Here is a 115343-nt window from a genome sequence, read left to right as displayed (position 1 = left end):
AAATTTGGCAACGATTCTAATTTTTTCGTATATTTAGCTCCGATTGATTCAATCGAAATCCCAGCAATCACTGAAAAATTTACGTCAAGCCAGAAACATCCACTAATAGCACTGTTAGACGCAGAAAAAGATTTTTGTAGCTTTGGAAATTACGACAAACGTGTTGAAAGTGGCTCTAAATATGATGCTATTTTACGAAAGTACTATCTATCTCCTATACCTACAAGCTGCTATGGGGGATGCGAGTCATCCTTGACAATTGATTCCGGTGGAAATATTTATAATTGTCATAGACTATTAGGACATGAGGAATACTCTAGTGGAAATGTATTTTCTGGCAGAATTAAAAATGATATTGCCTTATACTACGCAAATCCAATTATTGATGATGAAAAATGCAATTCTTGTAATTTGTTACCAATCTGTCAAGGTGGTTGCAAATATAGAGAATTCAAGTATGGAAAAGAACATGCTTGCACATCCGTAAAAGGAGCTATAAAAGAATTAATAAAAAGGGCGGCACTTGAAATTAATGATTTATAATCTTGAAAAGTTAAAAAAACCCATGCCCTTTGAACAAGGTGAAATGACGCTGTGGGAAAACGAATATATTGCTGCAAATGTGTTAAAAAAACATCTGAATCCTAACATTGATTCTGGAAGCAGGAAGAGAGACACAATTGTTAATTCTATAAATTGGTTCGCTAATATAAATCCACAGAAGGGAAATTTACTAGATGTTGGGTGTGGGCCTGGATTATATGCACGACCTCTAGAAAAAGCCGGTTTTTTCTATTATGGAATTGACATTTCCAAATATCATATTGCATTTGCAAAAAAAAATTACTTTGGTAATAATATTGAATTCGATACTTTAGATTTTAGGAAGATAAATTGTAACAAACTGTATAATATGGTTTTAATGCTGTATGGCATTTATTCGTTTTATCCCCCTAATGAAAGACTAGAACTTCTTAAAAAAATTAGATCTTCATTAGCTTTTGGAGGTATGGTTATCGTAGAAGTTTTTACGGAAAATCATTACAAAAATCGAAAGGAATCAAGAGATTGGGAATATATCCAGAGTGACGGTTTTTGGTCTGATAAACCTTATTTGGAATTGAATGCATTTTATAGGTATGATGACTTAAGGCTTATATTAATACAAACTGTTAGAATTAACAAGGAAATAAAAGTATGGAATTCTTGGATTCAAACATTTACATCAGACACATTAAGATTTGAATTTGAGCAAGCAGGATTTACAGAATTCGAATTTTATAGTTCTTGCACAGGAACACCATATTTTGAATCTACTGATGTTTTGTGTATGGTAGCAAAATAGATTAGGGATGGTGAATAGATGAATAGATTAAATATTATTGATTCATACAATGAAATTGATGAAGAAAATCGTCTTCAAAGTACTAATGCACGCAAAATAGAATTTTTATCAACAGTTGATGCACTAAAACCTTATATGGAAAAGAATATAAATGTATTAGATTGTGGGTGCGGTGTAGGAATATACTCTTTATATTATGCAAAAATGGGTATTCATGTTACAGCACTAGATTTAGTACCTAAGCATATCTCTCGACTAAGAGAAATTGCCATTAATGAAAACATAAAGATTAGATCTATTGTGGGAAATGCAACCAATTTATCTATGTTTGAACGCAATAGTTTTGATATTACATTATGTATGGGACCGTTATATCATTTGATTGATGAAAAAGAACAAGCATCATGTATTAGAGAATGCATCCGTGTCACAAAAGACTTTGGCATTATAGCATTCTCTTATATAAGCCCTTTTTCTGTATTTCCGTGCGTAATGCGCGGAGACACGTCAAGAATAAGTAATGAGCTTGTTGATAAAATACTAATTGATAGAAAAATTTCAAGTGAGGATAAGCTATGTTTTTGGACAGATAATAATTATTATTCTCCAAAGGACATTGAAAATGTTCTCAATAGTTTTGGGTTAACTATTATAGATCATTTGGCAACAGACGGTCAGAGCATTGTCTTTCAAAACGTCATTAATTTATTGGATGATAAACAGTTAGAGGTTTGGATGAAATATCATCGTATGGTTTGTAGAGAACCAAGTCTATTGGGAGCATCTAATCATGGTTTAGTTCTTGCTAGAAAGAAGGTTTAATATGCTGTTATTAAGAAGTGGAAATAAAAATAGAGAATATGATGAAAAATCTTTATATCACAGTTCACATTATAATATTTGCTATCGACATGGTAATATTGTTTATAATACAGCTAGTGGCGCAATTATTTATGGTTGGAATGGTACAGTCATGAAATTTTTAACGCAAGAAGACAAATTTTTACTCATAAAAAATGGTTTTTTAGTTCCTGATGGATGCAACGAATTACGCGAATTTACAAGCACGATAAAGTTAGAAGAAAAAAGCAATATTAATTTTTTCACAATCATTCCCACAACATCCTGCAACGCAAAATGTTTTTATTGTTATGAAGATGATTATTGCAAGCAAACTATGTCCGATGTCACTACAAATGATTTAGTGAAATACATAATTAGTCAGGTGGGAAATGATGATTCGTTTACCTTAGACTGGTATGGAGGAGAACCCCTATTATGCGTAGATAAGATTGATAAAATTATCTCAATGTTATCAGAAAAAGGAGCTTTTGCTAATAGAGAATGGACATCATCTATAACTACTAATGCCACCTTATTTAGCAGAGAACTTATTAAACATGCCATTAATAATTGGAATCTAACAGTGGCGCATATTACAATCGATGGTACAGAACCACAACACAATACAAGGAAAAGTGTAAGTTTTAGTGGGAATAGTGCTTTTAGAACCACATTAAATGCCATACATGATCTTTTACAAATGGGAGTATATGTTAATTTAAGAATCCATTTAGATAATAATAATAAAAAAGACTTCCGAAAAATGCTTGATGAAATTGAACCGTTTTTTGCTTACGATAATTTCCATTTATTTCCTACATTTCTTTTTCCTCCGGAATTTGTGATGCCTGAGAGCTATATAAGAGATGATCAAAAAGAAGAACTGTTTTTTGATGTTTTCAACGCTATGTATGAACGAGGATTTGTTCAAAACTTAATAGATTTATTTCCCATGCCTAAAAAGAGTGGCTGTTTTGCAACAAATCCGCACTCGGTTGTAATTGCTCCAGATGGATCCTTACACGCCTGTGTACAAGAATTTTCATCAACAAAAGATTGGAGTGATGATCAAAAGTTCGTTGATTATTTGAATGTCGGAGATACCTGTGCTGAATGTAAATACTTCCCAATTTGTTTGGGAGGATGTATTCATAACAGATACTTGAAAGGAACTGTTAGAACTCCTTGTGTCAGAAATCGATATGTTATTAGACCATTGTTGAAACTTCTAGGAGAAAAAAAGTAAAAAACTCTAAAAAGAATTCTATCAAAGTTCAAATAAAGTACACAGATACTTGGAAAGAATTAGTTAAATCAAAACAGTTACTTTTACAGTTAATACAATAAGCCTTACAATTAGGAAAAGTGTAGATGAAACACATAGAAGCAAAAAGAAGCAAATATAGTCATTTTTTAATTTTTCTATCCTTATAAGTTACAAAATTAATATATAATGTAGATACCTATGTATTTTGTATACGGAACTATATTGACGTGATGATTTCAGACTAACTTAGATAGTATAAAAAGGGATAATTTAAAATAACTAGGGGTTTCCTATATTTGAATTATCACGTAGTAAGGGGTGAGATTCACCCAATGGTATTAAGTTAAACGGCTAAATGCCAAAAACCTCTTTGATTTTAAAATCAGAGAGGTCTTTTTATTTTTTTTTCGAATTTCTCTCTCCCCGGCTTTCTTCGAATTTTTCTTCAAATTTGTTTAAATTAATCCTAAATGCTTAAACGCATTATAAAGTCCATCATCATTAACATCAGTCGTAATATAATCTGCTGCTTCCTTAATTTCAGGACCACCATTACCCATAGCAACATTATAAGCACAACATTCAAACATTGATAAATCAATCTTTGCATCACCAAAAGAAATAGTATCCTTAAAATCAGCACCAAGATGTTCCATCAACACTTCAATCGCATGTCTCTTAGTAATACCAGTAGGGCCTAAATCACCATATAAGGCTACTTCACCCTTACCACCCCATGTATTTGCAATAAGGTCAGGGAATTCCACCTTAGAATCTAAATGATCCTGATAAGAGCTTAAGATAAAGCTGATCTTATTTACATCATCTCTATATAAGTCTTCACCCTGTAAATAAATAAATCCATCCATGAATGCTTTAGAAGATTCCTTTGCTTTCTCTAGGTCGGCTCCTTTACCCTGAGCATACTTAACCATTGTTTCAGGACCCTGTTCTAACATATAGTCATTGCAGTACATGCCGCTATTAGCTTCTAAATAGAATCCTAAGTGTCTCTCATTACACCAATCTACAATATGTTTTACATCTTCCTTTGATAATCCTTGATGCATAACAACTTCATCATGGTCTTCTACATAAGCACCATTACCACCAATCATACCATCTAAATCACATAAATTACGCTGTAGTACTTCAGCCTTAGAACATCCTGTACAAATATATACCTTATGTCCATTTGCTCGTGCCATGTCTACTGCCTTAGCTGCTGAAGCAGGTAACTTTGCTTCATAATCAATTAATGTACCATCTACATCTAGAAATATTATTTTACCCATATCTGTCTCCTTTATATATCTATATTATATAGGAAGAGAATATAAACAGTACCAATCAAACAAATAATGAAAAAAATGAGGCTCGACTAATCGAGTCTCATCTTTATTTAGTCTTCATAGCTTAAGGCTTCAGGACCTTGTTCACCAGAAGAGATTCTTACGACATTCTCTACATTATAGATAAAGATCTTACCATCACCCATATGACCAGTGTATAGAACACTTCTTGCTGCATCTACAACTGTCTGTACAGGAATACTAGACACAACAATCTCAGCCTTTACTTTAGGCAATAACTGGATATCAACCTTAGCGCCTCTATAATAAGCAGTCTGTCCTTTCTGAACACCACAGCCTGATACTCTTGTCACTGTCATACCAGTAACACCAATATCATTCATAGCAACTTTTAAAGCATCCATCTTTTCTGCTTTCGCAATAATAACAATCTTACTGATCTTACCTTCCCCATTGACTGCAACAGTAGGAACAGCTTCTGCAACACTTAATTCAGGAGCTGAAACAGTTACAGCAGTAGCACCAGTATAAGTTTCTGTTTCTAATGCGAAACCTGCATAAGCACTCTCTAAACCATGTTCAAGCTTATCAAGACCAGTAATTTCTTCTTCTTCAGTAACTCTAAGACCAACAGTATGCTTAATAACTACGAATGTAATAGTCATTAATACAGCAGTCCAAACACCAATACATAATAAGCCAAGTAACTGAGTACCTAATAACTTAAAGCCTCCTCCGTAGAATAGACCCTGAGCCTTAGGCATTGTATCAGTACCGCAGGCAAATAATCCAACACAGATAGTACCAAGTAAACCATTACCAAAATGAACAGCGACAGCACCAACTGGATCATCAATATGTAATTTATAATCTAATAACCAAGTAAAGAAACAAACAGTAAATCCAGATAAAATACCAATAATACAAGCACCCATTACATTAACTGCATCACATCCAGCAGTAATTGCAACTAAACCTGCAAGAGAACCGTTTAAGCTCATAGCTACATCAGGCTTACCATACTTTAACCAAGTAAAGATCATAACAGTACATGTTGCAAGTGCTGGTGCAACAGTAGTCGTTGCAAAGATTGTTGCTAACTGAGTACCATTCTTAGCAGCAGCACCGTTGAATCCATACCAGCCAAACCAAAGAATGAATACACCTAAAGCACCAATAGTTAAACTATGACCAGGAATACCATTTGGGCTTCCATCTTTATTGAACTTACCAATACGAGGACCAAGAAGTTTAGCCCCAATTAAAGCAGTTAAACCACCAACGAAGTGAATAACTGCACTACCAGCGAAATCATGGAATCCCATTGCTGTTAACCAGCCATCAGGTCCCCAAACCCAATGAGCTTCAATAGGATAAACAACTAAAGAAATAACGAATGAATAAATACAATAACTTAAGAACTTAGTTCTTTCTGCCATGGCTCCAGATACGATAGTTGCTGCAGTTGCACAGAATACTAAGTTGAATACGAAGCTAGACCAATCAGTGGATGCAAAGTTAGTTAATGGACCATTTCCAAAACCAACCCAGCCAATAAATCCGTTAGCTACATCACTCCCACATAAGAAGCTATAACCTACAATAAGAAAAGCAACAGTTCCTAAACAGAAATCCATCAAGTTCTTCATGATGATATTTCCGGCGTTCTTAGCACGGGTGAACCCTGCCTCAACCATTGCGAAGCCTGCCTGCATAAAGAATACAAACGCGGCACCAATTAAATACCATATACCAAAAACTTCAGTTAAAACCTTTGCCATAAGCACTCCCCCTTTATCATGTTTATGTTTTCTTTTTACCTTTCTGGTATGACTGCATTATACGAATAGAAAATAGTCATGTCAATAAAAAATTATCATCGTAACGTTAAATTATCATACATTATTATCGGAATAAGCGAAAAAAAGCACCTCATATTCATGATAAAATGAATTATTAAATGATAATAAAATTTCTTTTAAAATGATAAAATTTTATTAAAAATGCATATAATTCATATAATGTGCCATAAAAAATGCGATGTAAAAGAAAAACATGGTATACTTTTGTATAAGGAAAGACAAATAAAAACATATATGCGTAGTCATATATGAGAAGGAGGTTCTAATGAGCTGTATTACACGTATTAAAGAAGCAAGCCTTACAGAAACAGAAAAAGAAATAGCGCAATATATCATAGAACATCCAGAACAGGTTCTTGATGATTCTGCTATGAAACTTGGAGAAAAGACACATTCATCTTCTGCAGCAGTTGTTAGATTTGCGAAAAAACTTGGTTATTCAGGTTTTCCACAATTGAAGATTGAACTTGCCAAGGATCTAGTAGGATCAATTCCTGAAGTAGATAACTTACTACATCCAGATGAAGATATGGCAACACTTATGAATAAAGTACATCATTCTCAGATTGTGACTATTGATAAAACATATCATCTTCTTAGTGCTTCTACACTAGAAGATGTTGTGAAAGCTTTAGAACAAGCGAAACATGTTTACTTATTTGGTGTAGGTGGTTCAGCTATTGTCTGTGATGATTTTATACATAAACTGATGAGAATAGGGAAATATGCCTGCTTTTATCCAGATGTTCATCTTCAGATGACATCTGTTCCCAATATGACTGAAGAAGATTTAGCCATCTTTGTTTCATATAGTGGAGAAACAAAAGGTATAGTTACTGCGGCTAAATGGGCAAAGGAAATGAACATCCCATCTGTCGCAATTACACAATCTGCTTATAATAAGCTTGGTAAGTTAGTAGATCATGTATTAACTATTCCTTCACAGGAACAGTCATTACGTATCGGAGCGATGAGTTCTCGTTATTCTTCACTTATTGTTGTTGATCTTCTTTACTATGGATTAGTGAAACGTAATAAAGAAAAATATGCACAAAAGATTATTAATACAAGACGTATTATTCAAGAAATGGAAAAGTAGGTGTAAGTTATGGAAAAGATAGAAAAATGGATATCAAACAACAAGGATATTGAACAGGAATTAATACGATTGAGAAGACATTTTCATGAACATCCAGAAGTCGGTCATCCTCTTCCTCAGACACAGGAATATATAGTGAAGCTACTTGAGATGTATGGTTATGAGAATATTATTGTGAATCCAGGAGGCAGTATTGAAATACTTGTAGGACCTCATGATAAGAAGATTCTTTTACTTAGAAGTGATATGGATGCTTTACCACTTGTAGAACATACAAATCTTCCTTTTAAGTCCATTAATGGGGCAATGCATGCATGTGGACATGATATGCATGCTTCTATGATGTTAATGTGTGCCAAACTATTAAAACAGAATGAAAAGAAACTCAAAGGGCAGATCAAGATTGTCTTCCAACCCCATGAAGAAGGACTAGTGGGCTGTAAGATGATGATTGAAGATGGGGTATTAAAGTATCCTCGTGTTGATGCGGCAGTAGGCTTACATGTCATGCCGGCGACAGAAGATAAGACAGGTACAATCCGTACGATTCGTAAAGCAATGACAACCGCTTCTACAATCTTTGAAATCAATATTACGGGTAAGAGTTCACATGGTTCTATGCCAGAAAAAGGTATTGACGCATTGCGTGTGGCTGTTCATATATACCAGCAATTACAGGAAATCATTCCAAAAGAAATCAGCATGAGTCATGATGATGTACTTACAATCGGTATTATGAATGCAGGTAAAGCCCATAACATTATTCCAGAAAAAGCCTATATGAAATGTTCACTAAGAAGTTATCGTCCAGATGATCAGGAATATATTATGGGAAGAGTCAATGAATTAGTACAAAGTATTGCTTCTATGTATCATGCCCAGGCAGGTATCACAATTTTACAGCAGGCACCAAGTGTCTATAATGATCCTGCATTACTTAAATCTATTATGGATGTAGAAAAAGATGTATTTGGCGGTTATATCAAGAAGTTAGAACTTCCTCTTACTATCTCAGAAGACTTTGGCCATATTACTGCCAATGTACCTTCACTCTTTGTGACTCTTGCGGCAGGATGTAAACAGGATGGTTATATTTATGGTCTTCATAACAAAGCCACTATCTTTGATGAAGGCTGCTTAATGTATGGCCTGTATTTCTTATATAATGCGGCAATGAATTGGAATGTGAAGTACTAAATATCTTGCATTCACAAAAAGAGAACAGGTATAATATTTAACAATGATGAATGGGAGAAAACAGAAAAAATGAACAAGATTGATCAAAAAACAGTATATACAATTAAAGCACTTTGTGCAGATATGATTCAGAAAGCAAATTCAGGACATCCAGGACTTCCTTTAGGGGCTGCTGGATTCACTCATGTATTATGGTCACAAGTATTAAACCATAGTGCAAAGCATCCTGAATGGGTTAACAGAGATCGTTTTATTTTATCAGCAGGACATGGTTCAAGCATGCTTTATAGTTTATTACATCTATATGGTTATGGCTTAACTATGGATGATTTAAAGCAGTTTAGACAGTTAGGTTCACTTACACCAGGACATCCAGAATATGGACATACAGTAGGTGTAGATGCCACTACAGGTCCTTTAGGACAGGGCTTAGGCATGGCTGTTGGTATGGCAATGGGTCAGGCTCATTTAGCCACTGTATTTAATAAACCAGGTTATGATCTATTTGATCATTATGTTTATGCATTAGCTGGTGATGGATGTATGATGGAAGGTATTTCTTCAGAAGCATTATCACTCGCTGGTACACTTAAGTTAGAAAAGCTCATCATCTTATATGATTCAAACAACATTTCTATCGAAGGTAACACAAACATTACATTTACAGAAAATGTATCAGACAGAGTAAAGGCATTTGGTTTTGAAACATTAACTGTAAAAGATGGTGATAACTTAGATGAAGTACTTGCTGCATTAGAAAAAGCAAAAACTATTAAAGGTAAACCTAAGTTCATTGAAATCAAGACAACTATCGGTAAAGATAGTCCAAACGAAGGTTCAGAAAGCACTCATGGTGCACCATTAGGCGTGAATAACATCAAGGCATTAAAAGAAAAACTAGGTCTTCCACAGGAAGAATTCTATGTACCAGAAGAAGTATATGACTATCTAGCTTCTACACAAAAACGTGTAGATGATTTATATGATGCTTGGACTAACATGCAGGATAAATATTTTGAAGAATATCCTGAAATGAAGATTGTATGGGAACAGTATTTTAACCCTGACTTTGCAAGAATCTTCAAGGATAACCCATTATTCTGGGCAAATAAACATCACAATATCGCAACTCGTGCTGCAAGTGGTGAAACAATGAACCTTATTAAGGATTTTGCCCCTAACTTCATTGGTGGTTCAGCCGACTTAGGACCTTCTAATAAGACAGTCTTAAAGGGTGAAGGTGAATTCAGTGCAGACAACTATGGTGGACGTAATATTCACTTTGGTGTAAGAGAACAGGCTATGGCTGCAGTAGGTAATGGTTTAATGTTATATGGTGGATTAAAAGCATATGTGGCTACATTCTTTGTATTTAGTGACTATGTAAAACCTATGGCTCGTTTGTCTTCATTAATGAAGCTTCCACTTACTTATGTATTTACTCATGATAGTATTGGTGTAGGGGAAGATGGACCAACACATGAACCAGTAGAACAGTTGACTATGCTTCGTGCAATGCCTAACATGTATGTATTTAGACCATGTGATGAATTTGAAACAAAAGCCGGCTGGTATGTCGCAATGAGTTCAAAAGAAACACCTACATCTCTTATCCTTTCTAGACAGGACTTACCTAAGATGGTAGGCAGTAACAGAGGTGCCTTAAGAGGTGGTTATATTATTGATGATTGTATGAGTAAGCCAGATATCATCATCATTGCATCAGGTTCAGAAGTAGACTTAGCAGTCAAAGCTAAAGAACAATTAAAAGACCCTAACTTAAATATCAGAATCGTTTCTATGCCTTGCCAGGAATTATTCAGAGAACAGTCTGAAGAATACAAAGAATCTATTTTACCATCATGTGTAGAAAATAGAATTATTGTAGAAGCAGGAAGCCGTTTATCTTGGGGTGAATTCGCAGGATTCAAGGGCAAATATGTCACTATGGATACATTTGGTGCTTCAGGTAAGCCAGCAGACTTATTCAAGGCATTCCATTTAACTGTAGAAGATGTAATCAAAGCAATCAAAGAATTCTAAACAAATTCATTTTAGCCTCCTATAATAGTATTATAAGGAGGCTTTTTTATGTGGATTCTTTATGCATTTGGTTCTGCCTTTTTTGCAGGACTTACAGCAGTTCTCGCAAAATGTGGTATTGAACATACAAACTCTCATCTAGCCACAGCATTACGTACTATTGTCGTACTCATCTTTTCATGGATCATGGTAGGAATAGTTGGCTCATTTGATACAATCCATACAATCACCCATAAGACATTTCTATTCTTAATTCTTTCTGGAATATCTACTGGAGCGAGCTGGTTATGTTACTTTAAGGCATTACAGCTAGGAAATATTAATAAAGTCACAGCTGTAGATAAGACAAGTGTTGTATTGACGATTATTCTTTCTCTTATATTTTTCAAAGAAAGTGTCACAGTCTATAAGATTATAGGTATGATCAGCCTTACAGCAGGTACATATTTAATGGTAGAAAAGAAGGAAGATAATAAACAGACAAGTAATGCTTGGTTACTTTATGCCGTTCTTTCTGTTGTCTTTGCAAGTTTGACTACTATACTTGGTAAGATGGGTATTACAAATATTGAAAGTAATTTAGGAACAGCCATTCGTACAAGTGTTGTACTTGTTATGAGCTGGATTGTGGTTTTTGTGACGCATAGTCAAATGAATATGAAGAGTATACCAAAGAAAGAATATCTCTTTATTGTGTTATCAGGCTTAGCTACAGGAGGATCTTGGTTATGCTTCTATCATGCGTTACAAAGTGGACCAGCAAGTCTAGTCACTCCTATAGATAAGTTGAGTATTCTATTTACTGTATTATTCTCTTATCTTATTTTTCATGAGAAACTCTCTAAGAAATCATTACTTGGATTAATACTAATAGTATCTGGTACCTTGGGTATGCTTCTCTAACAAAAGTTACACTCCTCTAACTTTTTTTGTTCACAAACCTTCTCTATAGTGTTATTATGATTTTGTTAGTTAAGACTAACGGAGGAGGAAAAGAATATGAAAGACTTATTCAAAAACAAATTATTATGGTCATTTGTAGGTGGTGTAGCTGCCACTATTGCAGGTAGTAAGTTCGCAAAGAGCGACTGTGCAAGAAAAGCTGCAGTAAAATCAGTTGCGACTGGTATGCAGTTAAAGGATCAGGCACTTGCATCATATGATACAATTGTAGAAGATGCAAAAGATATTTATGCTGAAGCGAAAAGCAAGAAAGAAGCAAAATAGGGAATTTATATTTCCTATTTTTTAGGTGATAAGAGAATGTTAGAGTATCGTATAGTACATGACATACCAGGACGTATGAGAATACGTTATGGTCGTTATCGCTTTTCTAGAAATAAGGCACTTGCCTTACATTTCGCATTATGTAAATGGGATATGGTTGAATCAGCCGATGTCAATGAAAGAACAGGTTCTATTCTATTTACTTATAGTGTTGATCAAAGAGATGCTTTGATTGACAAAATCAACTCTCTAGATATCCCTCACTTTGATGATGCACCCTATGAAAAGATCATTAAAGAAAACAAGTATCTTATAGATCACCGTGATATCAACGATCAATACATTGGAAAATTCACTGCAATCATCGCAAGAAGATATGCTTCTAAATGGTTTTTACCATTACCAGTAAGAAACGTATTAACCATTTATCATACCATCCAGTATGTGAAAGAAGGACTTAATTCTCTTGTACATAAACGTATTGATGTACCAGTACTTGATGCCACAAGTATCTCTGTTTCTTTATTATCAGGACAATGGGGTACAGCACGTAATATCATGTTCCTATTGAATATCTCTTCATTACTTGAAGACTATACAAAGAAAACAACATCATTACAGCTTAAAGAAACATTGTCTGTCAATATTGATAAAGTATGGGTATTAGAAGAAGGAAAAGAAAAACAGATTCCTACAACTCATTTACAGAAAGAAGATATTGTAGTCGTACAGACAGGTTCTATGGTTCCAGTAGATGGTGAAGTAGTAAATGGTGAAGCCATGATTAATGAATCTAGCTTTACAGGTGAACCATTAAGTAAGATGGTAAAACAGGGAAGTTCTGTCTTTGCAGGGACTGTTGTAGAAGAAGGTAAGATTTATATCAAGGTAAGAAATCTGCAATTAGAAAGCCGTATTAATAAGATTGTAGATATGATTGATACAAACGAATCACTGAAAGCAGGTATTCAATCAGGGGCTGAACATTTAGCTGATGCGATTGTCCCTTATAGTTTTGTGGCTTTCTTTGGATTATTACTTGCCACAAGAAACCTTACACGTGCTTCTTCTGTATTACTTGTGGATTATTCATGTGCAATTAAGCTTTCTACATCTATTTCTATTATTAGTGCAATGCAGGAAGCAGGTCGTCATTCTGTTATGGTTAAGGGTGGTAAATACCTAGAAGCAATGGATCAGGCAGATACGATTGTCTTTGATAAAACAGGAACTCTTACAAATGCTCAGCCATTTGTACAGAAGGTTACACCAATAGGTAACTATACACGTGAAGAAGTATTACGTATTGCAGCTTGTTTAGAGGAACATTTCCCACATAGTGTAGCGAATGCGATAGTAAAACAGGCATCATCTGAACATTTGCATCATGAAGAAGAACATGCTGAAGTAAAGTATATTATTGCGCATGGTATTGCGACTATTTATCGTGATCAGCGTGCTATTATTGGTAGTGATCATTTTGTGTTTGAAGATGAACATATTACTAAAACAGAAGAAATAGAAACACTCATCAATAACTTACAAAGTGAAGGAGCAAGCTCTTTGATATTCCTCGCAATAGGTGGAGAACTCGCTGGTATTATTTCTATCTATGATCCACTTAAACAAGAAGCGAAAGAAACTATTCAAAATTTGAGAAGCAGTGGTTTTAAGAAGATCATCATGTTAACAGGTGATAGTGAGAATGCGGCTAAGCATATTGCGGAAGAACTCAATATTGATGGTTATCTTGCAGGTGTATTACCAGAAGACAAAGCCGATTATGTCAAGAAACTCAAAGATGAAGGACATATTGTTGTGATGGTTGGGGATGGTGTTAATGATACTCCAGCCTTATCTTGTGCAGATGTCTCTATCTCTTTACAGGATAGTTCAGATATTGCGAGAGAACTTGCGGATGTGACACTTACTTCTTCATCATTAGAAGAAATTGTCGTATTTAAACAATTATCAAAACTATTGATGAAAAGAATCAAGCGTAACTATACAAGAATAGTCACTTTAAATACTGGATTAATCTTATTAGGTATGTTTGGTGTCTTACCTGCAAGTACAACATCACTTATTCATAATGGTTCAACATTTATATTTGCGATATCATCTTCTACATCATTATTAGAAAATTGATGTACAGCCCCGTTCTGGGGCTTTTTTATTTCCGAGGAAAACTGCAAATGTCAACTCAAGTTTACGTGATAGTTGGTGGAGGAAACTGTCTTTTCGCACTACACTTGTAGAGGCACTATTCATGAAAAGGAGTTGAAAAAATGGACGCAATCTCACTCAACCATATATCTAATAGATATCCCTTATTAAATGACATCAGCATCACAGTGAAGTATGGAGAAATATATGGCATAGTGGGGAAACAGGCAACAACTCTATTTAAAATCATTCTTGGTAAAACCTACTATGATCAAGGACAAGTGAGTATTCTAGAAAGTACTCAAGAAAAGTATTTAAGACGTAATAGAAAAAGAATAGGCTATACTGTCAACAGCCATTTCTTTAATCATTTGAATGCATCTAAAAACCTTTACTATCACTGTCTCATAAAAGGTATTCATGACAAAAAAGAAGTTGAACATGTCTTATCTCTCGTGGGCTTGCAGGACCAACAGTTACTTTATCGTGACTTCTCACACGAAATGAAATGTCGTCTTGCGATTGCGAAAGCTCTCTTAGGACATCCAGCTATTCTCCTACTTGATGAACCAATGGAAGATCTCAATAATGACGAAATAGCTTCTATTAGACAGCTTCTTCTTGCACTCAATAAAGAAGGTATTACGATACTGCTCTCTAGTCATTGTATCAACCACTTAAAAGGACTTGTCACGCACCATTGCATCATAGAATATGGAACTATCAAAGAGATTAAGGAGGGAACTCTTTGATTGAATCATGAATAAGTATGCCAATAAGATTCTGGGGTTATTACATCATTCAATTTTTTTACTATTTAATCCAGAGATATACATTTCTCGACTTCTTTCCACTCATAATAGGATTAAATCATTAATATGGATACTCTCAATTTCCTAGAATATACAGAAGAATAAATAACCGGATAATTTTTTCAAATGGAGTGAAGCTTTCATTTTGTAGTCAACATCAGTCTTTAGTGACATCCTGCTTAAACTATAACCCCAACTGAATCTTATAAAGACTTTCATGATCCTTTTGACATAGTAACCAATATCTTCCTACATGATCATGAAAGTCTATTTTTTATTGCATTATTCAACAAAAAGGAGAATCGAAGGGTGAATATGAAAAAGAAGGTCATATTGTTTGTAATTATTATTTTAATTGGTATAGTAACAATTGCAGTAAACAGATATTACAGTACTGACCATACTTTATCTGACTGCTACTATACACAGATTCCTCGTGTGGATGTGAATAGAGAATCATGGCTCATCGATGATTTTGGTCATAAACAACCCATTGGTAAAGAATATGTTCTTGTTTGTTATAATGCATTAGGAGAGTCAATGCGTGTGACATTTATTCATGCAGACTCTTATTGTCCAGGAACTTACATCAAGTTAAAAACAAAGAAGAAGATAGTCATCAACCAAAGGATTATATCTGAATCGAAAGTTCCACAACGTGCTTTAAATCAAATCAAGAGTCATGGAACAAAATAGATGAAAGGAGAGAGATATGAACTATGAAGTGATTAATTATATTATTGCCATCATGTATATTGTATTTATGATTTGCTTATTTTGTGCAGCTGTTTATCTCTTCATATTGATAGTCAAAGCTCTTAAGAAATATATTAATTCTAAAGATGTACGAGAAGAGAAAAAAGTGAATGCGAAATCTTTAGGAGAATCCCTTAAAGAAAACCGTCTCCGTTGTAAGATGACTCAAGAGTTTGTTGCAGAAACATTAGGTGTAAGTAGACAAGCTGTTTCTAAATGGGAGAATGGAACAAGTGATCCCAATACAACCAATCTTATTGCCCTATCAAGATTATATAAGGTCACACCCGAAGACCTGCTTAAATGTATTCAAGAAAAGAGCCTGTCTAATGAATAGACAGGCCAGACAAAAAGGAAAATATATTATGAAAAAAACATTCTATAAGTATACTAATAAAATCCTTGTCGCAATGCAATTGAATACAAAAAATCAAATAAAAATTTAAAAATAAAACCCCTTATAAATATTATTTTATACAAACTAAAAAAGCCTGGCGAGATGAGCATCTCAATAGGCTTTTTTATTTAAGGAGTCAGCTTAATATCAATTAAGTTCCTCTATGATTATTGTAGAAAACTCTATACATAAATTCAATAAAATTCAAAAAACTAGAAAAAATTATAGTTTCATTGAGAGATAGAACTGATCCACATAACTATGCGTAATCGCAATATTGAGTTCTTCTTTGTATTTACTATTGTTGATTGTTTCTACAAGTTCTTTATTTCTTTGATTCAACTGTTCAATCACTTCTTTACTAGGAATATGATTGGACTTAGAAGAATTATGACTCTTAGAAGTCAAAACAAGATTCCAGATATCATCACTATACATGAATGACCAAGGAATCACATGATCTACACTAATATCATCAGGTTTTAATTCTTCTCCTGTATAAAAATCAATTGGTTTATTCATATTTTCAAGTAAGATATTTTTATATTTAGTGAGATTATTTCTTCTGATTTGATTATCAGAGATACCTTTTACTTTAGAAGTAATACGTGGGGCATTATTGAACTTCTCTAATAACTGTGCCCATTTGTAATTGAGTAGTTGTGATAAGACAAAACCATACTCCTTCAACAACAATACCTGTTCTTTATTGATCGATATGTAGAGATAATCTTTATTAAGAACATATAGATTCTTAGTTTCCTTATTCACATTCATAAAACGCCAAGATACATCATCCTTCAGCTTTCTTGCACATTTCTTTAATACATTCTTATAGAAGTTTTCTTCTGTATTTAATACAAGTTCTGCTTTATCAAACCAGATAGGAATAGAAGATCCGGATAACTCTTTATATTTTTCAATAAGTAAATCAACCTGCTGGACTATGACAGGTTTCTTTTTGATATTAGATCCTTGTCTTAGATTAAAGAAGAATGTCTGATTCCAGTAATACTTCACCATCTTATGTGCTATTGCATCAAATGTAATCACATTATTTTCTTCTACAAAATTAAGTGAATAAACATTTTCAAGAATAGCACGTCCCCAGGCTAACTTATATGTATTATCATTATTCATATACTCAATCACATCAAGCCAGTCCTGTATATACTTATTCATAAGAATCCTCTACATATTCCAGATAGATTTTCTTATCAAAAGCACCATTATTGTGTGCTTTTTTTTCTTTAATAGATATTATTTCCTGCTGATCAATATGAAGTGTATTTTCTAATGCCTCTAATACCTCTAATACATCTGCTATCTCTTTCTTAATATCTTCACCTTCAGCATTCATTACCTCATGACATTCTTCTAATAATTTACTTTTCAAGCATACAAGATATTCATCGTCATTGAGTAGTATTCTTGTTACACAAGTCTTATGATCATTCTCTATGATTTCAGGAATACGATCTCTGACTAACTTATTATGAATATGTTTCATTGGCATCACCTCTTCATTAATCATACATCTCCCCCAATCATTATGAAAGTTACTTAAAAAAAACTGTATGGTAAAATATCACTAAAGGACATTTTATTGCATGTATATATGAAGAAGGTTGCCTTTTGTTGGAAGGGCTTACTTTGTATAATGTGATTGTAAGGAGGGAGAAGCGTGCGATTATATTCAATACTTAAAGAACTCAGAGATAATTCTAAATATCTGCCAACGAATTATTTTGTGACAAAATACAATGTTTCCAAAAGAACAATTCAAAATGATATCTCTTATCTCATGCGCATTTCTCCACGTAAAGGGTTCCTCCTTCATATGAAAAGAGAACAGGGATACCTATTAGAAATCACCAACGAAACACTATTCAATGATTTCTTAGAAACATTAAATGAAACATTTTATGTTTCTACTAATGAAAGACCAGCGCATATATTATCATTTCTTGCCATTCAAGAAGATTATATCTCGATGAATAAGATTGCGGATATCTTCCAGGTATCTAAGACAGTAATCAAGAATGATATGCATATCGTAGAAAGAATTGCGAAGGTGTATCATTTTGAAATCGAAAGAAAACAACACTATGGAATTAAAATCAATGGCTTGGACCAAGATTTTAAGATGTACCTTACAGAAGAATACATCAACGGCAGTTTCTTTATTCAGACAGCAGTCAATGATGTTACAAGAGATTTTAAGTTTGTCGAACAATCTTTTATAGGTTTACTTACGCAGGAAAATGTGAATGTAAACTACAATGAGTTACTTAACATTACAAACTATTTAAAAATCATGGTTTATAGTGCTTCTACTCATAGTGAACAGGATGAAGACTACATATATCAAGATATCACAATCCATCGCTTAGCTAAAAAAGTGATTGATATGTTGAAAGGTTTCTATCAAGTTCAGTTCTCAAATGAAAGCATTGATGGATTGATTACAGTCTTAAATAAGAATCTTAGAAAACGTTTAGAAAATATTGGTTTTAAATGTACCAACCTCGAAGAAGTCATCAATGACTTCTTAAAGAAGACAGATGAAATTTATGAAACAACATTCTTACAGGATGAAGACTTTAAGAAGATGTTACTTATCCATGTCACATTACTTATAGATCGTCTTCATGACAAGATTTCCTATAAGAATGAATTAGCCAACGAATTAAGTATTACCAATTCAGTAGTATTTAATATCGCCATACAGTTCTGTGATATGCTTCATGAACTCTATGATGTCAAGCCAACCTTTGATGAAGTCGGGTTTGTCGCTATGCATTTTGCAGGACATATGGAAAAGGAAAAACAACAAAAACTACAGCTTTATGATCGTATTGGTGTGGTCTGTTCCTCTGGAGGAGGCAGTGCTTATATGATTAAACTGCAGATAGAATCACTTTTTCCAAAAGCAACAGTCAAGACATTCTCATTCTTACAACAGGATGCTTTACTAGATTATTGTCCTGACCTTGTATTTACAATTATGCCGCTTTCTTTTGATATCCAGGCACCTATTATCTATATCAAGGAATTACTGGATGATAAGGATTTACAGCGTATTAAGCAGATCTTACAGACAGATGACTATGATCCTTATACGTTGATTAATGATAAACCAATGTATCAGTCATTCTTCTCTAAAGACTTCTTTAAGATAGATGAAGATGATGATTATGAGAATTTGATTTATCGTATGGCGATTGAATTAGAAGAACAAGGCTATGGGAAGAAGGGATTTGCGGATCTTGTATTAGAACGTGAATCCTATGTCAGTACGATTTATATGAATGGAATCTGTATTCCTCACCCATTAGAAACAGATGCATTAAAAAACATGATATCTGTAAGAATCTTAAAGAAACCATTTGAATCTCATGGAAAAACAGTCAAACTCGTATTCATGGTTTGTTTAAGAAAGGATCAGATAGAAATGTATAAGATTCTTACAAAGAAGCTCTATGCGCTTATGCATGAACCAAAATATATAGAAAGAATTTTAGAAGTCCAGTCATTTGAAGAAATGATGGCAGTGTTAGATGAGTTAGGAGGTGTTCAACATGAATGATGAATTACTTAAAAGACTCAGTGATGCAGATAGTATTGCATCATGTGAAGATGAAGTAAGAAATATTCTCTATCATGAATTAAAAGATTATTGTGACGAAGTCTATTGTGACTCTTTAGGCAGTGTGATTTTTCATAAAAAGGGATGTAGTTTAAATCCTTTAAAAATCATGTTTTGTGCACATATGGATGAAGTCGGATTTGAAGTGAGATATATCTCAGATATTGGTTTCCTCTATTTAATGCCATTAGGTGGTGTGTTAGATAAGAGTAAGGAAATGCAGATTGTGCGTGTGACAACATCTGATGGACGTAAGTATGAAGGCTTATTGAATGTGACTAAAGATAGTAATGGCCAGGTTAAAGATATGTATGTGGATATTGGCTGTGAAACAGCCCAGGAAGTGAAAGACCTTGGTATTTCTATTGGTGATATGGTCTGCTTTGCATCAAGTATGCGTCAAATTCAGCCCCATGTTTATATGGGTAAAGCAATGGATGACCGTTCAGGATGTTATGTACTTGCAGAAGCCTTAAAGCAGGTGAAGTTCAATGAACATGACTTATACTTCGTTGCAACAAGTAGTGAAGAAGTCGGTGTACGTGGTGCAAAAACAGCTACACATCTTATTGATCCAGATATCGTATATGCGATTGATGTCGCAAATAATCCAGAACTTGTAAAGAACTATACAAATACCCGATTGATTGGACATGGTCCAATGATTGTTCATTATGATAAAACAATGGCTCCTAATAGAAAACTATTGGCCTATGTTAAAGAAGTGGCTGATAAGAATAACATTCCTTATCAGTGCGATATGTTTAAGGGTGGAGGAACAGATGCAGGTAATGCACATTTAGAAGCGGGAGGACGCTTAGCACTTGTATTAGGTATTCCACTACGTTATTGTCATGGATCTTATTCAATGGTTCATAGCAATGACTTACAACATTTGATTCAATTGATTTGTAAATTAATACAAATAGATAATTCACAATATCAGGCAATGACAACATTTATTACGGAGGGTTAAGAACATGACTGAAATGGAAAAACAAATTATCGGAATCATTTCTTCAGCAGGACAAAGCAAATCTATGGCTTTTGAAGCATTGAAGAAAGTAAAAACAGGAGAATATGATGAAGCGAGAAGACTATTAGATGAAGCAAGAAAAATAGACATCGAAGCACATTCTATTCAGACTAAGCTTATTCAGGCTGAAATGTCAGACACTGAAGAAAAGCCAGTAGTTGGGTTATTAATGGTTCATGCCCAGGACCATTACATGACATCTCAATTAGCAAGGGATCTAATTGAAGAGTTAATAACAATCTTTGAAGCAAAGGAGGGAAAGTAAAATGAAAATCGTATTATGTTGTGCAGGTGGTTTCTCAACAACTATGTTGATGGACAGCATGAAAGCTGTCGTTAAAAAAAGTGCAAAGCTAAATGAAGATGACTTCAGCTTTGTTGCGATTCCAGTAGATATCTTACAGAGTGAAGTAGAAGACTGCGATGTATTAGTTATTGGACCACAGATTGCGCATAAATTGGACTACATCAAGCCAATTATTGAACCATACCATATTCCATATGTAATCGTTGATCAAGAAGTATATGGAAAAATGGATGGCGCAACTGTTATGAAACAGGTATTAATCGCACGTAGAAAAGCAGACATGGCAAAATAAAAAAATAATTTGGAGGGACTAAAATGTTTGATAAATTCGAAGCCTTTATGAACAAGTACTTGACTCCACTTGCAAACAAGATGGATAAACAGGTTCATTTAAGTGCTATTAAAAAATCAATGGTTGCCTTAACACCATTATTAATCATTGGTAGTTTCTGTTTGATTCCAGAAGCTATCCCAAACATGATTGGTGCAAAACATCCTGTATCAGTTTGGATCTTAAAGAATCTTGATTTAATCTACATTCCATACAATGTAGGTATGGCTTTAATGTCAGTATATGTATCAATCATTATTGCATATCATTTAGCTAACAGTTATAAACAGGACATTCCTGGTGCTGTCAGCATGGCATTAATCTCTTTCTTTATTATGACTTACCAGACAAAAGAAGGTGGAGGATTAGATACTACTTTCTTTGGTCCAAAGGGTCTATTTGCGGCTATGTTCGCATCTATTATTGCGGTTGAATTATTCCGCTGGTGTAAAAAGAAGAAATTCACTATCAAGATGCCAGAATCAGTTCCTGACTTCGTATCTAGATCATTTGAAATGATTCCATTATCAGTGATCGTCATTGGTTTCTTCTTAATCGTACGTATTGTATGTATCAATGTATTCAATACAATGCCACCTTTAATCTTTACTAAGTTATTCGCACCTTTAGTAGGTTCAATGGATAACCCAATTGCTTATTTATTCTTAAGAATGCTTCAGTGCTTATTATTCTTCTTTGGTATTCATCCATCAGTATTAAGCCCTATTACAAGCCCAATCTCAACTCAGTTCTTAGCTGACAATATCGCTGCAAGCTTAGCTAAACAGCCATTACCTCATTTCTACTGCCCAGGTCCTGAATCAGCATTCGGTAACTTCACTGGTACTGGTGTTACAATCGGATTAGTATTCTGGTGCTTATTATCTAAGAACAAGGCTTTAAAACAGGTAGGACGTGTTGCACTTATTCCAGCATTATTTGGTATCAATGAACCAATCCTATTTGGTGCTCCAATCGTATTAAACCCTATATTCTTTATTCCTTACGTAATCTTTGGTGGAATTATCGGAAGCTTTGGTGGTTTCGCTATGTACTTTGGAATTATGGAAAAATCTATCTTTACACCTCCATACGTTGGTGTATTCTTAGAAGGTTACTTAACTAACTTCGATGTGATGTCTATTGTAGTCAATGCGGCTCAGATGATTGCATCAATTGTTGTGTGGTATCCATTCTTCAAGATTTATGAAAAACGTTATGGACAAGATGTTGAAAAGAAAGATACTAATAATGTTATTTCAGACGAAGATGCTGCAATTTTAGACGATTTAGACTTAGACTTTTAATATCAAAGGGGCAGGCATTTGCTTGCCCCTTATATTTTTATAAGAGGTATATACATATGGCTAAAAGAATAGATATAGTTCAGAACTATTTAAAAGAGAAGAACATAGATGCTTTATTGCTCAAAAGCAAAACAATGAAGAAGTGGATGTCTACAATGACAGGAAGTGGATGTAAGATTCTGATTACACAATCTAAGGGTTATTTGATTCTAGATGGTAGATATCTTACAGAAGCAAAAGAAACAGAATTTGATTTAGAAATCGTTCTTCATAATCCTCATACAACAGGCCGTAACTATTTAGCTGCAGTAGAAAGACTACTTAAGGAAGAAAACTGTAAGAATTTAGGTGTAGAAGCGGATGAAGTACTAGTTAATGAATATGAACAAATGAAACAATTGGGTGTTGATATTTGTTTATTAGATGAAGATATAATGAATTTAAGAATTGTGAAAGACTCTGAAGAAATAGCTGCAATGAGAAAAACGATTGCGATGACAGATGATATCTATTCAAAGGTGATTCAACATATTAAAGTAGGTATGACTGAGTATGAAATCAGTGCTTTAGTTCAATATTATTCTATTGCATCAGGTGCACAGCAGATGTCATTTGATACGATTGTATCAAGTGGTGAAAGAACAGCTTTACCTCATGGTAGACCAACTGGTAGAAGAGTAAAGGCACATGAACCTATTATGATTGATTTTGGGATTCAGTATGATAATTATCAATCAGATATGACACGTGTATGCTTTATTGGTGAGCCAGAGGAACGTTACAAGAAAATCTATGATGTTGTATTAGAAGCACAGCTTGCTGGTTTAAAGGCTATTAAAGAAGGCGCTCTTGCAAGTAATTGTGACCAGGCTGCGAGACAAGTGATTGTTGATGCAGGTTATGGTGAGTATTTTGATCATGGACTTGGACATGGAATAGGTGTGACTGATAGTAATGAAGGACCTATTTTAAATAGTAAGAGTCAGACAGTTTTAAAAGAAGGTATGATGATGTCATGTGAACCTGGTATTTATATACCTGGAGTAGGTGGCATTAGAATAGAAGATGATGTCCTTATTGAAAATGGAGTAGGTGTTCCACTTAATAAAACAACTAAGGACTATATAATACTGGAGGAAAAATAGTATGCATTATGATTTTGATGAAGTACATAATCGTTTAGGTACTTATTGTACACAATGGGATTATATTGAAGACCGTTTTAATAAGAAGGATTTAATACCATTCTCTATTTCTGATACAGATTTTATTATTCCTAAACCAATCACAAAAAAGATTCATGAAGTAGCAGATCATCAGATTTATGGTTATACAAGATGGAATCATCATGATTTCAAATCTTCTATTACTACTTATTTTAAAAGAAGATTTGATACAGATATAGAAGAAGACTGGATTCTTTATAGCCCATCTGTGATGTATTCTGTGTCATTACTCATTCGCTTATTAAGTCAACCTCATGACAAGGTATTGACTATGAACCCTATGTATGATTCTTTTATTAGTGTGATTAAAGAAAATGATAGAGAACTTGTTTCACATCATCTGATAAAGGAAGAGGGTACATTCAAGATTGATTTTGATGTATTTGAAAAGCAGGCTCAGGAAAGTGCTCTATTACTTCTTTGTTCACCTCATAATCCAACAGGTAGAATATGGAGTGATGAGGAAATGCATCGTATGATTGAAATCTGTAAGAAATATCAGGTAAAGATCATTTCAGATGAAATTCATATGGATATTAGAATTAAAGATGCGAAACATCATCCATTAATGAAATACTATGATGAATATAAAGAAATCTTTACAGCAAGTTCTTCAAGTAAAACATTAAATACACCAGGTCTCATAGGTTCTTATGTCATTATTCCTGATGAAAAGATCAGAGATGAATTCCTAGGTGTAACAAGAAGAAGAGATTTTCTTAATTCAGCAAGTATATTTGGTATGTATGCCACTATGATTGGTTATACTGAATGTGATGACTATATTGATCAGTTAAACGAATATATTCGTGGAAATATGGAACTCGTAGAAAACTTTATAAGAGATGAATTAAAAGACTTCAAGTTTCAAAGACCAGAAGCCACATATCTTGCCTGGATTGATGCAAGAGATGTCCCATTCACTTCTGATGAGATTCAGGATGCACTTGTGAATGTGGGAGGAGTCGCCATTATGAAAGGTGAAATCTATGGTGAAAATGGTGCAAAGTATTTAAGAATGAACTTAGGTTGTCCTCGCTCTAAGATTGAAGAAGGATTAAAACGATTCAAGAAAGCAATGGATTACTTATATAATAAATAGAAGGAGATTGTCTTATGCGTATTTTATGGAACAAACTAACATTCTGGCTAGATAGAAAGCCATCTAAAGTCCCTTTTGCCTCTAGAGTATTTGCCTATGTTTTAGACTGGGTAATTGGAGGAATCCTTTGTGGATTACCTGCCGTCGCAATTTACAGCATGGTCACGAAACGTGATGATATGTTTAGTGATTTATATGTATTTGCCGCTTTAGGATTTCCTAAATGGTGGGGTTATGTCGCAGGATTATTATGCTTAGTAGTTGCAGTAATCTATTTTGTATATATCCCATATAAAGTGTATCCAGGTCAGACACTTGGTAAGAAGATCATGAAATTAAAGATTGTAAGACTAGACTGGCAGCCACTAGATATCAAAACACTTGTATTAAGAAACATTGTTGGCTTATTACTTATTGAAAGTGTATCTATGATTGTGAGCCGCTATTTAAGACAGATGTTGACTCTTGCGACAGGAATCTATTTTGAATATTACTTAACAGCTATTGGTGCTGTATTGACTATTATCTCAGGTGTAATGGTCTATAATACAGGCTCTAGAAGAGCTATTCATGACTATATTGCGAAAACAACAGTAGTAGGTATAGAGGAAGAAGCACCTGTACCTAAGAATAGAAAAGAAAGACGTAAAAAAAGAAATAAACACGCATAAGACTCAAGATGGGCATTTTTGCCCATCTTTTCTTTTACGCGATTTTTACATCCGCTCTAATAGAAAGGAGATTCGTAGGGTGGGTATTGCTATCACGTTTACGTGATAGCGTATCCTCAAGTTACGAGGATGTAAAAAGTGTTTAAAAAGATTGAAGAAGTGAGTAAGTTATCAGGAGTCAGTAAGCGTACATTACAATATTATGATGATGAAGGTATATTACCTGTGAAACGCTCTAAGAATAATTATAGACTCTATGATGATGAAACAATGGAAAGACTATGGAAAATCTTATGGTACAAGGAAATGGGGTTAGATTTAAAGGAAATAAAACTGATTCTAGAAGGAATGAAGCAGGAAACTGTAATAGAAGAGAAAGTAAATAAAATCAATTATACGATTAGAGTTTTAGAGGAACAAAAGAAAGTGATAGAATATATACAGAGATATTCTGTTCCAGTAAAGAGTGAAGAGAATAATAAGACATTTAAAGATCAAATCAAACAAATAAGAAAAGAACAAGGTATGTAGGAGGGAAGAACTTATGAAGATCAGTAAAATTATTGATGATGTAAAAGATGGTATTGATGATGCTAAACTAAAAGTAGTGGATGTTGTTGATAAGGCTGAATTAGATAAACGTGCAAAGGAATTTGGTGATGCGACAGTAGATGCAGCTCAGAATTTGGCTAAAACAATTGAAGAAGGTAAACGTCAATGGGATTTAAATAGATTAAAGCCAATTTTCTTGCAAGATTTAAATGGAATGCGCTATTCAAGACTAATTAGAATTGTAGAAAGAGATAAGAAATTCGACATAGAAGTATGCAAGGGTTCTATTGGGTATTGGGCTACTTGTAAAGGTGAAAGATGGATGAATATCTTTAAGGATTCAGTCAATAAGTTTGGATTAAATTTCTATCCGAATGATGAAGTGAATTTCTATTATATGGATCCTACAGATGGTGATAGTTATATTGTGCTAGATGAGTACTTTGATCGATTGAAACAGGCACGTGTGAGTGAATTACAGAAGATTGCGCAAGATTTAGGTGCTAAATACTTTAAAGTTACATATATGAAAGAAAAAACAACTTTAAGTAAGAAGAGCGCTAATGGAAAAGGATCAATTCATAAAAAGGGCAATGGTTCAGTACAAATGAATGCGACAGAGCAGAAGTATGATAGAATGGATATTGCAGCTGAAATGAGTTTTCCTGGACATGAACCAGTCATGCCTCATGTAAGATATCTGAAGTATGATCCTAATATACTGAATTTGATTGAGATGCGTATGGATACTAAAGGACCTGTTAAACATCAGATATTAAATATTAAATTAAGTAGTTCATCTGGATTAAAGGAAACTGATGCAGTAAAGGTAGATATGATATTGAAAAGTTTGAAGATGGCAGGTAATACTACAGTATCAAGTGAAGCACAAAATGAAGCTAAAAGTATTTTGAAATATGAAATAGACTTCTAATAGTACTTACTTAATGATTAGGTAGTGTTTATTGGTTAAACAGTTGATGTTGTTATTGAAAGAATTGATTAACTAAAGTATGATAAGAGTGTTCTTAATGGTGTAGGAACACTTTTATTTATACTTTTTGCCACGCTATTGATAAATACTAGGAATAATCGAGGTTTTGTAGGAGATTTTAAGGCTATGGTTACAAGAAATAGTTTTGCCACGCATTTTGGTTATTTTAAGTAGTGTTTATCAGGGTTTTGTAGGTAAGGATTCATAATAGTTAACCCCTGTTGGGGACGGAAACTTTTTCTTCACTGATAAGTCCTCCTTTCTGAGTCCATTGTACTAATTCATAATAGTTAACCCCTGTTGGGGACGGAAACTTTAAATTATTCCCTGTAACAATTCCTGAAAAGAAACTTGCTAATATTCATAATAGTTAACCCCTGTTGGGGACGGAAACAATGCTAGACCCTTCTCGTGTTGGCTTGGATGGCTTGTATTCATAATAGTTAACCCCTGTTGGGGACGGAAACACGCTTATATTCTCATTTCAATCACATCCTTTCAATTTGGTATTCATAATAGTTAACCCCTGTTGGGGACGGAAACGTGATATAACATTCAATTTTAGCTGTTTTATTTGTATTCATAATAGTTAACCCCTGTTGGGGACGGAAACCCAAACCATATCATCTTCATGATACAAATCATCACATATTCATAATAGTTAACCCCTGTTGGGGACGGAAACCATTTTATAGACTTTTTCTTATATTCTTCATAAGATGAGTATTCATAATAGTTAACCCCTGTTGGGGACGGAAACAACGATTTCAAAACCATTAGATTTTATACTCTTTTATTCATAATAGTTAACCCCTGTTGGGGACGGAAACCACAATTCGTGTCCTCTTTTCTAAGTATTTATAAGGTTTTGATTCATAATAGTTAACCCCTTTAGGGGACACATAATGAAAACATCCCCATAGTAGAGGATGTTTTCATTTACTAATCTGATAATGTTCAGTAACTATGTAGTACTTAAACATCTCATTTTATTGTTGTAGGTTATGCGTAGTTTTCTTAATTCTTCTCTAATTGTTTCTTTATTCCATACTTTATCTGATATTCCAATCAACTCTTTTACCCATGATGTAAAGGAGTATTTTATTCTCTATTTTTACTAAATTTTAAATAACTATTTGAAAACGAAACAAAATACTATATAATAAACTATTCGATAAAATATTCATCTCATTTAAACAATGAAACTTACAATTATCGGATGGTGGATGAAAGGATACAATAAATATTATGTTATAATATAGTAAGCGTATACATTATTGAGGAGGGCACCTAATGTATAAGAAACTAAAAATAGAACTGGCTACAGACAAAATAGACTTTAGAAAGTCTTCTTGTTTTCAGGGAGCACTATTTGAATTAATGGATACAGACTATGTATCTATTCTTCATCAACAGAATAGACATCCTTATAGCCAGTATGTTTATAAAGACAAAGACAAAGTATATTGGACAATATGTACATGTGATGATGATTCATCACACTATATGATGAATCCAATACTGGATGATTCTATCCAACAGATTTCTTTAAACAAAGAAAAAGAACCCATTTCATTTGTTTCTAAACAGTTAAAGATGGTATCCCAGGAACAATTAATGGATCACTTCTACAATAAGCCTGCAGAAAGATATTTAGAAATAAGAATACTCACACCTATGTCTTTTAAAAGTTATGGCAGATATATCAATTATCCTGATTTACGCTTAATTTATCAGAGTTTAATGAATAAATATGATTCTGTATTAAAAGAAGCCAGTATGTTTGATGAAGATACATTAGATATGCTTGTAGAAGGAAGTGAGATAGTAAAATATAATCTCCGCTCTTATTTATTCCCACTACAGGGAGTAAAGATTCCTTCTTTCTTTGGTACTATGACTATTAAAGTCACAAGTACAGATACAGCTGCAAAATTTATAAGACTATTACTAGAATTTGGGGAATATTCTGGAGTAGGTATTAAAACAGGTTTAGGAATGGGTGCTATACAAATCGTAAGGAGGGATAATGAATGACAGATCATGAAACTAAAATCATCATAGGAAGCTTGCTTCATGATATAGGTAAAGTTGTTTATAGAAAAGGAATGGATGGTCGTAAACATAGTCAAAGTGGTTATGAATATCTCAAAAACTATACAGATGATAAAGATATCCTAAATGCAGTAAGATATCATCACGCTGATGCTTTACGTCAATCTTCTATTGATGATGATTCTATTGCTTATATTACTTATATTGCGGATAATATCGCATCAGGTGCAGATAGAAGAAACAAAGAAATAGAAGACAAAGGATTTGAAATACATACTGCATTACAACCTGTATTTAATCTCTTAAATGGGAATAAAGGTAATTTATATTATCATGCAGGAAGTTTAAAGGATAATATAAACTATCCTACCAATACAAAAACAGAATTTAATGCATCACAATACAGCGAAATACTGAGTAATATATCTTCTAACTTGAATGGATTAGATTTAAAAGATCATGCTTATATCAATTCATTATTAGAAGTATTAGAAGCTAATTTATCATTTGTCCCTTCTTCTACATCTAAGAAAGAAGTAGCTGATATATCACTTTATGATCATGTAAAGCTCACAGCTGCATTCGCAAGTGCTATCTATGCCTACTTAAAGGAACAGAATATTACAGATTATAAGACAGAATTATATAAGAATGCGTCTCTATTCTATGATAAGAAAGCCTTCTTACTTGCTTCTTTAGATATCTCAGGAATACAGAAGTTTATTTACACTATTACAACTAAGAGTGCATTAAAATCTTTACGCTCACGTTCTTTCTATCTAGAAATCATGATGGAACATATTATTGATACACTCTTAGATAAACTTCATCTTTCACGTGCTAATCTTATTTATAGTGGTGGTGGTCATTGTTATATGATTCTGCCTAATACAAAAGCAACACAAACAATATTTGATGAAGAAATCAAGAATGTGAATAAGTGGTTCTTAAAACATTTCCAGACGGCTTTATTTATTGCAGGGGCTTATGTTCCTTGTAGTAGTAAAGATCTACAGAATGAACCAAACGGTTCCTATTCAGAACTTTATAGAGAACTTTCTACAAAGCTTTCATTAAACAAATCACATCGTTATACAGCGGCAGAAATCATCGCACTAAACAAGATACAGGCAGATGACTATGAAAGAGAATGTAGAGTATGTAAGAGACTAGGTAAAGTGAATGAGGATGGAGAATGTTCTATTTGTGAATCATTAATTAAGTTCTCTAAAAAACTAATGGATATGGATTTCTTCTCTATTACTCAACAAAAGAAACAAGGTTTACCATTACCTGGTGACTATTACCTTGTATCTGATAGTGAAGAAACCTTAAAAGAAAGAATGGTTAATGATGACTCTTTTGTAAGAGCCTATTGTAAGAATAACCCTCATACAGGTAAAAGTATTTCTACAAAACTATGGGTAGGGGATTACCATTCTGAAGATGAATTTGTAAAGTTAGCTGAAAAATCAAATGGTATCAAGAGAATTGCAGTACTCAGAGCTGATGTAGATAACTTAGGACATGCCTTTATTGCAGGTTTTCCAGACAAGTATATGACACTCTCTCGTACCGCTACATTATCAAGACAGTTATCTTTATTCTTTAAATATCATATCAAGAGTATTTTAGAGAAAGGGTCTTATTATATTGATCATGAAGAAGGCCATCCACGTCATGCAGCTATTGTTTATTCAGGTGGAGATGACTTATTTATAGTTGGTGCATGGAATGATGTCATTGAACTTGCTGTTGATATAAAAGATTCTTTAAAGGCTTATACAGAAAATACACTCACTATATCAGGTGGTATTGGTTTATATACATCTACTTATCCAATTAGTGTTATTGCGGATGAAGTGGCAGAAATGGAAGATAAGTCTAAAGGTCATGAAGGTAAGAATTCAATCACATTATTTGAAGATGGTAAAGATCATAAAGAAGGTGAAGAGGATCATATTAGTGATGGTACATATACTTGGGATGACTTTACAGAAAGAGTTATTAAAGAGAAATATGAAGTATTAGACCAGTTCTTTGGAAAGTCTATGAATGGTGATAAGTCTGATACAGAAAGAGGAAAAGCGTTCTTATATCACTTATTAGAGTTAATTAGAAAGAGAAATGAAGGAATTAACTTTGCTAGATTTGTTTACTTACTTGCAAGAATGGAACCTAATTCTCAAGCAACTATAGCTGAAAAAGAAGCATATAAAGAATTCTCAGATCATATGTATAAGTGGTATCAAAATGAAAAAGACTGTCGTGAACTAAAGACAGCTATTAATATATTTGTTTATTCTCTAAGAGTAAGGGAGGAGTAATTTATGAAATCAGATATGGAATATGCAGAAGAAGTTATTAAGTCATTAATCACTTTCAGAGATAAATGGGGAAATGTTAAAGGTTTATTAACTGTGTCCCAGATAAGAAATATATTAGCAATGTCTGCAGATATTTATAATTCTGTACTTGAAAGTCCAACAGAAAATTTATCAGAAGATTTGTTGGATAGAATAAGTTATTTAACAGTGAGATTATATTATGAAGCAGGTCGTAATCAATTAGTGAAAAAGTTTGTTGAAAAAGCTAAACTCATTGAAAAATTGAAAAATGCAAAAACTAAAAAAGATTATGTTGATTATTATCATTATATGGAAGCGTTAGTTGCATTTCATAGATATTATGGTGGAAAGGATCAGTAGGATTATGTATACAAAAATTCAGATTACAGGAACAATTGAAGTATTAACAGGAATGCATATTGGAGGTTCGTCAGCTTTCGCTGCAATTGGTGCAGTTGATTCTCCAGTTATTAAAGATGTACTTTCAGGTTGTCCAATGATTCCAGGAAGCTCATTAAAAGGAAAGATGCGTACACTACTTGCGAAAGAATATAATGAATCAGTTGCGGATAAACCTGATCAGGATTGTGAAAGAATCAAAAGAGTATTTGGTAGTGCTGAAAAGAATCATATAAAAAAGAGTAGAATTCAGATTTCTGATATGATTCTTTCGAATGATAAAGATTTAAGAAAGAAAGGTTTAAACAGCTTAACAGAAGTTAAGTTTGAAAATACTATTAACCGTGCTACTGCAGTTGCGAATCCTAGACAAATTGAAAGAGTTGTAAGAGGTTCAGAATTTGATTTAGATATTCTTTATGAAGTAGATAACATGGATGACTTATATGAGGATATTGAACTCATCGCAGAAGCTTTAAAGATGCTTCAGTTTGATTATTTAGGCGGTAGTGGTTCTAGAGGATATGGTAAAGTAAAATTCACTGATTTATATGCAGAAACAGTAATTGGTCAATTAGATAAGAGTATAGAAGATAAAATCAATGATATTTTAAGTAAAGTATCTCAATAATGAAAGGTGGTAGGCACCATGAACTATAAGATTTATAAAATGATTTTTACACAGGGTGTACATTTTGGTGAACATTCCTTAGAAAAGTCAGAAATCATTTTTCAGGCAGATACTCTCTTTTCTGCTTTATGTATAGAAGCACTTAAGATTGATAAGTTAGAGACATTATTAAAAAGTGTTAAAGAGAATCATTTGGTATTCTCTGATGCATTTCCTTATATGAATCAAGAGTTTTTTGTTCCTAAACCAATGAAGAAGATTGAACAAGTCACTCAAAGTGAAGATATGACAATACGTAAGAAGTTTAAGAAACTAGAATATGTACAAGTTTCTTTATTAGATCAGTATCTTAAAGGACAATATCCTATTGATAAAGGTTCTGATATAAAGAAATTAGGTGTACATGCTTTAAAAACATCTGCATCAATTAGAGGAAATGAAGAAGCACTTCCTTATCGTGTAGGTATTTATCGCTTTGAAAAACACAATGGTTTATATATAATTGTAGGTTATGATTCTAAAGAAACACTTCACTTATTTGATAAATTATTCAAGATGTTAAGTTTATCAGGTATTGGTGGTAAGAAGAATTCTGGTTTAGGACACTTCAGATATAATACAGTAGAATTACCAAAAGAATTAAATAATCGTTTGAATACAAAAGGTGAAGTCATGACTCTCTCTGTATCTCTTCCTACAGATAAGGAAATAGAAGATATCTTAGATGATTCTCGTTACTTACTTGTAAAAAGAAGTGGTTTCGTAGACTCATATACTTATTCTAAAGAACAGCGTAGAAAGAAAGATATTTACTTATTTAAAGCAGGTTCCTGCTTTAATAAGACATACCAGGGAGATATTTACAATGTATCATCAGGAGGTAGTCATCCTGTGTATAAGTATGCAAAACCATTATTTATGGGGGTAGAAGTATGAAGAACTATTTAAAGTCTTATCGTATACATTTAAAAGTATTAGGCCCTGTATTTATTGGGAGTGGGAAGGAATTATCTAAAAAGGAATACTTGTTCTATAAGAATAATCAGATTGCAATCATTGATATTGCGAAGTTTTATCTAGAACTAAAGAAGATTAAAAAACTGGATTCTTTTGAAGCTTTTATGTTAGATGAACACGAACATCTAGGTACTTGGATAAGAAAAAACAATGTTAATAATTCTATTGTTGATAGATGTATTAAGTATACTTTGGATAAAGGGGATATCGAAGAAACTAAAAGAAGAAATGTCATGTTGGAGTTTGTAAAGGACCCTTATGGAAACCCTTATGTTCCTGGTAGTTCTCTTAAAGGTATGTTTAGAACAATCTTTTTTGCAGATAGATTAATTAATCATTCAAAGGATTATACGATTCAAAGAAAGCAGTTCAAAGAGAAAGTATTTGAAAAAGAAACTAACAAAAAGAGATATTTATCTAGAAATATCCAGGATATTGAAGCAAAAACCTTTAGAACATTACATAGACCTGATACAAAGGTTGATGATGCAGTCAATGATATAATGGCTGGATTTATTGTGAGTGATAGTGAACCATTATCAGTAGAAGATCTCACTTTAGCTCAGAAAGTAGATGTACATGTTAAGAAAGGGGCTAAAAATTTACCTTCAGTAAGAGAATGTTTAAAGCCTGGTACAGACATTGTATTTACAGTTACTATTGATACAAGTATCTGCCCATATGCTAAACAGGATATTATAGAATCCATTAACTACTTTGATGACAATTATAATAAGTACTTTGTTGAACCATTTACTGCAGTTGAGTACATAGATGATGGATCTGTATTTCTAGGTGGAGGAAGTGGATATGCAAGTAAAACAGCTGTTTATCCACTATTTGATGGAGAAGACAGTGAACAAACAGTTCGTATAGTCCAGCAGATTATGGTTAATACAACAACATTTGATAAGAAGACAAGACGTAATCTTCATAAACATGAGGATGACTTACGTCTTTATGGTATTTCTCCACATACAATCAAATGTACATATTATCACGATCAGTTACTACAAATGGGTTTATGTCAATTAGACAAAATAGAAGAACTTAACTGATACTTGGATAACCAAGTATCAGCTTTCTCCTCCTCTTTTAAGGGACAATACAAGGAGGAAGCGTTATGAGTATATTGTATATTGATAAAAGTGATTGTGTGATAGGTAAGCAGGATAATAGAATAACAGTCAAGTATAAAGATGGAATGTTTCGTACTATTCCAGTAGAAAGTATTGATGGTATAACTCTATTAGGTCATGCACAAGTCACAACACAATGTATCCAAGAATGTTTAAAGAAAGGTATTTCTTTATCTTATTTTTCTAAGGGTGGTCACTATTTTGGCAGGTTATCTTCAACAGGTCATATTAAAGCTTCTCTTCAAAGAAAGCAGGCAGGTTTATATGACCAACCATTCGCATTAGAACTTTCTAAGAAGATTATTTATGCTAAGATACATAACCAGATTGTAGTATTGAGAAGATATTCTAGAAGCACAAATCATAATATAAGTGATATTGAATTACATATGAAGAGTGCTTTAAGAAAAGTGAATTATGTAAAGAATATAGAAGAACTCATGGGATATGAAGGAAGTGCTGCAAGGTATTACTTTAAAGGCTTATCTATGTGTATTGATGAAGCATTTAAGTTTGAAGGAAGAAGTAAAAGACCGCCTCATGATGCATTTAATTCTATGTTGAGTTTAGGTTATTCTATCTTGATGAATGAACTCTATGGAGAAATAGAGATAAAAGGTTTAAATGCATACTTTGGATTTCTTCATAGAGATGCAGAAAAACATCCAACACTTGCAAGTGATATGATGGAAGAATGGAGAGCTGTTCTTATAGACTCTACAGTGATGAGTATGATTAATGGACATGAAGTACATATTGATGAGTTTTATTCAGATGATGGAGAAGGGGTTTATATCTTTAAACAAGCATTAAATAAATTCATCAAGAAACTAGAAAATAAGTTTCAGATATGTCAGAAATACTTAGACTATATTGATTATCCAGTAAGTTTCAGAAGTGCTATATCTTTTCAAATGAGTTCATTAGTAGATGCGATTATACATGAAGATGTATCAATGTATTCTCCTATCATGATTAGGTAACCATTATGGAAAGAGAAGATTATTTCTTTGAGGTTGATGAGAATAAATCAATCAGGAAAGTGTTTGTATTGATTATCTATGATATTGTGGATAATAGAAAGAGACAAAGATTTGCGAGATGGCTATCAGGCTATGGAGTAAGAGTACAGAAATCAGCTTTTGAAGCACATTTAAGAAAGAACAAATTTGATAAATTAGTTAAAGGTATACCTAAAAGAATAGGGACTCAAGATAGTGTAAGAATATATAAGATTAACGGAAAGGGGCAGATAATATCCTGGGGTAAAGATGAAAGTGAAGAGTCTGAGGATATTATTGTGATATAACATGGGTAAAAAGATTTTGTTTTCTCCTGTAGGAGGTACTGATCCAATATCTGAAAATAACTATAGAGATGGTTCTATGCTGCATATATGCAGACATTATAAGCCAGATAAAGTTATTTTATATTTATCTAAAGAGATGGCTGAAAAGCATCATAAATATAATCCATATGGGTACTGTATAGAGAAGTTAGCTGAATTACAAAGTAGACATATAGATGTGGAATATATAGAACGTAATGAATTAACTAAAGTACAAGAGTTTGATTACTTCTATAAGGATTTCAGAAATATATTAATGGATATTATGGGAGATATGGATGAAGATGATGAATTCCTTTTAAATATATCTTCTGGTACACCAGCAATGAAGAGTGGGTTAGTTGTATTAAAGACATTAGGAGAATTACCTTGTCGTACAATACAGGTTGTCACACCAACAGGTAAACTTAATGAACATTCTCATAAAGAAAATGATTATGAGACTTTATGGGAATTAGACGAAGACAATAATCCAGATTCTGCAAATAGATGTATAGAAGTAGAATGTCCTACATTAGCTATTATTAAGAAAGAAGAAATTATTAAGAAGCATATAGAAGCTTATGATTATTCTGCAGCATTACAAGTAGCGAAGACTATCAAAAAGAGTGCTATGGATAAAGGTTATTATTCTTTGATTGAAATGGCTAAGTATAGGGAATCATTGGATTATAAGAAAGCATTAGAAATCTCTTCAAAAGAGAAAGTTTATTGTTTTCCTGTAACGGATGATAAAGGTATTAAACTATTTGAGTATGCATTAAATATTGATGTAAAGAGAAGAAGACATGAATATGCGGATTTTATTAGATCTATTACGCCTTTATTTGTAGACTTGTTTGAATTGGTATTAAAACATGAAACAGGCATTGATATTAATAAGTATTGTAGAATAGAGAAGAAGAAAAAACATTCTATGCGTGTATGGGATTTAGAGAAACTAAATGGTAGTGATGTTTTGAAATCATTGAATAATTACTATTTAAATGGTTTTAAAGAAGGTCCTATATATTCTGAACCATTGGTTGTATTATTGAATGATTTTATACCTAGTAGTAGAAAAGAAGCAGCAGATCTCGTTTCAGATCTACGTAGTGTAGAAGGTAATATTCGTAATATTACAGCACATGAAATGGTTTGTGTTACAGATGATGTAATAAAGGATAAGACTAACTTCTCTTCTAATGCGATTATGAAAAAGATAGAGAAAGTATTTAGTTATACAGATTTAGATATTAAGGATGAATACTGGAATAGTTATGATCTGATGAATCAGTTGATTATTGAAAGAATTGATTAATTAAAGTATGATAAGAGTGTTCTTGGCGATATAGAACACTCTTATCTATACTTTTTGCCACGCTACTGATAAATACTAGGAAAAATGAAGGTTTTGTAGGAAATCTTATGGTTATGATTTCTAAAAGTAGTTTTGCCACGCATTTTGGTTATTTTAAGTAGTGTTTATCAGGGTTTTGTAGGTAAGGATTCATAATGGTTAACCCCTGTTGGGGACGGAAACTTAATACTTTTGCACCTGTCAAATTCCAATTATTTCATTCATAATGGTTAACCCCTGTTGGGGACGGAAACTTTAAATCTGTGGCCTTTTCATTCAACTTATAGATTTCTTTAAATTCATAATGGTTAACCCCTGTTGGGGACGGAAACTTTTTAAAATATTGATACATCAATATAGGGATATACTTATAATTCATAATGGTTAACCCCTGTTGGGGACGGAAACTATCTACTAGTTCTTCATTAGGACACATCATTAGAATATCATATTCATAATGGTTAACCCCTGTTGGGGACGGAAACTATCTACTAGTTCTTCATTAGGACACATCATTAGAATATCATATTCATAATGGTTAACCCCTGTTGGGGACGGAAACGGATTGAACCTTCAACAAGTACTATGTCTCCTTTCTATTCATAATGGTTAACCCCTGTTGGGGACGGAAACTCAATTTCATAAACGCCAACATTTAAATTTTCGTCAATTTATTCATAATGGTTAACCCCTGTTGGGGACGGAAACATTAGGTAAGAGTTCAGCACGTAATACAATAACACTATTCATAATGGTTAACCCCTGTTGGGGACGGAAACATGGATAAGAAAGCCTCAGAAAAGGCTTATAAATCCTTAAAAATTCATAATGGTTAACCCCTGTTGGGGACGGAAACTATAAATTTCTAATTGTCTTTTTTTCAATCATTTCTTTGTTCTATTCATAATGGTTAACCCCTGTTGGGGACGGAAACAGTAAACACACCACCGTTAAAACCTAACTGTTTTAATTATTCATAATGGTTAACCCCTGTTGGGGACGGAAACTAATTTTCCATATTTTCCAAAGTATCAATAAAATACTATTCATAATGGTTAACCCCTGTTGGGGACGGAAACCCGTTGTGTTTCGAAATATCAATACCGTACATTCTATTCATAATGGTTAACCCCTGTTGGGGACGGAAACAAGCACGCTTCAAAACCTTATATTCAACACTTAAGGCATTCATAATGGTTAACCCCTGTTGGGGATGGAAACTAAAATTTCAACAAACTTCTGAGATGTAGAAATTAGTGGAAGAATTCATAATGGTTAACCCTTTTTGGGACGGAAACCCTTGCTTTTTAGCAATGTAGTAAAACTGCTTGTTTATTCATAATGGTTAACCCTTGTTGGGGACGGAAACTACTTATTTTTGAAAGTTCCCATTGCTTCTCTGTCAAAAAGATTCATAATGGTTAACCCCTGTTGGGGACGGAAACAAAACAAGGTTGTAGAATAGTTTTTGATTATGACATTCATAATACTTAACCCCTGTTGGGGACGGAAGAATGGCTTCAGTAAGTTCAGTGACATCAAATGTAAAATTCATAATAAGTACCCCTTCAGGGGACACAAAAATAAAAACATCCCCTAGAGGATGTTTTATTTAACAATCTGACAATGTTCAGTCACCCATGGAGCACTTAAACATCTCACTTCATTGTTGAAGTTAATGTATAGTTTTGTTTTATCATCAGAAATACTATTCACAATACCAATACCATATGTAGGGTGAATAACCATATTTCCTTGTTTAATAGATTCAATTTGTGAATCAATTTCCTTTTGTTTATTCTCCATATGGAGATTAATCTCTTCTACTTTTGGATTATAAAGCCTTGAAGGCAATGCTCCAATCTTTCGACAACAAGCTTTCCATGAAGCACCATGACTTGAATTACCATTAAACATATAATCCATATAATGCGCATATTCATGCCTGATTACATCTAAAGCAGATGCTTCTGACCATTCAGGATTCCCAAAATAAAACAATGAGAAATGAAACTTCTTAGGTTTCTTATTAATAGTGTCAATATAGAAACATCCTAATGTATGTTTAGCTTTTCCGAATGTGATAGGTAAATCAGCTCCATGTAGTCCAGTAATACTATCTAGCTTTTTAAATTCTTCTCTAATTCTTTCTTCATCCCATACTTTATTTGACATTTTACTCAACTCCTTTACTCATAATGTAAGGGAGTATTTTTTTCCCTGTTTTAGTAAGTGAATATTACGGAGTGGCAAGGCCACTCCATACGGTAAAATAAGTCCATACGTTACGCTAGGAAAGTCCAGTGAATCCGTTAAACAAGTCCACTATATTAATATAAAGATTTGCACCTCTTGGTTGTAAAATGGATTTGATAAGTAATAAATACTTATCAAATCTTGCAACTAGGAGGTGTTTTTATATGCGAGATGTTAAGAAGATTTTGGAAATGAAATCTCAAAATTTCAGTCAGCGAAAGATAGCTGAAGCACTTAAGGTATCAAGAGATACAGTAAGAAAAGTATCTAAAGCAGCTGATGAAAATAATATTTGTTGGTCAATGATCCAGAATCAGAATGAAATGGAAGTACAGAAACTATTATTTGGAAAGGAGACTAAACTTAATCTGATTATTAAGCAACCTGATTATCAGTATATTCATAAAGAACTGTTAAGACCAGGGACAAACATCAGATTATTATGGGAAGAATATGCAGAAGATTGCAGAAACAGTAACTTCCCATTCTATCAGTACAGTTACTTCTGTGAAAAGTATCGTGATTATGTAAAGAAAAACAATCTTACAATGCATATCACACATAAGCCAGGGGATAAATTAATGGTGGATTGGAATGGAACCACCATGTGTGTATTCGATCGTTATACTGGTGAAAGTATTAAAGCGTATCTATTTGAAGCAACACTTCCATTCAGCATGCTTTGTTATGTTCAGGCTTGTCCTACTATGAAGATTGCAGACTGGATTGATTGCCATATCAATGCCTACAGATACTTTGAAGGCGTAACTAGACTGCTGGTTCCTGATAACCTTAAGACAGGTGTCATATCAAATAAGAAGTATGAGGATCCTGTTCTCAATAAGTCTTACCAGGAAATGGCTGATCACTATGATACAACTATTATTCCTGCAAGAGTCCGAAAACCAAAAGATAAAGCGGCTGTCGAAGGGTCTGTTGGTGATTGTACAATCGCTATTGTTGGTAAGCTAAGAAACAGAAAGTTCTTTTCTTTTAACGATTTAAATGCAGCTATATTAAAGGAACTGGATGTTTTCAATAATAAACCCTTTCAGAAAAGAGAAGGCTCAAGAAGATCAGTTTATCTGGATGAGGAAAAAGATTATATGCACCCTCTTCCTGAAACTCCATTTGAACTGAGTTCCTGGAAGCGTGCAAAGGTTCAACTCAATTATCATATTTCAGTTGATAAGATGAATTATTCTGTACCGCATGAATATGTAGGCAATTATGTAGATGTTAAGCTGACTAAAAGTACTGTAACTGTCTACTATAAAACGAATCAGATTTGTTCACATCAGAGACTTTATGGACGTGTAAATCAATATTCGACCAATGAAAGTCATATGCCTGAAAATCACAGAAAGTTCCAGTGGAATAAGGAACGTTTTGTAAACTGGGCATTATCCATTGGTCCAGAAACAACCAGAGTTGTAGAAAGATTATTTGAACGATGCAAAGTAGAAGAACAGGCTTATAAGGGCTGTCTATCATTACTCAAATTATCTGATAAATATGGAAAAGCCAGACTTGAAGATGCGTGTAAATTGGCGTTGAAGCACATCTATCAGCCTAGCTATAAGAATATTAAAATGATTCTACAGTCAAATCAAGACATGAAAGATAGAAGTACTACAAATAATAAATACGTCTCAGATACGCTTGCATTTGTACGTGGTAAAGATTATTACGGAGGAAAAAACAATGAGTAGTCAGGATACAGTAAAAAAACTCAGACAGATGAGATTGCCTGTAATAGCTGAACAATATGAAATTCAAATCAGTGATCCAAGCTATAATCAGTTATCTTTTGAAGAAAGATTTAATGAACTGATTGATATGGAATATGAAAGCAGAGTCAATCATACAATCACAAAATATATAAAAGATGCCCATTTTTATGATTCTACAGCGAGCATAGAAGATATCAACTATAATCCAGATAGAAAACTTAATCGCTCTCAGATGGAAGAACTGGCTACAAATAATTACATAGAAAGAGGTCTCAATGTCATATTTGTAGGTGCTTCAGGCTGTGGGAAGACATGGCTGTCTAATGCATTAGGAGTACATGCCTGTCGCAATAGAAAGACAGTGCTATATATCAGATTGCCTGAATTATTTTCAAAATTTGAAGAAAAGAGAATTCAAGGAAAATACAATGAGTACTTAAAGAGATTGGGGAAGTATGACCTATTGATCATCGATGAATTTTTATTGAAACCAACTAACGAATCTGAAAGAAGCGACCTTCTAGAGTTGATGGAAGTTCGTTGTAATAGAAAATCAACCATTTTCTGCAGTCAATATTCTTTCGATGGATGGCATCAATTATTAGATGGAGGACCTATTGCAGACGCTATTTTAGATAGAATCATTAATAGTTCCTATCTTATTACTTTACACGGAAAATCATTACGTGAAGAATACTCAAGAATAAAACAATAAAAATGGAGAAGGCATAATAATGATAAAAAATTATTATGCCTTCTTTCAAATTAATTGTGGACTTCCAACCGTATTCAATTTTTTGGTGAGGTGGACTTGTCCAGCGTATTGGGTGGACTTCTCTACCGTAACGAGTGGTCTTCCATTAGCGGAATACTCAGTAAGAACATGGTTTATATTCAACAAAAATGGGAAAAATAACTGGACATACATTATAAGTGAGGACGGTGATAACAATGAAATATGAAACATTAGATAAAATGGAATCAAAAAAAGAAATAGAAGAATTGAATAGTATTAAATACAAAGGATTAAATCACCCTTTATGTCTGACTCGTTTACATGGAATCACTCATGCATTAGTCTATGGATCACAACGAATGGAAGATTATACAAAGCAACATAAGTGTATGTTTGATAAGTATATTAGTCAGAACATCAAACTCTATCATGACAAAACATATCAATATCATATCAAACGTAGTAAATATGTAATGAAATTCTCTCGTGAGTTTGTTAGAAAGAGTGATGATTACAATTCTAGAAAAAACAAAATCTCTAAATATTTGTTCAAGGTACGTTTGTACACTAAACTTATTGAAATTGTACAGCAACATTGTTTAGATGAAATTATGATTACTAAACATGCACTTCTGTTAAAGATTGATACTTATTATAATGCTGGTAATTTATTTTTGGGTAAACATATCACTTATGATCCAAATATGTTTGATGAATCTATAGAAAGATTTAAACATTTAATGATGTCAGATGAAGAGAGTATCAATAATAAGTTAATGAAAGTATATGAGGGAGTAGACGAAGAAAACTTAAATTAGAATAATAAATCACTAATGGTAAGAATTATATATGAGGATAGTATGGATGATTTGTAGTCCATCTATCCTCTTTTTTATAGAATTCAATTATTCAAATAAAGAATGTGTAAAAAGAGGGAAAAATAAAAGGACATACATTATAAGTGAAGGTTGGTGATGCAAAAGGAAAACAAATCATAGAGTTTTAAATAACCTGCCTATTGTGCATTCAAATAATGCCTCCTCCTTTTGTCATAAAGTATAACCCAAGTAACAGATCTATTAGAAACACTTTAGGCAGGATTTATCTCTATCGGTCTAATTAAACTACTCATAATAGAAAATCTTAAGAAAGGTAATCAATCAATGGATTGATTAGTATATAAGCCTATGGAACATGTTATTCAGTTTTTATTAATATATTTAATTATTCCTATGTTTGGGCCTTGGATTGCGAGTACGGTTTCAAATTTGATTACTACATTTGTATCATATATGCCGTCAATTGTCCTATTGTCAGGACTAGGTGCCATTATTAAATTTACATACAAATAAAATAGCCTCCTGAAAAAGCCTTTGTATTTGACTATTCAAACATAAAGGCTCTTTTCTTTACAAAGTAAGTATTTCTATATGCTATAATAGGGTTAATCGGTGATAGTCCTATGAATGTATACTTAAGAATAGACTGTTATACTGCTACAAAAAGCTAATAGTGATTATATATTACGAGATTCTGTAACAGCTAATATCCGTTTCCCAATCTACTAAAGAAGAAAAACAACAAGAGGTAGAGTGGAGCAGTTTTTGCTTTTAATATGCTTGTTTCATTTATTGATTTTAGAAAAGAAGAAATTCTTATTACATTTATATTGGTTGCATATTGGACAGCAGGTATATGAGGGTATTGCGGTGCAAAACAATATTTCAAATATGGCAATTATTGTTGGTATAGTTGGTGCAATAATTGGATATGGGTTAAATGTGAAATGAATAGGGGTGTTGATATGAGAAAAATAATTATACTGCTTCTTTGCTTAGTATTAGTTAGTTGCGGTACAACAAATAAATCAAAAAGTACAACTGAACACACATTAGAAAATAGTTTCTTTGGAGTTAAGAAAAAGGTAAAAGAAAAGTTGATTTATAAAAAAGATAAAAGTATTAATTCTTTTTTGAATAAATATAACGAAATTAATGATCCAGATATTACCAGTGATATGGTAAGTATGAAAAAACTTGAAGGAAAAGATGAGCCTAGTATAGTTGATATATCAAACGAGAAATTAGGGATATGGATACAACGTAAAAACATGTTTGGGAATAAAATGGCTGTTGCTGTTCTAAATAATTCCGATAATGTGACTAATGACGATATCAAAGAACAATTCCAAAAGTATTCAAAGGTATTTGATGATAGTTTAACTAATAAAGAAATAGATGAATATTGGGATAAAATGTTATCGGGTAAGAATAGAGGAAAAAAGTTAAAAAACATAAAGGTAAAAAGAATTATATTTTATGGCAAAGTGATATATTTAATTCTTGAAGGGAAAATATAATTTGATAAGAATAATAAACAAAAAATCATAAGAAGGACAATGATATAAATTGAATCTTGGTAATCCTCTTAAGTACTGATTAAGATGATGTGAACAACTTAATTATGATGTTTTCTATAAAGAGTTGAAAACTGAATTTTTGACAGTATAAAATGGCAAGTACGGAAACCTCATGATTTCCAATCCCCTCTCCAGGGGATATTTTTATATACAAAACAACTATTTCTATATGCTATAATGGTGTTAATCGGAGGTGATCACATGAACGCATATATAAGAATTAAAGAATACAATGATAGCTATACTGCAACAGAAAAGCTCATAGCTGAATATATACTAGAAAATGATATCTTACAGGATTCTGCTCAAGCACTAGGTGAAAAGACTAATACCTCTGCAGCTGCTATTATCCGTTTCTCAAAGAAAATAGGTTTTAAAGGCTTTAGTGATTTAAAGATGAACCTAGCTCAATCAACTAAAGAAGAAAAACAACAAGAAGTAGATCTCATCTTTGAACCAGAAGATAATATCAGTACATTAGTAGAAAAAGGCTGTAGACTAAACATGAATACAGTCTTAAAAACATATCAGTTAATAAACATAGATACACTAGAAGAATCAATAGACTTACTCAACAATGCTTCTACTATCTATCTCTTTGGTGTAGGTGGTTCATCAGTTATTGGTTTAGATATCTACCAAAAACTCATGCGTATAGGTAAGAAGGTGATCTATAACGCTGATCTTCATGTACAGATGACCTTCGCCCAAAGCATGGATCAAAATGATGCAGCACTTATTATCAGTTACTCAGGTTCTACCACTGGTTTAGTAGATGTTGCTAGAGTATTACATGAAAAACAAATACCAGTTATATCTATAACACAAATTAACGCTAATCCAATCTCTAAACTAAGTACTTATTCACTCAAAGTACCAAGTGAAGAAAAAGCTTTGCGTATTGGTGCTGTCTCTTCTCGTATCTCTTCATTTGTGATAACTGACTTATTGTACTATGGTGTATTTAAGAAGAACTTTGAAGAACATAAAAAGAATCTCATAGACTCAAAAGACAATGTCTCTATACTCAAAAAGTAGACTCATATTTCACTATGAGTCTTTTGCTTTAGAAATAACATTTCATCAAGTCTATAATGATATTGGAAGGGGGAACAAGAATGAACTTAAATAACTTAGATACAGAACAGTCAAATCCTGACTCATTACATATAGATGAAATGTCTACGATAGATATTCTCACAACTATTAATAATGAAGATCAGAAGGTGGCTTTAGCTGTAAAAGACGTCTTACCGCAAATTTCAGATGCTGTTGACTGTATCTATCAACAGATGAGTCAAGGTGGCAGATTGATATATATTGGTGCTGGTACATCAGGGAGATTAGGTGTACTAGATGCATCAGAGTGTCCTCCTACTTATGGTGTTGATCCTCAACTAGTACAAGGATTAATAGCTGGTGGGAACATCGCACTCACAACTGCAATAGAAGGTGCAGAAGATTCTCAGGAACTTGCTGTAGAGGACTTAAAGAATATCCACTTAACAGACAAAGATGTTGTATGTGGTATTGCAGCATCAGGCAGAACACCTTATGTCATTGGCGGACTTCAATATGCGCGCACACTAGGATGCCAGACAGTTTCTATCTGTTGTGTTCACAATGGAAAAATATCAAAATACTCCCACTATCCAATAGAAGTAATTACGGGTGCAGAAGTCGTAACTGGCTCTACAAGAATGAAGGCTGGTACCGCACAAAAACTTGTTTTAAATATGCTTTCTACATCTGTAATGATCAAAAGAGGAAAGGTCTATAAAAACCTAATGGTTGATGTACAGCCTACCAATGAAAAACTTAAGATCAGAGCTGTCAACATTGTCTCACAATCTTTAGATTGTTCTGAAGAAGAATCAATCGCACTATTAACTAAATGTCACTACAATGTAAAGATTGCGATTCTATCTGGTTTAACAGGTAAAGATGAAAAAGAATGTGAAGAAGCTCTTCTAAAAAACAATGGAAATATCAGTAAAACTGTAAAAAGTTATCTATAGGAGGATGTGAGATGAATAAGTACGTTGTAAAGAATCAAAACAAGAATGTCTTTGGTATGACGGATTATGATATCCCTATGTTTGGTTTCAAGAGTGCTTTAAAAAAACTGCGCGGAAAGCCCACTCCTTTAGGTGTGGGATGAATAACACACAATATAAATAGTGTTAATAATGGTAACTATGTATTATCCATTCTTTAAGATGTATGGTGGTGAATTATTAGAAGAAGAAAAGGCAAACGAAGCATCTGAAAATTAAGAGGTAACAGAAATGTTGTATATAGGTATAGATGGCGGAGGTACAAAAACAAAGATGGTTCTTTTTGATGAGAACGGATCTCGTTTAAAAGAATTAATCCTTCCTACAGTACATGTTTTAACTCAGCCACAAGATCAATCTATTGAAATATTAAGAGATGGTGTCAATCAGCTAGATCCTGATCATACTGCAATAATAGGTGCAGGACTTGCAGGATATGGCCAACAGAAAGAATTAAGAGATAAAATAGAATACATATGTAAAGAAGCATTTGAAGATAGAACTTTTGTCGTAGAAAGTGATGTAAGAATTGCGATAGAAGGTGCATTAGATGGTCATGATGGTATTGTGGTCATTGCAGGAACAGGCAGTATTGCCTTATCCCTTAAGAATAATAAGCTGACACGTTGTGGGGGCTGGGGTTATCAATTAGGTGATGAAGGCAGTGCTTATTGGATTGCGAAGAAGATGTTTAATACATTCTGTAAAGAAATAGATGGCAGACTAGAAAAGACAGTTCTTTATGATCTTGTTATGAGAGAATGTCATCTAGATATTGATTATGATATTATCACATTTATGAATAGTCTTGATCGTACATCTATTGCATCCTATGCTTATATCAATGGATTAGCTGCCAATCAGGGAGATCCTTATGCGATAGAAATATATAGACAGGCAGCATTAGAAATTCGTTCACTCATACAAACACTCTTAAAAGAACATGATTCAACATCTCGTATTTCCTATATTGGAGGCGTATTTGAACATGCTTCCAAGTATATTCTACCTATTCTAAATGAAACAATAGAGAATCTTATTTCACCTATCCATACACCGGAATATGGTGCTTATAAGCTTGCAAGGAAACTAGGGTGAAAACATTAGTTTTTTTAAAATGAGGAAATTATGAAAAAGACAAAAGATATATTATGGGGTGGAGCCACTGCTAGCAGTCAATATGAAGGTGGCTATAAAGAAGGCGGTAAAGGCTTAGATACACAGGATTGTAGACCCTATCTAAAAAACATCTGATGCGACAACATCTACAAGACTACTCACACAAGATATTATTGATGAAGCGATTGATGATGGTGTAGATGTTATTGGCTATAGCATGTGGGGTGTTATTGATATTGTTTCTGCAGAAAGCTTTGAAATGGAAAAACGTTATGGCGTTGTTTATGTAGATGCTAATAATCTAGGTCAGGGTACTTATAAGAGATATAAGAAGGATAGCTTTAAATGGTATCATGACTTTATTGAAAATTAACATAAACAATTCAATTAAGGGACTCTTATGAGTCTTTTTTTTGATATGATAGACATATGGAGGATTTCATATGACTTATATTGGACATTATCAATCACCATTAGGAGATATACTTATTGCGGTAGATGAAATAGGTGTATATGGCTTATGGTTTGAGAATCAGAAGTATTATGCATCAGGATTAAAAGAACCTTATGAAGAAAAAGAAACAGAACTAATTTTAAAGGTAAAGAGATGGCTTGATCTTTATTTTAAGAAAGAACAGCCATCTATTGATTTTCCTCTTCACTTCATAGGTACAGACTTTCAAAAAGAAGTATGGGATATTCTTTGTGATATTCCTTATGGACATACAATGACTTATGGAGAGATTGCGAATATATTGGCACAAAGAAGAGGTGTTAAAAGATTCTCTGCTCAGGCAGTAGGAGGAGCAGTAGGACATAATAGAATAAGTATTATTGTACCTTGTCATAGAGTGTTAGGGAGCAATGGTAGTTTAACAGGTTATGCAGGTGGTATAGATAGAAAAGAAGCGTTATTAGAGTTAGAAGGGAATAAATGATGGACCTAATAAGATATAAGTCTATTTTATTAGGGTAGAATAGTATTGTGAGGAATATGTATGAGCAAGTCATTAGTCGGTAAATTTTTTATAAAAGCAGAAGGTGCATATAAAGAATATAAAGGAAATAAAGCGTTTGATGCAGGAAATTATATAAAAGCAAAAAAATGTTTATCAAGAATTATATGTTTTATATAAATGCGAATTGGGAGAAAAACATCCAGATACATTAGATGCATTAGAGGCTCTTGCAATTTCTTATGAATGTTTGGGAGATTACAACAAGGTGTTTGAAATGAGAAAAGCAGTTTATAACGGAAGAAAGGAATTTTTAGATGAGAATAATCCAGACACATTGACATCACTTTCTAATCTAGCAATCTCTTATTATCATTTAGGTGATTACAATAAGGCTTTAAAAACAGAGAATAAAGTTTATAATGCAAGAAAAGAGGTTCTAGGAGAGAGATTTGGATACGTTAACATCACTTTCCAATCTAGCAATTTTTTATTCTAATTTAGGAGATTACAACAAGGCATTAGAAATGGAGAATAGAGTTTACAATTCTAGAAAACAAATTCTGGGAGAGAGAGATTTAGATACGTTAACATCGCTTTCTAATCTAGCAATCACCTATTCTGATTTAGGGGATTATAACAAGGCGATGAAACTGCATGAAGAGGTTTATGTTTTAAGAAAACAGATTCTAGGAGTTAATCATCCAGATACATTAACATCACTTTTCAATCTGGCAGGCTATTATTCTGATTTAGGAGATTATAGTAAGGCGTTTGAATTACATAATACAGTTTATAATGCAAGAAAAGAAATTCTAGGAGAGACACATCCAGATACATTAACATCACTTTCTAATTTAGCAATCTCTTACTCTAATTTAGGAGATTACAACAAGTCGGTGAAACTGCATGAAGAAGTTTATATTTCAAGAAAACAGATTCTAGGAGTTAATCATTCAGATACATTAAGATCACTTTATAATTTAGCTATCTCATATTCTGATTTGGGGGATTATAACAAAGCATGTGAATTAGAGAACATAATTTATAATGCAAGAAAAGAAATTCTGGGAAAGAAGCATTTTGACACGCTATCTGCTTTACATAATTTAGCAATCCATTATTTTTATTTAGAAGATTATAACAAGGCATTAGAAACAGAAAATATAGTTTATACTGAAACAAAAGATAGTCTCGGGGAGAAGCATCTTAGTACATTGATGGCACTTGATAGTATAGCAATTTACTGTAGTAAGGTAGGAGATTATAAAAAAGGGTTTGAAATTGCAAAATCAGTTTATAGTGCAAAAAAAGTGATTTTAGGAGAGAGTCATCCTGGTACACTCATCGCATTAAGTAAATTAATTTCAAGACAGATTCATCAAGACAAAACAGATAATCAATCTATTAAGAAGAATATGACTGCATATTTTGAAAATATTAATAACCTTAAGAAAACTGCCTTTGATATAAAAGATGTCTCTTCTAGACGAAACTTTCTTAAATCATTCAATGGTGTATATAAATTATTGAAAGTCAGTGTTTTTGAAAGAAATATCAAAGACTTATTAGATTATCTTTTCGTCAATAAGAATCTATCTTTCGAGATGGATGTCAATAGATTCCACAATAAAAATATGGGGGAAAGATTATTTTTAAAAGAAATATCTAATATGATAGGTAATCAGCTGATTATTGATTTCTATGAACTTGATGATTCAAAGTATGGTCTTATTCTCATAAAGAAAGGAAAGTATTCACAGTGTGTTGTTGATTGTGAAGAAATTATCAGTGGTACATTTGTTAATGATGAAGATATTCAATTATTCATTGGTTCTATTAGAGACTATGATCATATTTATATCTGTCCTGATGGTAAACTCTATAACTTATCCTTTGAAAGAGTACTTAACTGTCTCAATATTTCTTATCTAAGTTCTGTACAGACACTCTTCGATAATGATACGGATGATGGTAACACAGATCAGCTTGTATCCTTTATCTATCCAGACTTCTCAGGTACACAATCTGAAGATAATGACAGAGGAGATACAAAAGGTGTACTCTATGGTTCATATCTAGAAGGTATGTTCATTCATGATATCTATGGTGAGAAGTCCACTGTATATAGTTCATATCAAGCTAATCATGATAACTTCTTCAATACAAAAAGGCCAAGAATACTACATGTTTCTACACATGGTGACTATCTAGATAATGAACATATGGAACCAATGGATAGAGGCGTTTTATGCTTATCAGGATATAATGTAGAAGATAATAATTCTGGTTATATCAGTGCTAGAGAAATACAGTATATGGACTTAAAGGGTACAGAACTAGCTGTATTATCAGCCTGTAATACAGGTTTAGGTGAGAATATAAGTGGTGAAGGTATTTATGGTATTAGAAGAGCTTTTGAACTTGCAGGATGCCAGACACTACTTCTTACTGTAGAAGAAGTAGATGACTTTAACTCTGCAATATTTATGAAATCATTCTATGAAAGATACAATCAGACAAACAATATCTATCAGTCCTTCAAGGATACCAAGGAATACTTGAAAGAACATGGCTTAAAAGAACTCAAAGAATTAAGAACTGTTTTTGAGAAAGAAATGAAAAACAAAATCAAGAATCCTTTCGTATATACAAGAAACCTTAATGAATTCAATAAAAGAATTGAGGAAAGTGAAACTATTGGACAAATAGTCAGAAAGAAGAATAATCAATATATTCAGGAAGACTGGAATGGATTCATTATTCAGGGAAAGATAGAAAACTAATAATCATATTTAAAGGGACAGCAATGTTACGGTTGCTGTCCCTATGTTTTTACTGTTTATCTCTGTAATTAGTATTACATTATTAGAGTCTACGATGATAATAGTACCATCGTACAAAACCAAATGCACCGATGGCTATATAGATTAATATAATTAATGCTGTAATGGAAATTGAAAATTGATCATCACCAATTTTGATTTTAGACCAACGTTCAAAGTATTTGGTGTTGTAGAACCACCATAAGTTAAGTATTACTAAGATTAGTTCTAACATATGTATCCTCCTCACAAGGCAATAAAGATTAAGGAAAGTGTAGTTGAAATGTTGATACACTTTCTTATGCCTTTCATAAAATAACTTATGGGTTATTAAAATTCCCTGTTTTTGTCTTAAAACATTTTAACTTTCAGCATTTATTGTCTTTTGATTAAAGGAGTATAGAATAGTTGTTTTTAATAGATTAGAATGGAATTGACGGATGTTGTTGGGAGGAATAAGTATGAGTAAGCTTACGATTGATGATCTTGTTAAACAAGAAGATGAAGAAGAAATTGACATTAGTATAAAAGAAAAAAATCCTTATCAGGAGTTATATGACTTATGTAAAAGTAAACTAGGAGAAAATAATCTGTTTACATTAGATACGTTGAATAATCTTGCTAATTATTATAGAGATTTGGGAGCACACAATAAAGCATTAGAACTACATGAAGAGGTATATGTTAAAAGGAAAGAAATTCTAGGAAAAAATAATCTAGATACAATATCTGCTTTAAATGATTTGGCATGCTCTTATTTTGATTTAAGAGATTATAATAAGGCAGCAGAACTACAAAATACAGTTTATAATACAAGAAAAGTAATTCTAGGAGAAAGTGATTCTGATACGTTAAAGGCACTTTCTAATTTAGCGGTCATTTATAGTTATCTAGGATACAACGATAAGGTGCTAGAAATGAAAAATACGGCTTATAATGCGCTAAAGGATAATTTAGGAGAGAAACATCCAGACGCATTAATAGCACTTGCTAATCTAGCAAGTTCATATTCTGATTTAGGAGATTACAACAAAGCAGTTGAACTACAAAATGCAGTTTATACTGCACGTAAAGAAATTCTAGGAGCGAATCATTCAGATACATTATTTGCTTTAAACAATCTAGCAAATTATTATTCTTATTTAGGACATTACAATACCGCGCTAGAAATGAGAAATACAGTTTATAATACAAGAAAAGAAATTCTAGGAACAAACCATCCAGATACATTAACAGCACTTGCAAATCTAGGACTTACTTACAGTGACTTAGGAGATTATAAAAAGGCATTGGAAACTGAAAATACAGCTTATAATGCAAGAAAGAAATTTTTAGGAGAGACTCATCCAGATACATTAACGTCACTTTCTAATCTAGCAAACTGTTATTCTGATTTAGGAGATTGCAATAAAGCACTAGAAATGAGAAAAGCAGTTTACAATACAAGAAAAGAAAAACTAGGAGAGAAACATGCAGATACATTATCTTCATTAAGTAGTCTAGCAAACTCATATTCCGATTTAGGAGATTACAACAAAGCATGTGAACTACAGAATGTAGTTTATAATGAAAGAAAGAAAATTCTAGGAGAGAAACATCCAGATACATTATCTGCCTTACACAATCTAGCAAACTCTTATTTTGAATTAGGAGATTATAATAGGGCACTACAACTACAGAATACAGCTTATAATGCATTAAAAGATATTTTAGGAGAAAACCATCCTGTCACATTATCTGCCTTAAACAATCTAGCAAACTTTTATTCTAATTTAGGAGATTACAATACTGCGCTAGAAATGAGAAATGCAGTTTATAATGCGAGCAAAGAAACCTTAGGCGAGAACCATCCAGATACATTATCTTCATTAATCAATCTAGCAAACTCTTGCACTAATTCTGGAGATAATAATAAGGCTTTTAAACTACAAACTATAGCTTATATTTCAAGCAAAGATACTTTAGGAGCTAAACATCTTAATACAGTAACTGCACTAAACAATTTAGCGTACTTTTATTCTAGTTTAGGAGATTACAACAAGGCATTAGAAATGAGAAATGCAGTTTATAATACAAGAAAAGAAAATCTAGGAGAAAACCATCTAAGTACATTAATAGCACTTTCCAATCTAGGAGGTGCTTACAGTGATATAGAGGATTACAACAAGGCGTTAGAAATAGAAAACATAGCTTATAATGCATTAAAAGAAAATCTAGGAGAGAGTCATCCTGATACATTGCTTGCACTATCAAACCTACTAGTTTCACAGATTCTACAAGATGAAACAGATAATCAATCTATTAAGAAGAGTTTGAACGCATATTTTAAAAATATTAATAATCTTAAGAGAACCGCCTTTAGTATAAAAGAAGTCTCTTCCAGACGAAACTTTCTTAAATCATTCAATGAAATATATGAATTATTGAAATCATGTGTCTTTGAAAGAAATATCAAAGACTTAGTAGATTATCTTTTCATCAATAAGAATCTGTCTTTTGAGATAGATGTCAATAGATTCCACAATGAAACAATGGGTGAAAGATTATCTCTAGAAGAAGTATCTCATATGATAAGTAATAAGCTTGTTATTGATTTCTATGAACTTGATAATTCAAAGTATGGTCTTATTCTCATAAAGAAAGGAAAATATTCACAGTGTGTTGTTGATTATGAAGATCTCATTAGTGGTTCATTTATAAATGATGAAGATATTCAATTATTCATTGGTTCTATTAGAGACTATGATCATATTTATATCTGTCCTGATGGTAACCTCTATAATTTATCATTTGAAAGAGTACTTGACTGTCTCAATATTTCCTATCTAAGTTCTGTCCAGACACTCTTCAAGAAGAATACGGATGACGATTACACAGATCAGCTTGTATCCTTTGTATATCCAGACTTCTCAGGTACACAATCTGAAGATAATGATAGGGGAGATACAAAAGGCGTACTCTATGGCTCATATCTAGAAGGTATGTTTATTCATGATATCTATGGTGAAAGGTCCACTATATATAGTTCATATCAAGCCAATCATGATAACTTCTTTAATACAAAAAGACCTAGAGTACTTCATGTTTCTACACATGGTGACTATCTAGATAATGAAAATATGGAACCAATGGATAGAGGTATTCTATGCTTATCAGGATATAACGTGGAAGATAATAATTACGGTTATATCAGTGCTAAAGAAATACAGTATATGGACTTAAAGGGTACAGAACTAGCTGTATTATCAGCATGTAATACAGGTTTAGGTGAGAATATAAGTGGTGAAGGTATCTATGGTATTAGACGTGCCTTTGAGCTTGCAGGATGCCAGACATTACTTCTTACTGTAGAAGAAGTAGATGACTTTAACTCTGCAATATTTATGAAATCATTCTATGAAAGATACAATCAGACAAACAATATCTATCAGTCCTTTAAGGATACCAAGGAATACTTGAAAGAACATGGCTTAAAAGAACTCAAAGAATTGAGAGATGTCTTTGAAAAAGAAATGAAGAACAAAATCAAGAATCCTTTCGTATATACAAGAAACCTCAATGAACTCAACAATAGAATTGAGGAAAGTGAAACTATTGGACAAATAGTCAGAAAGAAGAATAATCAATATATTCAGGAAGATTGGAATGGATTCATTATGCAGGGTAAGATAGAAAACGCATAGCATTAGAAACACATCAAAAAAGGTGAAGACTTATCTAAAGTAATCACCTTTTTGTATGAATTTCAATTAGCTGGGACTTTGATATATATGATCTACTAAACCATAAACAATCGCTGTTCTAGCATTCATATGATAATCTCTATCACAATCTTTCGCAATTGTTTCAATATGAGCACTACAATTTCGTGCAAGTATTGAATACAAGTTATTATTGATTTCTTCAATGTGTTGTGCAGATCTTAGAATATCAGTGGTCTGCCCTGAGAATCCAGCTAGAGCTTGATGAATCATCATCCAGGCATTTGTTCCTATGTAACGTTTGCCTTTTGTGCCAGATGATGCAATCACTGCTGCCATAGAAGCTGCCTGGCCCATTACAATTGTTTTAATATCACATTCAACACTATTCATAGTATCTAGAATAGCTAATCCTGCAGTAACAGAACCACCAGGAGACATAATCCAAAGAGTGATATCTTCATTACTCACTGCAGCTAAATGATTCATTTGGCAGCAGATATCTGCCGCTAGAGAATCTGTGATTTCATCTGTAATGTAGATGACTCTTCTAGAAAATTCTTCAGATATACAATCAGAAACCATATAACCTGTAGAAGTAGTAATTCTTGTTGATGGTAATTTCATATTCTATTCCTCCTTTAACCGTTGGTGAATCAGATACATCTTCAAAATATTTTTAAGTTTCACTATGATTTTTATTTTTTTAAGAACATCACGGCTGTCTCATCTTTCATTACAATACCATTTGAAAAAGGAATAGGTATATTACCAGTCACTACATCCTTCACAAATTGATGTGTTGTATAAATTTCAACCTCTGGTGGATTGATATCATATGAAGGTACTTCATATTTTTTATCATCATAGATATAAATGCTTGGCAACATCATACAATATTTGATTCCTTTTGAAATATTGATATAGATTGCTTCTTTGTAATTCCATACTTTTTTCAGCATCATAAGATCTGTAATGCTACATAATGGTTTTTCTAAACCATTAGGAGTAATATTTGTGTTTCCTAGTTTTGTTTCTAACTTATTAAGTAATTCAAGTTCAGTAGAGCCAAGATACAATGTAGATGTACAGTTAGAAAGGAGTTTTTCTGGGTTTTGATATCTTTCATTTAATAGTGCTAAACTCTGTACGCAAAGGTAATATCTAATGTTTCTACTACGATGTGTTGCTAATGCCTTATCCATATTTGGAATTGGTATTGAGGCAAATTCATCTAAGATAAAGTTCATACGTGTTTTTAAGCGGCCACCTTTAGAATGATAAGCCTTATCAATCAAGAAACTTTGAATCTGATTTATAATGATTCCAACAATTGGATCAGCTGTAGATGTTGTATCATCAGTTACAATAAATAAAGCAGTTTTAGGATTGAGTAAATCATGCAATTCAAACGTATTGTGAGACAACATTCTAGATAATTTAGGATTTTGATTAAATACTCCAAAACAAGCAGCAGCTGAAACCAAAATGCTTCTAAGTGTTTCATTTGCAGCAGAAACAATCTGCATCAGAGAGTTCTTTGTTAGATTGTCAGGCATTTTACTTAAAAAAGATAATTTAAGACTCTTAGTAGAATACTCCATATTATAATTAGACCAGTTTAAAACATTAATCTGTTCTATCTTTGGATAAGATTCAAACATCAAGGCTCCAGTCGCGTTCATATACATGCGAGCAGAATCAATCCAAAAGAGGTCTTTTGTGACTTTGCGTTGATCTTCGGATAAAACATTAACTATGTCTGAAAGTAAAGATAATCCTTTATCTTTGCTACCATAACGATACATTTGAGCAGCATATTTTAAAATATTAAAGCAATCCTTGTCCATAGAACGAAAATCAATACAAAAAACTTTATATCCTGATTTTTGAAGCATTCCTGCGGTGAGATTATATAACTCACCCTTAGGATCAGTTATAACCATATTTTCAGGTGTATTCGTCTGGCTAAGAGTATAGATAAGAGGAGTAAAACAAGAAAGACTCTTCATCATACCACTTGATGCAATGATTGCAGTATGTCCATCATCAGAATCAATATAGCCAGTTTTACCATCAGAAATGATTGGTAAACCGCCTTTCTCTATCTTTTCATTCTTATCAAAATCTACTTTAGTCAGTTGTTTTATTACTTCTTTTTTTGGTGTCCAATACGCCATAGGCTTTTCATATACATAACCAGTATAACTAGCTTCGTGTTTCTTCATATTTCTCTTTCTCCTTGTTTGATTCGATAATCTGATTTAACTCGTCTAGTTCTTTTTTACTTAGCATATAACAAATCATAGAATTTGGATTAGATACTAATTTATCAATCAATTTCATATTGACACGTTCATTTGAGTTCCATGAAATAATTGTGATTAACTGAGAAACAGCTTCCTCACTAAAATGATGACATAATAGATCAATGAAAAAGAATATTACACTATCTGTACATCTCATTCCTTTTTCTTCACACATTGAATGCACAATTTTTATCATATTCTTTTCTTTTTTTTCTTCGATTACTTTGCATGGAATGTTGTCGATGATAAATAACTGTAGAACCTTGCTGACTAATTCTCTAGATGATTTTTCATTCTTATTATCGATTAAAAAAATATACTTCCATGTTTCATTCATATCCATGAGAAAATAAAGTATTAATTTAAGATAACAATCATCACAATGATTTAAATAACTGCTTAAATTGATAATAATATAACCTTGAAATTCATTTCTACGTCCAGCGTACTTGGCCGCTAATCCTTGAAGACGCTTTAACTCAGTGAAATTTTTTTCAAATGGTTCTGTATAGCGTAGTTCAAATATGAATGAGTTTCGTTCACCTTCAAAAAAATCTGGATGATTATTCTTATAGATACTCACAATAAGTTCAATAGTTTCTTTTTGCTCATAGGGTCTACCTAGAAGGATGAAGTTCTCTGAATTATAATTCTTCTTTAAAGTGTCCATTGTTACAGTCCTCCTTTAAATTTATATGATCCTTTTATGATTTCTAATTCGTTTTTATCACCACCTTCACTTATAATACATATCCCTTTATTATTCCCATTTTTTGGATGAGATATTTCTTGGTATAAACAAAAACATGTATTGGGAGGATGCAGATGATTGAGATTAACAAGATATATATATTGTGGTAGATGAAACCAGAAATATTATTAGATATAAAAAAATCCTCCTAATAGGAGGAATTCATTACGCTGTCTTCAGACTTTTTTTCATTTTTACTAACGCAACAACTGCAAGTACTGCATTAATTAAACACCAGAATGACCAAATATATAAGTCACCATAACTTCCAGCACCAGTAAATCCAAATAAAGCAGCTAAACCAAATAATACAACTAATGCAATATTGCCACCTTTTTTAACACTTTTTCTCACACAGATAGAAACAATACCACCAGCAAGTAAAAGAATTGCGACAAATAATCCAGCACTTCCTCCAGCTTCTCCATTTGCTGACATTGTATTGGCTACGCCAGCCAATGCTGATTGGAATAATACAAATACGCTTAATACGATTGATAATATTCCAGAAACTAATTTCCAAGTTTTCATGATTAAATTCTCCCTTCAAAATATATACATAAACACCATTAAGTGTGTTTACCTTCATTTGATATATATCATAAATAACAATATCAAAATTCGCGTATATAATAGTCCTACATGTGAAAATATTCAATACATATATATCGTATATACACGTATTTACTTATTTGTGCATGAATAATTTATCGAACCATCATAAAAGGGGGGTCACCATTCAGGTGCCCCCCCTCGCTCTTAATCAAAATCAAAATTATCTTTATTCTTTTCTTTAAAGATTTCAAATATCTCATTCAATAATTCTTGATCATCTACTGAACGATAGTTTTCTTCATCAGAGTCATCATCTGATTCTTCACATCTTAAGATTACTACTTCATCTGCATCATCCTCTACAGGTAATAAAACAACATATGCTTCATTATTATGTTCAATCAAATCAAGATATTCAAACTCTACTTCATTTCCATGTTCATCATTTAATACGACAATATTATCCATTAGTCATCCCTCTTACTATATTCTTCTCCATATTTCACAAGACGATCAAACTTCTTCTGGTTCTCTTCATTTTCAAAAGTAATTTTCTTAATATTATTTAACTTATAAAGAGCTTCAGTCGTATCTTCAAATACATCTTCATCATGTTCTCTATGCCATGTAGTATAATCCTTATCAATCAGATAAGCCATCTTCTTACCATCTAGCAATGCGTCTACATAATCTTCAGCAGCATCACCAATCTCATGATTTTTAAAAGAATCTTCTGCATGCTCATACTTGCTTAAATACTTCAGTTCAGTATCTACATAGCGAGTATAGATTTCTGTTGTGACTTCTGCATCATTTTCTTCGATTTCCCATCTTGCTTCTAAGGCTTTCTTTAAATCCTTATAGAATGCATCATCAATTGATTCTTTTGTTTGTGTTGGTGTATCAGTTTGTTTAGCAGAATTACTCTGTCCTGTATCCTTATTATTGTTTGTACATGCACTTAAACCAAACACTACTATACACGATAATAATAATGTAAATAGTTTCTTCATACTGAAACCTCCTTTCATATTAATTATATAGGAAAATGATTTCTAATTGTGAAAAAATGCCTTCTAAAATTTAAATAAGTATAGTATTGACCTTAAAGCGTGCTTTAAAGATAGAATAGGCAAGAAGGGGGAAATTATGGCTAAAAGAATTAATCCATTAGAAGGATCATTATGGGATAAGATCCTTGCATTCGCATTACCTTTAGCAGCTACAAGTATTATTCAGCAGTTATTCAATTCCTGTGATGTAGCGACTGTAGGGCAGTTTTCAGGAAGTCATTCATTGGCAGCAGTAGGGAGTACTGCACCAATTACTAATCTATTTATCACTATCTTTGTAGGATTCTCTGTAGGAGCGAATGTTATTATTTCACGTTTTTTAGGAGCACAAAGAGAAGATAGAGCCAATCAGGCCATTCATACAGCGCTTGTATTATCTGTTATCACTGGTTTTATTGTTTCTATTATTGGAGAAATCATTGCCCGTCCACTATTAGAACTCATGTCCACACCAAAAGAAGTACTACCTCTTGCAGTACTCTACTTAAGAGTCTGTTTCATAGGAATGTTCTTCTTAACTATCTATAACTTTGAATCTGCGATTCTAAGGGCAGGTGGAGATACCAAAAGACCACTCTATTGTTTGATTATTTCAGGAACGATCAATGTTGTATTGAACTTAGTATTTGTCATCTTGTTTAAGTTAGATGTCGCTGGTGTTGCCTTAGCCACTACGATTGCTGATGCGACAAGTTCTTTATTGTTGTTTAGGATTCTTTATAAAGAAGAAGGGGCATTACAGGTCAGACTAGATAGAATGAAGATGGAATGGGTCTATACAAAAGAAATACTTATTATAGGTATTCCTGCTGCAATACAGGGAATGTTGTTCAATATTTCTAATATCATCATTCAATCAGCTATTAATAGCTTAGGTGCTGATATTGTTGCAGCCTCTACTGTTGCCTTAAACTTTGAAATGTATTCTTATTTCTTAGTTACAGGATTTGCGCAGGCAGCTATTACCTTTACATCACAAAACTATGGCGCAAAGAACTACAAAAGATGTATCCAGTCTATTAGATGGTGTATGTTACTTGGTGCACTTTTTACAGGTGCTATCAGTGCACTCTTCGTATCATTCTCACCAGCTCTAGCAGGAATCTTTACATCAGATCCTGCCATTGTGAAAATAGCTTGTGTTCGTATTTCTATTGTAGTCACATTTGAAGTGCTCAATATGACAATAGAAATCATGTCAGGTGCACTCAGAGGACTAGGCAATCCAATGATTTCTACAGTTCTCTGTATCGTCTTCACTTGTGCTCTAAGATTGGCCTGGATTTTCATCGTATTCGCAAGAATACAGACATTCCAGTCAGTATTAGTCGTTTATCCAGTCAGCTGGGCTGTGACTTCAGCATCTATTGTGATTGCTTATCTTGTAGTAAAAAAGAAGAAACTTATTATGTAAGCCAGAATCAACTCTGGCTTTCTTTTTGTTACAGTTTCCTTTAAAATGAATAATAAGGGAGGGATAACCCATGAAACAACATAATACATTAACACTTAAACAATTCATCATAAGATCTGTAGGAGTATATTTCATTACTCTTGTTATATTCTGTTTATTTTTATTCAAAGTCATCCCAGGCTGCTCATTACTCCAATCCAAACTTGTTTTATTCTTACTTGCAATACTTAGCGTTGGACTCATTTACTTTGAGAAAGATGACAGAAGAAATTATTTAAGTATAGCGCTTAATGTGCTTATGCCTTTTGGTATCTATACTACAATCGCATATATGCCACTTCTTACACTACCTCTTGGATTAGTATGGGGAATACTTATTACACTTAATGTTATTTACATCGGTTTATATTTATCTAAAGTCAAAAGAAGAAACTATAACTCATTATTAGAAAAATCACAGCTTGTGATTGGTTTGGCTTCTCTCTTATCACTTGTCATTGTATTAAGCTTTACTTTATTTGGTTCTTCTATCATTCAATCATCTACTAAGATTACAAACAATACAGATGTCTATATGAGAAAATATGATGAAAAATCACTTAAAAATTTACATAACTGGTCTAAACTTGAACGTAAAGAGAAGCTCAATACATTACAAACTATATGCAATAACGAAAGAGACTATCTCGGTATATCTTCAAGAATCAAAGTAGGGGCTGGAAGTAACTTAACACATGCCTATTGTCAGTATAATAATAAATCAAAAGAAATTACTTTTGATATCAGTCAATTAGATCATGCTTCTTCTACAACTCTACTAGAGGCATTGCTTCATAGTACATATCATGCTTATGAATATGCCCTTGTAGAATCTTATGACACAATGAGCAGTGATTATAATAAGTTATTTGACTATCGTATCATTGCTACTTATAAGAAAGAGTTCTCTACAAAGGTCACAAATAAGGCAAAATACTACAATCAGATCAATGAATCTAATGCAAGATCCTATGCCACAGATGCTCTGCAGGACTATCAAAATAGGCTAAAAAAATAGAAAACACAAAAAGTGAACAATACAGGATTGTATTGTTCATTTTTTGTACATACGTCCTTTGCAATTTAAAATATTGTACAGAAATCAGTACAATCTATTATTAAAGTAATAAAAAGTTACTAAAAAATAGACACACTTGTTTAGAATTTAGTAAATACAGTAATAAAAATATGATTTGTCACTAAAATACAAAATTTTGTATGAAATTATGTTGACAGTATACAATTTTTAGACTAAACTTATCACCATAGTAGAAAACAAAATACTACAGGAGGAGAATATATGAAAACAGGTAAAACAGTAAAAGTATTGCTTACCGCTGCCACTGCTGCAGGAATGTTAGCTGGCTGTGGTTCTAAGACAGATACTGATACATTCAGATTTGCAAGTGAATTAGATATCCAGGGTATGGATTCTACAGTAGTTGATGATGGTATGTCATTCAACGCAATTCATGCTATTACAGATGGTTTAACAGCCGTTAACGAAAAAGGTAAGACTGCACCTGCACTTGCTAAGAGCTGGGATGTAAGTGATGATGGTAAGACTTATACATTCCACTTAAGAGATGCAAAGTGGTCAAATGGTGATAAGGTTACTGCAAATGATTTCGTTTATTCTTGGCGTAAGATCATCAAAGATGCTGGTAACTATGCTTATATGTTAGGTAACGGAGGTGCTTCAGTTAAGAATGCAGATGCACTTATGGAATTAGGTGCTAACGCAACTGATGAACAGATGGCTACTCTTGGTGTTACAGCTAAAGATGATAAGACTTTAGTAGTAGAACTTGAAAACAAAGTTCCATATTTCACAGACTTAATGGCATTCCCATGCTACTTCCCACAGAACGAAAAGTTCGTTGAAAAATGTGGTAAGAACTATGGTACTAAGCCAGAATACACATTATCTAATGGTGCTTATAAGATGACTAAGTGGGTTAAGGGAAACAAAGCTACATTCACTAAGAACGATAAGTACTATGATGCTAAAACAGTAGCAACTAAGAATCTTGAAATGTACTTAGTACAGGATCCTAAGACTGCTGCACAGAACTTTGACAATGGCAAAGTTGACTATGCAACAATCAACTCTACATTAGTAGATAAGTATAAAGATAAAGATACATTCACTACTTTCAATGAAGGGTACTTATTCTACTTACAGTTAAACTTCAAGAACAACACTGTTGCTAACAAGAACGTAAGAGAAGCTTTAGCTTATGCAATCAACAGAAAAGACTTATGTGAAAACGTATTAAAAGATGGTTCTATGGCTGCAACTGGTTTCGTTCCATCTCAGTTATCTACTAGCCCAGCTGGTAGAGACTTCCGTGATGATGCAGATAAATATGTAAGCTATGACCAGAAGAAAGCTCAGCAATATTTAGATGCAGCTAAGAAAGAATTAGGTACTGATACAATCACTATTGATTTATTATATGGTACTGATGAATCTCCAATGGATACTATGGCTGAATACTTACAGGGTTCATTCACTAAGTTAAAAGGCTTAAAGGTAAACATGGTTGCAACTGTTAAGAAAGACAGAATCTATAACAGAGAAGCACATGGTAACTTCCAGGTAGTATGTACTCGTTGGGGACCAGACTATGCAGATCCAACAACTTACTTAAACTTAGCTTTAACTGATAACTCAAACAACTATGGTAAATATGCTAATGCGAAGTTTGATGCATTAATGGAACAGATCCAGAAAGAATCAGATTTAACTAAGCGTTGGGATTTAATGATCCAGGCTGAAAAAGTTATGATGGAAGATATGGCTTATATCCCAGTATTCGAAAAAGGTTCTGCAGCATTAAAGGCTAAGAACGTAAAAGGATTAGTAGTGGTACCAGTAGGAACTCCATATACTTTCAAATATGTTAAATTAAAATAACCTCTACTTTGTGTCAAAACAGAGTGGCCAAGGAGATAGCAGAAATGCTGTCTCCTTTTTTTTTTTTTTTTTTTTCGTTTTGATTAAACATTTACAATATTTCTGATATCACTAAAATGTAATGAGATTTTAATATTTTTACAAAGAAAATGTACAAAACGATTGACTATATCTGATGTAAAGCGTAAACTACACAACTGTTAACATTAATAATAAATTTTGGAGGGATAATTAATGAAAACAGGTAAAACAGTAAAGGTATTGCTTGCATTAACTACTGCTGCAGGTATGCTTGCTGGCTGTGGTTCTAAGACAGATACTGATACATTCAGATTTGCGAATGATACAGATATCGTTGGTATGGACAGCACAGTCGTTGATGATGCAATGTCTTTCAATGCAATCACTGCAATCACAGACGGTTTAACAACTGTTGATGTGAAGGGTAACACAATCCCTGGTATCGCTAAGAGCTGGGATGTAAGCAACAATGGATTAACTTATACTTTCCATTTAAGAGATGCTAAATGGGCAAACGGTGATAAAGTCACTGCACAGGATTTCGTATACTCATGGCACAGAATCATCAAGAATGCAGGTAACTACGCTTATATGTTAGGTAGCGAAGGTGCTTCAATTAAGAATGCGGATTCTTTAATTAATTTAGGTACTGCTGCAACTGATGAACAGTTAAACACACTTGGTATTAAAGCAACTGATGACAAGACTGTTGTCGTTGATCTTGAAAAGAATGTTCCATATTTTGTAGGTTTAATGTCATTCCCATGTTACTTCCCACAGAACCAGAAGTTCGTTGAAAAATGTGGTAAGAACTATGCAACTAAGCCTGAATATATTTTAGGTAATGGTGCTTATAAGATGACTAAGTGGATCAAGGGTAACAAGGCTACATTCACTAAGAATGATAAGTACTATGATGCAAAGTCTGTTAAGACTAAGAACTTAGAAATGTACTTAGTACAGGATCCTAAGACTGCTGCTCAGAACTTCGATAATGGTAAAGTTGATTACGCTACAATCAATTCTACATTAGTAGATAAGTATAAAGGTGAAGATACTTTCAAGGCTATCAGAGAAGGATATCTTGCTTACTTAATCTGTAACTTCAAGGCAGATACTACTGCAAACAAAAACTTAAGACATGCATTATCTTATGCAATCAATAGAAAAGATTTATGTGATAACATCTTAAAAGATGGTTCACAGCCAGCTACTGGTTTTGTACCAGCTCAGTTATGTAAGAGTCCTTCAGGTAAGGATTTCCGTGAAGAATCTGGTAAATATGTAGACTATGATGTAAAGAAAGCACAGGAATACTTAGATGCTGCTAAGAAAGAATTAGGTACTGATACAATCACAGTTGATTTATTATATGGTACTGATGAATCTCCAATGGATACTTTCGCAGAATACTTACAGGGTTCATTTACTAAGTTAAAGGGCTTAAAAGTTAACATGGTAGCTACTGTTAAGAAAGACAGAATCTATAACAGAGAAGCAAGTGGTAACTTCCAGATTGCCTGCACTCGTTGGGCTCCAGACTATGCTGATCCAACTACTTTCTTAAACGTTCTTGCAAGCAGTAACTCAAACAACTATGGTAAATGGGAAAATGCGCAGTACAACTCATTATTAAAACAGGCTCAGAATGAAACTGACGTAAATAAACGTTGGAATGAATTACTTGAAGCTGAAAAAGTAATGATGGATGATATGCCAAATATACCAGTTGTTCAAACTGGTACAGCTGCATTACAGGCTAAGAACGTTAAGGGATTAGTTCATAATACAGTAAGTACTCCATACGTATTCAAATATGTAACACTTAAATAACACACATTGAGGCAGGCAACTGCCTCTTTTATATTGATAATTCGCACTATACACTTTAGTATTAATAATAAGGAAGTGATAGTATGAGAAATAAGAATATCTTCACAATACCTAATATATTATCTGTGTTTAGATTGTTGCTGTTGCCGGTAATTGTATATATGTATATGAACCAAAAGGATTATGTCTTAACAGGAATATTATTACTTATATCAGGTGTGACTGATTTGTTAGATGGGTATATAGCTCGTACATTTAATATGATGAGTGATTTAGGTAAAATACTTGATCCTGTGGCGGATAAAGCAACCCAAGCAGTGGTACTCCTATGTCTTATGACACGCTTTAGATGGCTTGTTATTCCTTTTATATGTATTCTTATTAAAGAACTGTTTATGGCTTGTATAGGTATGGTTGTTATCAAGAAAACAGGGGAAGTACATGGGGCAGTGTGGCATGGTAAAGTTGCTACATTTATGTTAGATTTCATGATTATTGTGCATATTGTTTTCTATAATATTTCTTATACTCTTTCTATTGTTCTTACAATTATCTCTACATTTCTTATTCTTCTATCATTCTATCTATACGCCAAAGAGAATATCAACATATTAAAAAAGGTGGGTTGATCCCACCTTTTAGCTTCTTACTTTGAAATATGTTGCTGGAGTATCCTTTAAAGCGTCTTCTAAATCTTTAAGTTCTACTTTATCAGTAATATAAATATGATCTTCGCCAAATGAATAATATTCATCATAATTTAAATTGAGTGGCTGTTCACTTCTTACATAATACTTAGAAGATGTAATAGGATATACGTCTTCAGTATAATCATAATCATGTGTCCATACATCCTTCTTAGCTGTCTTAATAATATCAGCGACTACAGCACTTGCAGTGACATAACGTCCTGCACCCTTACCATAGAATAAGACATTTTCTAGATAATCACATGTAATTTCTACTACATTATAAGCATCCATGACATTACCTACAATTTCACTCATTGGAACGAGAGTAGGAGACACATCAATACCTAAACCATTTTCTAGCTTTTTACTCATCGCAATCAACTTAATTCTATAACCAAGCTTCTTTGCATAATCCATATCTTTCTTAGTCACATTACGGATACCAGTACATTTGATCTTATCAAAATCAAAGAATGTACCAAAAGCATTCATAGTAAGAATATAGATTTTATGTGCTGCATCATAACCATCTAAATCTAGTGCAGCATTGGCTTCTACATAACCAAGATTCTGAGCAATCTTTAATGCTTCCTCAAAATCAAGATTATCTCTTTCCATTAATGTAAGAATAAAGTTAGTTGTACCATTTAAGATACCTTCAATCTTATTAATATTGTTTGCTACTAGATCTTCCTTAGCAGGCACAACAACTGGAATACCTCCACCTACACTTGCTTCATAATAAAGATTGACACCATTTTCTCTTGCAGCAGTAAAGAGTTCTTTCGCATCATGGGCAATAAGAGCCTTATTTGCAGTTACTACATGTTTCTTCTTATTTAATGCATCTAAGATGATCTTCTTAGCGATAGTTGTACCACCAATAAGTTCTACAACAACATCTACATCTTCATCATTGATAACTTCATGATAATCTTGTGTATAAATAATACCATCAGGAAGGTTTACATCCTCAAGTGCACAACCGTACTTAACGACTACTTCTTCCCCAATTGTTTTTTCTAGTCTTTCTTTTTCTTTTGTAAGAATATCTACAGTTCCGAAACCAACAGTTCCTAGACCAATAACACCAATAATCATTTAAAATTCCTCCCCGATAGTATTAGAATTGTATAAAATTTACCATATTCATATAACACTGTCAATTATATATAAGTTGAAATTTGTATTATATGCGATAAATATCGGAATTTTTAGAAATTAAACAAAAAAAGAGGAATTAATCCTCTTTTAAAATGTCCTGGATGGCTTCGGATACGCTTCCTACAACCTTTTCAGCTTTATTTTTAACTTCATTTGGGGCATAAGTAAATGTATAACCATGTTTAACACTATCTAATAAAGGAAGATCATTCCATGAATCTCCTATACCATATACATCATTCTCATTAATATTAAAATAATCTACAATATGATTAATTCCTGTTCCCTTAGAACATCCTACACCACATACATCCAAATGATTCTTGTTCTGGAATGCCGCACATGTATCACTATAGTGTTCATTAATATAATCCATAGCGTTTTTCGCTTCTTCTAGATTCCCTTCAGGAAAATGAAATGAGAATGCATCAGCATCTTTAAAAGATAATTCATCTAAAGAATCAATAGTAGTTCCCCATGTCTCACCTTCTGGACGATACATATAAATATCATCCTTATATACAATAGACATATGAACAGGAACGGCTTCTGAGATTTCTCTTACTATACTCATAGGAATATCTTTCTCAAAAATGACTTCACATTTCTTATTAAAAATCACACCACCACTTAAAGTAATATAGAAATCAAAGTCTATATCAGTTAATGGATAGTTTCTATTTCCTCTAAAAGGATATTTAATTCCTTCTAACTGCCTTCCTGTACATAATCCAAACAGATTTCCCTGTTTCTGGAATGTTCGAATTGCCTCTACATCCTGCTTGTGTACACCATCACTAAAAAATAACGTATTATCAAAATCACTTGCTAATATTTTCATCTTTCTCTCTCCTATATATATAAGAATAAGAAAAATAGATGAAAAAAGCCATAGTAAAGTGATATGAAACGCTTACATTAAACAAAGGGGGTTATTTGTTTATTGTTGCATTTATATGATGGGTGTATAACTAATGCAGAAAATAGGTATGAAATAAATGACTTTCGGTCATATTGCCTATTTCCTAAAAAAACAATTCATTATGTTCGTTATTTCACAAAAATTTATGTTAACGCTTTACAAAATTAAGAGTATAATGGATTCATCAACCAAGATACATATACATTTGATATGTCTGAATATGTCTGTTTGATATAGATAACGCTTTTTTATCACGATGAAGTGTTTTTGGTTGAATTTTAAAATTTTTAGGAGTATTATCCTAGAGAATCAAAGAGAAGGAGGTATGTGGATTGGATAAAATGATTCTTGATATCATAGCTGTAGACCACAGATGTGCTCAGGCTGTAAAAGATGCCAAAAAGAAGAGACAGGATACAACTGCAGATATGAACAGTAAGAAGAAGGAAATCTACGATTCTTTCGTCAAAGAGTATCAGGTTACACTTGATGCAAAGAAGAAAGAGTTACAGGAAAGAATTGACGCAACAAAGAAGAAGAATGAAGAGGATTACAATTCTTCTGTTGAGAAGATCACCAGCCTTTATGAAGCCCACAAGGAGGAGTGGGTTGCATCTATCGTAGACAGATGTAAAGAGATTTAGAGGTGAGATTATGAGTTTTTCATCTAATGCAGTTCTTGCTAAAGCAAGATCTATGTATGGTAAACATCTCACTCCTGAAAGCTATGATGAACTTCTAAAGAAAAGAACTGTCAACGATGTTGTCAGTTACTTAAAGAGTGAAACAGCATATGGTCCTATTCTTGAAGGTTTGAAAGAAACAAACATTCATAGAGGACAGTTGGAATCACTTCTTGATGAAGAGGAATTCTTACGTGCTATAAGATTGATTCATTATGCACCTAAGGGTGACCAGAAGTTTTATCAGCTAGGTATTATTAGACGTGAAATAGCTGTACTATTGAGTAAAGTACGTTTATTCAATAGTGATGAAACATTGAATTCTGAATTAGATATACCTTCATACCTACCTCGTTATTCAACGTTTGATCTTTATGGCTTATTAAGTATTGAGGATTATCCATCATTATTAAGATATATGGAGAAAACACGTTACTACCATATATTACAGAAATATATGCCTGTAGATGATGAGAAGATCGATACAAACATGATGGAACTTGATTTCAAACGTGCTTACTATAAGTTATTCGTTGAAACAGTGAAATCTACTTTTAAAGGTAAAAAACAGAAGGATCTACTTACTATGATCTATACTCAGATTGAGTTAGAAAATATTACGAAGATCTATAGATTTAAACGATTCTTTAATTCTAAGCCTGAACAAATCAAGAAACAGTTGATCTTGGATTACTCACGTATTCCACAATCAGTAATGAATGAATTGATTGAAACAAAAGATGCAGAGGAGTTCTTAAAGAAGCTTGCTTCATCACCTTACAAGTTATATGTGGATGATCAGGAATTTGTTTATATTGAATACTACACAGATAAGATCAAATATAATCTTGCTAAGAGATATATGAGATTTACTACAGATGCTGCCATGGTTTACATGACATATCTGATTGTATTCGAAAACGAAGTTGAAAATCTAAAACATATCATTGAAGGTTTAAGATATGGTGAAGAGGCTGAAAAAATAGCCCAACTGCTTATCTACTAGGGGGAATAACATGGCAATAGAAGAAATGGAATTGCTGGACATGACCTTTGATAAGAAATACTTAAAAGAGGTTCTATGTCAGTTAAAAGAAACAAAGTATTTTTATCCTCAGCCAGCTACAAAGATTGTAAATAACGTTAAAGATGTATTTACAATGACACCTGATGAGGATTACAAGAACATGCTTGATGAATTAAAAGAGCTTGCTGAACATGTAAAGCTTGATACATCAAGTGTAAAAGAAGGATCTATTCATTTCGCAAAAGAAGATTATCGTAAGGCGCTCGATGATGTGACAAAAGAAGCAAAGCAATATCTTGATATTAAAGAAGAATTTGTAACTGAACGTGGACAGAACCAGGCTGCTTATGAAATCCTAGAAGGTCTTTCTAATACAGAATTAAATATGGATGAGGTTAAAGAATGCGAATATATGGAAGCAAGATTTGGCCGTATTCCTAGAAGAAACAAAGACAAACTTGACTATTATAGAGGACAGTCAATCATGTTCTTAGATCTTGGTGAAGATGCTAAAAGTGTTTATTGTCTCTATATGACAACTAAGGCTGCTATCTTAAAGGTAGATAACATCTTCCAGTCAGTTGGCTTTGAAGAAATTGAAATTCCTGATTTCGTTCATGGTAGAATGGAAGATGCAAAGAAGGAATTATTAGAAGAAATTGAAAGTATGAATGCTTCTATTCGTAAAGCAGACAGCCGCTTAGAAGGTATTAGAGATGCACATGAAGAAGAATTATTAAAGATGTTTGCTGATCTTACTTTTGCTGCTAGAATTGAAGAATTCAAAGTATTTGTTGTTGATTATCAGTCTAAATATGCTATCTATGGATTTGTACCTGTTAGAGTCGCTAAAGATATTAAGAAGGCTTTTGAAAAGTACAACGTAGAATATCAGGACTTGCCTGCAGATATTTATGGTGATCAGCAGATCATTGCACCAACACTTACTAATAACTATCCATGGGCTAAACCATTTGAAGCAATCTCTAAAGTTAAACAGAGTGATCGTGTGGATACTACTTTAGCCACTGCAGTACTATTCATCTTAGTATTTGCACTTATGCTTGGTGATATTGGTTTAGGTGTTGTGCTTGTATTACTTGGATTACTTATGAGAAAGAAAGAATCAGGAAAGATGATTACTGTTCTTGGTATTGCATCTTTTGTTGGTGGTTTAATTTATGGTGATGCTTTCTACAGTATTCATCTTTATCCATCAGTAATCCCTGTTGCAGATGCATTTAGTTATCAGCGCTTCATTAATGCGATTCTCTTACTTATTGTAGGACAGTTCTGCATTGGTAAAGTAAAAGCTATCTATAACGAACAATCAATGATTAATAAGGTATTCTCTATCAAGGGTGTCGTTGGCATCGTCATGGGACTTGCAGTAGCTGCTTATGTCGCAATTGCTGTAGATACAACTTGGCATGTCTCTTATTTACCATTAGTTGTTGTACTTGTATTAGGCATTGTATTGAACTTCATTAAGAAAGCGCTCGATAAGAAACAATAGAAGGGAGGATACTATGGCTATCTCAAAATTGCAGCTCGTTGAGATAGAATTCCCTGAAACAATGAGTGATGAAGTATTATCTAAGCTTGTTGATTCAGAAGAATTTCATCCAGAGCCAGCATCAAAGTTTGTGGACTCAGTAAGAGGTCTTAAGGTCATGAATAAGGATAACCCTTATGCTGATTTATTAGGACGTATGGATGAAGCGGCAGAGAAGTATGGTATTAATATCAATACATCAGAAAAGCCTCAAATCATCAATATTGTAGAAGCAGATGATTACTTCTGCGAATGTCTTGATGAAGCAAACAAAATCTCACGTGTTAAAAATGAATTACAGGTAATGATTGATGAAAACAATCAGGCCAAGAAGTACTTGAAATATATGAAAGATCTCGATATGGACTTCGATGACCTTTTCTCAAGCGAATATATTCAGGTTAGATTTGGTAAGTTACCTACAATGAATCTTGATAAGTTATCTTATTATGATTCACAGGAATTCTTATTTAAATCAATCTATCAGGATGCAAAGACATGTTATTGTTTCTATATAACATCTCCTTCTAATGCACCTGAAATAGATAACATATTCTCTTCACTATTCTTTGAACGTATTCATATCCCTGAATTCCTTCATGGAACTCCAGGTGAATCATTAGAAATCATTGAAGAAGAGAATGCAACTGCAGAAGCCTCTATCAAGAAATATGATGGTAAATTAAAAGATTTATTCAGTAAAAAAGAAAAAGATTTATCAATCATTTATGCTTCATGTCAGGAACTTAATAAGACAAGTGAAGCACAGAGATATGTCGTGGTATTTGGAAACAATGCTGCTATCTATGGTTTCTGTGATAAACATTATGCACACTCTTTAAAAGAAGAACTCGAACAGATGGACAAGGTGCATGTTGAAATCAAACCAGCAATGGGAGATTCAAGACTTTATCCACCTACAAAACTCAAGAACAACTGGTTCTCAAGACCATTCAAGATGTTCGTTGAGATGTATGGTGTTCCATCTTATACAGACTTTGACCCAACAAATTTCGTTGCGGTAACATATACATTCTTATTCGGTATGATGTTCGCCGATGTTGGTCAAGGTATCCTGCTTTCAATCATTGGTTTCCTTGCTTATAAATTAAAAGGCATGAAGCTTGGTGAAGTAGGTATGCGTATTGGTATTTCATCTGCAATATTTGGTGTAATCTTTGGTTCAGTATTTGGATCAGAAGAGATTCTCGTTCCATTCTTTGCACCAATGGCATCTGAAAATACTATGACGCTATTAGGTGTTGCAATTGGTGTAGGTGTATGTTTAATCATCATCTCAATCCTATTCAATATCTATTTAAATTTGAAGAAGAAACATTGGGGAGAATTACTATTCTCTCAAAATGGTGTCGCTGGTTTAGTATTCTATGTTGCAGTATTAGTACTCGCAATGAATATGTTATTAAACCTTGGCTTAAATATCCCTATGGGTATTTATATGGCAATTCTTATCATTGCCCCACTTGTAATGATCTTCTTAAAAGAACCTCTTACTTACAAAATTGAAGGTAAGAAGATGTTCCCACATGGATTTGGTAACTTCTTTACTGAATCATTCTTCGAAATGATCGAAGTATTGTTGACATTTGTTGCCAACACTATGTCATTCCTACGTGTCGGCGGTTTCGTCTTATCACACGCTGGTATGATGCTTGTTGTTTACACATTAGCTGAAATGGTTGGTGGATTCGGTTATATTATCGTTCTTATTATTGGTAACGCATTTGTAATGTGTCTAGAAGGATTAATTGTCGGTATCCAGGTATTACGTCTTGAATTCTATGAATTATTCAGTCGTTACTATGAAGGTAATGGTAAACCATTTGTATCTATGAAAGAAAGTCTAGAATAACGGAGGAAGAAAAAATGACTACTATCTTAACATTCATTATCCCTGCATTAATTGTTGTATTATTATCTTTACCACTAGTAAATGTATTCAAAGGTAAAGTTACTGCTAAGAGCGCTAAAATGCGTCTTGGTACTCATATCTGTGGTTTCTTTGGTGCTGTAGCACTTGTATTATTCCTTACATATGCAAATAGCCCAGTATTAGCTGCTGGTGCTGACAAGATGACTGGTTCTATCGCTCAGGGTCTTGGTTTCATCGGTGCTGCTCTTGCAACTGGTTTATCTGCTCTTGGTGCTGGTATTGCCGTAGCTGCTGCTGCTCCTGCTGCAATTGGTGCATTCTCTGAAAATGCTGAAAACTTCGGTAAATCATTGATCTTCGTTGCCTTAGGTGAAGGTGTTGCCATCTATGGTCTATTAATCTCAATCTTAATTATCAACACACTATAGGAGATTACTATGAAGTTCTTTCTGATCAGTGATAATATCGATACCCTCACTGGTCTAAGACTCGTGGGTATTGAAGGCAAGGTTGTTCATACCCGTCATGATTTCTTAACCTTACTTGAAAATAAGATGAGAGATCCTGAAATCGCAATTATCTTAGTGACTACTAAGTTAATTGAACTTTGTCCTGATATTATCTCAGAAATTAAATTAAAACAGCCAAAGCCTCTTATTACAGAGATTCCTGACCGTCATGGTCATTCTAAGATTGGTGAAGCCATCGATGGTTATGTCTCTGAAGCAATAGGCGTTAAGTTATAGGAGAGTATACAATGGAAGAAAATCAAGAAGTATTTCTCTCAATGAAGAATGAGATTGAAAAACAGTCTCAAAGAGAAGTCGATGCAATCATGGCTGAAGTAAAGAAGATGGAAGAAGAAGCTTATTCTTCTATGCGTGCTGAAGCTAAGAAAGATGCAGATTTAAGACTAAAACAGGAATTAGATGAAATGCAGTCAGAATCAGCTGCAGAAATTTCTGAATCCCATGTTGAGAGACAGAAAAAGCTTATTAATAAACGTGATGAGTATGTAACAACAATCTTCAAGAATGCAAGAGAAGAGTTAGTTGCATTTACAAAAACACCTGAATACAAAGAATTCATGGTCAACAAGGCTAAGAAACTTGCAGGTGATTATATGCCTCATTCAGTTATTTATGTAAAAGAAGAAGACTTAGGTCTTGCTGATGATTTAAAAGCTGCTTATGGTGATGCTGAAGTGAAAGCTGGAGATATCACTATTGGTGGTTTAATTGTTGAAAACACTGAAAGCTCTATTGTTCATGATGAAACATTAGAATTCGCATTAAAGAATCAGAAAGAATGGTTTAACCAGCATTCTGGTTTAATCATTAATAAATAAAAGAAGGGGGATAAACAAGTTGAAAGAAAATTTAATTTATTCAATCAACGGCCCGGTTGTTAAAGTAAAAGATACAGATGCCTTTTCAATGCTTGAAATGGTGTATGTAGGTAACAGTAAATTAATGGGTGAAGTTATCTCTATTACTAAAGAATTTACTACTATCCAGGTTTATGAAACAACTACAGGTCTTAAACCAGGTGAACCAGTATTCCCAACAGGTCAGCCTATTTCTGTAACACTTGGTCCTGGTATCTTAAGAAATATTTATGATGGTATCGAAAGACCACTAGAAGAAATCGCAAAAGAAAGTGGTGCTTTCATTCCTACAGGTAGTGCTGTAGAACCACTAGATACAAAGAAATTATGGGATGTTACTCTTACTGTTAAAGTAGGTGACCATGTTGAAGGTGGTACTGTATATGCCAAGATTCCTGAAACAGACATGATCGAACATAGATGTATGGTTATGCCAGGTATGTCAGGTACAGTTACTGAAGTAAAAGAAAATGGTCAGTATACAATCAATGATGTAGTTATGGTCTTCACTGATGATGAAGGTGTCGCTCATGAATGCACATTAACTCAAAGATGGCCAATCAAGACACCTCGTCCAGTCCACAAACGTTTACCTATCAGTATGCCACTAGTTACTGGTCAGCGTGTTATCGATACATTGTTCCCTATCGCAAAAGGTGGAACAGCTGCAATCCCAGGAGGATTCGGTACTGGTAAGACAATGACTCAGCATCAGCTTGCTAAATGGTGTGATGCCGACATTATCGTCTATGTAGGTTGTGGTGAACGTGGTAACGAAATGACTCAGGTTCTTGAAGAATTCCGTGAACTCGTTGACCCTAAGAGTGGTAAGCCATTAGTAGACAGAACTGTCCTCATTGCGAATACATCTAACATGCCAGTTGCTGCCCGTGAAGCATCTATTTATACAGGTGTAACACTTGCTGAATATTATCGTGACATGGGTTACCATGTTGCTATCATGGCTGACTCAACATCTCGTTGGGCTGAAGCCTTAAGAGAAATCTCTGGTCGTCTTGAAGAAATGCCAGCAGAAGAAGGTTTCCCAGCTTACTTACCTTCTAGATTATCTCAGTTCTATGAAAGAGCTGGTTATATGGAGAACTTAAATGACACAAATGGTTCAGTTACAATCATCGGTGCCGTATCTCCACAGGGTTCTGACTTCTCAGAACCAGTTACTCAGAATACTAAACGTTTCGTACGTACATTCTGGGCACTTGATAAAGCATTAGCTTATGCAAGACACTATTTCGCTATCAACTGGAATTTATCTTATTCAGAATATATTCCAGATCTTGAAAGATGGTATTCAAAGAATGTTGATCCTAAATTCATGAGAGATAGACAGGAATTGGCTTCTATTCTTGCAGAAGAAACTAAATTAATGGAAATCGTCCAGTTAATGGGTTCTGACGTTTTACCAGATGATCAGAAGCTTGTTATTGAAGTAGCCAGAGTAGTTCGTGTAGGTTACTTACAGCAGAACGCTTTCCATAAAGATGATACTTATGTACCACTTGAAAAACAGCTTAAGATGATGGAAGTAATCCTTTACTTAAATAACCGTTGTCAGCAGGTTGTTGCTCAGGGTAAACCTATTCGTACAATCATTGAAACAGGTATCTTCGATGAAGTTGTTAAGATGAAATATGATGTACCTAATAATGATTTAAGTAAATTTGATTACTATTATAAGAAGATTGATGCAATTTGTGCATCTATTGACTAAGGAGGGGTAACATGGCACTTCAATATGTAGGTTTAAGTGAAATTAATGGACCACTCGTCGTATTAGATCACGTTAAAGATGCATCTTATGATGAAATGGTTGAACTACAGTTAAAAGATGGTTCAACACGTTCTGGTCGTATTGTAGAAATTGAAGGTGAAAGAGTTGTTGTTCAGGTATTTGAAGGAACAAACGCTTTATCACTTGCGAATACTAAGACAAGACTATTAGGTCATCCAATGGAATTACCATTATCAATGGAAATGCTTGGTCGTGTCTTCTCTGGTGCAGGTAGACCAATTGATGGTCTAGGAGATATTTATGCTGAAAAGAGTGCTGATATCAACGGTCAGCCTCTTAACCCAGTTTCTCGTGTATATCCAAGAAACTATATCAACACAGGTATTTCTTCTATTGACTGTCTAATGACTCTAATCAGAGGTCAGAAGCTACCAATCTTCTCAGGTTCTGGTTTACCTCATAACCAGTTAGCTGTACAGATTGTAAAACAGGCTAAGATTGCCGATGAAGCAGGACAAGGCTTTGCTGTTGTCTTTGCTGCAATGGGTGTTACAAATGACGTCGCTAACTACTTCAGAAGATCATTTGAAGAAGCAGGGGTTATGCAGAGAGTTGTTATGTTCATGAACTTATCTAATGACCCAATCATTGAACGTATCTTAACACCTCGTTGTGCATTAACTGCTGCTGAATATCTTGCATTTGAACATGATATGCATGTTCTTGTAATCTATACCGATGTTACTTCTTATTGTGAAGCATTACGTGAATTCTCTTCAAGTAAAGGTGAAATCCCAGGTCGTAAAGGTTATCCAGGTTATCTTTATTCTGACCTTGCTTCATTATATGAAAGAGCTGGTATTGCAAAGGGTGCTAAAGGTTCTGTTACACAGATTCCAATCCTTACAATGCCTAACAACGATATCACACATCCAGTTCCTGACTTAACTGGTTACATCACAGAAGGACAGATCACTCTTGATCCTGAATTAAATGCGACTGGTATTTATCCACCAGTTGGTGTTCTTCCATCACTTTCAAGACTTATGAAGGATGGTATCGGTGAAGGCTTTACAAGAGCTGACCACCAGGATGTTGCCAACCAGTTATTTGCATGTTATGCCCATGTACAAGATGTTAAGTCATTAACATCAGTTATCGGTGAAGATGAATTATCAGATACTGATAAGAAATATATGGAATTTGGTCGTCTTTTCGAGCAGCACTTCCTTAATCAGGGATTCGATACAAACAGATCTATCGAAGAAACCCTAGACCTTGGATGGTTACTATTATCAGTTCTTCCAAAGAATACATTGGACCGTATTGATAATGCTGTTGTGGATAAATTCTATGATCATGAAAAAGCAGTCAAAGAATTTAATTTACACGAAGATGTAGTCATCAAAGAATTGAAAGACGCTGTAACTAATGGCTAATCAGGTTGTCCCTACTAAAGGGAATTTGATGGCAACCAAGAAGTCTCTTGAACTTGCTAGACTTGGTTATGACCTGCTCGATAAGAAAAGAAATGTCTTAATTAAAGAAATGATGTCATTACTTGATGATGTAAAAGAAATCCGTGATGACATCACTGATTCTTATGATCGTGCTTATGCAGCATTACGTGAAGCAAATGAATCTTTAGGTATTATTTCTGATGTAGTAGAGGGTGTACCTATTGATGAAGGTATTAGTGTTAAGTATCGTTCAGTTATGGGTGTAGAATTACCTAAGATTGAATATGAGAAAACACCATTAAGAGTTGGTTATGGTTTTGAACGTGCGAACTCTAAGGTAGACTATGCTTATATCTGTTTCTATCATGTAAAAGAAATGACAGTAAAGCTTGCAGAAGTAGAAAACTCTGTATATCGTCTAGCGAATAATATTCGTAAGACACAAAAGCGTGCTAACGCATTACAGAACATCTCTATCCCTCGTTTTGAAGCGACTGTAAAGATGATTACAGAAGCCTTGGATGAAAAGGACAGAGAAGAATTCTCAAGACAGAAAGTTATTAAAGCACAAAAGAATAGACAAGAAGCTGCAAAAAGAAAGGCATAAACTGGTACCTCGTGTACCAGTTTTTTTATGCATTATAAAAGGATTGATCGGATAGTCAAGAATGAGAGAAGTGTTTCTTTTAGCAAATAATTTATAAAGAATAAGAAAACAATCACTTTGTGCAGTATAAATAAGTAGAGCTCAAAGTGAGGTGTATGTAATTATGAAATGTGTGAAAAATTTAAAAAACATGATATCAAGTTGGTTGAATCGTTTGCTGTACAAAGCTATAATGAGTTTGAAAATTATGGATCATTTAAATTTTCAAATGGAGGGATACAGCATGACAGCAAAGATAGCAATTGTGGATAAACCAATAAAAGCAGATATTACTGATGTAGCAGATTGGTTTTTGTTAAAAGGAAATATGTCAAACAAGAAGATTCAGAAGCTTTGTTATTATGCTGAGGCATGGAGTCTAACTCTTTTAGATCAGGATATAGCTGATCATTCCGAATTTGAAGCATGGGTACATGGTCCAGTAAATCCTACTCTATACCAAACTTTTAAAGGCTATGGATGGCATGAATTAAAAATTACTAATCGTGAAGAAGTTATGGCTCGAATGGAAAATCTATTTACTCCAGAGCAGGTTGAAGTATTAGAAGCAGTTTGGGATACTTATGGAGAGTATGGAGCTGATCAATTAGAAGCTTTAACACACACAGAGCGTCCATGGTTAGAACAAAGAGTAGGCTTAGGAAAATTTGAAAGTTGCCATAGCGTCATTTCTTCTACTACTATGAAGGAATATTATAAGTCTATTGAAGTGAACTAAATGAGTAAAAAAAAGTTAACTGATATTAGCAAAATTAAAGATGAAAAGGTTGTTTTGACAAACCGATTGGCTAATCCAAAGAATCATCCGGAAATTAATTTTAAGTATTTGTGGAAATGTAATGTATGTTGTTTTAATGGCTTAAGTAAGTATTATGGCAAACACAAGGAAGAAAAAGTATTTGATCAATTACAGAAATTTTTATTTGAAGTGGATCAATGTTTAAATGGTAAATGTCTTAATGCTGATGTAAATGGTGCATTAAATATTTTTCGTAAAAGTAATGTTGTGTCCCTTGTGGGGCTATACAGTAGAGGCGAGGTGGACACGTCTGTAAGAATAAGGATTGCCTAGCAATAGCTGGAAACTTAAATATCAAACTTCTTAAAAAGAGCCGTTAGGCTCTCTGAAGCCCATTACCTTTAGGTGATGGGTAGTTCACATTGTTTCAAATATAGACACTGCGGATATTTTGAAAGCAATAGAGTTTCATGGATTGACTCCGACAGATGTATTTACATCAGAGGATGCTAGAGCGTATAAGCCAAGGAAAGAACTGTTTGAGTTTGCATTGAGAACTACGGGACTGAAGGCTGATGAAGTAATCCATATTGGAGATTCTTTGTGTAGTGACGTTAAGGGTGCTTCGTCAGTTGGCATTAATGCTTTGTGGCTAAACAGATTTGGTAAACAGATTCCTAATGGAGTAGAAAGTATATCAAGTTTACTATGTGCTTTAGATAAAAATCTTCAGTCTGATAATAGATTCTGACTGTAGAATATGGGAAAGAAATTAGGATATTACATACGGATTGAGGTGGAGGTTATTATGGAGTATAGAGAAGTACAATGAATTGCAAAGACAACTATTGAATATGCAAAGACCATAATAAAGCCTGGAATGAATTTGTTACATTTAAGAAAATTATGTGAGCAGAAAATGTTAGAATTAGGGGCAGATTCTTTCTGGTATTGGGATATTGGAGCCTTTGTATTTGCAGGAGATGAAACTACGGTATCGGTATCTGGAAAACATTATGTTACAAGTAATAGGATTATTACAGAAAACGATATTGTGACAATTGATTTAAGCCCTCAGTGTGGAAATATCTGGGGAGACTATGCCAGAACAATAATACTTGAAAATGGTGTGGTAGTAGATAGATGTAAAGTTTCCAATGAAGAGTGGAAAAACGGCTTGGCAATGGAAGACAGACTGCATCATGAATTAGTGGAGTTTGTGAGCAAAGAAACAACATTTGAAGAACTCTATTATCATATTAATGAGATTATTTTGAAGGAAGGTTTCGTTAATCTCGATTTTTTGGGAAACTTAGGGCATTCAATTGTGAAAGATAAGAATGAACGTGTATATATAGAAAAGGGTAATACTCAAAAGATAAGTGATGTAGAATATTTTACTTTTGAACCGCATATAAGCATTCCTGATTCAAGCTATGGATATAAGAAAGAAAATATTTATTATTTTCAGAATGGGAAACTGGTTGAATTATAAAACTCGCACTAGTGGTGCGAGAAATGGAGAAGTGCATGGGAAAGAATGAAATTGTGGGATATGAACCACTTGTGGATGATTTAAAAGATTTAATCCATAAAAAGCAGTATCAGGTTCTGAAATCAATCAATTCAGAAACTGTAAATTTGTATTGGGAAATTGGAGAAGAAATTTATAGACAGCAGGAAGAAAATGATTGGGGAAAATCAATTGTTCAAGTACTCTCAACAGAATTGCAAAAAGAGTTTCCCAGAGCAAAGGGATATTCAGCAGCCAATCTGTGGCGAATGCGTAATTTTTATTTAACTTACCGTGATTCTGAAAAACTCGCACCATTGGTGCGAGAAATTAGCTGGAGCAATAACATCATTATTATGGAAAAGTGTAAGGATGATTTGCAAAGGGAATTTTACATTCAGATGGTGAAAAGATATGGATGGACAAAACGCATCTTAACTAATTTTATCGAAGCACAGACCTATGAGAAATATTTGTTGAATCAGACGAATTTTGATTTAACGCTTCCGGTAGAGCAAAGTGTACAGGCTAAGCTTGCGGTAAAAGATGAATATACATTTGATTTTGCGGAATTGTCACCTGAATACTCTGAACACGAATTAGAAATGCAACTATGATATAAACACATATACAACAAAACAACCATCACTGTAATCAGAAAAATCCTAATAATGCTGCACATATAGCGAACAATAATAACCATGCAGAACAGTGCAATCCTAATAATTCAGCATATCATTCAAGTTGTGAAAAAAGTAATGGCATGAACTAAAAGTGACAACATACAAATAAATATTTCCATTCCTACTGGATGGAAAAAAGAACTTGAAAACCCTACACGTATCTATTCTGTTGAGGAAGGTGAGAGTATCATATTTCTTGACTTGCTTCGTATTGAAAATATCTGATAAGTATCACATCATCAGGTATTCTAAATTCATATTTCTGGTATTAAAAGGTAATATAAAGGAAATATTGAAACAGATGTTACAGAAAAATCTATTACCACATTAAGGCTCTTGAAGTGATGCCTGATCATATACATGTCTTTGTAGATGTACCACAAACTGCTGCTCCCTGTGATGTTGTAAGTACTTTTAAAGATATAAGTGCTATTGAACTATTCAAGGCATTTCCACAATTAATACAATTTTGCAGGATGCGGTATTTTATGGTCTAGAGGATATTTTGTATCTACAGTAATTAAGATAATATTAAGGAGCAAAAAAATGATAACTGATAAAGAACATAAAAGACATCTTAAACAATTTCATAAGCTTTCTGATAGACATATCTTAGCTGCTGAAACTGATATGTCTTCTTCTGATATACAAAAAGTTGTAAAGCTTTCGAATAGGATCAGAAAAGCAGGTAACGAACTTGTAGGTCTTATGAGAAAGAATTATGACCAGCTTATGCGTACAAAGAGATACCGTAAATTACTCTTTCTTTATGGTAATTCTAAAGATAAGGCTAAACGAAAAACTTATGCAAAACAACTTAATGAAATGCAGAAAGCTTATAATATTACATGGGAATACTGCAGAACATCCATGATTCCAATAGGCAAGAAATATGGTGTAGACGCTGTATTTGCTCTGACTAAAGCCGAAGATATATGGCGTGGTATTGAAAAATGCCTATATGGTAATGGCAATGCCATTCATTTCTCAAAATATGGAGAACTGCCTTGTATTCGTGCAAAGCAGATAAATTGTGGTATACCTATATCCGTTACAGATAATAAACTTCATTTCAAACTTGGCAGGATGGTATTTGGAATACAAATAAATGATAGATTTCAACAGGATGAAGTAGATGCTGTTTTATCATATCTTTCCGAATCTGAGATCTTGGATGACAGGGCTGTCAACACTCTTATTAAAGATGGCTGTTGCATAGATACATACAGACCATGCTATGCTACGCTTGTTCCCAGGATGATAAGAGGTAAATACAGAGTATACCTGCATCTTACTATCGAGGGTAAAGCGAAGCCAAAATATGACAAGCATGGCAATCCAAGACATAAATATGGCAAAGGAATCATCGGTGCTGATATTGGTACACAGACTGTTGCTTATACATCTGATACTGAGGTGGGCTTGAAGAATCTTTCAGAGCGTGGCAACAGTATTCAGACTTCTGAGAGAAAGGAACGTCTGCTCCACCGTGCTATGGACAGGTCAAGACGTGCAACTAATCCTCAGAATTATAATGATGACGGTACTGTTAAAAAAGGTCGCAAAACCTGGATTTATTCTAATCGTTATAAGAAATTAAAAGAAAAACATTCTGAATTATGTCGTATTAATGCTATAAATAGACAGCTTGCAATAAATGAAGACGCCAACCATTTAAGAAGTCTTGGAGATATATTTGTCACTGAACCTAAAAATGCAGGCAAAATTATGAGACGAGCTAAAGAAACTACGGTCAATAGCAAAGGCAAGTTTAATAGGAAAAAGCGTTTTGGCAGATCCATAAAGAATAGATGTCCTTCTGGGTTTCAAACTGCTGTAGAACAGAAATTCAAGGTATCAGGTGGTATATATATTGAAGTATCTAATGATTATAGAGCCTCACAGTACGACCATACTATTGATGAGTATATCAAAAAGAAACTATCTGACCGAATGTATAAGCTGCAAGATGGTACTGAGGTACAAAGAGACTGGTATTCATCATTCCTATTATACTGTTACGATTACAAAACCAAAGATATAGATAAAAACAAATGTATTTCTGAATTTGATAAGTGTTACAACAAAGAAAAAGCCCTAATCGAATGGATTAAGGCTAACGAGATCAAGGTATTAAATAGCGGAATTAAGATAGCGTAAAACATATTCAGGGAGATTGATTATACTTCCTTACGAAAGTAGAAATTTACCGTTAATGTGGTCGTTGGACTGCTTGGTAATGAAAGTTCTGATTCAAATAGATTTACACTTGTAACTCCAAAGTCTGAAAATGATGTACGATTACAAGCTACGCTTGGCAAGCAGAACCCCACGGGCTTGCCCGTGGGAGTAGTCAGTTGGAGTGGACTGTGGCAGTGTATTCTACGTGCCAGCATTCGATCCAGGACATGATTTTGATAAAAGAGTCTAACTCAGCGAGTTAGGCTTTTTCACAATTCCTTTACATTTTCTGAAAAAATGTAACCTTTTAACTATATACCGCTATAATGAAACTCATTGGAGGGGACAACATGAAAAAGAACAGCTATTTGTATCATGCTGGTACATCATTTTTCTTTTATTTCGCATTTGCATGTTACAATGCAATGCTTGCGTTATACTTAAGTGATATTCACTTTAATGCGCAGCAAATATCACTTATTACTTCATCAGCACCATTATTCTCAATCTTTGCCCAGCCTTATCTAGGAACATTGGCAGACCGCTTCCGTTCACCTAGAAAAGTATCTTTAGTGGCATTATTTATTACAGTAGTAATGAATGTGATCTTTATGTTCTCACATCAGCTAATTATTCTATTAATTACTAGTGCTTCTATTCTTGCCTTATTTAATGCAGTGACACCATTAACGGACAGAATTGGTGTTTCTTCACCTTATGACTTTGGTAAGATCAGATTATGGGGTTCTGTTGGTTATGCCATTAGTGCTCAGTTATGTGGTTTAGTTTATGATGTGATTGCACCTATTTCTATCTTCGTTATTTTCCTCTTCGGTACAATAACAGTTCTTATCTGTATCCTAAGAGTTAATGATCCAGAAGTAGTACAGACAGAAACAAAAGTAGAATATAGTTCAAAAGAAGCCTATAAGAGCCTCTTTAAGAATAAACAGTACATTATATTCCTATTAATCTCTTTCTTCTTCTGGGGCGCTTGTACAGCCAATTTTACCTATATCTCTGTATTTATTAAATCAGTCGGTGGTACAGCATCCATGGTAGGTACATACCAGTTATTTGCGACACTCTTTGAAGTACCTGCCATACTTGCAACTGACTTTATTATTAAGAAGTTCTCATATAAACATATCATGCTCTTTGCATGTGCCATGTCTATAGTTAACTTTGTCTGGTATGCAACATTACCTAATCCAAATTTAATTGTGGCAGTATTTGTATTCAAAGGCTTATCTACTATTCTCTTTACTATGATTACAGTAAGATTAATCATGGAAATTGTTGAAGATAAGTATGTCTCTACAGCTTTTGGCTTACAGGCTACAGTAGGTAGAGGAATTGGGGCTGCAGTCGTACAATTGATTGGTGGAAAACTGATTGATAGCTTCTCTACAATGACACCATTCTATTTGTTTTTATCCGTATTAATTGTAACCGCTTTAGTTTTATCCTTAACTTTTAAAGAAAAAAGCGCTTAGAATCATAAATCTTACAACATTATTAAATAATTCTTAATTCAAAAAGAGCCGATATAATCGACTCTTTTTTGAACTTCTTAATAATTTCTTAAGAAAGTTCTTTATTTTTTTGTACAGAGTGATATAATAATCATTGTCGAAAAGAAAGGGAGTGGATTACATGGATAAGAAGACTAAAGAAGTTGTAGATTTCATGGTAAATCGTATTAAAACTCAGAAGACAATGTTTATTCCAGTAGTCGCTATTTCAGCATTTGCATTAGTAGGTTATGCAGCAGCTGATAGAACAGCGCCTGTTGTTCATTCAAATAAACTAGTAGTACCTTATGGTACAGAATTAAAAGCAAGTGATTTCACTGTATCAGATAATAGAGATACAGTAAGTGTTATCAAGACTGAAATAAATGATCATGCTTATCAGAAAGATCAGATTGGAACATATAAAGTGAATGTAACTGTAAAGGATGCATTCAACAACAAAACAACTAAAGAAGTTGAAGTTAAAGTTGTTGATAGTGAAGCACCCGCATTAGAATCAGTAAATAATGATGGTTATGTTATTGATGTTGAAGCAAACGGCAACAATGATTTAAAACAGTACATCAAAGCGACTGATAATGTGGATGGTGATGTATCTGACTTCATTACTTTTGATCATAACTTAGATACAACAGTTCTTGGTGAACAGGTCATCCATGCAACTGTTGAAGATAATGCTGGTAACAAAGCAGAAAAAGACTTTACATTCAATGTAGGTGATACAACTGCTCCAGAAATGAACTTAAAGACTGGTGATATTACTGTTAACTACGGTGATGCATTTGATATCAATAACTTCGTTGAAGTAAAGGATAACTATGATGTTAATCCTACAGTGACTGTAGAAGGAACTGTAGATACTAAGAATATGACTACAGTACAGCCAATCAAAGTGACTGCAACTGATAGTTCAGGAAACAAGACTTCAAATGATTATGAAGTAAAGGTTGCTGATAAGGCTGGACCAGTCATCACATTAAAGAGTGATAATGTAGATGTAAAATATGGTACTTCATTTGATCCTAAGTCTAACTTAGCATCAGCTATTGATAACTTAGATGGTGATGTAACAGGTAAAGTAGAAATTACTGGAACTGTTAATACAAACAAAGCTGGCGCTTATCGTGTTTATTACAGAGTAACAGATAATGCTGGTAACAGATCTGAAGCAAGTGCAAAGATCAATATATCTGCTGCACCAGTTGTAAAGATCAGAAATAACAGAGGCAACAGAGGTACAGGTTATAACTTCGGTGGTCTTGGTGGAGGCGCTGCACAGGGCGGTATCATTGGAACTGCTCGTTCAAGACTCGGCTGTGCATATCGTATGGGTGCTTCTGGACCAACAGTATTTGACTGCTCAGGATTTACATCTTGGGTTTACAGCAAGAATGGTAAATCATTACCAAGAACTGCTGCAGGTCAGTATAGTGGAACATCAAGAGTATCTAAATCAGGCTTAACTGCTGGTGATTTAGTATTCTTCGCTGGAACTTATAAATCAGGTATCTCTCACGTAGGTATCTATATTGGTGGCGGACAGTTCATTCATGCTGCTAACTCTAAGACTGGTGTTGTTGTTTCATCACTTAATAGTGGATATTATTCATCACACTATGCAGGTGCGGGTAGAAGATAAGAGGCTGTAACGGGTAAATAACTCATTATAGTTTCATAAACAGTAAAAGGCGGACCGAAGTCCGCCTTTTATGGTACATTAATTCTACCATGAAAACATACCAACAAGATTATACGGCATATCAGACATATGCGCTACTAGATTTTAATATTTCTTTTGAAAAAGATATACCTGCTGATGATATTTCAAGAACTGTGATTGAAGTTACGGAAAGGATAGATATAAACAAGTTTGTTGACTTCACTCATAGAAATTCTCATGGGTATGATGGTCTCATGATGCTCAGACTGCTTCTGCTTGCTTTTGCGGATAATGGTTATGCATCTACAAGAAAGCTTGCAGAACTATGCAGAACTGACATCAGATATATGTTCATCGCACAGAATCAGAAGCCTTCTCATCAGGCATTTCAGAGATTCATCCATGATGATCTCATTATGTCCGTTGAAGAGATATTCTATGAAATGAATAGAATCATGGAGGATGAACTTCCTATCGATACAGATATATTATGCATTGACGGTACTAAGTATGAAGCCAATGCCAACAAGAACACATTCATATGGAGAAAAATACTGTCAGACATAGGGAAAGACAGTGGAAGAAGTGTAATGATACTATCAAGAGAATCAATAAGTTCTTTAAGGAACAGAATATCAACTGCAGATACTCCATTCTTAGAGAGCCTAATATTGATTATCTATTGAGAGTTACAGATAAAATAGAGATTTACATGAAGGACAATGGAATAGAGTTCGTTCATGGAAAAGGATGCAGAAAGAGCGAGATTCAGAAGCTTTATGATGAGCTAGCGAAAGAAGCGATGAAACTTTTTGAATATGCACTGCATTTTGATATGCTTGGTGACAGAAACAGTTGTTCCAAGACAGACCCTGATGCAACATTCATGCACATGAAGTATGACTATTATAATCATACTAACGTTTTCAAGCCTGGATACAATGTCCAGGTAGGCGTGAGTGATGGCTTCATCAGAAACATTTACGTAAGCAGTGACTGTTCTGATATTCAGACATATATTCCCTTCATGGAGAAGTATAAGCTTATGTATGGCAAGCTTTCCTTTAAAGACACCTGCTGATGCAGGTTATGGTAGCTATGATAACTATATGTACTGCAGGGAAAACGGTATTGAGCTGTTTATGAAGTATCCAGGATATTATGAAGAATCGAAGAAGACAAATGATAAGAATAGATTCAGAGCCTCTCATTTTGAGAGAACAGAAGATGGCGGGTATATATGCCCTGCTGGTCATGAGTTTGAGGTGGATAAGGTAACTACTGATACAAGGGGCGTATATGCACGTAATAATATAAAACTAATAAATCATTACTGTGATGGTTGTCCATTCAGATCAAGATGCACTAAATCCAGAATTGGAAGAAGCATAAACTGCTGCAAGGAACTTGATGAATTTCATAAGGAAGTAAGAAAAAATGTCACAAGTGAAGAAGGAAAGAAACTCATGTTCAAGAGAGATAATGAAGCAGAAGGAACTTTTGGTGATCTTAAGGAGAATATGGGTTATGACAGACTCTACAGAAGAGGACATGACAATGTTCAGATGGAGATCTACCTTGTTTCAATGGGGCATAATATCAGGAAATATCAGAAACTGAAGAAAAGAATCAAGGAAACAGAAGAAAACCAGATGAAACAGGTCAAGGAGATGCTCAGATTGTTTATCTGCTGATAAAATTTTTTTAGGAAATGGGCAGGTTCTTTTTAAGTACGTCTGAAATATGAAAAGGTTATTCACCATGCAATAGTGAATAACCTTTTTGGGTTTGAATATACGAAAAAGAGCTGTAACGCTCAAGGTAGTAGTAAATACTATCTATTCGTTACAGCCTCTTTTTTTGCGTATTGATGATAAGTGTAGAGAACTTCTATTGTGATATAGTGTGATAATATTTCTTGATATGTGATAGATATATCTAATTCATTGATCAAATCATCTATAGATGCTTGATAGAGGAATATGTCTAGTTCTGGAAGAATAAGCTTTAGGATAGACACAATTTCTATAGCTGTTAAAGAACTAAAGAAATTGATATATTCCTTTTCTGTTAGGATATCCTGTTCTAAGAAATCTATAAGATCATAGATACTTAATTGTTTTAATAATGTGATATCTCTAGAATGTTCAAATTGATTGAGAATCTCATAGAAGTCAGCACCTTTATGACTAAAAGCTATTTGATTACTATCCTGTGGATAAATGATAGGAATGTTGTCGAAGGCTGAAATAATATTTTCTTTGAATAAATCAATCATAGGATAATTAAGTGAATCAAGGATAGCACCTATATTATTTACTTCTCTTTTATCGTGAATAATTAAACCAGGAGACTGATAAATAGAAATATGGGCAATACATTGATGAACCACTAGTTCAAAGAAGTTGATCTGTAAGTCATATACAGATGTCTTAATAGTCTTTTCATAATCTTCAATAAATGATTCTAAATCATCAAAGAGACTGCAGAAATAGTTTTCTTCACTTAATCTCTTTAAATAGTAAAGCACAAGATCAGTTCCTCTTAAATGATACATATCATGATAGAGGGGGATTCCATCTATAAGAGGATAATCCAAATCTACAGAAATATCACAATAATGAAATAATGCATCCTCACCTGTTACGGATTGAATAAAGAAAGGAATCTGTCTCTTCAAAACATTCAGATACTTTTCATTGTTGATGGGAAGTATTTGAATACTTTTATAAATTCTTTGTATTTCTTTGATATCTGATTGTATGGATTGAATACCTTCTTCTAATGTTTCTCCATGTTCTAAAATATAATCTACAGTATCTAGAATATGCTGGAAGTCCTCTAAGCTGATTGATGTACTCTTGTTATGGTTATAGCGGCTTACAAGTTTTTTGATTAGAAAAGAATCATAATTCTTTTCTGTATCTAATAGTGTCAGTTCGATAAGTTCCACCTTCTTTCAATAATATTTCTATGACACGATGAACTGATTGATATTCGTAAAGCATATTTCTAATATGCTCATCACTGGTAGTACTGTTCATCTTACTTCTGATGATATAAAACATTGAGATGATATTTTTTAGATGAGTAAGAGAAGGATAGCTAAGAAAAGGTTCAGTTATAATAATAACTTTATCTGGATCAGTTTCTATCCAATGTAGACTCCTACATACCTTAATTAGATGTTCAGTAAGAATCATTTTTTCTTTTTTGCTCAATGTACGATGTTTAATAATTTGATTCATAGGCACCTCCTGCTATTCTTAATATCATATATTCTGAAAAAGAACAAGAATTGAAAAAATGCCGAAAATATGGTAATATAAGGGCAGAAAAAAAGTCATACACATTGTGTATGACTCATTTTTTTATCCGTTTAATGTATAGCCTTGTGAGTAATAAATAACAACAGGCATACCAGTCGTAATTGTATTATACATAGTTCCTGCAAAACCTACAGGTAAGTTAACACAACCATGAGAACCACCATTGACATAAAGGTTACCACCGAATTTATTTCTCCAGTTTGCATCATGGAATCCAATACCTCTATTGAATGGCATCCAATAACTTACAGGAGATTCATAAGGGTACTTACCAGTTACAGGATCCTTAGTACCTCTTAATACTCTATTACGTTCTTTAGAATAAACATAATATGTACCAGCAGGAGTATAACGATCACGTGTCATCTTACCTGATACACAATCAGATTGAAGTACACACTGACCATTTTTATAAATCCATAAATGCTGACGTGATAAATCTACTTCAATATAGTTTCCACCAAGACCATTATTCTCAGTAGATACTTCTTTTGCGCTATATACAGGTGCTCTTTTAACAGCCTTACCTGCACTTAATTCTTCTTTAATCTTTGCAATTTCTTCTGACTGGTTCATACGATATCCGTAATTACCACCACTTACACTTCTTGTACCAAGTCCAGTTGCATTAAATGTACGTGACTTACCAGCAGTATTTGCTTTTGAAGCAAGTGTATAAACGAAGCCTCTCATACGCTTATTCCAGATTTCATCATTATAGCTATATGTTCCATCTTCATTCTTCACAAGCCATGTTAACAACTTTTCATGATTTAAGACTTCTGTCTGATTACTAGGTAGTTCATAAGTAATAGAAGTCTTTAAATACTTATTCAATGTTGCTGCTTCATTCTTAACAGTTTCAGTTGTCTTATCAGGAGACTTATAAGCATCTTTTATTTTAGAAATGTTTAAGTTCTCTTTCTGAAGACTAATTGCTTTGTTTACTGCTTCATAAACAGTTTCTTTATTTAAAGTATGTCCAGGTTTTTCTTTCACTACAGTAAAAGTCTGATTTTCATACTTCAAACGAGCATCTGTAGGTGCTACCTGATTTTCATCCTTTAGCTGCTTCTTTTCATAAAGAACAGTCTTTAACTTCTTTTCATCATAAGAAGCCTTGGTCTGGATTGTTTTCTTATTCCCTTTATGGTTGAATAAGTAGTTCTTGAACCATGTAAATGAATCCTGTTTCTTTAATAATTCTTCTACCTGTCCATCAGGAACATAACTCATATCGATTTCATTCGCTGAAATAGTATCAGTTGATTTGTTTCTGAATGTCATTGTTAGAGTATAGTTCTTCTGATTTTCAGCAATCTTCTTTTCAGCATCCTTGGCACTTAACTTACCTACATTTACATTATTGATGTATGTAGACGGTAAGAAGCGATCGCGATAAGCTGTACCCATATGATTAATATAGAGGAATACTGATAATCCAAGAATTATCAAAATAGATACAATAATCGCGATAATTTTTCTTTTTTTCTGTGTATCTGTCATGTTATCTTTCTCTCCCTTATACTACTCTTCCTAATTCAATGATTATAACAAACATTTGTAAAAAGGTAAATCATGATTTGTGAAATGACTTAAAATTACACAACTTGTACAAAATAAGTTAGTTTCTACTAATTATTTTGTTGATTTCATAGTACTATATGATATTATAAATATAGTTAGTAGTAACTAACTTCTAGGAGGAAGAGAAATGAATAAACAATTGAAGAATTTATTATTGGCTGTTCCTGTTTCTTTTTCAATGCTTGTACCACAGACAATAAGCGTATTTGCAGACAATGTGCAAATGACAAGTACTGTAAAAGCAGAAACATCAACAACCTATGCTGTACGTTATCACATTGACGGTACAGACGAAGTGAAAGAAGTGAAAAAGACTTCAAAGACAGATAGTCAGTCTATCTACTTATATTCTAGACCATTCCAGGTGACTGATACGAAATCAAGACTTGATAAAGGCTATAAATGGATTGGATGGTCTACAAAGAAGGATGCTACAGAAGCGGAATATAAATTAGGGGATAAGGTTACACTTAAGAATGATTCACCAGTCATTGATCTCTATTCAGTCTATGCACCATTGGATCAGGCAAAGTTCAATGTGAAGGTTGTCTATCCAGATGGTACTGAGAGTGATGCATTCAGTGCAAGTGTCACATGTAAGAACTGGGATATCAAGCATCCAGAAAATGGCTATATGCATGAAAGCACAGTCAAGGAAGTTTATGAAGCAGCATTAAAGAGCGTCACTATCAAGGATGGCTATAAAGTTAAGGGATTCTCTTCTAATGGGAAGACAAAGGAACTTGATACAGTTGATGATACAAGAATAGACTTTACTACTGGCTATACATACTACATCGTTGTAGAGAAGGATGAAGTAGTAACTCCTGTGGAACCTGAAAAACCTACACCTGAAGAAAAGCCAAGCACGCCAGAAATCAAACCAGACATAAATGAACAGAAGCCTAGCACTCCAACTGTTAAACCAAATACTGATGATAAAAAAACAAATACATCAGTTGAAAAGACAGATACTACAAAGAAAGATAATTCAACTGTGAAAACAGGGGTTGAGGATTATGCTTTAGTTTATACTGTGCTTGCATTAGTAAGTTTATTAATGATAAAAAAATTAAATAAAGAGTTTTAAACGACTGTTGACTTGAGGAATGTTTAGTTCTTCAAGTCTTTTTTTATGAATATTACTACATTTCCTGCACTGTATGATATTAGAAAAAACATTGTATATATCGATGTTATTTTGATTGCTGATGGGAGTAGCTGTTAAACACATTAACAAGTCACTTTTTTTCATAGTTATTTAATATGTGTTATAATGGGGTCAAAGTGAGGTAATGCTATGAATATATACTATGAAGTACATGGAAATGGTTACCCGATCATCTTATTACATGGTAATCAGGAAAATAGAAAAATATATGATCAATTAGTTAAAGATCTAGAAAATGGCTATCAACTCATCGCAATGGATTCACGTTATCATGGAAAATCTATTAAGAGTGGTCCTTTAACACTAGATCGTATGGCTCAGGATGTGATGGATGTCGCAAATGAATTAGATCTAGAGGCTTATGATGTCATTGGTTTTAGTGATGGTGCGAATATTGCACTCACACTAGCAGGTAAAGATGAACGCTTAAAACATATGGTCCTTCTTTCACCTAATGCCACTCCAAAAGGTATTAAGTGGTATTATCGTCTCCATATGTATATGACATTACTCTTATTACCGATATTCTGTATCTATGATAAGAGATCTAGAATACGTTTTAAGCTCATCTCATTTATGACAAAGGAACCACATTTTACTGCAGACTATTTATCAGAACTCAAGATTCCAGCTTTATTACTATCTGGTGAAAATGATATCATCAAGGATTCTGATTTTACTTTTATTCAGTCATCATTGCCTTATTGTGTACATAAGGTCATTAAGAATTCACCACACTTCTTGCTGGGGGATCAGTACGATAAAACATTAAGAGAAATAAGGGGGTTTTTATATGCCTGTCATCACGAAGCATAATGTATTAGATATAAAGAATGTTGTATTTGGAGAAGGAACACCTAAGATTTGTCTTCCTATTGTAGATACAACGAAAGAAGGTATTATTGATACTTTAGATTCTTATAAGGATTTAGATTATGATGTAGTAGAAATTAGGCTTGATTTCTATGAAGGATTAAAAGAAGGACATTTAACAGATGTATTAGAAGAAATCAAGAAACATACAGATAAACTTGTATTAGGTACAATCCGTACTGTGAGTGAAGGAGGAGAAGGAGAACTTACTTCTCTAGAGTATATGCATTGTATTAAAGAAATCTGTGATGCTCATGTGGATCTAGTAGATATTGAGTTATCACAGGGATATGAATCTGTGATGGAGCTTGTTCAGTATGCTCATAAGAAGGGTGTTCATGTTATTATGAGTGAACATCATTTTGATGAAACACCATCAAGAGAAGATATGCAGGAAACACTAGAAAAGATGGAAATATTAGGGGCTGATTTACCTAAACTTGCTGTTATGCCAAAAAGTAAAGAAGACCTATTAACACTTTTAGAAGCCACTCTTCATTCAAGTCAGCGTTTGGGAAAACCTATTATTACTATGTCCATGGGTAAATTAGGACGCTTGTCACGTATGATGGGGGAATACTTTGGTTCATGTATGACCTTTGCGACAGCTAAGGATGCGAGTGCACCAGGACAGGTTCCTCTTGATGATTTAAAGAAAGTATTAGAGGTTCTACATGATTGATTTAGATCATGCGAAAAAGGCATTTGATAATTATGTCAATCGTTATGATCTCTCTATCCCACATATACATCTTAAATATGTGCATTCTTATAAAGTAATGGATGTTATGGGTGAACTATGTGATATGAAAGAAAAAACTGAAGAAAAAGACTTATGTCTATTAATCGGCCTATTACATGATATAGGCCGTTTTGAACAGTTTCGCTTATATCATTCTTTCCTAGATAGAGAAACAGTAGATCATGCAATGTATTCTTCTCATGTATTATTTGAAGAGGGGCTCATTAGAAAATTTATAGAAGAAGATACATATGACACAATTATTAAACATGCTATAGAACAGCATAATAAATACAAAGTAGAAGAAGGCTTTAGTGAAGAAGAACTCTTTTACATACATATGATTAGAGATGCAGATAAATTAGATCATTTTCGTGTTAAAGATGTAGAAAAGGATACAGTCTTACTAGGTGTGACTTATGAGGAAGCAGGAAAAGAATCTATAACGGATGAAGTCTATCAACAGTTCTGTAAACATCAACTTATTTATGCTCCTACAAGAAAAACACATCTAGATATGTGGATTTCTTATATCGCTTTTATATTTGATCTTTATTTTGATGAAAGTAAATCATATATTGAAAAAAATCACTATATTGAAAGAAGCTTTGATAAAATAAAAATAGAAGATCTAGAGATATTAAAAAAATATCGAGCATTAGAAAAATGCGCACTAGAGTATATTAAAGGAGGACATATATGAGTTTACCAAAGGATTTCCTATGGGGTGGTGCTTTAGCAGCTCACCAGTTTGAAGGTGGTGTATTAGACACTACTAAAGGCTTGAGTGTTGCTGATGTAATGACAGGCGGAAACGTATCAACACCACGTGTGATTACTGATGGAGTAAAGGAAGGATTATATTATCCAAACCATATCGGTATTGATTTCTATCATCATTACAAAGAAGATATCAAGTTATTCGCAGAAATGGGCTTTAAATGCTTTAGAACATCTATTGCCTGGACAAGAATCTTCCCATTAGGTGATGAAGAACAACCAGATGAAGAAGGTTTACAGTTCTATGATGATGTATTTGATGAATTATTAAAATATGGTATTGAACCAGTCATCACATTATCTCACTTTGAAATGCCTTATCATCTTGCCAAGGAATATGGCGGATTCATGAACAGAAAGACTATTGATTTCTTTGTAAAGTTCGCAGAAGTATGTTTCAAGAGATATAAAAATAAAGTTAAATACTGGATGACTTTCAATGAAATCAATAACCAGATGAACTATAAGAATGATATTTTCGGATGGACTAACAGTGGTGCTCATTTTGGAAACTATGATAATCCAGAAGAAGCGATGTATCAGTGTGGTCATTATGAATTAGTAGCCAGTGCAAAGGCTGTGAAGATTGGTCATGAAATCAATCCTAACTTCTTAATCGGTAATATGATTGCAATGGTTCCTATTTATCCATTCTCTTGCCGTCCAGCAGATATGGTATTATCTACTGAAATGATGCATCAGAGATGGTTCTTCTGTGATGTACAGTGCCGTGGTCATTATCCACGTTATGCCTTAAAGATGTTTGAAAACAAAGGCTTTAACTTAGATATCACTGAAGAAGATAAAGAAGCTTTAGCTGCAGGTACAGTAGATTATATCGGATTCTCTTATTACATGACTAATACTGTAGACTCTACAGCACATAAAGATGTTTCTAAGTCATTAGATGGTTCTAGTGAACATTCTGTGGCTAACCCATTTATTAAAGTGTCTGACTGGGGATGGGCTATTGATCCAGAAGGTTTACGTTATGCTTTGAATCAGATGTATGAAAGATATGAAAAACCATTATTTATTGTAGAAAATGGTTTTGGTGCGATTGATAAGAAGGAAGAAGATGGCAGCTGTCATGACCCATATCGTGTAGATTACTTAAGAGCGCATATTGAACAGATGAAGAAAGCTGTAGAAATTGATGGTGTAGACTTAATGGGTTATACACCATGGGGCTGCATTGACTGCGTCTCTTTCACAACAGGTGAAATGAAGAAGCGTTATGGATTTATTTATGTAGATCGTAATAACGATGGAAGCGGTACACTAGAAAGAAGCAAGAAAGATTCATTTGACTGGTATAAGAAAGTTGTTGCTAGCAACGGTGAAGATTTAGGTTAATTCGCTTTCAACATTGCGAAAAAAAGAAACCCATGAGAAATGCTTGACATTATGCTTGTGGGTTTTTATACTGTTTAAGGGTAAACATTCCTGATGTTTATCAATAATTAAAAAAACGTTGATAAATTCAACATTTTTTCATGTTAATAAATTATTGGTGAGATATTTTTTTATCTCAAGCAAATTAGTTGCATATGCAACCAAAGTAGACTAATATAGAAGTAGAAAAGAATCTATTAGGTAGTTATTCCTAATAGATTTTCTTATGAGGAGGGTAAATAACATGGAGGTAATCAAGAGAGATGGCTCAAAGGTAGCTTTTGATGGAAGTAAGATTGAAAATGCGATTTTAAAGGCTATGCGCTATGGCAGCGGTATTGTGAAACCTGAAATTGCATCTAAGATCTCACATGAAATTGAAGACTGGCATAAATCAAGTGGAGCAGCATCTATCAGTATTTATCGTATTGAAGGACAGGTTTTTGAAAAGTTAATTGAAAAGGGAGAAGTACTTACTGCCAAGGCTTATGAAGGCTATCGTAAAGTAAGAGAATTCCAGAGAGAAACGAATACAATTGATAATGCGATTTATGGTATTGTCAATCAAACTAATAAAGAAGCAATGGATGAAAACTCTAATAAAGATGCGACAGTCCTTGCGACTCAGAGAGACTTGATTGCTGGTGAATTCTCTAGAGACTATTGCCGCCGTTTGTTATTACCACCAAAGATTGTGCAGGCACATGATGATGGTATTATTCATTTCCATGATATGGATTACTATATCCAGAAGATGCATAACTGTGATCTAGTAAACTTAAAGGATATGTTTGCGAATGGTACAGTTATTAATGATAAATTGATTGAAACACCTAAGTCTTTACAGACAGCTTGTACTGTTGCAACTCAGATTGTTCAGCAGGTGGCTAATGGTCAGTATGGAGGACAGACAATCTCTATTTCTCATTTAGCACCTTATGTACGTGTATCATATAAGAAACACTTAAAGGCTGTAAGAAAAGAAGGTAAAGAAGTAGGTATTGATTATACTGAAGAACAGATTGAAAAGATTGCAAAGTCTCGTCTTCATGAAGAAATCAAAGCGGGTGTACAGACTATCCAGTATCAGATCAATACATTCTCTACCACAAATGGTCAGGCTCCATTCTTATCTATTTTCATGTATTTAAGAGAAGAGCCAGACTATATTGAAGAAACAGCTTTATTAATTGAAGAAATCTTAAAACAGAGATATATCGGTATGAAGAATCCTGTGGGTGCTTATGTCACTCCAGCATTCCCTAAATTACTTTATGTATTGGATGATAATAATGTGCCTGATGATTCACAGTATCGTTATTTAACAGATTTAGCGGTTAAATGTGTATCTAAGCGTATGATGCCTGATTTCATCAGCGCAAAGATCATGAGAGAAAACTATGAAGGACAAGTATTCCCTTGTATGGGATGTCGTTCATTCTTATCTCCATGGAAGAATGAAAAAGGTGAATATCAGTGGTATGGTCGTTTTAACCAGGGTGTAGTCACACTTAACTTAACTGATGTTGGTTTATCAGCTAATAAGAATATGGATTCATTCTGGAAGATTCTAGATGAACGTCTAGATTTATGTTATGAAGCATTGATGTTAAGACATGAAAGCTTAAAGGGTACTCCTTCAGATATTTCTCCAATTCATTGGCAGTATGGTGCCATCGCAAGATTAAAACCAGGAGAAAAGATTGATTCATTATTAGATACTTGTTATTCTACATTATCATTAGGTTATATTGGTTTATATGAATGTGTAGTGGCATTAATTGGTCAGTCTCATACTACTGAAGAAGGCGATGCATTAGCTCTTGAAATTATGCAGAAATTAAGAAATACATGCGATAAGTGGAAGAAGGATACAGGTTTAGGATTTGCCTTATATGGTACTCCTGCAGAATCAACTACTTATACATTAGCACGTGCATTAAAGAAGAGATTTGGAGTCGTGCCTGGTGTAACAGATAAAGACTATATTACTAATTCTTATCATGTCAATGTAAGAGAACATATTGACGCATTCTCTAAATTAGGCTTTGAAGCGAAGTTCCAGAAGATTTCTTCTGGAGGGGCTATTAGTTATGTAGAAGTGACTAATATGACAAATAACTTTGATGCCATGAAAGAATTAATTAACTATATGTATGAAACAATCCAGTATGCTGAAATCAATACTAAGTCTGACTATTGTCAGGAATGTGGTTTCTCTGGAGAAATCTTATTAGATGAAAATAATGAATGGTATTGTCCTAACTGTGGTAATAGAAACCATAAGACATTAAATGTATGTCGTAGAACTTGTGGTTATCTTGGTGATAACTTCTGGAATAAGGGACGTACACAGGAAATCAAAGAACGTTTTGTACATTTAGATAATAGAGTATATCAGGAAAATAACTAGGAAAGCCTTGTGTCATTAAGGGCTTAAGAGATAACCGTGATTGGTTATCTCTTTTTATTTAAAAAAGACTGTGAAATCACAGTCTTATTTGAGAAGAATCTTTCTTTTAGTAGAAGAAGGAATATTCAATTGTTGTCTATATTTGACAATGACTCGACGTGAACAATGTAATTCTAATTCTTCTAGTTTCTTTAGAATTTGATTATCCGAAAGTGGGTGCTCTTTATCTTCACTATCAACTAATTCAACAATAGCTTTTTTAATAGAATCGCTGCTATCTCCTGAAGCAGTTTGAGAAACAAGAAGTTGTTTAAGAGGATAAACCTCACCATTAAAGCTGTAGTACTTATTATTTAATGTACGTGAAATAGTAGATTCATGGAATCCTGTTTCATTTGCAAGCTGTGATAAGGTACATGGATATAATTCATCATCGTATAAGAAATAACCACTTTGGATATCAACTAAAGCATTTGCGACAAATAATACTGTTTGATTTCTCTTTGTGAGATTTTCAATTAAGAAATGTGCCTCATTAAAATATGATTTCATATTTTCATCATTCTTTACCTTCTCATAAAGAAGATCATTTACGATGAGTTCAGGTTGATTGATAGGGGTAATTATGATATTAGAATCTTCTACCTCTATTAAAACATCTGGTGAGATATAATCATCCTGGGATGAACTATACATATTACATGGGAATGGATTACAAGAACGTATTTCATAAAATAAATGGTCTATCTCTTCTTTTTTTAATCCTGTTTTCTGTTTAATAAGTGAATAGTTCTGAGTTAAGATAACATCTTGATAATCTCTAAATAGTGTATAGCTTTTTATTTTATTATTATTTTTTAGTTGAATCATAATTGAATCAATAGCATCAGCAGCTCCAACACCATTTGGTTCAAAAGAACGTAATATATCTAAATGAGCATCAAGCATTTCTCTATCTATATCTAAATCAGTGAGATATTGATCAATGGGGTAGGATAAGAACCCACTATCGTCTAATGATTCAATCAAATAATCCATCAAATCTTCATTATATGGACGAGTACATGCACTTAACTGTAAATAGAGATCATCTTTTAAAGAACGTTTATTAGAAATACTTTCAATAAACTGCTGAGTATCATAGTTTTTAGGTGATTTTAGTTCTAAAAAAGGATTGGTTTCTAATACTTGTTGAACAACTTTATTGATATCATCAATGTTGTCAGTAAGGAAATCTAACGATTTTAACAGTTTTTGATTTAATTTTAATGTTTGTTTCAATGTTTGAATATATTGCATTTTTTGTTTCATATTCATCACCCCTCACTATATTATATAGCAAAATTCGTGCCAATTAATGTATGGATATTTAATAGAAAAGTATAACGAATAACGATTGTTGCACACAAGTTTTATTAGTTTTATCATGAACGATGAGGTGATTTCATTGAAAGAAAAAATAATGTTGTTGATTAATGGAAGAATGGATCAAAATTCATATGATGAATGTCAATCCATCCAATTATCAAAAGAATTAAAACTAAGTAGAAATCAAGTGACTAGATTATTAAATGAACTATTTAATGACAAGAAACTTATTAAAATCAAAACAAGCCCTGTTTTATATCTTTCAAGAGGTTCTCTTGAAAGTAAGTATAAGAAGAAACTCTCATCAGATGAATACAAATCATTAGATGAATTGGAAGCTGAATTAAACAATCAGACAGAATTAAAGAACTTTGAAAAACTTATTGGGTCTAATGAAAGCATGTATCAGATTGTAGAGAAGATTAAGGCAACAGTATCTTACCCACCAGTAGGATTACCTATGTTGTTTTATGGACCAACTGGTACGGGTAAATCATTTATGGCTAAACTTACGTATGAATATTGTGTAGACACAGGCTTAATTGATGCATCTAAGAATTTTGTACAGGTGAACTGTTCAGAGTATGCCAATAACCCAGAACTACTCACAGCGAATCTGTTTGGCTATAAAAAAGGTGCTTTTACAGGTGCAGATAGTGATAACTTAGGTTTATTACATTTTGCGGATGGTGGAGTATTATTCTTAGACGAAGTGCATTGTTTAAATGCTGAATGTCAGGAAAAATTATTCCTTTATATGGACCAGGGAATCTATCACTTAGTAGGTGATAATAATAAGTGGTATAAATCTAAATGTAGAATTATATTTGCGACAACAGAAGTACCACAAAAAGCATTATTAAAAACATTCCTCAGACGTATTCCAGTTATTCTTACAATTCCATCTCTTGCACAAAGAGGAGAAAATGAAAAGCTAGAACTCATGTATAGCTTTTTGAAGAACGAAGAGAAGCGTGTTGGTAAAACAATTCTTATTTCATCTAACGTTTATGAGTTGTTACTGAATCACACATTTGTAGGTAATATTGGTGAACTGACTAATACTATTCAGGCAAGCTGTGTGAGTGCATTATATAAAAGTAATTCAGATACGTTAGAAATACATGCTTATGATTTACCTGACAGTATTAGAAATAGTATAGATGTTTCCTCTATGATTATGAAGAAGCATAAACTTGTGTCTCTTAACACACTTCTTCCTGTATCAGATCAGGGGATCATTAAAGATTTTTATCAATCATTAATTAATCTTAAAAGAGATCAGTCATTTGCAGTAAATGCACAGAATACTGTAGATAGATATTTTGAGAAGCTTATATTTAATGATAATCGTGCAGATTCAATTGATTATCTTACAAACTATCTCGAAAAGATATTTAATAATATCACTGAACATTACGGCTTTAGGACTTCACATAATGAGTTGATTGCACTTGCGACATATGTCTCAGAATTCTCTAAGAATACATATCTCACAAATAACTGGATCAATGAGAATTATGATGAAGTAAAAAACTTGAAGAAATATCTAAAACTTGAATTTCATCGTGAATATGAAATAGGACAGGAAGTTTCTCATTACTTAAAGAATAATATGAACCAGGATATTGATGAGTTTGTAGAATGTATTATCTGTATTTGTATGATTAAGTATTTTGCACATTCTGGTGAAGATCTCACAATTGCGGTTATTATTGCGCATGGTTATTCAACTGCAAGTTCTATTGCGGAAGCAGCCAATAGAATGTTGAATAGTTATATATTTGATGCGATTGATATGCCATTAGATGTGGATGTACAAACTATTAAAAGAAAGATTAATGATTACATTGCACATGTTGGTAATATCTCAAAACTTTATTTATTAGTTGATATGGGTTCTCTTGAAGAAATATATCAGGGATTAGATACAAGTAATGCAGATATTGCCTTAGTAAACAATATTAATACTAAATGTGCGTTAGAAATAGGACAGGGAATTAAACTCAATAAAACAGTGACTGAAGTAATTGATTCTATTCTTAAGGAAAACATCTATAAAACGCGTATAGAACTTAAGAAAAAGAAAGACCCTATTGTAATCTGTTCTTGTGCATCAGGAGTTGGTACAGCGAATAAGATCAAAGAAATCTTATTCAATTCTTTACCTGAAGATTCTAATTTAAAGATTATTACTTATGATTATCCTGCTTTAATACGTAAACAGGTCTATGATCAGTTAATGAATGATTATGAGGTTGTATGTGTCATTGGAACACTTGATCCAAATATTGAATCTATGAAATATATAGGTATACAGGAATTGATTATTAATGAGGGTCAGAATGCGATAGAAGTATATTTTGGAAAGTATATGACTCAAGCTCAGATGGAGGTATTCGAAAAGAATATCTTACGTAATTTCACATTATCCAATGTCATGAATAACTTAACTATATTAAATCCAGATAAACTACTAGAACATGTAGCGAAAGCAATTGATCATCTACAGAATATCTTACATAAGAGATTTAAGAATAGAACATGCTTTGGATTATATGTTCATATCTGTTGTCTTGTAGAAAGATTAGTTACAAGACAAGCTATTTCAAACTTTACTGATCAAGACTTTAAAGAAAAGCATCAAGAGTTTATAGATCAAGTAAATATCTCAATGAAAGAAGTTAAAACATACTACAATGTTGAGATTCCAGATGAAGAAATAGAATATATATACAACTATATTATTAATGATTAGTGTGCTATTAATTGGCACACTTTTTGCTTGTTTAAAAGTGGAAGTTAGTTGTACAGATTGAACGTAAGAATCTATAAACTGGCACAAAGCTTGCTTGAGTATAAGTGGAAGTTAGTTATGCAGATTAAGCGTAGTTAATTTATAAACTGGCATGAAGCTTGCTTGAGTATAAGTGGAAGTTAGTTATGCAGATTAAGCGTAAAGATCTGTAAACTGGCACGAAGCTTGCTTGAGTATAAGTGGAAGCTAGTTGTACAGATTAAGCGTAAAGATCTATAAACTGGCACAAAGCTTGCTTGAGTATAAGTGGAAGTTAGTTCTACAGATTGAACGTAATTGATCTACAAACTGGCACGAAGCTTGCTTGGGTATAAGTGGAAGTTAGTTCTACGAATTAAGCGTAAAGATCTACAAACTAGCTCAAAGCTTGCATGAACTAAAACGAAAAGAAAGGAGTGCAGAGAATATGGCAAAAATCATACTTGCATCACACGGAGGATTATCTAAAGGGATGAAAGATTCAGTTTCTATGATTGTTGGAGATTTAGCTAAGGATATAGAAACATATAGCTTGCTTCCTGGACAAAATCCTGAAGACTTTTATCAAGAAGTTTTGAAAGAAGCAAAAGAGAGTGATGAACAAATCTTAATCTTGTGTGATATCAAAGGTGGAAGTGTTCACACAGCTTTATCTAAACTTGCAGTATTAGATAATGTAATGGTCTTCTCAGGAATGAACATGGGATTAGTATTAGATGCAGTAATGAAAGGCTTGAACGGAAAACTTGAATTAGCAGAAGCGAACGATTTAATCGAAGCAGCTAAAGATGGAATGACTGTTATGAATGGAATAACAAGCGAAGATGATGAAGATTTCTAATAGGAGGAGAAGAAAATGATTAAATTATTAAGAGTGGATCACAGATTGTTACATGGTCAAGTTGCTTTTTCTTGGAAAAATGCAGTTGAAGCAGATTGTATCTTAATTGCGTGCGATGCAGTTATGAAAGATGATTTAAGAAAAACTTCAATCAAGATGGCAAAACCAAGTGGTGTTAAATTAGTTATCAAAAGTATGGATGATGCAGTAAAAGCAATCAACAGTGGTGTTACAGATAAATATAAATTATTAACTGTAGTTGAATCTATTAAGGATGCTGAAAGATTGTGTAAAGAATGCAACATCAAAAAGTTAAATCTTGGTGGTACTAAGGCAACTGCTGAAACTCGTAATATTTCAAAAGCAATGAATATTACACCAGCAGAAGAAACAATTTTAAAAGGATTATGTGAATCAGGTGTGGATGTAACAATTCAGATGGTTCCAGAAGATAATCCGGTAAATGTAGAAAAAGTTTTATAGGAGGAGAAATATGTTACTACAAGCAATTTTACTTGGCTTGGTAGCAATGCTTGGAAATGCTGAGTATTTGTTCGGTACAAGTTTGTTGTCAAGACCATTGGTTATGGGTACTTTAACAGGTATTGTACTTGGTGATGTACAAACAGGTGTTACTTTAGGTGCAACATTAGAATTAGCATTTATGGGAGCTTTCTCAATCGGTGCTAGTATTCCACCTGAAATGATTTCAGGAACTGTATTAGGAACAGCTTTCACAATTACAACAGGAGCTGGACCAGAAACTGCATTAACTGTAGGTTTACCAGTTGCTTCATTAGTATTAATTGCAAAGAACATTGGAATGGTATTCATCTTACCTCCATTTGTTCATAAAGCAGATAAATATGCAGCTGAAGGAAATATGGCTGGAGTTGCTAGAATGCACTTATTAGGTGGATTCTTCGGTGTTAACTTAATTATCGGTGTGATTGTAGCATGTGGTTACTATGCTGGTGGACCAGCTGTACAGGCTTTATTAAATGTCATTCCTAAATGGATTTCAAATGGTTTACAGATCACAATGGGCTTATTACCTGCAATTGGGTTCGGCTTATTATTAATGATGATTATGGACAAAGAAGTTGCATGTTTCTTCTTCTTAGGATTCGCATTAAGCGTTTACTTAAAGATTCCAGTAACAGCAATCGCAATTTTTGGAGCTATCATTGCTATTGTATTAACTCAGTTACGTAGTAATTCAGCTCAAACAGCAACAGAAGGAGGAGTAGATGAAGATGACGACTTCTAATAAATTAACTAAAAAAGAGTTAAATCAAGTATTCTGGCGTTCATTCGGTTTGGAATGGTCTTGGAACTATGAAAGACAGATGAATATGTCATACTGCTATAGTATGTTACCAGTTATCAAAAAGTTATATCCAAATAAAGAAGATCAAGTTGCAGCTATGAAACGTCACTTGGAATTCTTCAATACAACTCCACAATTGGCAACATTAATCTTAGGTATTAGTGCTGCTATGGAAGAAAGTAACGCAAATGATCCTGAATTTGATACAGAAAGTATCAACAATGTAAAGGTTTCATTAATGGGACCTTTAGCAGGTATTGGTGATTCATTCATCTGGGGGACACTACGTATTATCGCTACTGGTGTTGGTTTATCTCTAGCAAATCAAGGAAATATCTTAGGACCTATCTTATTCTTATTAATCTTCAACCTTCCAGCTCAGGGATTACGTTATTATTTAATGAATGCTGGTTATAAATTAGGAAGTGGATTCTTGGCTAAGATCCAGCAGAATGGATTGATGTCAAAACTTACTTATGCAGCGAGTGTTTTAGGATTGATGGTTGTTGGTGGTATGACTGCTGAAAACGTATCAATCAGTTTCCCATTGAAGTTTGGTTCTGGTAATGAAGCAACTACATTAAATTCTGTATTCAATAATATCATGCCTGGTTTAATGCCATTATTATTCACATTACTAGTTTATTACTTATTGAAAAAGAAAAATGTTAAGACAACTACATTGTTGTTAATCTGTGTTGTGATCGGATTGGTCGGAGCATTCTTTGGTATCTTAGGTTGTTAATAAATTTTAAAAAAACGGAGGAAAAGAAAATGGAAATGATTAAATTTAATGAACAGGAAAAAATCGATAGCGTAAATGGCGCATTAGCTTTACGTCCTCAGATCAACGAAATCGTTGATGAAATCTGCGAACATGGATATTCAAACATCTGCTGGTTAGGTGTTGGTGGTACTTGGGCAAGTGCTATGCAGGCTACAGTACACATGAAAGAAATGAGTGCTATTGAAACTTGGGCAGAAAATGCTGCTGAATACTTAACTACAGGAAACAAACGTATTACTAAAGATACAGTTGTTATTATCTCATCTGTATCTGGAAACACTAAAGAAGTAGTTGATGCTATCAAAAAAATTAAAAATGAAGTTGGTGCTACAGTTATCTCATTTGTTGATGCTAAAGAAGCTATCTTATTAGATTTAGGAGACTACAAGATCTCTTATCCAATGAACGAACAGTTAAAGTTCTTCATGGTTGCTGACCGTTTCATGTTCAACAATGGTGAATTCGAAGACTACGATGATATGTATGCTGAATTTGATAAATACTTAGCAGAAGATTTAGTAGAAGTTGAAAAGAAAGCTGAACCATTCGCTATTGAATTCGCTAAAAAACACTGGAATGATGAAATGCACTACTTTGTAGGTGCTGGAAATCAGTGGGGTGCTACTTACTCATATGCAATGTGCTATTGGGAAGAACAGTTATGGTTAAAAACTAAATCAATCACATCAAATGAATTCTTCCATGGTATGTTTGAAATCGTAACTAAAGAAACTCCAGTTACAATCTATATTGGTGAAGATGCTCAGCGTCCATTATCTGAACGTGTAGCTAACTTTATTCCAAGAATTTGTGCAAACTACACAATCATTGACACTAAAGATTACGAATTAAAGGGAATTAGTGAAAAATATCGTAAACACTTATCTCATCACGTAATGCATGCTGTAAACAACAGAATCGACGTTCACATGGAAATCGAAACTCGTCACCCTATGGAAATCCGTCGTTACTACAGAAGATTAGAATACTAAAATATAAAGGGTGGATTTATTCCACCTTTTATGCCTTAATTGGGGGTATATTATGAAAAAACTAACAATGCTTGATTATGTTAAAGAAACACCAGACGTATTAAGAACAAATATTGAACAGTATACTACACTAGTTGATCCATTGATGAAGGAAGTGCAACAAAAAGAAATCAAACGTATTTTACTTGTTGCTTCTGGATCAAGTCATAATGCTTGTTATTGTGCTAGAAGTTTTGTGGAAAAAGTAAGTGGTTTAGAAGTTAGAATCATTACTCCATATACATTTACGTACTATGAAAATGATATTAAAGAGAACGATTTAGTTTTAGTAGTTACACAGAGTGGTTTAAGTACAAATGCAATCGAAGCATTAAAAATCATTAAGAAAAAAGAATGTAAAGCTATTTGCTTAACAGGAAATAAAAACAGCGATGTAAAAGATGTTGCGGATGTTGTGATTGAATATGGTGTGGGCGAAGAATTAGTTGGTTATGTCACAAAAGGTGTTTCTTCACTTGCGTTATTCTTAGATTTATTCGCAATTGCATATTCTGGAAAGACTGAATATTTGGATGAATTAAAAAAAGCAGCTGATTTAAATGAAGAAATGATTGATCAGGCTACAAACTTTATTCAGCGACATTATAAGAATTTCACATCTATGTCCTGGGTTTATAGTTGTGGGGCTGGTGCTAATTATGGAACAGCACTTGAAAGTGCATTAAAAATGGGTGAAACCATTCATATTCCAAGCTGCTGCTATGAAATTGAAGAGTATATCCATGGACCAAACCTTCAATTAACGCCACAATACAATGTGATTTTCTTTGATGGAAACGATGGTGCAAGTCGACGCGTAGAACAAGTATATAAGGCTACGCGAAAAGTCAGCAATCGAGCTTATTTAATTTCAAACAATCCTCAATTATCAAGTGATGATCATGTTTTAAGTTTGAGTGATACTGTATCAAGCGAATTATGTCCACTTGTATATCTACCATTTGTACAATTATTAAGCTTTATTGTTTCAAATGACTTACACTCTATTTATCAACATCCATTATTAAAAGAATTTAAGGCTATCGCTGCTGCAAAAACGGAGAATTTTGTGAATTATGATGGAGACGATTAAAACTGTTATTTTTGATATGGATGGTGTGATCTTTGACAGTGAAACCATGTATATAAATGATTTGATAAGATTTTTTAAACAGCATGATATAGAAATACAAGTAAGTGATTGTATTCCTCTCATTGGTATTGATAATAAATTATATTATGAACAAGCATATGCAATGTGGAATGAAAAAACTGATTTCATGACATTTAAAAATATGCTTCAAGAATATTTTCGTTCATTTGAATGTGATTATAAAGCAGTAGTTAGACCGCAGATCTATCCCGTTTTAGAACACTTAAGTAAACATTATAAAATAGCGTTAGCGTCCTCTTCTAGTTTATCTACTATTAATACTGCATTAAATCAGGCTGGTTTAAGAAAGTATTTCTCACTTATAGTAAGTGGTGATCAATTCAAAGAAAGTAAACCAAATCCAGAAATATATTCACATACAATCAAAGAATTGAATGTGAATAAAGATGAAGCTATTATTATTGAGGATTCATCTAAAGGAATATTAGCTGCAAATAGAGCTGGTATTAAGGTATTGGCTTTAAAAGATGATAAGTTTGGCTTAGATCAGAGCCAGGCAGATATAATTATTAATGAATTAAATGATATTATAAAGTTGATTGAGAAAGGGGCATAAAAGTATGAATGCTATGTTAATTGTCGCTATAGTGATTGCTATTATTGGTACTATTCCAGTAATCATCAGAAAGAAACTCCTAAAAAATTATTTAACATTACTCCATAACAATGATATTAAGGCAATAAAAGACTTAATGGCAACTCAACTAGCTAAGATATGTATTCCTCCATTTAATAGGGAATATTTACTTTTAAATGCTTATCTAAAAGTAAATGATAACAAACAAATAGATACTCAAGTAAACAATATAATGGATCATGTTCCTATGAATTCTAAGCAGAAGTCTGCTCTTGCAAAATCAGTATTCTATATATATGTAGATAAGAAGAATGCATCTATGATTGATCGTTTGTTGGAAATGGTTAGCACGACAAATGATCATGCCCTATATAGACAGATGGATATGGTTAATGATACTTTGATTAGTGGTGGAATTAAGTATTATGACGAATTAAAATCTGATCTAGAAGATGAAGAATATACTAAAAACAATGAGGATACTCCCTATCTTGAATTCTTATTATCAGTTATCTACAAGAATATGGGTAATGAATCAAAGAGTAAGGAATATAAGAGTAAAGCTTTAGAAGACAGTAAAGGAACTATATATGAATCTTTAATTCATTCTCAAAACTAATTGGATGATTGAAAAGATTCCTTACCGTAAAGACAGCCTAATAGGTTGTCTTTTTTTTCGTAGTATTAGGTACAATTGGATTCATATTATGTTGTAGTTTATAGAATATTTAACTTCCGCAACCGCCAGTTGACATATTTACAGCCTGAATTGGTAGAAGGAAATTAGCATAATTGGTATATTTGGTATGTAAGGAGGAGAAGAATATGATTCTTGCTGATAAGATTATAGAAGAAAGAAAAAAGAATGGCTGGTCACAGGAAGAACTTGCAAGTAAGTTAGGTGTCTCTAGACAAGCTGTTTCTAAATGGGAGAGTTCAGGATCTATACCAGACCTACAAAGAATACTTCAGATGTCTGAACTATTTGGTGTGACTACTGATTATTTACTAAAGGATGAAATAGAAGAAGAACGACAGAATGAATATGTTGAAACAAAAACAATCAAGGTAAGTATGGAAGAAGCCAATCGATATCTTGATATGAAGAGTAGAGGTTCAAGAATAGTCGCGAATGCGACGAGTTTATGTATATTAAGCCCTGTACCCCTTATAGTATTAGGTACAATGACAGAAGATCATACACTTGTAGGTTTTAGTTTAGTATTTCTTCTTATACTAGTCGCAATAGCTGTTTATCTATTTGTGAATTATGGATTACATGAGTCGCATATGCAGCATCTAGAAAAAGAAAGCTTTGAAACAGAATATGGTGTATCAGGTATGGTACGTGAAAGAAGAAAACTATATGAACCTACTTTCACAAGAAATATTGCGATAGGAGTTGTACTTTGTATTCTTTCTGTCATTCCTACTATTATGGCAGGTGTGATGGAAACAGATGATAGTACAAGCGGTATATCTGTAGGTCTATTACTTATTATTGTTTCTATTGGCGTTAATATTCTTATTCGGTCAGGTATGATCAAGTCTAGCTATGATACTCTATTGCAGGAAGGGGAATATACAATAGAAGAGAAACATTTGAAAAAGAAGACAAATTCTTTTTCAGGTGCTTATTGGTGTTTGATAGTCGCAATATATCTTGGATGGAGTTTCTGGACAAATAACTGGAAGTTTACATGGATTATATGGCCAGTGGCTGGAGTATTATATGCAGCAGTACTTGGTATGGTGAAAATGACTATAGAAGGTAGAGAGAAGTAGTTCATTCTTAAAATAATTATTAGAAAAGTGATAGTTTACAAGTTTTCTTGTGAACTATTTTTTTCTCATTGTATAATGAATATACAAAACATTTGACATTAAACCAGGGTTTAATGTTACCTTAATAAAGGTGGTGATTGTATGGAAACAAAGGAAATACTAGAAAAAGTAAAAACAGGAGAACTATCTGTAGAAGAAGCCGAACAATTCTTTAAGAAATCCGCTTTTGAAGAATTAGGCTATGCGAAATTAGATACAAATAGAGAAATACGTTCAGGTTTCCAGGAAGTGATTTATTGCCAGGGAAAAGCAGATGATCACTTAGTTGGTATTGTGAGAAGACTTTATGAGGTGCAGGGAGAAGTTTTTGGGACTAGAGCCTCAATACATCAATATGAACTTTTAAGGGATGAATTTCCTGAACTAGAATATGATCCATTATCACATATTATTAAGATAGAAAAAGAAAAGGAACATAAAGGAAAGATTGTTGTATGTAGTGCTGGTACAGCAGATCTTAATGTGGCTGAAGAAGCAGCACAGACAGCTGAATTTTTTGGGAGTCATGTAGAACGTTTGTATGATGTAGGTGTGAGTGGTATTCATCGCTTATTATCTAAATTAGATATCTTGCAATCAGCACGATGTATTATTGCGGTGGCAGGAATGGAAGGAGCTCTTGCAAGTGTGATAGGTGGTTTAGTAGACTGTCCTGTTATTGCAGTACCTACATCAGTGGGTTATGGAGCCAGCTTTCATGGTGTTAGTGCTTTACTTACAATGATTAATTCTTGTGCCAATGGTATTGCGGTAGTGAATATTGATAATGGCTATGGTGCAGGTTATATCGCAACACAGATTAATAGAACAGGAGAATCAAAATGAATCAATTATATTTAGAATGTTATTCTGGAATAAGTGGAGATATGTTTGTCGCAAGCTTACTTGATCTAGGGGCTTCAAAAGAAGTATTAGAAGAAGTTCTTTCATCATTACCTCTTACTGGTTTTAAAACTGAAATCACAAGAGTCAATAAATCAGGACTTGATGTCTGTGATTTTAATGTTATTTTGGATCATGATAATCATGATCACGATATGAACTACTTATATGGTGAACATACACATCATGAACATCACCATCATCATGAACATCGTCACTTGCATGATATTTTACATATCATTGATCATGCACAAATGACAGATCATGCTAAAGAATTGGCTAAAAAGATCTTCACTATTTTAGGTGAAGCAGAGGCAAAAGCCCATGGCACTTCTATTGAAGAAGTCTATTTTCATGAAGTGGGTGCTGTGGATTCTATTGTGGATATTATTTCTGCAGCGGTATGTTTTGATGATTTAGGGATTGATGAAGTCTATATCCCGGTTATTTATGAAGGAACAGGTACTGTGCATTGTGCTCATGGAACACTTCCTATCCCAGTTCCTGCAGTGAATAATATTGTATCGAGTCATCATTTACCTATTCATATTGATACTATTAAAGGTGAATTAGTGACTCCTACAGGCGCTGCCATTGCTGCGTCTATTGTGACATCCCGTACACTTCCTTCTACCTTCACAATTAAAAAGACAGGTATAGGGGCAGGTAAGCGTGCTTATGAAAGACCAAGCTTACTTCGTTCAATGTTGATTGAAACAACACCCAGGCACCAATAAGGTATGTAAGCTAGAAACAAATATTGATGATAGTACAGGAGAAGTATTAGGTCATGTGATGGAGTTATTAATGTCTCACGGTGCAAAAGACGTCCATTATATTCCTGTAATGATGAAAAAGAACAGACCTGCTTACTTACTCAACGTATTATGTGATGAAGAAAAAAGAAAAAAATTAGAAACAATCATCTTTAAAGAAACAAGCACTATCGGTATTAGACGTACTTACATGGAACGTACAGTTCTTCAAAGAACTTTTGAAACAATTTCTACTCCTCTTGGTGATGCTATATTTAAGGTAGTCAATATAGAAGGAAATATAAGAGCGTATCCTGAATATGAAAGTGCGAAGTTATTAAGTGAAAAACATAATTTATCTATTATTGATGTTTATCAGTTGCTGGAAAGGAGTTATTATGAATTTAGTCGCCATCATTGATCAGTATCTACATGAAGATGTTATGATTGCTTTTTCTGGTGGCGTAGACAGTACACTCTTATTAAAAATGGCAGTTGAAGCATCAAAGAAATATCATACGCATGTCTATGCTGTTACTATTCAAACAGCGCTTCATCCTGTGATGGAGGCAGATGAAGCCAAGCGAATAGCTGAAGAATTAGGGGCTATTCACAAAGTGATTCATGTAGATGAATTAGAAGGTGCAGGAATAGAGAATAATCCTGTAGATCGTTGTTATTTATGTAAGAAGTATATGTTTACTAAAGTGAAGGAACTTGCACATAGTTTAGGTATTTCTACTATTCTTGAAGGTACAAATGCCGATGATTTAAAACAATATCGTCCTGGTATCAAAGCAATCAAGGAATTAGGATTACATAGTCCACTCTTAGAGGCTAATATGACTAAAAAAGAAATTAGAGAATTGGCTGCTACTTATGGTTTAAAAGCGGCTAATAAGCCTTCTTCACCATGTCTTGCGACAAGATTTCCTTATCATACATTACTTAATTATGAGGAAATGCGTAAAGTAGAAAAGATTGAAGATTATCTTCATATATATGGTTTCTACAATGTACGTGCAAGAATACATAATGACTTAGTACGTTTAGAAATTGATCAGGATGCTTTTATGAAATGTATGGACTACCGTCAAGAGATTGTCTTATTTATTAAGGAATTAGGATATGACTATGTAACACTTGATCTAGAAGGATTTAGAAGCGGTAGTCAAGATATTAAACTGGAGGAAAAATAATATGCATATGGCTGACGCCTTGGTCTCACCTGCTGTTGCGACAACGATGTATCTGGCATCAGGTGCAATGACTATTTATTCAATTAAAAAACTAGAAGAAGAAAATGATCCACAGAAACTCCCGATGATGGGTGTTATGGGTGCCTTTGTCTTTGCAGCCCAGATGATCAATTTCACTATCCCTGGAACAGGTTCTTCAGGACACTTAACAGGAGGACTCATGTTAACAGCACTACTTGGTCCTTATGCAGGCTTTTTAACGATGGTAGGTATACTGGCAATACAATGCCTGCTTTTTGCGGATGGTGGGTTACTTGCCCTAGGATGTAATATATGGAATATGGCATTTTATGGCTGTTTTATCTCTTCGATATTGATATTTAAGCCAATAATCAGTAAAAAATTATCTAAGAAGAATTTGATGATTGCCTCTATCTTAGGTTCTATCATTTCTTTA

At 33.4% G+C, this 115343-nt stretch carries 115 protein-coding genes and 2 CRISPR repeat arrays (2 of these 117 only partly in view); of the genes, 96 read left to right on the top strand and 19 right to left on the bottom strand.

The window, feature by feature from the left end:
* The 4 genes in view from NQ499_RS11920 to NQ499_RS11905 are tightly spaced (at most 18 nt apart) and all read left to right on the top strand, a layout consistent with a single transcriptional unit that may run on beyond the window.
* Nucleotides 1–543: the final stretch of a radical SAM/SPASM domain-containing protein gene (locus NQ499_RS11920; RefSeq protein ID WP_006506899.1), read on the top strand. The gene continues 777 nt to the left of window position 1, outside the view; 543 of the gene's 1320 nt are visible here — the last part of the coding sequence; the start codon falls outside the window, past its left edge; it ends in the stop codon at nt 541–543.
* Nucleotides 533–1345, top strand: coding sequence for a class I SAM-dependent methyltransferase (locus tag NQ499_RS11915; RefSeq protein ID WP_006506898.1), 813 nt, complete (start codon nt 533–535; stop codon nt 1343–1345). Before NQ499_RS11920 ends, NQ499_RS11915 begins: the two co-directional genes overlap by 11 nt.
* Nucleotides 1346–1363: 18 nt before the next feature.
* The gene (locus NQ499_RS11910) at nt 1364–2167 is read left to right on the top strand and encodes a class I SAM-dependent methyltransferase (protein ID WP_006506897.1); all 804 of its coding nucleotides are present in this window, start codon (nt 1364–1366) and stop codon (nt 2165–2167) included.
* Nucleotide 2168: 1 nt separating this feature from the next.
* Nucleotides 2169–3434 (top strand): radical SAM/SPASM domain-containing protein, encoded by a 1266-nt coding sequence (locus tag NQ499_RS11905; protein ID WP_006506896.1) that lies wholly within the window; start codon nt 2169–2171, stop codon nt 3432–3434.
* Between the two features lie 476 nt (nt 3435–3910).
* Here the strand turns inward: NQ499_RS11905 and NQ499_RS11900 are convergent, their stop codons facing one another.
* Nucleotides 3911–4750, bottom strand: coding sequence for a Cof-type HAD-IIB family hydrolase (locus tag NQ499_RS11900; RefSeq protein WP_006506895.1), 840 nt, complete (start codon nt 4748–4750; stop codon nt 3911–3913).
* A 107-nt stretch (nt 4751–4857) separates the two neighbouring features.
* Entirely contained in the window at nt 4858–6549 is a 1692-nt protein-coding gene (locus NQ499_RS11890) for an ammonium transporter (RefSeq protein WP_006506894.1), read from the bottom strand.
* A 346-nt stretch (nt 6550–6895) separates the two neighbouring features.
* Between NQ499_RS11890 and NQ499_RS11885 the strand changes: the two genes are divergently transcribed.
* The 9 genes from NQ499_RS11885 to NQ499_RS11845 all read left to right on the top strand — a co-directional run bounded on the left by NQ499_RS11885 (nt 6896) and on the right by NQ499_RS11845 (nt 16267).
* Entirely contained in the window at nt 6896–7729 is an 834-nt protein-coding gene (locus NQ499_RS11885) for a MurR/RpiR family transcriptional regulator (RefSeq protein WP_006506893.1), read from the top strand.
* A 9-nt stretch (nt 7730–7738) separates the two neighbouring features.
* A complete protein-coding gene (locus NQ499_RS11880) occupies nt 7739–8926 on the top strand; it encodes a M20 metallopeptidase family protein (RefSeq protein WP_006506892.1) in 1188 nt (395 codons plus the stop codon).
* Between the two features lie 69 nt (nt 8927–8995).
* Nucleotides 8996–10969, top strand: a complete 1974-nt coding sequence (gene tkt / locus NQ499_RS11875; protein ID WP_006506891.1) for a transketolase — start codon at nt 8996–8998, stop codon at nt 10967–10969.
* 48 nt (nt 10970–11017) lie between these two features.
* Complete coding sequence (locus tag NQ499_RS11870) at nt 11018–11872, top strand: EamA family transporter (RefSeq protein ID WP_006506890.1); 855 nt, start codon at nt 11018–11020, stop codon at nt 11870–11872.
* 96 nt (nt 11873–11968) lie between these two features.
* The gene (locus NQ499_RS11865) at nt 11969–12196 is read left to right on the top strand and encodes a DUF6110 family protein (protein WP_006506889.1); all 228 of its coding nucleotides are present in this window, start codon (nt 11969–11971) and stop codon (nt 12194–12196) included.
* A gap of 36 nt (nt 12197–12232) precedes the next feature.
* Nucleotides 12233–14344 carry a heavy metal translocating P-type ATPase gene (locus NQ499_RS11860; RefSeq protein WP_006506888.1) on the top strand — a complete coding sequence of 704 codons (2112 nt, stop codon included), beginning with the start codon at nt 12233–12235 and terminating at the stop codon, nt 14342–14344.
* A gap of 140 nt (nt 14345–14484) precedes the next feature.
* The gene (locus tag NQ499_RS11855) at nt 14485–15114 is read left to right on the top strand and encodes an ATP-binding cassette domain-containing protein (protein ID WP_006506887.1); all 630 of its coding nucleotides are present in this window, start codon (nt 14485–14487) and stop codon (nt 15112–15114) included.
* A gap of 375 nt (nt 15115–15489) precedes the next feature.
* Nucleotides 15490–15870, top strand: coding sequence for a YxeA family protein (locus tag NQ499_RS11850; RefSeq protein ID WP_006506886.1), 381 nt, complete (start codon nt 15490–15492; stop codon nt 15868–15870).
* Between the two features lie 16 nt (nt 15871–15886).
* Nucleotides 15887–16267 carry a helix-turn-helix domain-containing protein gene (locus NQ499_RS11845; protein ID WP_006506885.1) on the top strand — a complete coding sequence of 127 codons (381 nt, stop codon included), beginning with the start codon at nt 15887–15889 and terminating at the stop codon, nt 16265–16267.
* A 282-nt stretch (nt 16268–16549) separates the two neighbouring features.
* Here NQ499_RS11845 and NQ499_RS11840 read toward each other — a convergent pair whose 3' ends face one another.
* Together NQ499_RS11840 and NQ499_RS11835 are read right to left on the bottom strand one after the other, a co-directional pair.
* Nucleotides 16550–17509 (bottom strand): HNH endonuclease domain-containing protein, encoded by a 960-nt coding sequence (locus NQ499_RS11840; protein WP_006506884.1) that lies wholly within the window; start codon nt 17507–17509, stop codon nt 16550–16552.
* The gene (locus NQ499_RS11835) at nt 17502–17861 is read right to left on the bottom strand and encodes a nucleoside triphosphate pyrophosphohydrolase (RefSeq protein ID WP_006506883.1); all 360 of its coding nucleotides are present in this window, start codon (nt 17859–17861) and stop codon (nt 17502–17504) included. The genes NQ499_RS11840 and NQ499_RS11835 overlap by 8 nt, the downstream gene beginning before the upstream one ends.
* A gap of 150 nt (nt 17862–18011) precedes the next feature.
* Here NQ499_RS11835 and NQ499_RS11830 point away from each other — a divergent pair, with 150 nt between their 5' ends.
* The 19 genes from NQ499_RS11830 (at nt 18012) to csm6 (ending at nt 37739) form a co-directional block, all read left to right on the top strand.
* Nucleotides 18012–19916: a BglG family transcription antiterminator gene (locus NQ499_RS11830; protein ID WP_040390191.1), complete on the top strand. Its 1905-nt coding sequence runs from the start codon at nt 18012–18014 to the stop codon at nt 19914–19916.
* Nucleotides 19909–20952 (top strand): aminopeptidase, encoded by a 1044-nt coding sequence (ypdE, locus tag NQ499_RS11825; RefSeq protein WP_006506881.1) that lies wholly within the window; start codon nt 19909–19911, stop codon nt 20950–20952. Before NQ499_RS11830 ends, ypdE begins: the two co-directional genes overlap by 8 nt.
* Nucleotides 20953–20956: 4 nt before the next feature.
* Entirely contained in the window at nt 20957–21277 is a 321-nt protein-coding gene (locus tag NQ499_RS11820; protein WP_006506880.1) for a PTS lactose/cellobiose transporter subunit IIA, read from the top strand.
* A 1-nt stretch (nt 21278) separates the two neighbouring features.
* Nucleotides 21279–21611 carry a PTS sugar transporter subunit IIB gene (locus NQ499_RS11815; RefSeq protein ID WP_006506879.1) on the top strand — a complete coding sequence of 111 codons (333 nt, stop codon included), beginning with the start codon at nt 21279–21281 and terminating at the stop codon, nt 21609–21611.
* Nucleotides 21612–21634: 23 nt separating this feature from the next.
* Nucleotides 21635–22957 carry a PTS sugar transporter subunit IIC gene (locus NQ499_RS11810; protein ID WP_006506878.1) on the top strand — a complete coding sequence of 441 codons (1323 nt, stop codon included), beginning with the start codon at nt 21635–21637 and terminating at the stop codon, nt 22955–22957.
* 56 nt (nt 22958–23013) lie between these two features.
* Nucleotides 23014–24102, top strand: a complete 1089-nt coding sequence (locus tag NQ499_RS11805; RefSeq protein WP_006506877.1) for a M24 family metallopeptidase — start codon at nt 23014–23016, stop codon at nt 24100–24102.
* Between the two features lies 1 nt (nt 24103).
* Entirely contained in the window at nt 24104–25285 is a 1182-nt protein-coding gene (locus tag NQ499_RS11800) for a MalY/PatB family protein (RefSeq protein ID WP_006506876.1), read from the top strand.
* Between the two features lie 14 nt (nt 25286–25299).
* Nucleotides 25300–25956: an RDD family protein gene (locus tag NQ499_RS11795; protein ID WP_006506875.1), complete on the top strand. Its 657-nt coding sequence runs from the start codon at nt 25300–25302 to the stop codon at nt 25954–25956.
* 138 nt (nt 25957–26094) lie between these two features.
* A complete protein-coding gene (locus tag NQ499_RS11790) occupies nt 26095–26487 on the top strand; it encodes a MerR family transcriptional regulator (RefSeq protein ID WP_006506874.1) in 393 nt (130 codons plus the stop codon).
* 13 nt (nt 26488–26500) lie between these two features.
* Nucleotides 26501–27442, top strand: coding sequence for a hypothetical protein (locus tag NQ499_RS11785; RefSeq protein ID WP_006506873.1), 942 nt, complete (start codon nt 26501–26503; stop codon nt 27440–27442).
* A gap of 259 nt (nt 27443–27701) precedes the next feature.
* Nucleotides 27702–28408: direct repeats of the CRISPR family, unit length 36 nt; unit sequence TATTCATAATAGTTAACCCCTGTTGGGGACGGAAAC.
* Between the two features lie 387 nt (nt 28409–28795).
* Nucleotides 28796–29539, top strand: a complete 744-nt coding sequence (cas6, locus tag NQ499_RS11780) for a CRISPR-associated endoribonuclease Cas6 (protein ID WP_006506871.1) — start codon at nt 28796–28798, stop codon at nt 29537–29539.
* On the top strand, nt 29536–31884 hold the full coding sequence (cas10, locus tag NQ499_RS11775) for a type III-A CRISPR-associated protein Cas10/Csm1 (protein WP_006506870.1): 2349 nt from the start codon (nt 29536–29538) through the stop codon (nt 31882–31884). Before cas6 ends, cas10 begins: the two co-directional genes overlap by 4 nt.
* Before the next feature lie 3 nt (nt 31885–31887).
* Nucleotides 31888–32265, top strand: a complete 378-nt coding sequence (gene csm2, locus NQ499_RS11770) for a type III-A CRISPR-associated protein Csm2 (protein ID WP_006506869.1) — start codon at nt 31888–31890, stop codon at nt 32263–32265.
* 4 nt (nt 32266–32269) lie between these two features.
* On the top strand, nt 32270–32935 hold the full coding sequence (csm3, locus tag NQ499_RS11765) for a type III-A CRISPR-associated RAMP protein Csm3 (protein ID WP_006506868.1): 666 nt from the start codon (nt 32270–32272) through the stop codon (nt 32933–32935).
* A gap of 18 nt (nt 32936–32953) precedes the next feature.
* Complete coding sequence (csm4, locus tag NQ499_RS11760; RefSeq protein WP_006506867.1) at nt 32954–33871, top strand: type III-A CRISPR-associated RAMP protein Csm4; 918 nt, start codon at nt 32954–32956, stop codon at nt 33869–33871.
* Nucleotides 33868–35010, top strand: coding sequence for a type III-A CRISPR-associated RAMP protein Csm5 (gene csm5, locus NQ499_RS11755; protein WP_006506866.1), 1143 nt, complete (start codon nt 33868–33870; stop codon nt 35008–35010). The genes csm4 and csm5 overlap by 4 nt, the downstream gene beginning before the upstream one ends.
* Before the next feature lie 65 nt (nt 35011–35075).
* Nucleotides 35076–36074, top strand: coding sequence for a CRISPR-associated endonuclease Cas1 (gene cas1, locus NQ499_RS11750; protein ID WP_006506865.1), 999 nt, complete (start codon nt 35076–35078; stop codon nt 36072–36074).
* 5 nt (nt 36075–36079) lie between these two features.
* Nucleotides 36080–36400, top strand: coding sequence for a CRISPR-associated endonuclease Cas2 (gene cas2 / locus NQ499_RS11745; RefSeq protein WP_006506864.1), 321 nt, complete (start codon nt 36080–36082; stop codon nt 36398–36400).
* A 1-nt stretch (nt 36401) separates the two neighbouring features.
* Entirely contained in the window at nt 36402–37739 is a 1338-nt protein-coding gene (csm6, locus tag NQ499_RS11740; RefSeq protein ID WP_006506863.1) for a type III-A CRISPR-associated CARF protein Csm6, read from the top strand.
* Nucleotides 37740–37925: 186 nt separating this feature from the next.
* A CRISPR array of direct repeats spans nt 37926–38999; the repeat unit is 36 nt; unit sequence TATTCATAATGGTTAACCCCTGTTGGGGACGGAAAC.
* Nucleotides 39000–39180: 181 nt separating this feature from the next.
* Here csm6 and NQ499_RS13715 read toward each other — a convergent pair.
* Nucleotides 39181–39333: a hypothetical protein gene (locus tag NQ499_RS13715; protein ID WP_006506861.1), complete on the bottom strand. Its 153-nt coding sequence runs from the start codon at nt 39331–39333 to the stop codon at nt 39181–39183.
* Nucleotides 39334–39386: 53 nt separating this feature from the next.
* Nucleotides 39387–39953, bottom strand: a complete 567-nt coding sequence (locus NQ499_RS11735; RefSeq protein ID WP_006506860.1) for a SprT-like domain-containing protein — start codon at nt 39951–39953, stop codon at nt 39387–39389.
* Between the two features lie 245 nt (nt 39954–40198).
* Between NQ499_RS11735 and istA the strand changes: the two genes are divergently transcribed.
* The 15 genes from istA (at nt 40199) to NQ499_RS11660 (ending at nt 51840) form a co-directional block, all read left to right on the top strand.
* On the top strand, nt 40199–41746 hold the full coding sequence (istA, locus tag NQ499_RS11730) for an IS21 family transposase (protein ID WP_006506859.1): 1548 nt from the start codon (nt 40199–40201) through the stop codon (nt 41744–41746).
* The gene (gene istB / locus NQ499_RS11725; protein ID WP_040390190.1) at nt 41739–42482 is read left to right on the top strand and encodes an IS21-like element helper ATPase IstB; all 744 of its coding nucleotides are present in this window, start codon (nt 41739–41741) and stop codon (nt 42480–42482) included. Before istA ends, istB begins: the two co-directional genes overlap by 8 nt.
* A gap of 236 nt (nt 42483–42718) precedes the next feature.
* The gene (locus NQ499_RS11720; RefSeq protein WP_006506856.1) at nt 42719–43321 is read left to right on the top strand and encodes a hypothetical protein; all 603 of its coding nucleotides are present in this window, start codon (nt 42719–42721) and stop codon (nt 43319–43321) included.
* A 774-nt stretch (nt 43322–44095) separates the two neighbouring features.
* On the top strand, nt 44096–44293 hold the full coding sequence (locus NQ499_RS11715; protein WP_006506854.1) for a hypothetical protein: 198 nt from the start codon (nt 44096–44098) through the stop codon (nt 44291–44293).
* A 14-nt stretch (nt 44294–44307) separates the two neighbouring features.
* Entirely contained in the window at nt 44308–44862 is a 555-nt protein-coding gene (locus tag NQ499_RS11710; protein WP_259848522.1) for a hypothetical protein, read from the top strand.
* A gap of 261 nt (nt 44863–45123) precedes the next feature.
* On the top strand, nt 45124–45960 hold the full coding sequence (locus NQ499_RS11705; RefSeq protein WP_040390188.1) for a MurR/RpiR family transcriptional regulator: 837 nt from the start codon (nt 45124–45126) through the stop codon (nt 45958–45960).
* Between the two features lie 80 nt (nt 45961–46040).
* Nucleotides 46041–46940, top strand: coding sequence for an N-acetylmuramic acid 6-phosphate etherase (gene murQ / locus NQ499_RS11700; RefSeq protein WP_040390187.1), 900 nt, complete (start codon nt 46041–46043; stop codon nt 46938–46940).
* An 11-nt stretch (nt 46941–46951) separates the two neighbouring features.
* Nucleotides 46952–47083, top strand: coding sequence for a hypothetical protein (locus NQ499_RS11695; protein WP_006506850.1), 132 nt, complete (start codon nt 46952–46954; stop codon nt 47081–47083).
* Between the two features lie 127 nt (nt 47084–47210).
* The gene (locus NQ499_RS11690; RefSeq protein ID WP_006506849.1) at nt 47211–48077 is read left to right on the top strand and encodes an N-acetylglucosamine kinase; all 867 of its coding nucleotides are present in this window, start codon (nt 47211–47213) and stop codon (nt 48075–48077) included.
* A gap of 30 nt (nt 48078–48107) precedes the next feature.
* Nucleotides 48108–48233 carry a family 1 glycosylhydrolase gene (locus tag NQ499_RS11685; RefSeq protein ID WP_006506848.1) on the top strand — a complete coding sequence of 42 codons (126 nt, stop codon included), beginning with the start codon at nt 48108–48110 and terminating at the stop codon, nt 48231–48233.
* Between the two features lie 82 nt (nt 48234–48315).
* On the top strand, nt 48316–48471 hold the full coding sequence (locus NQ499_RS11680; RefSeq protein WP_006506847.1) for a family 1 glycosylhydrolase: 156 nt from the start codon (nt 48316–48318) through the stop codon (nt 48469–48471).
* A gap of 70 nt (nt 48472–48541) precedes the next feature.
* Nucleotides 48542–49036 (top strand): methylated-DNA--[protein]-cysteine S-methyltransferase, encoded by a 495-nt coding sequence (locus NQ499_RS11675; protein ID WP_006506846.1) that lies wholly within the window; start codon nt 48542–48544, stop codon nt 49034–49036.
* A gap of 60 nt (nt 49037–49096) precedes the next feature.
* The gene (locus NQ499_RS11670; protein WP_006506845.1) at nt 49097–49234 is read left to right on the top strand and encodes a hypothetical protein; all 138 of its coding nucleotides are present in this window, start codon (nt 49097–49099) and stop codon (nt 49232–49234) included.
* Between the two features lie 7 nt (nt 49235–49241).
* Complete coding sequence (locus tag NQ499_RS11665) at nt 49242–49553, top strand: tetratricopeptide repeat protein (RefSeq protein ID WP_006506844.1); 312 nt, start codon at nt 49242–49244, stop codon at nt 49551–49553.
* Nucleotides 49507–51840: a CHAT domain-containing protein gene (locus tag NQ499_RS11660; protein WP_040390186.1), complete on the top strand. Its 2334-nt coding sequence runs from the start codon at nt 49507–49509 to the stop codon at nt 51838–51840. Before NQ499_RS11665 ends, NQ499_RS11660 begins: the two co-directional genes overlap by 47 nt.
* An 82-nt stretch (nt 51841–51922) precedes the next feature.
* Here the strand turns inward: NQ499_RS11660 and NQ499_RS11655 are convergent, their stop codons facing one another.
* Entirely contained in the window at nt 51923–52114 is a 192-nt protein-coding gene (locus NQ499_RS11655) for a hypothetical protein (RefSeq protein ID WP_040390185.1), read from the bottom strand.
* A gap of 226 nt (nt 52115–52340) precedes the next feature.
* On the opposite strand from NQ499_RS11655, the gene NQ499_RS11650 reads away from it, so the two are divergent.
* Nucleotides 52341–55562 carry a tetratricopeptide repeat protein gene (locus NQ499_RS11650; protein ID WP_040390184.1) on the top strand — a complete coding sequence of 1074 codons (3222 nt, stop codon included), beginning with the start codon at nt 52341–52343 and terminating at the stop codon, nt 55560–55562.
* Nucleotides 55563–55628: 66 nt separating this feature from the next.
* On the opposite strand, the gene NQ499_RS11645 is transcribed toward NQ499_RS11650, so the two are convergent.
* The 6 genes from NQ499_RS11645 to NQ499_RS11620 all read right to left on the bottom strand — a co-directional run bounded on the left by NQ499_RS11645 (nt 55629) and on the right by NQ499_RS11620 (nt 60208).
* Nucleotides 55629–56207: an ATP-dependent Clp protease proteolytic subunit gene (locus NQ499_RS11645; protein WP_050772200.1), complete on the bottom strand. Its 579-nt coding sequence runs from the start codon at nt 56205–56207 to the stop codon at nt 55629–55631.
* Nucleotides 56208–56278: 71 nt separating this feature from the next.
* Nucleotides 56279–57808 carry a type IV secretory system conjugative DNA transfer family protein gene (locus NQ499_RS11640; RefSeq protein ID WP_006506840.1) on the bottom strand — a complete coding sequence of 510 codons (1530 nt, stop codon included), beginning with the start codon at nt 57806–57808 and terminating at the stop codon, nt 56279–56281.
* Complete coding sequence (locus NQ499_RS11635) at nt 57789–58559, bottom strand: hypothetical protein (protein ID WP_006506839.1); 771 nt, start codon at nt 58557–58559, stop codon at nt 57789–57791. Before NQ499_RS11635 ends, NQ499_RS11640 begins: the two co-directional genes overlap by 20 nt.
* A gap of 246 nt (nt 58560–58805) precedes the next feature.
* A complete protein-coding gene (locus tag NQ499_RS11630) occupies nt 58806–59171 on the bottom strand; it encodes a hypothetical protein (RefSeq protein WP_006506838.1) in 366 nt (121 codons plus the stop codon).
* A 228-nt stretch (nt 59172–59399) separates the two neighbouring features.
* Complete coding sequence (locus NQ499_RS11625; RefSeq protein WP_006506837.1) at nt 59400–59663, bottom strand: DUF1292 domain-containing protein; 264 nt, start codon at nt 59661–59663, stop codon at nt 59400–59402.
* Nucleotides 59663–60208 (bottom strand): hypothetical protein, encoded by a 546-nt coding sequence (locus tag NQ499_RS11620; RefSeq protein ID WP_040390183.1) that lies wholly within the window; start codon nt 60206–60208, stop codon nt 59663–59665. The genes NQ499_RS11625 and NQ499_RS11620 overlap by 1 nt, the downstream gene beginning before the upstream one ends.
* A 136-nt stretch (nt 60209–60344) precedes the next feature.
* Here NQ499_RS11620 and NQ499_RS11615 point away from each other — a divergent pair, with 136 nt between their 5' ends.
* From NQ499_RS11615 to NQ499_RS11595, 5 genes are all read left to right on the top strand, one after another.
* Nucleotides 60345–61682: an MATE family efflux transporter gene (locus tag NQ499_RS11615; RefSeq protein ID WP_006506835.1), complete on the top strand. Its 1338-nt coding sequence runs from the start codon at nt 60345–60347 to the stop codon at nt 61680–61682.
* Nucleotides 61683–61752: 70 nt separating this feature from the next.
* Nucleotides 61753–62739, top strand: coding sequence for a hypothetical protein (locus NQ499_RS11610; protein ID WP_006506834.1), 987 nt, complete (start codon nt 61753–61755; stop codon nt 62737–62739).
* Nucleotides 62740–63021: 282 nt separating this feature from the next.
* Entirely contained in the window at nt 63022–64641 is a 1620-nt protein-coding gene (locus NQ499_RS11605; RefSeq protein ID WP_006506833.1) for a peptide ABC transporter substrate-binding protein, read from the top strand.
* A 234-nt stretch (nt 64642–64875) separates the two neighbouring features.
* Nucleotides 64876–66495, top strand: coding sequence for a peptide ABC transporter substrate-binding protein (locus NQ499_RS11600; protein WP_006506832.1), 1620 nt, complete (start codon nt 64876–64878; stop codon nt 66493–66495).
* Between the two features lie 83 nt (nt 66496–66578).
* Complete coding sequence (locus tag NQ499_RS11595; protein WP_040390182.1) at nt 66579–67124, top strand: CDP-alcohol phosphatidyltransferase family protein; 546 nt, start codon at nt 66579–66581, stop codon at nt 67122–67124.
* Between the two features lie 9 nt (nt 67125–67133).
* Here the strand turns inward: NQ499_RS11595 and NQ499_RS11590 are convergent, their stop codons facing one another.
* Complete coding sequence (locus NQ499_RS11590) at nt 67134–68288, bottom strand: homoserine dehydrogenase (RefSeq protein WP_006506830.1); 1155 nt, start codon at nt 68286–68288, stop codon at nt 67134–67136.
* A gap of 139 nt (nt 68289–68427) precedes the next feature.
* Complete coding sequence (locus tag NQ499_RS11585; RefSeq protein ID WP_006506829.1) at nt 68428–69192, bottom strand: HAD-IIB family hydrolase; 765 nt, start codon at nt 69190–69192, stop codon at nt 68428–68430.
* A gap of 422 nt (nt 69193–69614) precedes the next feature.
* Here NQ499_RS11585 and NQ499_RS11580 point away from each other — a divergent pair, with 422 nt between their 5' ends.
* The 22 genes from NQ499_RS11580 to NQ499_RS11485 all read left to right on the top strand — a co-directional run bounded on the left by NQ499_RS11580 (nt 69615) and on the right by NQ499_RS11485 (nt 89704).
* Nucleotides 69615–69917 carry a hypothetical protein gene (locus tag NQ499_RS11580; RefSeq protein ID WP_006506828.1) on the top strand — a complete coding sequence of 101 codons (303 nt, stop codon included), beginning with the start codon at nt 69615–69617 and terminating at the stop codon, nt 69915–69917.
* Between the two features lie 10 nt (nt 69918–69927).
* Nucleotides 69928–70962 (top strand): V0D/AC39 family V-type ATPase subunit, encoded by a 1035-nt coding sequence (locus NQ499_RS11575; protein WP_006506827.1) that lies wholly within the window; start codon nt 69928–69930, stop codon nt 70960–70962.
* A 10-nt stretch (nt 70963–70972) separates the two neighbouring features.
* Nucleotides 70973–72499 (top strand): V-type ATPase 116kDa subunit family protein, encoded by a 1527-nt coding sequence (locus NQ499_RS11570; protein ID WP_006506826.1) that lies wholly within the window; start codon nt 70973–70975, stop codon nt 72497–72499.
* A gap of 13 nt (nt 72500–72512) precedes the next feature.
* The gene (locus NQ499_RS11565; RefSeq protein ID WP_006506825.1) at nt 72513–74411 is read left to right on the top strand and encodes a V-type ATP synthase subunit I; all 1899 of its coding nucleotides are present in this window, start codon (nt 72513–72515) and stop codon (nt 74409–74411) included.
* Between the two features lie 14 nt (nt 74412–74425).
* On the top strand, nt 74426–74860 hold the full coding sequence (locus NQ499_RS11560; RefSeq protein ID WP_006506824.1) for an ATP synthase subunit C: 435 nt from the start codon (nt 74426–74428) through the stop codon (nt 74858–74860).
* Nucleotides 74861–74869: 9 nt separating this feature from the next.
* Nucleotides 74870–75178: a V-type ATP synthase subunit F gene (locus NQ499_RS11555; protein ID WP_006506823.1), complete on the top strand. Its 309-nt coding sequence runs from the start codon at nt 74870–74872 to the stop codon at nt 75176–75178.
* Between the two features lie 11 nt (nt 75179–75189).
* Entirely contained in the window at nt 75190–75780 is a 591-nt protein-coding gene (locus NQ499_RS11550) for a V-type ATP synthase subunit E (RefSeq protein ID WP_006506822.1), read from the top strand.
* Between the two features lie 19 nt (nt 75781–75799).
* Entirely contained in the window at nt 75800–77551 is a 1752-nt protein-coding gene (locus NQ499_RS11545) for a V-type ATP synthase subunit A (RefSeq protein ID WP_006506821.1), read from the top strand.
* Nucleotides 77552–77562: 11 nt separating this feature from the next.
* Nucleotides 77563–79011 (top strand): V-type ATP synthase subunit B, encoded by a 1449-nt coding sequence (locus tag NQ499_RS11540; RefSeq protein WP_006506820.1) that lies wholly within the window; start codon nt 77563–77565, stop codon nt 79009–79011.
* Nucleotides 79004–79639: a V-type ATP synthase subunit D gene (locus NQ499_RS11535; RefSeq protein ID WP_006506819.1), complete on the top strand. Its 636-nt coding sequence runs from the start codon at nt 79004–79006 to the stop codon at nt 79637–79639. Before NQ499_RS11540 ends, NQ499_RS11535 begins: the two co-directional genes overlap by 8 nt.
* A 163-nt stretch (nt 79640–79802) precedes the next feature.
* Nucleotides 79803–80417 carry a Panacea domain-containing protein gene (locus tag NQ499_RS11530; protein ID WP_006506817.1) on the top strand — a complete coding sequence of 205 codons (615 nt, stop codon included), beginning with the start codon at nt 79803–79805 and terminating at the stop codon, nt 80415–80417.
* On the top strand, nt 80418–80771 hold the full coding sequence (locus tag NQ499_RS11525; RefSeq protein ID WP_006506816.1) for a hypothetical protein: 354 nt from the start codon (nt 80418–80420) through the stop codon (nt 80769–80771). It begins immediately after the preceding gene.
* Nucleotides 80772–80859: 88 nt separating this feature from the next.
* Nucleotides 80860–81189: an HAD family hydrolase gene (locus NQ499_RS13710; RefSeq protein WP_081455858.1), complete on the top strand. Its 330-nt coding sequence runs from the start codon at nt 80860–80862 to the stop codon at nt 81187–81189.
* Nucleotides 81190–81270: 81 nt separating this feature from the next.
* Nucleotides 81271–81933, top strand: a complete 663-nt coding sequence (locus NQ499_RS11520) for a M24 family metallopeptidase (RefSeq protein ID WP_326924437.1) — start codon at nt 81271–81273, stop codon at nt 81931–81933.
* 35 nt (nt 81934–81968) lie between these two features.
* Nucleotides 81969–82568, top strand: a complete 600-nt coding sequence (locus tag NQ499_RS11515; protein ID WP_040390193.1) for a DUF1016 N-terminal domain-containing protein — start codon at nt 81969–81971, stop codon at nt 82566–82568.
* A gap of 410 nt (nt 82569–82978) precedes the next feature.
* Nucleotides 82979–83131, top strand: coding sequence for a transposase (locus tag NQ499_RS13705; RefSeq protein WP_407651064.1), 153 nt, complete (start codon nt 82979–82981; stop codon nt 83129–83131).
* Nucleotides 83132–83180: 49 nt separating this feature from the next.
* Nucleotides 83181–84794 carry a hypothetical protein gene (locus tag NQ499_RS11510; RefSeq protein ID WP_259848521.1) on the top strand — a complete coding sequence of 538 codons (1614 nt, stop codon included), beginning with the start codon at nt 83181–83183 and terminating at the stop codon, nt 84792–84794.
* A 371-nt stretch (nt 84795–85165) separates the two neighbouring features.
* Nucleotides 85166–86311, top strand: a complete 1146-nt coding sequence (locus tag NQ499_RS11505) for an MFS transporter (RefSeq protein WP_040390274.1) — start codon at nt 85166–85168, stop codon at nt 86309–86311.
* A 160-nt stretch (nt 86312–86471) separates the two neighbouring features.
* Nucleotides 86472–87989, top strand: a complete 1518-nt coding sequence (locus NQ499_RS11500; RefSeq protein WP_006507158.1) for a C40 family peptidase — start codon at nt 86472–86474, stop codon at nt 87987–87989.
* 89 nt (nt 87990–88078) lie between these two features.
* Nucleotides 88079–88696, top strand: coding sequence for a transposase (locus NQ499_RS11495; RefSeq protein ID WP_259848520.1), 618 nt, complete (start codon nt 88079–88081; stop codon nt 88694–88696).
* A 26-nt stretch (nt 88697–88722) separates the two neighbouring features.
* Nucleotides 88723–89091: a hypothetical protein gene (locus NQ499_RS11490; RefSeq protein ID WP_259848519.1), complete on the top strand. Its 369-nt coding sequence runs from the start codon at nt 88723–88725 to the stop codon at nt 89089–89091.
* On the top strand, nt 89060–89704 hold the full coding sequence (locus NQ499_RS11485; RefSeq protein WP_259848518.1) for a transposase: 645 nt from the start codon (nt 89060–89062) through the stop codon (nt 89702–89704). Before NQ499_RS11490 ends, NQ499_RS11485 begins: the two co-directional genes overlap by 32 nt.
* A 140-nt stretch (nt 89705–89844) precedes the next feature.
* On the opposite strand, the gene NQ499_RS11480 is transcribed toward NQ499_RS11485, so the two are convergent.
* The 3 genes from NQ499_RS11480 to NQ499_RS11470 form a co-directional block, all read right to left on the bottom strand.
* A complete protein-coding gene (locus tag NQ499_RS11480; protein WP_259848517.1) occupies nt 89845–90963 on the bottom strand; it encodes a DUF6179 domain-containing protein in 1119 nt (372 codons plus the stop codon).
* The gene (locus NQ499_RS11475; RefSeq protein ID WP_006504564.1) at nt 90917–91258 is read right to left on the bottom strand and encodes a hypothetical protein; all 342 of its coding nucleotides are present in this window, start codon (nt 91256–91258) and stop codon (nt 90917–90919) included. The genes NQ499_RS11480 and NQ499_RS11475 overlap by 47 nt, the downstream gene beginning before the upstream one ends.
* Nucleotides 91259–91381: 123 nt before the next feature.
* Nucleotides 91382–92845, bottom strand: coding sequence for a L,D-transpeptidase family protein (locus NQ499_RS11470; protein ID WP_006504563.1), 1464 nt, complete (start codon nt 92843–92845; stop codon nt 91382–91384).
* 208 nt (nt 92846–93053) lie between these two features.
* Here NQ499_RS11470 and NQ499_RS11465 point away from each other — a divergent pair, with 208 nt between their 5' ends.
* The 6 genes from NQ499_RS11465 to nrdD all read left to right on the top strand — a co-directional run bounded on the left by NQ499_RS11465 (nt 93054) and on the right by nrdD (nt 100300).
* Nucleotides 93054–94016, top strand: a complete 963-nt coding sequence (locus NQ499_RS11465; protein ID WP_006504562.1) for a hypothetical protein — start codon at nt 93054–93056, stop codon at nt 94014–94016.
* Between the two features lie 210 nt (nt 94017–94226).
* Entirely contained in the window at nt 94227–94913 is a 687-nt protein-coding gene (locus NQ499_RS11460; protein ID WP_006504561.1) for an alpha/beta fold hydrolase, read from the top strand.
* On the top strand, nt 94891–95652 hold the full coding sequence (aroD, locus tag NQ499_RS11455) for a type I 3-dehydroquinate dehydratase (RefSeq protein WP_006504560.1): 762 nt from the start codon (nt 94891–94893) through the stop codon (nt 95650–95652). The genes NQ499_RS11460 and aroD overlap by 23 nt, the downstream gene beginning before the upstream one ends.
* Nucleotides 95645–96415 (top strand): HD domain-containing protein, encoded by a 771-nt coding sequence (locus NQ499_RS11450; RefSeq protein WP_006504559.1) that lies wholly within the window; start codon nt 95645–95647, stop codon nt 96413–96415. The genes aroD and NQ499_RS11450 overlap by 8 nt, the downstream gene beginning before the upstream one ends.
* The gene (locus NQ499_RS11445) at nt 96412–97848 is read left to right on the top strand and encodes a 6-phospho-beta-glucosidase (protein WP_006504558.1); all 1437 of its coding nucleotides are present in this window, start codon (nt 96412–96414) and stop codon (nt 97846–97848) included. Before NQ499_RS11450 ends, NQ499_RS11445 begins: the two co-directional genes overlap by 4 nt.
* A 283-nt stretch (nt 97849–98131) precedes the next feature.
* Nucleotides 98132–100300 carry an anaerobic ribonucleoside-triphosphate reductase gene (nrdD, locus tag NQ499_RS11440; protein WP_006504557.1) on the top strand — a complete coding sequence of 723 codons (2169 nt, stop codon included), beginning with the start codon at nt 98132–98134 and terminating at the stop codon, nt 100298–100300.
* Nucleotides 100301–100384: 84 nt separating this feature from the next.
* On the opposite strand, the gene NQ499_RS11435 is transcribed toward nrdD, so the two are convergent.
* Entirely contained in the window at nt 100385–101611 is a 1227-nt protein-coding gene (locus tag NQ499_RS11435; protein WP_006504556.1) for an RNA polymerase factor sigma-54, read from the bottom strand.
* A 127-nt stretch (nt 101612–101738) separates the two neighbouring features.
* Here NQ499_RS11435 and NQ499_RS11430 point away from each other — a divergent pair, with 127 nt between their 5' ends.
* From NQ499_RS11430 to NQ499_RS11360, 15 genes are all read left to right on the top strand, one after another.
* Nucleotides 101739–104426, top strand: a complete 2688-nt coding sequence (locus NQ499_RS11430; protein ID WP_407651063.1) for a sigma 54-interacting transcriptional regulator — start codon at nt 101739–101741, stop codon at nt 104424–104426.
* A gap of 466 nt (nt 104427–104892) precedes the next feature.
* Nucleotides 104893–105306, top strand: coding sequence for a PTS sugar transporter subunit IIA (locus NQ499_RS11425; protein WP_040389577.1), 414 nt, complete (start codon nt 104893–104895; stop codon nt 105304–105306).
* A gap of 15 nt (nt 105307–105321) precedes the next feature.
* Nucleotides 105322–105789, top strand: a complete 468-nt coding sequence (locus NQ499_RS11420; protein ID WP_006504553.1) for a PTS sugar transporter subunit IIB — start codon at nt 105322–105324, stop codon at nt 105787–105789.
* A 10-nt stretch (nt 105790–105799) separates the two neighbouring features.
* The gene (locus NQ499_RS11415) at nt 105800–106576 is read left to right on the top strand and encodes a PTS mannose/fructose/sorbose/N-acetylgalactosamine transporter subunit IIC (RefSeq protein WP_006504552.1); all 777 of its coding nucleotides are present in this window, start codon (nt 105800–105802) and stop codon (nt 106574–106576) included.
* Complete coding sequence (locus NQ499_RS11410; protein ID WP_006504551.1) at nt 106557–107381, top strand: PTS system mannose/fructose/sorbose family transporter subunit IID; 825 nt, start codon at nt 106557–106559, stop codon at nt 107379–107381. Before NQ499_RS11415 ends, NQ499_RS11410 begins: the two co-directional genes overlap by 20 nt.
* Nucleotides 107382–107410: 29 nt before the next feature.
* Nucleotides 107411–108415 (top strand): SIS domain-containing protein, encoded by a 1005-nt coding sequence (locus NQ499_RS11405; RefSeq protein WP_006504550.1) that lies wholly within the window; start codon nt 107411–107413, stop codon nt 108413–108415.
* A 52-nt stretch (nt 108416–108467) separates the two neighbouring features.
* Complete coding sequence (locus tag NQ499_RS11400) at nt 108468–109547, top strand: SIS domain-containing protein (protein WP_006504549.1); 1080 nt, start codon at nt 108468–108470, stop codon at nt 109545–109547.
* Nucleotides 109531–110184 (top strand): HAD family hydrolase, encoded by a 654-nt coding sequence (locus tag NQ499_RS11395; RefSeq protein WP_006504548.1) that lies wholly within the window; start codon nt 109531–109533, stop codon nt 110182–110184. Before NQ499_RS11400 ends, NQ499_RS11395 begins: the two co-directional genes overlap by 17 nt.
* Nucleotides 110185–110188: 4 nt before the next feature.
* Nucleotides 110189–110824 carry a hypothetical protein gene (locus NQ499_RS11390; RefSeq protein WP_006504547.1) on the top strand — a complete coding sequence of 212 codons (636 nt, stop codon included), beginning with the start codon at nt 110189–110191 and terminating at the stop codon, nt 110822–110824.
* Between the two features lie 206 nt (nt 110825–111030).
* Nucleotides 111031–111990 carry a helix-turn-helix domain-containing protein gene (locus tag NQ499_RS11385; RefSeq protein ID WP_006504546.1) on the top strand — a complete coding sequence of 320 codons (960 nt, stop codon included), beginning with the start codon at nt 111031–111033 and terminating at the stop codon, nt 111988–111990.
* Nucleotides 111991–112131: 141 nt separating this feature from the next.
* Nucleotides 112132–112875, top strand: a complete 744-nt coding sequence (gene larB / locus NQ499_RS11380) for a nickel pincer cofactor biosynthesis protein LarB (RefSeq protein ID WP_006504545.1) — start codon at nt 112132–112134, stop codon at nt 112873–112875.
* Nucleotides 112872–113669 (top strand): nickel pincer cofactor biosynthesis protein LarC, encoded by a 798-nt coding sequence (gene larC / locus NQ499_RS11375; RefSeq protein ID WP_006504544.1) that lies wholly within the window; start codon nt 112872–112874, stop codon nt 113667–113669. The genes larB and larC overlap by 4 nt, the downstream gene beginning before the upstream one ends.
* Nucleotides 113644–114108, top strand: coding sequence for a nickel pincer cofactor biosynthesis protein LarC2 (larC2, locus tag NQ499_RS11370; protein WP_006504543.1), 465 nt, complete (start codon nt 113644–113646; stop codon nt 114106–114108). Before larC ends, larC2 begins: the two co-directional genes overlap by 26 nt.
* Complete coding sequence (larE, locus tag NQ499_RS11365; RefSeq protein ID WP_006504542.1) at nt 114086–114886, top strand: ATP-dependent sacrificial sulfur transferase LarE; 801 nt, start codon at nt 114086–114088, stop codon at nt 114884–114886. Before larC2 ends, larE begins: the two co-directional genes overlap by 23 nt.
* A gap of 1 nt (nt 114887) precedes the next feature.
* Nucleotides 114888–115343, top strand: partial view of an energy-coupling factor ABC transporter permease gene (locus NQ499_RS11360; protein WP_006504541.1) — the start only. The gene runs 531 nt beyond the window's last position; the window shows 456 of its 987 coding nt (coding positions 1–456); the start codon lies at nt 114888–114890; the stop codon falls past the right edge of the window.

This window comes from Catenibacterium mitsuokai (assembly GCF_025148785.1).
In the GTDB taxonomy this organism is placed as follows: Bacteria; Bacillota_I; Bacilli_A; order Erysipelotrichales; family Coprobacillaceae; genus Catenibacterium; species Catenibacterium mitsuoka.
The sequence above is the reverse complement of the archived record's forward strand: the minus strand, read 5'-3'. Positions and strand labels throughout refer to the sequence as shown.

Coding starts and splice junctions, on each gene's coding strand:
- NQ499_RS11585 (WP_006506829.1), bottom strand. CDS start 69,192: ATGAAAATATTAGCAAGTGATTTTGATAATACGTTATTTTTTAGTGAT.
- NQ499_RS11595 (WP_040390182.1), top strand. CDS start 66,579: ATGAGAAATAAGAATATCTTCACAATACCTAATATATTATCTGTGTTT.
- NQ499_RS11625 (WP_006506837.1), bottom strand. CDS start 59,663: ATGGATAATATTGTCGTATTAAATGATGAACATGGAAATGAAGTAGAG.
- NQ499_RS11680 (WP_006506847.1), top strand. CDS start 48,316: ATGTGGGGTGTTATTGATATTGTTTCTGCAGAAAGCTTTGAAATGGAA.
- NQ499_RS11695 (WP_006506850.1), top strand. CDS start 46,952: ATGAATAAGTACGTTGTAAAGAATCAAAACAAGAATGTCTTTGGTATG.
- larB (WP_006504545.1), top strand. CDS start 112,132: ATGGAAACAAAGGAAATACTAGAAAAAGTAAAAACAGGAGAACTATCT.
- NQ499_RS11495 (WP_259848520.1), top strand. CDS start 88,079: ATGAAAACATACCAACAAGATTATACGGCATATCAGACATATGCGCTA.
- NQ499_RS11445 (WP_006504558.1), top strand. CDS start 96,412: ATGAGTTTACCAAAGGATTTCCTATGGGGTGGTGCTTTAGCAGCTCAC.
- tkt (WP_006506891.1), top strand. CDS start 8,996: ATGAACAAGATTGATCAAAAAACAGTATATACAATTAAAGCACTTTGT.
- NQ499_RS11840 (WP_006506884.1), bottom strand. CDS start 17,509: ATGAATAAGTATATACAGGACTGGCTTGATGTGATTGAGTATATGAAT.
- aroD (WP_006504560.1), top strand. CDS start 94,891: ATGCCTGTCATCACGAAGCATAATGTATTAGATATAAAGAATGTTGTA.
- NQ499_RS11655 (WP_040390185.1), bottom strand. CDS start 52,114: ATGTTAGAACTAATCTTAGTAATACTTAACTTATGGTGGTTCTACAAC.
- istB (WP_040390190.1), top strand. CDS start 41,739: ATGAGTAGTCAGGATACAGTAAAAAAACTCAGACAGATGAGATTGCCT.
- NQ499_RS11845 (WP_006506885.1), top strand. CDS start 15,887: ATGAACTATGAAGTGATTAATTATATTATTGCCATCATGTATATTGTA.
- NQ499_RS11905 (WP_006506896.1), top strand. CDS start 2,169: ATGCTGTTATTAAGAAGTGGAAATAAAAATAGAGAATATGATGAAAAA.
- NQ499_RS11515 (WP_040390193.1), top strand. CDS start 81,969: ATGGGAAAGAATGAAATTGTGGGATATGAACCACTTGTGGATGATTTA.
- NQ499_RS11460 (WP_006504561.1), top strand. CDS start 94,227: ATGAATATATACTATGAAGTACATGGAAATGGTTACCCGATCATCTTA.
- csm2 (WP_006506869.1), top strand. CDS start 31,888: ATGAAATCAGATATGGAATATGCAGAAGAAGTTATTAAGTCATTAATC.
- cas6 (WP_006506871.1), top strand. CDS start 28,796: ATGTATAAGAAACTAAAAATAGAACTGGCTACAGACAAAATAGACTTT.
- NQ499_RS11465 (WP_006504562.1), top strand. CDS start 93,054: ATGAATAAACAATTGAAGAATTTATTATTGGCTGTTCCTGTTTCTTTT.
- NQ499_RS11835 (WP_006506883.1), bottom strand. CDS start 17,861: ATGATTAATGAAGAGGTGATGCCAATGAAACATATTCATAATAAGTTA.
- NQ499_RS11915 (WP_006506898.1), top strand. CDS start 533: ATGATTTATAATCTTGAAAAGTTAAAAAAACCCATGCCCTTTGAACAA.
- NQ499_RS11690 (WP_006506849.1), top strand. CDS start 47,211: ATGTTGTATATAGGTATAGATGGCGGAGGTACAAAAACAAAGATGGTT.
- NQ499_RS11395 (WP_006504548.1), top strand. CDS start 109,531: ATGATGGAGACGATTAAAACTGTTATTTTTGATATGGATGGTGTGATC.
- NQ499_RS11705 (WP_040390188.1), top strand. CDS start 45,124: ATGAACGCATATATAAGAATTAAAGAATACAATGATAGCTATACTGCA.
- NQ499_RS11510 (WP_259848521.1), top strand. CDS start 83,181: ATGATAACTGATAAAGAACATAAAAGACATCTTAAACAATTTCATAAG.
- NQ499_RS11735 (WP_006506860.1), bottom strand. CDS start 39,953: ATGTCAAATAAAGTATGGGATGAAGAAAGAATTAGAGAAGAATTTAAA.
- NQ499_RS11820 (WP_006506880.1), top strand. CDS start 20,957: ATGACTGAAATGGAAAAACAAATTATCGGAATCATTTCTTCAGCAGGA.
- NQ499_RS11885 (WP_006506893.1), top strand. CDS start 6,896: ATGAGCTGTATTACACGTATTAAAGAAGCAAGCCTTACAGAAACAGAA.
- NQ499_RS11530 (WP_006506817.1), top strand. CDS start 79,803: ATGAAATGTGTGAAAAATTTAAAAAACATGATATCAAGTTGGTTGAAT.
- NQ499_RS11800 (WP_006506876.1), top strand. CDS start 24,104: ATGCATTATGATTTTGATGAAGTACATAATCGTTTAGGTACTTATTGT.
- NQ499_RS11685 (WP_006506848.1), top strand. CDS start 48,108: ATGAAAAAGACAAAAGATATATTATGGGGTGGAGCCACTGCTAGCAGT.
- NQ499_RS13715 (WP_006506861.1), bottom strand. CDS start 39,333: ATGAATTTTACATTTGATGTCACTGAACTTACTGAAGCCATTCTTCCG.
- NQ499_RS11675 (WP_006506846.1), top strand. CDS start 48,542: ATGACTTATATTGGACATTATCAATCACCATTAGGAGATATACTTATT.
- NQ499_RS11620 (WP_040390183.1), bottom strand. CDS start 60,208: ATGAAGAAACTATTTACATTATTATTATCGTGTATAGTAGTGTTTGGT.
- NQ499_RS11570 (WP_006506826.1), top strand. CDS start 70,973: ATGGCAATAGAAGAAATGGAATTGCTGGACATGACCTTTGATAAGAAA.
- csm3 (WP_006506868.1), top strand. CDS start 32,270: ATGTATACAAAAATTCAGATTACAGGAACAATTGAAGTATTAACAGGA.
- NQ499_RS11590 (WP_006506830.1), bottom strand. CDS start 68,288: ATGATTATTGGTGTTATTGGTCTAGGAACTGTTGGTTTCGGAACTGTA.
- NQ499_RS11890 (WP_006506894.1), bottom strand. CDS start 6,549: ATGGCAAAGGTTTTAACTGAAGTTTTTGGTATATGGTATTTAATTGGT.
- NQ499_RS11470 (WP_006504563.1), bottom strand. CDS start 92,845: ATGACAGATACACAGAAAAAAAGAAAAATTATCGCGATTATTGTATCT.
- NQ499_RS11505 (WP_040390274.1), top strand. CDS start 85,166: ATGAAAAAGAACAGCTATTTGTATCATGCTGGTACATCATTTTTCTTT.
- nrdD (WP_006504557.1), top strand. CDS start 98,132: ATGGAGGTAATCAAGAGAGATGGCTCAAAGGTAGCTTTTGATGGAAGT.
- NQ499_RS11400 (WP_006504549.1), top strand. CDS start 108,468: ATGAAAAAACTAACAATGCTTGATTATGTTAAAGAAACACCAGACGTA.
- NQ499_RS11435 (WP_006504556.1), bottom strand. CDS start 101,611: ATGAAACAAAAAATGCAATATATTCAAACATTGAAACAAACATTAAAA.
- NQ499_RS11795 (WP_006506875.1), top strand. CDS start 25,300: ATGCGTATTTTATGGAACAAACTAACATTCTGGCTAGATAGAAAGCCA.
- NQ499_RS11535 (WP_006506819.1), top strand. CDS start 79,004: ATGGCTAATCAGGTTGTCCCTACTAAAGGGAATTTGATGGCAACCAAG.
- NQ499_RS11615 (WP_006506835.1), top strand. CDS start 60,345: ATGGCTAAAAGAATTAATCCATTAGAAGGATCATTATGGGATAAGATC.
- cas10 (WP_006506870.1), top strand. CDS start 29,536: ATGACAGATCATGAAACTAAAATCATCATAGGAAGCTTGCTTCATGAT.
- csm5 (WP_006506866.1), top strand. CDS start 33,868: ATGAAGAACTATTTAAAGTCTTATCGTATACATTTAAAAGTATTAGGC.
- NQ499_RS11670 (WP_006506845.1), top strand. CDS start 49,097: ATGAGCAAGTCATTAGTCGGTAAATTTTTTATAAAAGCAGAAGGTGCA.
- NQ499_RS11860 (WP_006506888.1), top strand. CDS start 12,233: ATGTTAGAGTATCGTATAGTACATGACATACCAGGACGTATGAGAATA.
- NQ499_RS11850 (WP_006506886.1), top strand. CDS start 15,490: ATGAAAAAGAAGGTCATATTGTTTGTAATTATTATTTTAATTGGTATA.
- NQ499_RS11385 (WP_006504546.1), top strand. CDS start 111,031: ATGATTCTTGCTGATAAGATTATAGAAGAAAGAAAAAAGAATGGCTGG.
- NQ499_RS11870 (WP_006506890.1), top strand. CDS start 11,018: ATGTGGATTCTTTATGCATTTGGTTCTGCCTTTTTTGCAGGACTTACA.
- csm4 (WP_006506867.1), top strand. CDS start 32,954: ATGAACTATAAGATTTATAAAATGATTTTTACACAGGGTGTACATTTT.
- ypdE (WP_006506881.1), top strand. CDS start 19,909: ATGAATGATGAATTACTTAAAAGACTCAGTGATGCAGATAGTATTGCA.
- NQ499_RS11540 (WP_006506820.1), top strand. CDS start 77,563: ATGGCACTTCAATATGTAGGTTTAAGTGAAATTAATGGACCACTCGTC.
- NQ499_RS11525 (WP_006506816.1), top strand. CDS start 80,418: ATGAGTAAAAAAAAGTTAACTGATATTAGCAAAATTAAAGATGAAAAG.
- NQ499_RS11900 (WP_006506895.1), bottom strand. CDS start 4,750: ATGGGTAAAATAATATTTCTAGATGTAGATGGTACATTAATTGATTAT.
- NQ499_RS11910 (WP_006506897.1), top strand. CDS start 1,364: ATGAATAGATTAAATATTATTGATTCATACAATGAAATTGATGAAGAA.
- NQ499_RS11580 (WP_006506828.1), top strand. CDS start 69,615: ATGATTCTTGATATCATAGCTGTAGACCACAGATGTGCTCAGGCTGTA.
- NQ499_RS11555 (WP_006506823.1), top strand. CDS start 74,870: ATGAAGTTCTTTCTGATCAGTGATAATATCGATACCCTCACTGGTCTA.
- NQ499_RS11450 (WP_006504559.1), top strand. CDS start 95,645: ATGATTGATTTAGATCATGCGAAAAAGGCATTTGATAATTATGTCAAT.
- csm6 (WP_006506863.1), top strand. CDS start 36,402: ATGGGTAAAAAGATTTTGTTTTCTCCTGTAGGAGGTACTGATCCAATA.
- NQ499_RS11485 (WP_259848518.1), top strand. CDS start 89,060: ATGGCAAGCTTTCCTTTAAAGACACCTGCTGATGCAGGTTATGGTAGC.
- larC (WP_006504544.1), top strand. CDS start 112,872: ATGAATCAATTATATTTAGAATGTTATTCTGGAATAAGTGGAGATATG.
- NQ499_RS11600 (WP_006506832.1), top strand. CDS start 64,876: ATGAAAACAGGTAAAACAGTAAAGGTATTGCTTGCATTAACTACTGCT.
- cas1 (WP_006506865.1), top strand. CDS start 35,076: ATGAGTATATTGTATATTGATAAAAGTGATTGTGTGATAGGTAAGCAG.
- NQ499_RS11500 (WP_006507158.1), top strand. CDS start 86,472: ATGGATAAGAAGACTAAAGAAGTTGTAGATTTCATGGTAAATCGTATT.
- NQ499_RS11640 (WP_006506840.1), bottom strand. CDS start 57,808: ATGAAGAAACACGAAGCTAGTTATACTGGTTATGTATATGAAAAGCCT.
- NQ499_RS11610 (WP_006506834.1), top strand. CDS start 61,753: ATGAAACAACATAATACATTAACACTTAAACAATTCATCATAAGATCT.
- NQ499_RS11630 (WP_006506838.1), bottom strand. CDS start 59,171: ATGAAAACTTGGAAATTAGTTTCTGGAATATTATCAATCGTATTAAGC.
- NQ499_RS13705 (WP_407651064.1), top strand. CDS start 82,979: ATGCCTGATCATATACATGTCTTTGTAGATGTACCACAAACTGCTGCT.
- NQ499_RS11855 (WP_006506887.1), top strand. CDS start 14,485: ATGGACGCAATCTCACTCAACCATATATCTAATAGATATCCCTTATTA.
- murQ (WP_040390187.1), top strand. CDS start 46,041: ATGAACTTAAATAACTTAGATACAGAACAGTCAAATCCTGACTCATTA.
- NQ499_RS11410 (WP_006504551.1), top strand. CDS start 106,557: ATGAAGATGACGACTTCTAATAAATTAACTAAAAAAGAGTTAAATCAA.
- NQ499_RS11785 (WP_006506873.1), top strand. CDS start 26,501: ATGAAGATCAGTAAAATTATTGATGATGTAAAAGATGGTATTGATGAT.
- NQ499_RS11425 (WP_040389577.1), top strand. CDS start 104,893: ATGGCAAAAATCATACTTGCATCACACGGAGGATTATCTAAAGGGATG.
- NQ499_RS11815 (WP_006506879.1), top strand. CDS start 21,279: ATGAAAATCGTATTATGTTGTGCAGGTGGTTTCTCAACAACTATGTTG.
- NQ499_RS11710 (WP_259848522.1), top strand. CDS start 44,308: ATGAGAAAAATAATTATACTGCTTCTTTGCTTAGTATTAGTTAGTTGC.
- NQ499_RS11865 (WP_006506889.1), top strand. CDS start 11,969: ATGAAAGACTTATTCAAAAACAAATTATTATGGTCATTTGTAGGTGGT.
- NQ499_RS11635 (WP_006506839.1), bottom strand. CDS start 58,559: ATGGACACTTTAAAGAAGAATTATAATTCAGAGAACTTCATCCTTCTA.
- NQ499_RS11415 (WP_006504552.1), top strand. CDS start 105,800: ATGTTACTACAAGCAATTTTACTTGGCTTGGTAGCAATGCTTGGAAAT.
- NQ499_RS11645 (WP_050772200.1), bottom strand. CDS start 56,207: ATGAAATTACCATCAACAAGAATTACTACTTCTACAGGTTATATGGTT.
- cas2 (WP_006506864.1), top strand. CDS start 36,080: ATGGAAAGAGAAGATTATTTCTTTGAGGTTGATGAGAATAAATCAATC.
- NQ499_RS11805 (WP_006506877.1), top strand. CDS start 23,014: ATGGCTAAAAGAATAGATATAGTTCAGAACTATTTAAAAGAGAAGAAC.
- larE (WP_006504542.1), top strand. CDS start 114,086: ATGAATTTAGTCGCCATCATTGATCAGTATCTACATGAAGATGTTATG.
- NQ499_RS11810 (WP_006506878.1), top strand. CDS start 21,635: ATGTTTGATAAATTCGAAGCCTTTATGAACAAGTACTTGACTCCACTT.
- NQ499_RS11560 (WP_006506824.1), top strand. CDS start 74,426: ATGACTACTATCTTAACATTCATTATCCCTGCATTAATTGTTGTATTA.
- NQ499_RS11605 (WP_006506833.1), top strand. CDS start 63,022: ATGAAAACAGGTAAAACAGTAAAAGTATTGCTTACCGCTGCCACTGCT.
- NQ499_RS11475 (WP_006504564.1), bottom strand. CDS start 91,258: ATGAATCAAATTATTAAACATCGTACATTGAGCAAAAAAGAAAAAATG.
- NQ499_RS11490 (WP_259848519.1), top strand. CDS start 88,723: ATGAAGGACAATGGAATAGAGTTCGTTCATGGAAAAGGATGCAGAAAG.
- NQ499_RS11420 (WP_006504553.1), top strand. CDS start 105,322: ATGATTAAATTATTAAGAGTGGATCACAGATTGTTACATGGTCAAGTT.
- NQ499_RS11575 (WP_006506827.1), top strand. CDS start 69,928: ATGAGTTTTTCATCTAATGCAGTTCTTGCTAAAGCAAGATCTATGTAT.
- NQ499_RS11880 (WP_006506892.1), top strand. CDS start 7,739: ATGGAAAAGATAGAAAAATGGATATCAAACAACAAGGATATTGAACAG.
- NQ499_RS11565 (WP_006506825.1), top strand. CDS start 72,513: ATGGCTATCTCAAAATTGCAGCTCGTTGAGATAGAATTCCCTGAAACA.
- NQ499_RS11390 (WP_006504547.1), top strand. CDS start 110,189: ATGAATGCTATGTTAATTGTCGCTATAGTGATTGCTATTATTGGTACT.
- NQ499_RS11550 (WP_006506822.1), top strand. CDS start 75,190: ATGGAAGAAAATCAAGAAGTATTTCTCTCAATGAAGAATGAGATTGAA.
- NQ499_RS11720 (WP_006506856.1), top strand. CDS start 42,719: ATGAAATATGAAACATTAGATAAAATGGAATCAAAAAAAGAAATAGAA.
- NQ499_RS11650 (WP_040390184.1), top strand. CDS start 52,341: ATGAGTAAGCTTACGATTGATGATCTTGTTAAACAAGAAGATGAAGAA.
- NQ499_RS11405 (WP_006504550.1), top strand. CDS start 107,411: ATGGAAATGATTAAATTTAATGAACAGGAAAAAATCGATAGCGTAAAT.
- istA (WP_006506859.1), top strand. CDS start 40,199: ATGCGAGATGTTAAGAAGATTTTGGAAATGAAATCTCAAAATTTCAGT.